This is a genomic window from Methylophilus sp. 5 (assembly GCF_000515275.1).
Lineage (GTDB): Bacteria > Pseudomonadota > Gammaproteobacteria > Burkholderiales > Methylophilaceae > Methylophilus.
In genome coordinates this window covers 2,718,124-2,833,466 of sequence record NZ_KI911560.1, presented here as the reverse complement: position 1 = coordinate 2,833,466, position 115,343 = coordinate 2,718,124, and the positions used below count along the sequence as shown (strand labels likewise).

At 47.7% G+C, this 115,343-nt stretch carries 101 protein-coding genes, 1 tRNA gene, 1 other RNA gene and 1 pseudogene (1 of these 104 running past the window's edge); 73 read left to right on the top strand and 31 right to left on the bottom strand.

The window, feature by feature from the left end:
- The 22 genes from truA to METH5_RS0113630 form a co-directional block, all read left to right on the top strand.
- Nucleotides 1-323: the 3' end of a tRNA pseudouridine(38-40) synthase TruA gene (gene truA / locus METH5_RS0113735; RefSeq protein ID WP_029149045.1), read on the top strand. 451 nt of this gene lie to the left of the window's left edge; the window shows 323 of its 774 coding nt (coding positions 452-774); its start codon lies off the left edge, out of view; its stop codon occupies nucleotides 321-323.
- A gap of 17 nt (nucleotides 324-340) precedes the next feature.
- Complete coding sequence (locus tag METH5_RS0113730) at nucleotides 341-988, top strand: phosphoribosylanthranilate isomerase (protein ID WP_029149044.1); 648 nt, start codon at nucleotides 341-343, stop codon at nucleotides 986-988.
- Nucleotides 989-1,012: 24 nt separating this feature from the next.
- A complete protein-coding gene (trpB, locus tag METH5_RS0113725) occupies nucleotides 1,013-2,215 on the top strand; it encodes a tryptophan synthase subunit beta (RefSeq protein ID WP_029149043.1) in 1,203 nt (400 codons plus the stop codon).
- 96 nt (nucleotides 2,216-2,311) lie between these two features.
- Nucleotides 2,312-3,112, top strand: a complete 801-nt coding sequence (gene trpA, locus METH5_RS0113720; protein WP_029149042.1) for a tryptophan synthase subunit alpha — start codon at nucleotides 2,312-2,314, stop codon at nucleotides 3,110-3,112.
- Between the two features lie 50 nt (nucleotides 3,113-3,162).
- Entirely contained in the window at nucleotides 3,163-4,029 is an 867-nt protein-coding gene (gene accD / locus METH5_RS0113715; protein WP_029149041.1) for an acetyl-CoA carboxylase, carboxyltransferase subunit beta, read from the top strand.
- A complete protein-coding gene (folC, locus tag METH5_RS0113710; protein ID WP_081726747.1) occupies nucleotides 4,029-5,324 on the top strand; it encodes a bifunctional tetrahydrofolate synthase/dihydrofolate synthase in 1,296 nt (431 codons plus the stop codon). The genes accD and folC overlap by 1 nt, the downstream gene beginning before the upstream one ends.
- Before the next feature lie 61 nt (nucleotides 5,325-5,385).
- Complete coding sequence (locus METH5_RS15940; RefSeq protein ID WP_232411057.1) at nucleotides 5,386-5,790, top strand: hypothetical protein; 405 nt, start codon at nucleotides 5,386-5,388, stop codon at nucleotides 5,788-5,790.
- Nucleotides 5,774-6,142, top strand: a complete 369-nt coding sequence (locus METH5_RS15935; protein WP_232411056.1) for an SPOR domain-containing protein — start codon at nucleotides 5,774-5,776, stop codon at nucleotides 6,140-6,142. The genes METH5_RS15940 and METH5_RS15935 overlap by 17 nt, the downstream gene beginning before the upstream one ends.
- A gap of 8 nt (nucleotides 6,143-6,150) precedes the next feature.
- Entirely contained in the window at nucleotides 6,151-6,669 is a 519-nt protein-coding gene (locus tag METH5_RS0113700) for a CvpA family protein (protein ID WP_029149039.1), read from the top strand.
- A 31-nt stretch (nucleotides 6,670-6,700) separates the two neighbouring features.
- Nucleotides 6,701-8,236 (top strand): amidophosphoribosyltransferase, encoded by a 1,536-nt coding sequence (gene purF, locus METH5_RS0113695; protein ID WP_029149038.1) that lies wholly within the window; start codon nucleotides 6,701-6,703, stop codon nucleotides 8,234-8,236.
- 225 nt (nucleotides 8,237-8,461) lie between these two features.
- A complete protein-coding gene (locus METH5_RS0113690; protein ID WP_029149037.1) occupies nucleotides 8,462-9,649 on the top strand; it encodes an O-succinylhomoserine sulfhydrylase in 1,188 nt (395 codons plus the stop codon).
- A 262-nt stretch (nucleotides 9,650-9,911) separates the two neighbouring features.
- Entirely contained in the window at nucleotides 9,912-12,485 is a 2,574-nt protein-coding gene (gene gyrA, locus METH5_RS0113680; RefSeq protein ID WP_029149035.1) for a DNA gyrase subunit A, read from the top strand.
- A 24-nt stretch (nucleotides 12,486-12,509) separates the two neighbouring features.
- Complete coding sequence (gene serC / locus METH5_RS0113675; RefSeq protein ID WP_029149034.1) at nucleotides 12,510-13,589, top strand: 3-phosphoserine/phosphohydroxythreonine transaminase; 1,080 nt, start codon at nucleotides 12,510-12,512, stop codon at nucleotides 13,587-13,589.
- A gap of 23 nt (nucleotides 13,590-13,612) precedes the next feature.
- Complete coding sequence (gene pheA / locus METH5_RS0113670; protein WP_029149033.1) at nucleotides 13,613-14,695, top strand: prephenate dehydratase; 1,083 nt, start codon at nucleotides 13,613-13,615, stop codon at nucleotides 14,693-14,695.
- A gap of 9 nt (nucleotides 14,696-14,704) precedes the next feature.
- Nucleotides 14,705-15,808 carry a histidinol-phosphate transaminase gene (gene hisC, locus METH5_RS0113665; RefSeq protein ID WP_029149032.1) on the top strand — a complete coding sequence of 368 codons (1,104 nt, stop codon included), beginning with the start codon at nucleotides 14,705-14,707 and terminating at the stop codon, nucleotides 15,806-15,808.
- Nucleotides 15,805-16,887 (top strand): 3-deoxy-7-phosphoheptulonate synthase, encoded by a 1,083-nt coding sequence (locus tag METH5_RS0113660; protein WP_029149031.1) that lies wholly within the window; start codon nucleotides 15,805-15,807, stop codon nucleotides 16,885-16,887. The genes hisC and METH5_RS0113660 overlap by 4 nt, the downstream gene beginning before the upstream one ends.
- A 284-nt stretch (nucleotides 16,888-17,171) precedes the next feature.
- Nucleotides 17,172-18,113: a pyrroloquinoline quinone biosynthesis protein PqqB gene (pqqB, locus tag METH5_RS0113655; RefSeq protein ID WP_029149030.1), complete on the top strand. Its 942-nt coding sequence runs from the start codon at nucleotides 17,172-17,174 to the stop codon at nucleotides 18,111-18,113.
- 9 nt (nucleotides 18,114-18,122) lie between these two features.
- Nucleotides 18,123-18,887, top strand: coding sequence for a pyrroloquinoline-quinone synthase PqqC (pqqC, locus tag METH5_RS0113650; protein ID WP_029149029.1), 765 nt, complete (start codon nucleotides 18,123-18,125; stop codon nucleotides 18,885-18,887).
- A 33-nt stretch (nucleotides 18,888-18,920) separates the two neighbouring features.
- Nucleotides 18,921-19,205, top strand: a complete 285-nt coding sequence (gene pqqD / locus METH5_RS15605) for a pyrroloquinoline quinone biosynthesis peptide chaperone PqqD (RefSeq protein WP_029149028.1) — start codon at nucleotides 18,921-18,923, stop codon at nucleotides 19,203-19,205.
- 18 nt (nucleotides 19,206-19,223) lie between these two features.
- Complete coding sequence (gene pqqE / locus METH5_RS0113640; RefSeq protein WP_029149027.1) at nucleotides 19,224-20,405, top strand: pyrroloquinoline quinone biosynthesis protein PqqE; 1,182 nt, start codon at nucleotides 19,224-19,226, stop codon at nucleotides 20,403-20,405.
- Between the two features lie 100 nt (nucleotides 20,406-20,505).
- On the top strand, nucleotides 20,506-21,711 hold the full coding sequence (locus tag METH5_RS0113635) for a multidrug effflux MFS transporter (RefSeq protein ID WP_029149026.1): 1,206 nt from the start codon (nucleotides 20,506-20,508) through the stop codon (nucleotides 21,709-21,711).
- Between the two features lie 70 nt (nucleotides 21,712-21,781).
- Nucleotides 21,782-22,531: a hypothetical protein gene (locus tag METH5_RS0113630; RefSeq protein ID WP_232411055.1), complete on the top strand. Its 750-nt coding sequence runs from the start codon at nucleotides 21,782-21,784 to the stop codon at nucleotides 22,529-22,531.
- Nucleotides 22,532-22,590: 59 nt separating this feature from the next.
- Here the strand turns inward: METH5_RS0113630 and METH5_RS0113625 are convergent, their stop codons facing one another.
- The gene (locus METH5_RS0113625; protein WP_029149024.1) at nucleotides 22,591-23,394 is read right to left on the bottom strand and encodes a pyruvate, water dikinase regulatory protein; all 804 of its coding nucleotides are present in this window, start codon (nucleotides 23,392-23,394) and stop codon (nucleotides 22,591-22,593) included.
- A gap of 41 nt (nucleotides 23,395-23,435) precedes the next feature.
- Nucleotides 23,436-25,808, bottom strand: coding sequence for a phosphoenolpyruvate synthase (gene ppsA / locus METH5_RS0113620; protein WP_029149023.1), 2,373 nt, complete (start codon nucleotides 25,806-25,808; stop codon nucleotides 23,436-23,438).
- A gap of 203 nt (nucleotides 25,809-26,011) precedes the next feature.
- On the opposite strand from ppsA, the gene METH5_RS0113610 reads away from it, so the two are divergent.
- From METH5_RS0113610 to miaA, 8 genes are all read left to right on the top strand, one after another.
- A complete protein-coding gene (locus METH5_RS0113610) occupies nucleotides 26,012-26,986 on the top strand; it encodes a hypothetical protein (RefSeq protein ID WP_029149022.1) in 975 nt (324 codons plus the stop codon).
- Between the two features lie 119 nt (nucleotides 26,987-27,105).
- On the top strand, nucleotides 27,106-27,999 hold the full coding sequence (locus tag METH5_RS0113605) for an NAD(P)-dependent methylenetetrahydromethanopterin dehydrogenase (protein ID WP_029149021.1): 894 nt from the start codon (nucleotides 27,106-27,108) through the stop codon (nucleotides 27,997-27,999).
- Nucleotides 28,000-28,040: 41 nt separating this feature from the next.
- The gene (locus tag METH5_RS0113600) at nucleotides 28,041-29,105 is read left to right on the top strand and encodes an ATP-grasp domain-containing protein (RefSeq protein WP_232411054.1); all 1,065 of its coding nucleotides are present in this window, start codon (nucleotides 28,041-28,043) and stop codon (nucleotides 29,103-29,105) included.
- Nucleotides 29,071-30,045, top strand: a complete 975-nt coding sequence (mch, locus tag METH5_RS0113595) for a methenyltetrahydromethanopterin cyclohydrolase (RefSeq protein WP_029149019.1) — start codon at nucleotides 29,071-29,073, stop codon at nucleotides 30,043-30,045. Before METH5_RS0113600 ends, mch begins: the two co-directional genes overlap by 35 nt.
- 85 nt (nucleotides 30,046-30,130) lie before the next feature.
- Nucleotides 30,131-31,042, top strand: coding sequence for a RimK family alpha-L-glutamate ligase (locus tag METH5_RS0113590; protein ID WP_029149018.1), 912 nt, complete (start codon nucleotides 30,131-30,133; stop codon nucleotides 31,040-31,042).
- Nucleotides 31,039-31,899, top strand: a complete 861-nt coding sequence (locus tag METH5_RS0113585; protein WP_029149017.1) for a triphosphoribosyl-dephospho-CoA synthase — start codon at nucleotides 31,039-31,041, stop codon at nucleotides 31,897-31,899. Before METH5_RS0113590 ends, METH5_RS0113585 begins: the two co-directional genes overlap by 4 nt.
- A 43-nt stretch (nucleotides 31,900-31,942) precedes the next feature.
- Nucleotides 31,943-32,329: a 4a-hydroxytetrahydrobiopterin dehydratase gene (locus METH5_RS0113580; protein WP_029149016.1), complete on the top strand. Its 387-nt coding sequence runs from the start codon at nucleotides 31,943-31,945 to the stop codon at nucleotides 32,327-32,329.
- A gap of 32 nt (nucleotides 32,330-32,361) precedes the next feature.
- Nucleotides 32,362-33,318, top strand: coding sequence for a tRNA (adenosine(37)-N6)-dimethylallyltransferase MiaA (gene miaA / locus METH5_RS0113575; RefSeq protein ID WP_029149015.1), 957 nt, complete (start codon nucleotides 32,362-32,364; stop codon nucleotides 33,316-33,318).
- Between the two features lie 54 nt (nucleotides 33,319-33,372).
- Here miaA and METH5_RS0113570 read toward each other — a convergent pair whose 3' ends face one another.
- Complete coding sequence (locus METH5_RS0113570; protein ID WP_036307962.1) at nucleotides 33,373-34,668, bottom strand: undecaprenyl-phosphate glucose phosphotransferase; 1,296 nt, start codon at nucleotides 34,666-34,668, stop codon at nucleotides 33,373-33,375.
- A 354-nt stretch (nucleotides 34,669-35,022) separates the two neighbouring features.
- Between METH5_RS0113570 and epsL the strand changes: the two genes are divergently transcribed.
- From epsL to METH5_RS0113475, 18 genes are all read left to right on the top strand, one after another.
- The gene (epsL, locus tag METH5_RS0113565; RefSeq protein ID WP_232411053.1) at nucleotides 35,023-36,216 is read left to right on the top strand and encodes an XrtB/PEP-CTERM-associated polysaccharide biosynthesis outer membrane protein EpsL; all 1,194 of its coding nucleotides are present in this window, start codon (nucleotides 35,023-35,025) and stop codon (nucleotides 36,214-36,216) included.
- 43 nt (nucleotides 36,217-36,259) lie between these two features.
- Nucleotides 36,260-37,093, top strand: a complete 834-nt coding sequence (locus METH5_RS15085) for an EpsD family peptidyl-prolyl cis-trans isomerase (protein WP_081726746.1) — start codon at nucleotides 36,260-36,262, stop codon at nucleotides 37,091-37,093.
- Nucleotides 37,094-37,178: 85 nt separating this feature from the next.
- Nucleotides 37,179-38,207 carry an SLBB domain-containing protein gene (locus tag METH5_RS0113555; RefSeq protein ID WP_029149012.1) on the top strand — a complete coding sequence of 343 codons (1,029 nt, stop codon included), beginning with the start codon at nucleotides 37,179-37,181 and terminating at the stop codon, nucleotides 38,205-38,207.
- 15 nt (nucleotides 38,208-38,222) lie between these two features.
- Nucleotides 38,223-39,572, top strand: a complete 1,350-nt coding sequence (gene epsF / locus METH5_RS0113550; protein ID WP_029149011.1) for a chain length determinant protein EpsF — start codon at nucleotides 38,223-38,225, stop codon at nucleotides 39,570-39,572.
- Between the two features lie 53 nt (nucleotides 39,573-39,625).
- Nucleotides 39,626-40,492: a chain length determinant protein tyrosine kinase EpsG gene (gene epsG / locus METH5_RS0113545; RefSeq protein WP_029149010.1), complete on the top strand. Its 867-nt coding sequence runs from the start codon at nucleotides 39,626-39,628 to the stop codon at nucleotides 40,490-40,492.
- A 1-nt stretch (nucleotide 40,493) separates the two neighbouring features.
- The gene (xrtB, locus tag METH5_RS0113540; protein WP_029149009.1) at nucleotides 40,494-41,390 is read left to right on the top strand and encodes an exosortase B; all 897 of its coding nucleotides are present in this window, start codon (nucleotides 40,494-40,496) and stop codon (nucleotides 41,388-41,390) included.
- Nucleotides 41,391-41,398: 8 nt separating this feature from the next.
- Complete coding sequence (locus METH5_RS0113535; RefSeq protein ID WP_029149008.1) at nucleotides 41,399-42,133, top strand: exosortase C-terminal domain/associated protein EpsI; 735 nt, start codon at nucleotides 41,399-41,401, stop codon at nucleotides 42,131-42,133.
- Nucleotides 42,134-42,137: 4 nt separating this feature from the next.
- Nucleotides 42,138-43,574, top strand: coding sequence for a lipopolysaccharide biosynthesis protein (locus tag METH5_RS0113530; RefSeq protein WP_029149007.1), 1,437 nt, complete (start codon nucleotides 42,138-42,140; stop codon nucleotides 43,572-43,574).
- Between the two features lie 38 nt (nucleotides 43,575-43,612).
- Nucleotides 43,613-44,779: a glycosyltransferase family 4 protein gene (locus tag METH5_RS0113525; protein WP_029149006.1), complete on the top strand. Its 1,167-nt coding sequence runs from the start codon at nucleotides 43,613-43,615 to the stop codon at nucleotides 44,777-44,779.
- A gap of 13 nt (nucleotides 44,780-44,792) precedes the next feature.
- A complete protein-coding gene (locus METH5_RS0113520) occupies nucleotides 44,793-46,196 on the top strand; it encodes an O-antigen ligase (protein WP_029149005.1) in 1,404 nt (467 codons plus the stop codon).
- Nucleotides 46,197-46,228: 32 nt separating this feature from the next.
- Nucleotides 46,229-47,446: a glycosyltransferase family 4 protein gene (locus METH5_RS0113515; RefSeq protein ID WP_029149004.1), complete on the top strand. Its 1,218-nt coding sequence runs from the start codon at nucleotides 46,229-46,231 to the stop codon at nucleotides 47,444-47,446.
- A 1-nt stretch (nucleotide 47,447) separates the two neighbouring features.
- Nucleotides 47,448-49,088: a GMC oxidoreductase gene (locus tag METH5_RS0113510; protein WP_029149003.1), complete on the top strand. Its 1,641-nt coding sequence runs from the start codon at nucleotides 47,448-47,450 to the stop codon at nucleotides 49,086-49,088.
- Between the two features lie 27 nt (nucleotides 49,089-49,115).
- Entirely contained in the window at nucleotides 49,116-50,525 is a 1,410-nt protein-coding gene (locus METH5_RS0113505) for a hypothetical protein (protein WP_036307956.1), read from the top strand.
- A gap of 28 nt (nucleotides 50,526-50,553) precedes the next feature.
- Nucleotides 50,554-51,741 (top strand): glycosyltransferase family 2 protein, encoded by a 1,188-nt coding sequence (locus METH5_RS0113500; protein WP_036307954.1) that lies wholly within the window; start codon nucleotides 50,554-50,556, stop codon nucleotides 51,739-51,741.
- Between the two features lie 25 nt (nucleotides 51,742-51,766).
- Nucleotides 51,767-52,888 (top strand): acyltransferase, encoded by a 1,122-nt coding sequence (locus METH5_RS0113495; protein ID WP_029149000.1) that lies wholly within the window; start codon nucleotides 51,767-51,769, stop codon nucleotides 52,886-52,888.
- A 191-nt stretch (nucleotides 52,889-53,079) separates the two neighbouring features.
- Nucleotides 53,080-54,099: an acyltransferase gene (locus METH5_RS0113490; protein WP_051412968.1), complete on the top strand. Its 1,020-nt coding sequence runs from the start codon at nucleotides 53,080-53,082 to the stop codon at nucleotides 54,097-54,099.
- 359 nt (nucleotides 54,100-54,458) lie between these two features.
- Nucleotides 54,459-55,937 (top strand): Atrophin-1 multi-domain protein, encoded by a 1,479-nt coding sequence (locus METH5_RS15080; RefSeq protein ID WP_232411052.1) that lies wholly within the window; start codon nucleotides 54,459-54,461, stop codon nucleotides 55,935-55,937.
- 648 nt (nucleotides 55,938-56,585) lie between these two features.
- Nucleotides 56,586-57,998 carry a hypothetical protein gene (locus METH5_RS0113475; protein ID WP_029148997.1) on the top strand — a complete coding sequence of 471 codons (1,413 nt, stop codon included), beginning with the start codon at nucleotides 56,586-56,588 and terminating at the stop codon, nucleotides 57,996-57,998.
- Between the two features lie 10 nt (nucleotides 57,999-58,008).
- Here METH5_RS0113475 and METH5_RS15075 read toward each other — a convergent pair whose 3' ends face one another.
- From METH5_RS15075 to METH5_RS0113460, 3 genes are read right to left on the bottom strand one after another with little or no spacing between them, the layout of a single operon-like run.
- On the bottom strand, nucleotides 58,009-59,001 hold the full coding sequence (locus tag METH5_RS15075) for an acyltransferase (protein WP_051412966.1): 993 nt from the start codon (nucleotides 58,999-59,001) through the stop codon (nucleotides 58,009-58,011).
- A complete protein-coding gene (locus tag METH5_RS0113465) occupies nucleotides 58,988-59,959 on the bottom strand; it encodes an NAD(P)-dependent oxidoreductase (protein WP_029148996.1) in 972 nt (323 codons plus the stop codon). The genes METH5_RS15075 and METH5_RS0113465 overlap by 14 nt, the downstream gene beginning before the upstream one ends.
- A 13-nt stretch (nucleotides 59,960-59,972) precedes the next feature.
- Nucleotides 59,973-61,652, bottom strand: coding sequence for an FAD-dependent oxidoreductase (locus tag METH5_RS0113460; protein ID WP_029148995.1), 1,680 nt, complete (start codon nucleotides 61,650-61,652; stop codon nucleotides 59,973-59,975).
- 249 nt (nucleotides 61,653-61,901) lie between these two features.
- Between METH5_RS0113460 and METH5_RS0113455 the strand changes: the two genes are divergently transcribed.
- From METH5_RS0113455 to METH5_RS0113425, 7 genes are all read left to right on the top strand, one after another.
- Nucleotides 61,902-62,663 carry a WecB/TagA/CpsF family glycosyltransferase gene (locus tag METH5_RS0113455; RefSeq protein ID WP_029148994.1) on the top strand — a complete coding sequence of 254 codons (762 nt, stop codon included), beginning with the start codon at nucleotides 61,902-61,904 and terminating at the stop codon, nucleotides 62,661-62,663.
- 46 nt (nucleotides 62,664-62,709) lie between these two features.
- Nucleotides 62,710-63,876, top strand: coding sequence for a nucleotide sugar dehydrogenase (locus tag METH5_RS0113450; protein ID WP_029148993.1), 1,167 nt, complete (start codon nucleotides 62,710-62,712; stop codon nucleotides 63,874-63,876).
- An 18-nt stretch (nucleotides 63,877-63,894) separates the two neighbouring features.
- Nucleotides 63,895-64,869, top strand: coding sequence for a UDP-glucose 4-epimerase GalE (gene galE, locus METH5_RS0113445; protein WP_029148992.1), 975 nt, complete (start codon nucleotides 63,895-63,897; stop codon nucleotides 64,867-64,869).
- A gap of 33 nt (nucleotides 64,870-64,902) precedes the next feature.
- Nucleotides 64,903-66,315 (top strand): mannose-1-phosphate guanylyltransferase/mannose-6-phosphate isomerase, encoded by a 1,413-nt coding sequence (locus tag METH5_RS0113440; RefSeq protein ID WP_029148991.1) that lies wholly within the window; start codon nucleotides 64,903-64,905, stop codon nucleotides 66,313-66,315.
- Nucleotides 66,302-67,762: a phosphomannomutase gene (locus tag METH5_RS0113435; RefSeq protein ID WP_232411051.1), complete on the top strand. Its 1,461-nt coding sequence runs from the start codon at nucleotides 66,302-66,304 to the stop codon at nucleotides 67,760-67,762. The genes METH5_RS0113440 and METH5_RS0113435 overlap by 14 nt, the downstream gene beginning before the upstream one ends.
- 350 nt (nucleotides 67,763-68,112) lie before the next feature.
- Nucleotides 68,113-68,601 carry a PEP-CTERM sorting domain-containing protein gene (locus METH5_RS0113430; protein ID WP_029148989.1) on the top strand — a complete coding sequence of 163 codons (489 nt, stop codon included), beginning with the start codon at nucleotides 68,113-68,115 and terminating at the stop codon, nucleotides 68,599-68,601.
- A 39-nt stretch (nucleotides 68,602-68,640) separates the two neighbouring features.
- Nucleotides 68,641-69,159 (top strand): FxDxF family PEP-CTERM protein, encoded by a 519-nt coding sequence (locus METH5_RS0113425; protein WP_029148988.1) that lies wholly within the window; start codon nucleotides 68,641-68,643, stop codon nucleotides 69,157-69,159.
- Between the two features lie 70 nt (nucleotides 69,160-69,229).
- On the opposite strand, the gene dapC is transcribed toward METH5_RS0113425, so the two are convergent.
- Nucleotides 69,230-70,420, bottom strand: a complete 1,191-nt coding sequence (gene dapC, locus METH5_RS0113420) for a succinyldiaminopimelate transaminase (protein WP_029148987.1) — start codon at nucleotides 70,418-70,420, stop codon at nucleotides 69,230-69,232.
- Nucleotides 70,421-70,435: 15 nt separating this feature from the next.
- Between dapC and METH5_RS0113415 the strand changes: the two genes are divergently transcribed.
- Nucleotides 70,436-71,347: a DMT family transporter gene (locus tag METH5_RS0113415; RefSeq protein ID WP_029148986.1), complete on the top strand. Its 912-nt coding sequence runs from the start codon at nucleotides 70,436-70,438 to the stop codon at nucleotides 71,345-71,347.
- 2 nt (nucleotides 71,348-71,349) lie between these two features.
- Here METH5_RS0113415 and METH5_RS0113410 read toward each other — a convergent pair whose 3' ends face one another.
- From METH5_RS0113410 to METH5_RS0113360, 11 genes are read right to left on the bottom strand one after another with little or no spacing between them, the layout of a single operon-like run.
- The gene (locus tag METH5_RS0113410) at nucleotides 71,350-73,125 is read right to left on the bottom strand and encodes a tetratricopeptide repeat protein (protein ID WP_029148985.1); all 1,776 of its coding nucleotides are present in this window, start codon (nucleotides 73,123-73,125) and stop codon (nucleotides 71,350-71,352) included.
- Complete coding sequence (gene mnmC, locus METH5_RS0113405) at nucleotides 73,122-75,092, bottom strand: bifunctional tRNA (5-methylaminomethyl-2-thiouridine)(34)-methyltransferase MnmD/FAD-dependent 5-carboxymethylaminomethyl-2-thiouridine(34) oxidoreductase MnmC (protein WP_029148984.1); 1,971 nt, start codon at nucleotides 75,090-75,092, stop codon at nucleotides 73,122-73,124. Before mnmC ends, METH5_RS0113410 begins: the two co-directional genes overlap by 4 nt.
- A gap of 29 nt (nucleotides 75,093-75,121) precedes the next feature.
- A complete protein-coding gene (locus METH5_RS0113400; protein ID WP_029148983.1) occupies nucleotides 75,122-76,411 on the bottom strand; it encodes a cyclopropane-fatty-acyl-phospholipid synthase family protein in 1,290 nt (429 codons plus the stop codon).
- 2 nt (nucleotides 76,412-76,413) lie between these two features.
- Nucleotides 76,414-77,217 carry a DUF1365 domain-containing protein gene (locus METH5_RS0113395; RefSeq protein WP_051412964.1) on the bottom strand — a complete coding sequence of 268 codons (804 nt, stop codon included), beginning with the start codon at nucleotides 77,215-77,217 and terminating at the stop codon, nucleotides 76,414-76,416.
- On the bottom strand, nucleotides 77,214-78,461 hold the full coding sequence (locus METH5_RS0113390; protein WP_029148981.1) for an NAD(P)/FAD-dependent oxidoreductase: 1,248 nt from the start codon (nucleotides 78,459-78,461) through the stop codon (nucleotides 77,214-77,216). The genes METH5_RS0113395 and METH5_RS0113390 overlap by 4 nt, the downstream gene beginning before the upstream one ends.
- Nucleotides 78,458-79,420 (bottom strand): acyl-CoA desaturase, encoded by a 963-nt coding sequence (locus METH5_RS0113385; RefSeq protein ID WP_029148980.1) that lies wholly within the window; start codon nucleotides 79,418-79,420, stop codon nucleotides 78,458-78,460. Before METH5_RS0113385 ends, METH5_RS0113390 begins: the two co-directional genes overlap by 4 nt.
- A gap of 50 nt (nucleotides 79,421-79,470) precedes the next feature.
- A complete protein-coding gene (locus tag METH5_RS0113380) occupies nucleotides 79,471-79,968 on the bottom strand; it encodes a lipocalin family protein (RefSeq protein WP_198290702.1) in 498 nt (165 codons plus the stop codon).
- Between the two features lie 35 nt (nucleotides 79,969-80,003).
- Nucleotides 80,004-80,606 (bottom strand): DUF6134 family protein, encoded by a 603-nt coding sequence (locus tag METH5_RS0113375; RefSeq protein WP_232411050.1) that lies wholly within the window; start codon nucleotides 80,604-80,606, stop codon nucleotides 80,004-80,006.
- A 25-nt stretch (nucleotides 80,607-80,631) separates the two neighbouring features.
- The gene (locus tag METH5_RS0113370) at nucleotides 80,632-81,408 is read right to left on the bottom strand and encodes a DUF1295 domain-containing protein (protein WP_029148977.1); all 777 of its coding nucleotides are present in this window, start codon (nucleotides 81,406-81,408) and stop codon (nucleotides 80,632-80,634) included.
- 27 nt (nucleotides 81,409-81,435) lie between these two features.
- A complete protein-coding gene (locus METH5_RS0113365) occupies nucleotides 81,436-81,969 on the bottom strand; it encodes a DUF2878 domain-containing protein (protein WP_036307947.1) in 534 nt (177 codons plus the stop codon).
- An 8-nt stretch (nucleotides 81,970-81,977) separates the two neighbouring features.
- Nucleotides 81,978-83,030, bottom strand: a complete 1,053-nt coding sequence (locus METH5_RS0113360) for a cyclopropane-fatty-acyl-phospholipid synthase family protein (protein ID WP_029148975.1) — start codon at nucleotides 83,028-83,030, stop codon at nucleotides 81,978-81,980.
- A 156-nt stretch (nucleotides 83,031-83,186) separates the two neighbouring features.
- On the opposite strand from METH5_RS0113360, the gene METH5_RS15070 reads away from it, so the two are divergent.
- From METH5_RS15070 to METH5_RS0113310, 7 genes are all read left to right on the top strand, one after another.
- Complete coding sequence (locus tag METH5_RS15070; protein ID WP_036307945.1) at nucleotides 83,187-84,989, top strand: PQQ-binding-like beta-propeller repeat protein; 1,803 nt, start codon at nucleotides 83,187-83,189, stop codon at nucleotides 84,987-84,989.
- 263 nt (nucleotides 84,990-85,252) lie between these two features.
- A complete protein-coding gene (locus tag METH5_RS0113345) occupies nucleotides 85,253-85,768 on the top strand; it encodes an FxDxF family PEP-CTERM protein (RefSeq protein ID WP_029148974.1) in 516 nt (171 codons plus the stop codon).
- Between the two features lie 378 nt (nucleotides 85,769-86,146).
- On the top strand, nucleotides 86,147-89,341 hold the full coding sequence (locus METH5_RS0113340) for a response regulator (RefSeq protein ID WP_232411049.1): 3,195 nt from the start codon (nucleotides 86,147-86,149) through the stop codon (nucleotides 89,339-89,341).
- Complete coding sequence (locus tag METH5_RS0113335) at nucleotides 89,319-89,678, top strand: response regulator (RefSeq protein ID WP_029148972.1); 360 nt, start codon at nucleotides 89,319-89,321, stop codon at nucleotides 89,676-89,678. Before METH5_RS0113340 ends, METH5_RS0113335 begins: the two co-directional genes overlap by 23 nt.
- Nucleotides 89,679-89,714: 36 nt before the next feature.
- Nucleotides 89,715-90,791 carry an HD domain-containing phosphohydrolase gene (locus METH5_RS0113330; protein WP_029148971.1) on the top strand — a complete coding sequence of 359 codons (1,077 nt, stop codon included), beginning with the start codon at nucleotides 89,715-89,717 and terminating at the stop codon, nucleotides 90,789-90,791.
- Nucleotides 90,792-91,266: 475 nt separating this feature from the next.
- Nucleotides 91,267-91,671 (top strand): hypothetical protein, encoded by a 405-nt coding sequence (locus METH5_RS15065; protein ID WP_051413031.1) that lies wholly within the window; start codon nucleotides 91,267-91,269, stop codon nucleotides 91,669-91,671.
- A gap of 212 nt (nucleotides 91,672-91,883) precedes the next feature.
- Nucleotides 91,884-93,029 (top strand): PIN domain-containing protein, encoded by a 1,146-nt coding sequence (locus METH5_RS0113310; protein WP_029148970.1) that lies wholly within the window; start codon nucleotides 91,884-91,886, stop codon nucleotides 93,027-93,029.
- 211 nt (nucleotides 93,030-93,240) lie between these two features.
- On the opposite strand, the gene ssrA is transcribed toward METH5_RS0113310, so the two are convergent.
- Nucleotides 93,241-93,606, bottom strand: a transfer-messenger RNA (tmRNA) gene (gene ssrA, locus METH5_RS15555).
- A gap of 81 nt (nucleotides 93,607-93,687) precedes the next feature.
- On the opposite strand from ssrA, the gene METH5_RS0113305 reads away from it, so the two are divergent.
- Nucleotides 93,688-94,557, top strand: a complete 870-nt coding sequence (locus tag METH5_RS0113305) for a prephenate dehydrogenase/arogenate dehydrogenase family protein (protein ID WP_232411048.1) — start codon at nucleotides 93,688-93,690, stop codon at nucleotides 94,555-94,557.
- Nucleotides 94,558-94,569: 12 nt separating this feature from the next.
- Nucleotides 94,570-95,868, top strand: coding sequence for a 3-phosphoshikimate 1-carboxyvinyltransferase (aroA, locus tag METH5_RS0113300; protein WP_029148968.1), 1,299 nt, complete (start codon nucleotides 94,570-94,572; stop codon nucleotides 95,866-95,868).
- Nucleotides 95,869-95,879: 11 nt separating this feature from the next.
- Here aroA and METH5_RS0113295 read toward each other — a convergent pair whose 3' ends face one another.
- Nucleotides 95,880-96,104, bottom strand: coding sequence for a DUF2061 domain-containing protein (locus tag METH5_RS0113295; protein ID WP_036307942.1), 225 nt, complete (start codon nucleotides 96,102-96,104; stop codon nucleotides 95,880-95,882).
- A gap of 91 nt (nucleotides 96,105-96,195) precedes the next feature.
- Here METH5_RS0113295 and cmk point away from each other — a divergent pair, with 91 nt between their 5' ends.
- From cmk to METH5_RS0113265, 6 genes are all read left to right on the top strand, one after another.
- Nucleotides 96,196-96,873, top strand: coding sequence for a (d)CMP kinase (gene cmk / locus METH5_RS0113290; protein WP_029148966.1), 678 nt, complete (start codon nucleotides 96,196-96,198; stop codon nucleotides 96,871-96,873).
- A 207-nt stretch (nucleotides 96,874-97,080) separates the two neighbouring features.
- On the top strand, nucleotides 97,081-98,547 hold the full coding sequence (rpsA, locus tag METH5_RS0113285) for a 30S ribosomal protein S1 (protein ID WP_029148965.1): 1,467 nt from the start codon (nucleotides 97,081-97,083) through the stop codon (nucleotides 98,545-98,547).
- A gap of 14 nt (nucleotides 98,548-98,561) precedes the next feature.
- A complete protein-coding gene (locus tag METH5_RS0113280; protein WP_018985241.1) occupies nucleotides 98,562-98,849 on the top strand; it encodes an integration host factor subunit beta in 288 nt (95 codons plus the stop codon).
- 130 nt (nucleotides 98,850-98,979) lie between these two features.
- Nucleotides 98,980-100,209, top strand: coding sequence for a lipopolysaccharide assembly protein LapB (gene lapB, locus METH5_RS0113275; protein WP_029148964.1), 1,230 nt, complete (start codon nucleotides 98,980-98,982; stop codon nucleotides 100,207-100,209).
- 29 nt (nucleotides 100,210-100,238) lie between these two features.
- Complete coding sequence (gene pyrF, locus METH5_RS0113270; protein WP_029148963.1) at nucleotides 100,239-100,934, top strand: orotidine-5'-phosphate decarboxylase; 696 nt, start codon at nucleotides 100,239-100,241, stop codon at nucleotides 100,932-100,934.
- Nucleotides 100,935-101,044: 110 nt separating this feature from the next.
- Nucleotides 101,045-101,344 (top strand): ComEA family DNA-binding protein, encoded by a 300-nt coding sequence (locus tag METH5_RS0113265; protein WP_029148962.1) that lies wholly within the window; start codon nucleotides 101,045-101,047, stop codon nucleotides 101,342-101,344.
- 57 nt (nucleotides 101,345-101,401) lie between these two features.
- Here the strand turns inward: METH5_RS0113265 and METH5_RS0113260 are convergent.
- Nucleotides 101,402-101,491 (bottom strand) — tRNA-Ser (locus METH5_RS0113260).
- A gap of 322 nt (nucleotides 101,492-101,813) precedes the next feature.
- On the opposite strand from METH5_RS0113260, the gene METH5_RS0113255 reads away from it, so the two are divergent.
- Both METH5_RS0113255 and METH5_RS0113250 read left to right on the top strand, forming a co-directional pair.
- On the top strand, nucleotides 101,814-103,334 hold the full coding sequence (locus METH5_RS0113255; RefSeq protein WP_029148961.1) for an aldehyde dehydrogenase family protein: 1,521 nt from the start codon (nucleotides 101,814-101,816) through the stop codon (nucleotides 103,332-103,334).
- Nucleotides 103,335-103,441: 107 nt separating this feature from the next.
- Nucleotides 103,442-103,822, top strand: coding sequence for a DUF779 domain-containing protein (locus tag METH5_RS0113250; protein WP_029148960.1), 381 nt, complete (start codon nucleotides 103,442-103,444; stop codon nucleotides 103,820-103,822).
- A 304-nt stretch (nucleotides 103,823-104,126) separates the two neighbouring features.
- Here METH5_RS0113250 and cheZ read toward each other — a convergent pair whose 3' ends face one another.
- The 10 genes and pseudogenes from cheZ to METH5_RS15825 all read right to left on the bottom strand — a co-directional run.
- Nucleotides 104,127-104,807, bottom strand: a complete 681-nt coding sequence (gene cheZ / locus METH5_RS0113245) for a protein phosphatase CheZ (protein WP_029148959.1) — start codon at nucleotides 104,805-104,807, stop codon at nucleotides 104,127-104,129.
- Nucleotides 104,808-104,809: 2 nt separating this feature from the next.
- Nucleotides 104,810-105,208 (bottom strand): chemotaxis response regulator CheY, encoded by a 399-nt coding sequence (cheY, locus tag METH5_RS0113240; protein ID WP_019882316.1) that lies wholly within the window; start codon nucleotides 105,206-105,208, stop codon nucleotides 104,810-104,812.
- Nucleotides 105,209-105,319: 111 nt separating this feature from the next.
- A complete protein-coding gene (locus METH5_RS0113235) occupies nucleotides 105,320-106,390 on the bottom strand; it encodes a chemotaxis response regulator protein-glutamate methylesterase (protein WP_029148958.1) in 1,071 nt (356 codons plus the stop codon).
- A 27-nt stretch (nucleotides 106,391-106,417) separates the two neighbouring features.
- Nucleotides 106,418-107,026: a chemoreceptor glutamine deamidase CheD gene (gene cheD / locus METH5_RS0113230; RefSeq protein ID WP_029148957.1), complete on the bottom strand. Its 609-nt coding sequence runs from the start codon at nucleotides 107,024-107,026 to the stop codon at nucleotides 106,418-106,420.
- Nucleotides 107,023-107,922: a CheR family methyltransferase gene (locus METH5_RS0113225; protein ID WP_029148956.1), complete on the bottom strand. Its 900-nt coding sequence runs from the start codon at nucleotides 107,920-107,922 to the stop codon at nucleotides 107,023-107,025. The genes cheD and METH5_RS0113225 overlap by 4 nt, the downstream gene beginning before the upstream one ends.
- Before the next feature lie 44 nt (nucleotides 107,923-107,966).
- Nucleotides 107,967-108,674, bottom strand: coding sequence for a formaldehyde-activating enzyme (gene fae / locus METH5_RS0113220; RefSeq protein WP_029148955.1), 708 nt, complete (start codon nucleotides 108,672-108,674; stop codon nucleotides 107,967-107,969).
- A 52-nt stretch (nucleotides 108,675-108,726) separates the two neighbouring features.
- Nucleotides 108,727-111,294: a methyl-accepting chemotaxis protein gene (locus METH5_RS0113215; protein ID WP_029148954.1), complete on the bottom strand. Its 2,568-nt coding sequence runs from the start codon at nucleotides 111,292-111,294 to the stop codon at nucleotides 108,727-108,729.
- Nucleotides 111,295-111,635: 341 nt separating this feature from the next.
- Nucleotides 111,636-114,347 (bottom strand): methyl-accepting chemotaxis protein, encoded by a 2,712-nt coding sequence (locus METH5_RS0113210; protein ID WP_029148953.1) that lies wholly within the window; start codon nucleotides 114,345-114,347, stop codon nucleotides 111,636-111,638.
- Between the two features lie 210 nt (nucleotides 114,348-114,557).
- Nucleotides 114,558-114,782 carry a hypothetical protein gene (locus METH5_RS0113205; protein WP_029148952.1) on the bottom strand — a complete coding sequence of 75 codons (225 nt, stop codon included), beginning with the start codon at nucleotides 114,780-114,782 and terminating at the stop codon, nucleotides 114,558-114,560.
- A 206-nt stretch (nucleotides 114,783-114,988) separates the two neighbouring features.
- Nucleotides 114,989-115,343: pseudogene (locus tag METH5_RS15825) on the bottom strand (chemotaxis protein); the annotation flags it as partial.

Below are 115,343 nucleotides of genomic sequence, written 5' to 3'. Positions count from 1 at the left end.
ATTTCAGTGCTTTTCGGGCCAGCGAATGCCAGGCCAGCACGCCGATACGAACCATGCATCGTGCGGATATTACGCAACAAGGCCGATACATTATTTTTAGCTTTCAGGCTAACGCGTTTTTGCAGCACCAGATTCGTAATATGGTTGGCGCCTTGGTCTATGTAGGGCAGGGCAAATTAAGTGCCACTGCGTTTGCCGATTTACTGCAGAACAAAGACCGGCGTCTTTCACCGCCTACGTTTATGCCGGATGGCTTGTATTTTACGGGTGTCGCTTATGATGCCAGTTGGCAATTACCTGCTTGCGAAGCACGCTGGGACTAAAGAAAGCACTCAACTCAATGACAAGAACCAGGGTTAAAATTTGTGGCATCACTCGTTTGGAGGATGCGCTGACCGCGATTGCTGCGGGGACTGATGCATTGGGCTTTGTATTTTACGCGCCGAGTCCGCGCGCCGTCAGCGCCGTGCAGGCGCAGGCCATCATGGCCGCGTTGCCGCCCTTTGTGAGTAAAGTAGGCTTGTTTGTGAATGCCTCCGCAGACGAGGTGCGACAAGTGATTGCAAGCACAGGTCTCGACTATTTACAGTTTCATGGGGACGAATCAGCAGACTATTGTGCACAATTTAATCTGCCATATTACAAAGCAATCCGCGTCAAACCAGGGGTAAATTTGGTACAATGCGAGCTTGATTTTGCGTCAGCGTCAGCCTTGCTGCTGGACACTTACTCTGAAAAAGCCGTGGGAGGTACAGGTGAAGCATTTGACTGGTCTTTGATTCCTGCCGGTTTAAGCAAGCCGCTGATTTTGGCAGGCGGTTTAAATGCAGAGAATGTCATGCAAGCCACGCGTCAGGTGCATCCTTATGCACTGGATGTAAGTGGCGGGGTAGAGGCACAAAAAGGGGTGAAATCCCCGCAAAAGATAGCTGCATTCATGCAGCAAGTGGTGCAGTGTGATGCTGCACGTAATGGGCGGATTGAGTAAAGAAAACGAGAGACGGAGTAACGCATGCAAGTCTATGACATGCCAGATGAGCACGGTCATTTTGGCCCTTTTGGTGGCGTTTTTGTCGCAGAAACCCTGGTGGAAGCCCTGGAAGAACTGCGGTTGATGTATGAGAAGTACCGTCACGACCCCGAGTTTTTGGCCGAATATGCTTATGATCTTAAGCATTTTGTTGGTCGCCCGAGTCCGATTTATCACGCAAAGCGATTGTCCGACAAGGTTGGCGGCGCACAGATTTATCTTAAGCGCGAAGATTTAAACCACACTGGCGCGCACAAAATCAACAACACCATTGGCCAGGCATTGTTGGCCAAGCGCATGGGTAAGCCGCGTGTGATTGCAGAGACCGGCGCTGGCCAGCATGGTGTGGCAACCGCAACCATTGCGGCCCGTTTAGGCCTTGAGTGCGTGGTGTACATGGGGGCAGAGGACGTAAAACGTCAGGCACCCAATGTGTTCCGTATGAAGTTGCTGGGCGCCACCGTCGTGCCCGTCGAAAGCGGCTCAAAAACCCTTAAAGACGCCTTGAATGAGGCCATGCGTGACTGGGTCACCAATATCTCTAATACTTTTTACATTATCGGCACCGTGGCCGGGCCGCATCCTTACCCGATGATGGTGCGTGACTTTCAGGCCGTGATTGGCATTGAAGCCAAAGAGCAGATGCAGGAAATGGTTGGCCGCCAACCGGATGCTATCGTCGCCTGTGTCGGCGGTGGTTCTAATGCCATGGGGATTTTTTATCCCTATATTGATGTAGAAGGCGTGCGCCTGATTGGCGTAGAAGCAGGTGGCCATGGTTTGAGTACTGGCCAGCACGCGGCGCCATTAACCACAAACAGTCCGATAGGCGTGTTGCACGGTAACCGTACCTATCTGATGCAGGATGAAGATGGCAACATCATTGAAACACACTCCATTTCTGCTGGCCTGGATTATCCCGGTGTTGGCCCTGAGCATGCCTGGTTAAAAGATATCAAACGCGCTGAATACGTCGCGATCACCGATGAAGAGGCGATGACCGCTTTTCATAATTTGTGTCGCACCGAGGGGATTATCCCGGCGATGGAATCCAGCCATGCCTTGGCACACGCAGAAAAACTGGCAAAAACCATGTCCCCAGACCAGATCGTGCTGGTGAACCTGTCAGGTCGTGGTGACAAAGACATTAATACCGTGGCGCGTTTAGCTAATATTACCCTGTGACCTTTGGCCGTTTTGCGCTAATGCAGTGAATCATTTAGCGCAAACATGCATTACAAATCCACGGTCTTTATTTGAATTAATTAAAAAAGCATTCTTATGTCCCGCATTCAATCTGTATTTGCCAGCCTCAAGGCACAAGGTAAAAAGGCACTGATTCCCTACATTACAGCGGGTGATCCACACCCTGATCAAACCGTGCCCTTGTTGCATGCATTAGTCGCTGCTGGCGCCGATATGATTGAGCTTGGGGTGCCTTTTTCTGACCCGATGGCAGATGGCCCGGTGATTCAGCGCGCCAGTGAGCGCGCACTGGTACACAAAATGGGCCTGCGTAAAGTGCTGGCCATGGTCAAAGAGTTTCGCGCAAGCAATCAAATAACGCCTATCGTACTCATGGGCTATGCTAATCCGATTGAGGCCATGGGTAGCGAGCAGTTCGTGGCTCTGGCTAAAGAATCAGGGGTTGATGGTGTACTCACGGTGGATTATCCGCCTGAAGAGTGCGAAGTATTTAATCAACAGCTGGCTGGTGCAGATATTGATAGCATTTTTCTGTTATCGCCGACAACTGAGCCATCACGCACTGAACTCATCGTAAAACAGGCCACCGGCTTTTTGTACTATGTCTCGCTAAAAGGCGTGACTGGCGCAGCCAACCTGGATATTGTTGAAGTGAAAAAGCGCGTGGCAGAGATACGCAAACAGACCAGCATGCCGATTGGTGTTGGCTTTGGCGTGAAAGATGCGGCCACGGCGCGTGAAGTGGCCACCATTGCCGATGCGGTTGTCGTGGGCAGTCGTATGGTGCTGGCGATTGAAAACTCTGACGCCGGTAACTTGATCGCCAATGTGCAGGCATTAACCAAAGAATTACGTACTGCGATTGACTCTGTATAGGCCATTCATTGATGTCTTCAGAATATCGCAATATCAAAGCAGGAGAAACTATGAGCTGGTTAGACAAGATTCCACAAAAAATTAAACGTGCCGTTGGTTCTGTACAAAAACGTAATGTGCCTGAGGGCCTATGGCATAAATGTGATGCCTGCCAAACAGTGCTTTATCGTACAGATCTGGATGCCAACCTGGAGGTTTGCCCGCAGTGTGGACATCACCACCGCCTGGGTGCCCGTGGCCGCCTGGATGTATTGCTGGATGCGGAAGGCCGCATTGAAATTGGCGCCGACGTAACCCCTGTCGATGCGCTCAAGTTTAAAGATAGCAAAACTTACGCCGAGCGCATGAAGACGGCGCAGCGTGACGTCAAAGAAAAAGATGCACTGATTGTGATGCGAGGCACGATAGAAACCGTGCCTGTGGTCGCAGCCGTGTTTGAGTTTAAGTTTATGGGTGGCTCTATGGGCTCTGTGGTTGGCGAGCGCTTTGTGCGTGGTGTACAAGCTGCCATCGAGAACAAATCTGCGTTCATTTGTATTTCTGCCAGTGGCGGTGCGCGTATGCAAGAAGGCTTGTTGTCATTGATGCAAATGGCTAAAACCAGCGCTGCATTGACCAAGTTGTCTGAAGCTGGCTTGCCATATATCTCGGTATTAACCGACCCGACCATGGGTGGGGTTTCAGCCAGTTTTGCCATGCTGGGTGACGTGATTATCGCGGAGCCCAATGCGCTTATCGGCTTTGCTGGCCCGCGTGTGATTGAGCAGACCGTGCGCGAAACGTTGCCAGAAGGCTTCCAGCGTGCAGAGTTTCTGTTGACGCACGGCGCCATTGATATGATTGTCGACCGTCGTGAAATGCGCGCCAAAATGAGCCAGCTATTGGCCAGTTTTTTGAATATTAACAAAGCTGCCTGATGCCACCTGTGATATCCGAGCTGCCGCAAACAGTTGAAGATTGGCTCGGCTATATTGAATCCTTGCACCCCAAATCCATAGAAATGGGCTTGGGTCGTGTACAAACGGTGGCAGCACGCTTGCAGTTGCAGTTTCCGTTTATCGTGATTACTGTCGGCGGCACCAACGGTAAAGGCTCAAGCTGTGCCATGCTGGAGCGTATTTACCATGCGGCAGGTTACCAGGTTGGCTGCTATACCTCACCACATCTTGTGCATTATCAGGAGCGCGTGCGCTTTAATGCACAGGTGATTGCCGATGCGTTGCTATGTCAGGCTTTTGCTGCCGTGGAGCAGGCGCGCGGTGACATCACACTCACTTATTTTGAAATGGGCACGCTGGCCGCCCTGTGGGCATTTGAGCAACAACCGCTAGACGTCGTGATTCTCGAGGTCGGGTTGGGCGGGCGCCTCGATGCTGTCAATATTGTTGATGCTGATTGTGCGATCGTGACCAATGTTGACCTTGATCACATGGAGTTTTTAGGTGACACGCGTGAATTGATTGGCCATGAAAAAGCAGGCATTTATCGTCAGCCGCAAATTGCGATTTGTGGTGATATCGCACCACCAGCATCATTGTTGGCGTATGCAGAGACACTTGGCGTCAAGCTGAATCGTTTTGGTGTGGATTACCAGATTGATATGACAGACACGCAACACGCGCACTACCGTGATGCGCAAGGCGAGCTGGATGTTGGTACCTTGCGTTTGTTTGGCCATTACCAATGGAACAATGCCGCTAATGTCATCTTTGCCGTGCGAGCATTACAAGCCACATTGCCGGTGGCTGAGGTGCAAATGTTGCAGGCATTGACGGCGACTGAAGTCACCGGGCGTTTTCAATACTGGCAACAGGCACCAGATGTGATTCTGGATGTCGCGCATAACCCGCATGCAGCGCGTGCATTGCGCGATAATTTGCAACGCCTGGCAGCGGATGGTAGTCAGGTAATTGCCGTGTTTTCCATGCTGTCTGACAAAGACATCGCCAGTGTGGTTGATATCCTGCATGCAGTGATTGATACATGGCATATTGCGCCTATACAGCATCCACGCGCAGCCAGCATGGATTACTTGCACGCGAGTTTAAGCCAAAAAGTGCCGCTGGCACATATTCATCGACATACAGATTTGCCAACAGCATTGCAGACTGCTTATAAAAAAGCAGCAAAAAATGATAAAATTATCGTGTTCGGCTCATTCTTTACCGTGGCTGCAATACTGGAATTAACGCCTGATCAATGGGGCGCATAAGTGCGGCCTGTGACCTACATGGACCTGAGTTAGAACTTCAAACAAGATGGCGAGAGATGCTTTGACAGACAACGAACTGTTGCTCAAAAAAACTGCCCGCAGGCGGTTGGTAGGGGCAATCACCCTGGTGGTTTTGATGCTGATTGTGCTGCCTTTTGTGCTTAAGGACAGGGTGATTGAGTCTAGCCATGACAACGTAGAAATTACGGTGGTGAATCGCCAAGCCAATCGCGAGCCTATTCTAGAATTGCCGGACGACGAAGTGGTGCTGGATAACGAAGCGGCTACCACTGCTAATGCGTCTGAAACGGCCACCCAAGACGTCGCTGAAGCGCGTATTGAAGAGGCCCCTGCCCCGGTTGCGCCACAGAAAACAACGAAACCTGAGCCGGCCAAACCGGCAGTGACGCCAGAGCCAGCCCCGGTGGTAGTGAAGCCTGCACCAGCCATTGAAACCCAAAGTTGAACCCAAAGTTGAACCCAAAGTTGAACCCAAAGTTGAACCCAAAGTTGAACCCAAAGTTGAACCCAAAGTTGCGGCGGTTAAACCCGCACCTAAAGAAGCGCCTGTTGCGTCCGATAAAAAAACAGGGCAGTTTTTTGTACAGTTTGGTGTATTTTCAGACCCTAAAAACCTGGAAAACCTGCAAGGTAAGCTGAAGCAGGCGGGGTTTGAGGCTGCCACTGAAAAAGTCGATGCCGCCGGGCAGAAGTTACGCTTGCGTACGCGTACTTATGCCACGCGCAACGATGCCGCCGCCGCCTTGAAAAAGCTGGAAGCGGCCGGATTTAGCGGTATTGTGGCTAGCAAGTCCTGACATCCGCCATGACCGCTTTTGATTATCTGGTACTGGGCATCATTGGTTTCTCCATTTTAGTGGGTCTGATGCGTGGTGCCATCCGCGAGCTATTTTCTGTGTTGGGCTGGATATTGGCTTTTTATCTGGCTAACCGTTTTAATGGTGAAGTGATGGCCTACATGCCTGAGCAGATTCCTGGCGAAGCAGTCAAAGCCATGGCGGCATTTTTGGTGGTATTTTTACTGGTGCTGTTTCTATGCGCTTTGTTGGCGCTGCTGCTTACCACGCTGATCAAGGCGATTGGTTTAGGCGGATTTAACAGAATACTCGGTGGCGTAGCAGGTGTGGTAAAAGGTGTGTTAGTCGTGTGTATTCTGGTGATGCTGGCCGCCATGACTGATTTACCAAAAGACCCGCGCTGGGCAAATGCTACATTCAGTGCGCCAGTGGAGGCGCTGGTCTTGAAATTGCTACCGTTGATGCCATCTAGTATTGCTAGGCATGTACATTTGGATCATCAGCGGGTAGATGAGTCTGCTATTTAATTTGTAATCAAGTGTTTGATAGGATGTCGCTATGTGTGGAATTATCGGTATTGTAGGCAAAAACCCGGTGAGTCAGTTGTTGTATGACGGTTTGCTGGTATTACAGCACCGTGGTCAGGATGCCGCTGGTATCGTCACTTGTGATGGCAATACTTTCCACATGCATAAAAATAATGGCCTGGTGAAAGATGTGTTTCACACACGCCACATGCGTAACCTGGTCGGCAATGTTGGCATTGCCCATGTGCGTTATCCAACAGCAGGCTCTTCAAGCGCCGCTGAAGCGCAGCCGTTTTATGTGAACTCACCATTTGGCATTGTGTTAGGCCATAACGGCAACCTGACTAACTCAGAGCAACTCAAGTCTGAAATGTTCAGGCAAGACCTGCGCCACATTAACACCAACTCTGACTCTGAAGTATTGTTGAATGTGCTGGCACATGAGATTGAAAGTACCTCAAAAAATGCATTGCTCAACAGCGACATGGTATTTGATGCGGTTGCCGCCGTACATAGACGCTGCAAGGGTGCTTATGCGGTAGTCGCGATGATCGCTAACTTTGGCCTGCTGGCGTTTCGTGACCCCAATGGCATTCGCCCATTGGTTATTGGCAAACAAGTCACCGACAAAGGCACAGAGCATATTGTTGCCTCTGAAAGTGTGGCGCTGGATGTGCTGGGTTTTACCATGGTGCGCGATGTTGAACCTGGTGAAGCGGTGTTTATTGATATGGACGGCAACCTGTTTAGCCGTCAATGTGCAGCCAACCCAAAACTGACCTCCTGCATTTTTGAGTATGTTTACCTCGCTCGCCCAGACTCTGTGATCGACGGCGTCTCTGTGTACCAGACTCGCCTGGATATGGGCACTTTGCTGGCTGAAAAAATCAAACGTGAGTGGGCCGATAAAAAAATTGATGTCGTGATCCCGATTCCTGATACCAGCCGCCCCAGTGCTTTGCAGCTCGGCATTGCGTTGGGCCTCGATTACCGTGAAGGCTTTATCAAAAACCGCTATATTGGCCGCACGTTTATTATGCCGGGTCAGGCCTTGCGTAAAAAATCAGTGCGCCAAAAACTCAACCCGATCGGTATTGAGTTTAAAGGCAAAAATGTGTTGCTGGTGGATGACTCCATTGTGCGTGGAACCACTTCGCAACAGATCGTGCAGATGGCACGTGATGCCGGTGCCAACAAAGTTTACTTCGCTTCTGCAGCGCCTCCAGTGCGTTATCCAAACGTGTATGGCATTGATATGCCTAGCCGTCATGAGCTGTTGGCGACTAACCGTACCGATGAAGAAATTTGTGCCGAAATCGGTGCCGATGCGCTGATTTATCAAGACCTGGATGCATTGCGCGAAAGCATCGCCAAGTCAAATCCACATATGACAGAATTTGACTGTAGTTGTTTTGACGGCAAATATGTCACCGGTGATATTGATGCGGCCTACTTAAACCGCATTGAGTCTGCGCGTAGTGACATGAATAAAAAGCAGCTGCCGCCCAACTCGGCAACTCAGCTTGACTTAAACCTGTTGTCTACAGACTTGGTGGGTGCCGAGTAAAGGTTGACAGCCGCCAGTAAAAGGCGTTTAATCAAATTGCGCTGATTTGAGTGGCGAACTTTAAACGAAGCCAAACTCAGCTTGCGGGCGCATTATAAATACTGCTAAAGCGAGAGCCCAAAGACCCGTTTTAGCGCAATGCTGAAACGGGTTTTTTATTGTCCAACGCGCAAGCCTATGTTGCTTGTGCCGGAATGTCCGCCCTGGACAGAAGTTTGAGGAATCATGAACGATCAATACCATTTGGAAACGCTGGCGGTACGTGCTGGCACCTTAACCACCGAGTTCGGCGAGAACTCAGAGGCGTTGTTTTTAAATTCCAGTTTTCGCTTTAAAAGTGCGGCGCAGGCGGCAGCCCGTTTTGGCGGCACCGAACCAGGCAATATTTACTCGCGCTTTACCAACCCCACCGTGACCATGTTTCAGGATAAGCTTGCGGCATTGGAAGGGGCAGAGCAGTGCGTGGCAACGGCCAGTGGCATGTCTGCCATTTTGGCGTGCATCATGGGCATTTGCAGTGCAGGGGATCATATCGTCGCTTCCCGCAGCATATTTGGTACCACGGTGCAATTATTCACCAACATTCTCAAACGCTGGGGGTTGGAGGTCACATTGGTGTCGCTGACTGATGTTGGCGCGTGGCAAGCCGCATCAAAGCCAAATACCAAGCTGTTTTTTGCCGAAACGCCTTCTAATCCGCTGACTGAAGTCGGCGACATTGCCAAGCTGGCTGAAGTCGCCCACGCCGTTGGCGCTTATCTGGCGGTCGATAACTGCTTTTGCACACCAGCGTTGCAGCAACCACTCAAATTGGGGGCTGATATTGTGATTCACTCGGCAACGAAATACATTGATGGCCAGGGCCGGGTGCTGGGTGGTGCCGTGCTTGGTAGCAAGGCGATCATTGAACCCGTCTATGGCTTTTTACGCACAGCTGGCGTGACCATGAGTGCCTTTAATGCCTGGGTGTTTGTTAAGGGTCTGGAGACTTTGCAGGTGCGTATGGAGGCGCATGCGGTGCGCGCGCTGGCATTGGCGCAATGGTTGGAGCAACAACCTGGCGTCGCCCGTGTTTATTACCCGGGCTTGCCATCGCATCCGCAATATGCCTTGGCACAACAGCAGCAACGCCTGGGTGGCGGCATCGTCACTTTTGAGGTGAAGCCGCGCGCTGGTCAAACCGCACAAGAGGCGGCATGGGCCTTGATTGATGCCACGCGCCTGATTTCGATCACCGCAAACTTGGGCGATGCCAAATCAACGATTACGCATCCGGCAAGTACCACCCATAGTCGCGTCAGCGCCGAGGCGCGGGCCGAATCCGGCATCAAGGATAACCTGGTGAGGATTGCCGTCGGCCTGGAGCATATTGAAGACTTGAAAGCAGACTTGCAGTTGCTGACACAGTTTTAATCTAAACAGATAGATAGCCGCGCATGCCTTTGCGCGGTTTTTTTTGATTGTTTTGCTTCAAGTTTCAAATTCCCAGGTGCTGGCAGAGATTGCCTGCTCAGCCTGTCGTTCAGATGTGGTGAGCCACTCGTGCGCATCATTCTCACTTGTTTTGTTTGCTTAATTAACGCCTGCCTGCGCTGCCAGGCGTGATTAGGCGCGCCGTATTGCAGTAAATATGCTAAAATCGCGTGATAACTTTTAACTATAAATTGGGTCAAGAATGAGTCAGTCTCCAGATCAATTTGCTAAAGAAACCCTGCCTATCAGCTTAGAAGACGAGATGCGTCGTAGCTACCTCGATTACGCCATGAGCGTGATTGTAGGACGTGCGCTTCCTGATGTTCGCGATGGTTTAAAGCCTGTGCACAGACGCGTGTTGTTTGCCATGCACGAGCTGTCTAACGACTACAACAAGCCTTATAAAAAATCTGCCCGTATTGTCGGTGACGTGATCGGTAAGTACCACCCGCACGGCGACACTGCGGTGTATGACACCATTGTGCGTATGGCGCAAAACTTCTCATTGCGTTACATGCTGGTCGATGGCCAGGGTAACTTTGGTTCGGTCGATGGTGATAATGCGGCGGCGATGCGGTATACCGAAATCCGTATGTCTAAAATTGCACACGAGTTGCTGGCAGACATTGATAAAGAAACCGTAGATTTTGGCCCTAACTACGATGGTAGTGAGCATGAGCCGCTGATTATGCCTGCACGTATTCCTAACCTGCTGATCAACGGCAGCTCGGGGATTGCGGTGGGCATGGCGACCAATATCCCGCCACATAACCTGAATGAAGTGCTCAACGCCTGTTTTGCCGTATTAGAGAACCCTGAGATCACTATCGACGAGCTGATTGAGTTGATCCCGGCGCCGGACTTTCCGACGGCTGGCATTATTTACGGCACGGTGGGTGTCAAAGAAGGCTACCGCACAGGCCGTGGCCGCGTGGTGATGCGTGGCCGTACCCATTTTGAAGACCTGGACAAGGCTGGCGGTCGTCAGTCCATCATTATTGATGAGCTGCCGTATCAGGTGAACAAAAAAACACTGATTGAAAAAATCGCCGAACTGGTCAACGAGAAAAAAATAGAGGGTATCTCAGACCTGCGCGATGAGTCTGACAAATCTGGCATGCGCGTGGTGATTGAGCTCAAGCGCGGCGAAGTGCCAGAGGTGATTTTAAACAACCTCTACAAGCAAACCCAGTTGCAAGATACGTTTGGTATGAACATGGTGGCGTTGATGGATGGCCAGCCACGTTTGCTCAACCTCAAGCAAATGCTGGAGGCGTTTTTGCGTCATCGCCGCGAAGTGGTGACGCGTCGTACCGTGTTCGAGCTGCGCAAGGCGCGTGATCGCGGCCATGTGCTGGAAGGCTTGGCCGTAGCACTGGCTAACGTCGATGACATGATTGCGATCATCAAAGCCGCACCTACACCCCCGGAAGCTAAAAAAGAGTTGATGGCACGCAGCTGGAATTCACCAGTGGTCGAAGAAATGCTTAAGCGTGCAGCCATGGAGGCTTCACGCCCCGAGGGCTTGTCGGTTGACTTTGGTTTAACGCCAAATGGCTATCAGTTGTCAGATGTGCAGGCACAAGAAATTCTGCAAATGCGCTTGCAACGCCTGACTGGTCTGGAACAAGACAAGATTGTCAACGAGTACAAAGAGGTGATGGATGTGATCGCCGACTTGCTGGACATTCTGGCCAAACCTGAGCGCGTGACGGCTATTATTGTGGAAGAGTTGAACGAGATTCAGAAGATGTTTGGTGACAAGCGTCGCTCTGAAATTGAACAAAATACGCAAGACTTGTCGCTCGAAGATTTGATTACGCCGCAAGATGTGGTGGTGACTTTATCGCACACCGGCTATGTGAAATCACAGCCGCTGGATGAGTACCGTGCACAGCGTCGTGGTGGCCGTGGTAAGCAGGCTGCTGCAACTAAAGAAGATGACTTCATCGACAAAATGTTTGTGGCTAACACACATGATTACATTCTGTGTTTTAGCAGCCGTGGTCGTGTCTACTGGCTGAAGGTCTACGAAGTGCCGCAAGGTAGCCGTGTCAGCCGCGGCAAGCCGATTGTGAACCTGTTCCCGTTGGAAGAGGGCGAGAAAATCAACGCCATCCTGCCGGTCAAAGAGTTTGATGAAAATCACTACGTGTTTATGGCCACAGCCAAAGGCACGGTGAAAAAGACTGCACTGACTGAATTTGCGAACCCGCGTAAGTCAGGCATCATCGCTATTAATCTGGATGAGGGTGATTACCTGATTGGCGCTGAAGTCACCAATGGCCAGAACGACATTGTACTGGTTTCCAACGGCGGTAAAGCAGTTTGGTTTACCGAAGATGATGTGCGCCCGATGGGTCGTGCAACACGTGGTGTGCGTGGCATGAAACTCGCTGTTAAACAGCAGGTCTTGTCTTTATTAATCGCTGAAAACGACCAGCAGTCTGTGTTGGTGGCCACTGAAAATGGTTACGGCAAGCGCACTGTGTTGTCTGAATTCCGTCATTCAGGTCGCGGCACGCAAGGCGTGAAAGCGATTGCGATTAGTGAGCGTAACGGTTTGGCTGTTGCGGCAAGGCTAGTCACGGCTGACGATGAAATCATGCTGATTACGACCGGCGGCGTGTTGATTCGCACCCGCGTCAAAGAAATCCGCGACATGGGCCGTGCCGCACAAGGCGTGACCCTGATTAATCTGGGTGAAGGTGAGAAATTGTCAGGTCTGGAGAAAATTGTAGAGACCGACGATGATGGTGAAGATGGCGAAGAATAAGCTCAGCGAAGAGTAAATACAGGCATGACACAGATATTTAATTTTTCTGCCGGACCGGCAGTGCTCCCTAAACCTGTACTAGAGCGTGCCCAGGCCGAAATGCTCGACTGGCATGGCTCTGGCATGAGCGTGATGGAAATGTCGCACCGCGGCAAAGAGTTCACCAGTATCCTGGAGAAAACCGAAGCTGATTTACGTCAGTTGCTGGCTATTCCAGCCAACTACAAAGTCTTGTTTTTGCAAGGCGGCGCCATTGCTGAAAATGCCATCATCCCGATGAACTTGCTCAATGGTAAGTCCGCCGACTATGTGGTCACCGGCGCCTGGAGCAAGCGCAGTGTTGAAGATGCCCAAGCCTATGGCCAGATCAATATTGCGGCCAGTACCGAAGCAGCCGGTTTCACCACAGTGCCCGCATTTGCGGACTGGAAGCTCAACAAAGACGCGGCTTACGTGCATTACTGCACCAATGAGACCATTAACGGTGTCGAGTTTTTGGATGTGCCTGACACGCATGGTGTGCCTATTGTGGCTGACATGTCGTCACATATTTTGTCGCGTCCGATTGATGTTTCGAAATATGGCGTGATTTATGGCGGTGCACAAAAAAATATCGGCCCGGCCGGCTTGTGCCTGGTGATCGTGCGTGAAGATTTGCTGGCACAGGCCTCGCCTTTAACGCCAGCGGTGTTCCATTGGAAAACCCAGGCCGATAACCAGAGCATGATTAATACACCGCCGACTTACAGCATTTATATTGCAGGCCTGGTATTCGAGTGGTTGCTGGCGCAAGGCGGGGTTGAGGCGATTGAGCAGATCAATATTGCCAAATCTAATTTGTTATATAACTACCTCGATCAAACCGAGTTTTATGCCAATGACATTGAGCCGGCTTACCGCTCACGCATGAACATTCCGTTCCGTTTGCGTGATGAGAGCCTCAATGACGCTTTTTTAAAGGCAGCAGAGGCACATGGCTTGTTGCAGTTAAAAGGTCATCGCTCTGTGGGCGGCATGCGCGCCAGCATGTATAACGCTATGCCGATTGAAGGCGTTAAAGCGCTGGTTGAGTTCATGCAAGCATTCGAAAAAAGTCACTCATAAAATACTTTAAATATTAACTTCAAATGTCTGATTCATTAAAACAATTTAGAGACAAGATTGACGCTATTGATGCGCAGATGCTGGCGCTGGTAAATGCACGCGCTGCGCTTGCACGTGAGATCGGGCATTTGAAAGATGATGGCGTCATTTATCGCCCGGAGCGTGAAGCGCAAATTATTAGGCGCTTGCAGGCTGACAATCAAGGGCCGTTATCGCCTGAGGCCGTGAGTCATATCTTCCGCGCCGTGATGTCTAATTGCCGCGCGCTGGAAAAAGAATTATCCATCGCTTTTTTGGGCCCCTTGGGCACCTACAGTGAAGAAGCCGCGCTTAAACAGTTTGGCGAAGGGCGTGGGGCCGTGGTGTGCGGCAGTATTGATGAAGTATTTCGCACGGTAGAAGCAGGCCAGGCCGATTATGGCGTCGTACCGGTAGAAAATTCTACCGAAGGTGCAGTTGGTATTACGCTTGATTTATTACTTTCCAGCCCGTTGCAAGTGATCAGTGAAGTGACGTTGCCTGTGCATCATTGCTTGCTGTCAGCGCAGCAGGATATCCGCCAGATCAGCCATGTGTTTTCTCATGCGCAATCCTTGTCGCAATGCCATGAGTGGCTAAACAAGCACTTGCCGAATGCTGCGCGCGAAGCGGTCACCAGCAATGCACGTGCGGCACAAATGATTCATGAACTGGTGGCGAGTGAAGGTACATTTGCTGCGGCCATTGCCAGCAAGCGTGCTGCTGACTTGTTCGACCTGCACATTCTGGCTGAAAATATCGAGGATGACCCGAAAAACACGACGCGTTTTCTGGTGGTAGGCAATCATGCGGTTGCGCCTTCAGGCCAGGACAAAACATCGCTAGTGATGAGTGCACACAACAAACCTGGTGCCGTTTTAGAGCTACTGGAGCCTTTTTCTCGCCATGGTGTAAGCATGACTAAGCTTGAGTCACGCCCATCCCGTCAAAATTTGTGGAATTACGTCTTTTTCGTCGATATTGAAGGTCACCAGCAACAGCCATCCGTACAGGCAGCCCTCAAAGAGCTTGCCGAGCGCGCTACATTACTCAAAGTGTTGGGTTCTTACCCAGCCGCTATTATTTAGTTGTCTATCATGTCTCATTTATCCGAATTAGCACCAGCCAATATTCGCGCCATTGCGCCGTATCAAGGCGGCAAGCCCATCAGTGAGCTGGCGCGTGAAATGGGCCTCAATGAGGCCGATATCGTTAAGCTGGCCTCTAACGAAAACCCGCTGGGGATGAGCCCCAAAGCACAAATGGCGCTCGAAGAAGCCATTTATGACATTGCGCGGTATCCCGATGGCAATAGCTTTGCTTTGCGCGATGCCGTGAGCCATAAATACGGTGTGCAACCGGCACAACTTGTGTTTGGCAATGGCTCCAATGATATTTTGGAGCTGGCTGCGCGTGCTTTTTTGACTGCGGGTGATGAAACGATTTATTCCCAGCATGCTTTTGCCGTGTATCCATTGGTGACGCAGGCGGTCGGCGCTAAAGGCGTGGTCGTGCCTGCAGTTGATTTTGGTCATGATCTGCCTGGTTTTTTAAAGGCGATTACACCTAAAACCAAATTGATTTTTGTTGCGAACCCGAATAACCCAACCGGGACACTGATTAGCAAAACAGACTTGAAAGCCTTTTTACAGCAAGTGCCCAAACACATATTGGTGGTGCTGGATGAGGCTTATGACGAATATTTGTCTGTTGTCGACAAGTCTGAAGCCATCGGTTGGCTAGCCGAGTTTGAAAACCTGATTATTTCACGCACGTTCTCCAAGGCCTATGGCCTGGCAGGGTTGCGCGTGGGCTTTGGTGTGATGCATGCCACCTTGGCCGACTTGATGAACCGTGTGCGCCAACCATTTAACGTGAATAGCCTGGCGCAGATTGCTGCAACGGTCTCTTTGCAGGATGAAGACTTTGTGGCACGCAGCTACGCAGCCAACCAGGCTGGCATGACGCAAGTGACACAGGGCCTGGAGCAATTGGGCTTAAGCTATATTCCCTCTTACGGCAACTTTGTCAGCTTTAAAGTGACCAACGCCAGTGCCGTCAACCAGGCCTTGCTCAAGCAGGGCGTGATTGTGCGCCCGGTGGCCAATTACGAGATGCCGGATTATTTGCGTGTCAGCATTGGTTTATTTAGCGAAAATGCACGCTTCTTGCAAGTGCTGGAAACGATTTTGAAGTCATGACTCTATACGAAAAATTAGCCACCGATGATGTGCGCGTGCTAGAAATCAAACCGCTGGTAAAACCGGCGGAATTAATATCGCGCCTGCAAGAAAGCACGGTCAGCACCCAAAACATCCTTAAAACACGCACTGCGATTCACCACATTTTGCATCAAGGCGATGATCGCTTGCTGGTCATTGTCGGGCCATGCTCGATTCACGATACTGACGCTGGTATGGAGTATGCCAAACGCTTGCTGGACGTGCGTACGCGGCTGGCAGGTGAGTTGCTGATCGTGATGCGCGTTTACTTCGAGAAACCACGCACCACAGTGGGCTGGAAAGGTCTGATTAACGATCCGCACCTGGATGGCACCTACGACATTAATCAGGGCCTGGAAAAAGCGCGCCGCTTTTTGCTGGATGTAAACGAGATTGGCATGCCTGCCGCAACCGAGTTCCTGGATGTGGTGTCACCGCAATATACGGCCGACCTGGTGAGCTGGGGCGCGATTGGTGCGCGTACCACGGAGTCACAAATTCACCGCGAGTTGGCTTCGGGTTTATCCTGCCCGGTCGGTTTTAAAAATGGCACCGACGGCGGCGCTAAAGTCGCAATAGACGCGATTAAAACCGCGGCCAGCCCGCACCACTTTTTGTCGATGACCAAAGAGGGTGAGTCTGCCATTTTTGCGACCAAAGGTAATGAAGACTGCCATGTGATTTTGCGTGGTGGTAAAGCGCCAAACTATGATGCGCAAAGCGTGGCTGCGGTGTGTGACCAACTGGCTGAGGCTGGCCTGGCGCCAGTGCTGATGGTGGATTGCAGTCATGGCAACAGCCAAAAGCAATACAAAAACCAGATCGCAGTGGTCGATGATGTGGCTAAGCAGTTGTCTACCGGCGATGCGCGTATTATTGGCGTGATGCTGGAGTCACATTTAAACGAGGGGCGTCAGGATCACTCACCAGGGTGCAGTCTCAATTATGGTCAGTCGATTACCGATGCCTGTCTGGGCTGGGACGATTCTGTTTCTGTGCTGGAAACGCTGGCTGCGGCAGTCAAAGCGCGTCGCGAAAAACATGCAGCAGAAGAATAATTGATGATTTAACCAGAAGGCCGCGCCAGTGAGCGCGGCTTTTTTTTTGCGTGCTACGCAGTAAACAGCCACGCGCTCATGAAAATCATGAGCAGGGAATCATTGTCAGTAGCAGGCTGTTCATGCAACGCATGCGTATGATGCCAGTCTTACTTAACAGACATTGCACGCCAGCGTTGTACCAGGCTTGTCATGGACATCGAGTAGTCACCAGCAATTGTTGTATGATGAGGCTTAGCACTCTCTTGCAACCAAGAATTAACAGAATTGAATAACGAGCGATTATGCATATACACGTATTAGGGGCTGGGGCTGGCGGTGGCTTTCCACAGTGGAACTGTAATTGTCCAAATTGTGATGGGCTGCGCAAAGGCACCATCAAGGCCAAACGCCGCACACAATCATCTATTTGCGTCTCCAGCAATGGCGTAGACTGGGTATTGTTTAATGCGTCGCCCGATGTCTTGCAGCAAATTCAAGAATTCGCACCTTTGCAGCCTGGCCGCGCAGTCCGCGACAGCGGTATTCAGGGCATTGTGCTGATCGATGCCCAAATTGACCATACCACAGGCTTGTTTATGTTGCGTGAAGGGCAAGTTAAGCGCGAGATTTACTGCACGAAAATGGTCTATGAAGACCTGACCACCGGTAACCAGATTTTGAACATTCTCGGTCATTACTGTGGTGTAAATCACCATGAAATTGCGATTGATGCCAATGATGTCAGCAATGCGCACAGCTTTGAGGTGCCTGGTGTGCCTAACTTGCGCTTTACCGCCGTGGCATTAAAGAGTGCGGCACCACCGTACTCTCCGCACCGTAACGACCCGCATCCTGGTGACACCATCGGTGTGCTGATTGAAGAAATGTCTACCGGCAAAAAATGCTGGTATTCACCTGGCTTGGCAGAAATTGAGCCGCATTTGCCGCCTTTAATGAACCAGGCCGATTGCATTATGGTGGATGGCACATTCTGGACCAACACCGAGATGCTGGATATGGGCCTGATGACCAAAACGGCACGCAGTATCGGCCACAATCCGCAATCTGGCCCGGGTGGCATGATAGAAGAGTTGGGCAAGTTTGGTACGGATAAACCAGTGCGTAAAGTACTGATTCATATCAATAATACCAACCCGATTTTAAGGGAAGATTCCACCGAGCGCGCAACCCTCAATGAGCACAATATTGAGGTAGCGTATGACGGTATGGACATCATTCTATAGGAGAACAATATGAACGCAGTGACTCAGGCACAGTTGCCATGGACCCGTGAAGAATTTGAAGCCAAGCTGCGCGAAAAAGGGCAGGGTTACCATATCTATCATCCATTCCACGTGATGATGTATGAAGGCAAGTTGAGCAAAGAGCAGTTGCAATGCTGGGTCGCTAATCGTTTTTATTACCAGATCGCGATTCCAATGAAAGATGCAGCGATTTTATCCAACTGCCCGGACAAAGAAGTCCGTAAGCAATGGATCGTGCGTATCACCGACCATGATGGTGTCGATGACCAGATTGGCGGCATTGAAGCCTGGATCAAGCTGGGCGAAGCCGTTGGCCTGACACGTGAGCAAGTGACTAGTCTTGAATTAGTGTCGCCAGGCGTGCGATTTGCGGTAGATGCCTATATCAACTTTGCCAAACAGCGCTCCTGGCAAGAAAGTGTCTGCTCAAGCCTGACCGAATTGTTTGCGCCGCATATACACCAGCAACGCATCAGCTCCTGGCCGAGTATGTATCCTTGGGTGAAAGAAGAAGGCCTGATGTACTTTAAAAAACGCCTGACAGAAGCCAGGCGTGATGTGGAGCAGGGCTTAGGTGTCACGTTGGACTACTTTAGTACGTCACGCGAGATGCAAGTGAAAGCACTGGAGATTCTGCAATTTAAATTAAACGTACTGTGGGTGATTGCTGACTCTATCATGCTAGCAAGTACAGAAATCAAGACTGAAGGGCGTGACTATACGCGCCAGCCAGTGATACACATCGAAGATTAACTTAGGCACCACGCGCTTTTTGAAAGTAAACCCATGGAAAACAATATTCAACACTCAGATATTTATGCGATTGCCTTCCACCATCGTTTTCAATGGGAAGAAGCGCAGCAGAGCTACGTCATTCTGTTCCCGGAGGGCATGGTTAAATTGCATGGCGGCGCAGGCGAGATTTTAAAGCGTGTGGATGGTAAAGCGAGTGTGGGGGATATTGTGCTTGAGCTCAAAGCCACGTTTCCGGATGCCGAAGAGATTGAGAATGATATTGTCGGCATGTTTGACCTGGCTGTTGGTAAAGCCTGGTTACGCAAGGTCAATTAATCTGTCAGGAGAACAATCATGGCACACCTAAATAATGGGGTTGCAGCAAGCGTCACACAGAAGCAGCCGCTATGGTTGCTGGCAGAGGTGACTTACCGTTGCCCGCTACATTGTGCGTTTTGTTACAACCCGACCGATTACGATAAACACACCAAAAATGAATTAACCACTGAGCAATGGATCAGCGCCTTGCGTGATGCACGTAAAATGGGGGCGATTCAGTTAGGTATTTCTGGGGGCGAGCCTTTGTTGCGTGACGATATTGAAGAGATCGTCGCCGAAGCACACAAGCTAGGCTATTACAGCAACCTGATTACTTCTGGTGTCGGCTTGACCGAAAAACGCATTCAGGCCTTTAAAGAAGGCGGTCTGGATCATATCCAGCTCTCCATGCATGATGTGACAGAAGATATCAGCAACTTTATTACCGACACCCGTACCTTCGAGTTAAAGAAAAAAGTCGCGGCCATGATTAAATCGCATGGCTATCCGATGGTGTTGAATGTGGTGATCCATCGCTACAACATTGACCAGGTAGGAAAAATCCTGGAAATGGCGGAAGCATTGGGGGCTGATTATGTCGAGCTGGCCAATACCCAGTATTACGGCTGGAGCCTGGTCAATCGCGATCAGCTGATGCCGACGCGTGAACAGTTAAACCGGGCTGAGGCAGCGACCAATGCGTTTAGAGAACGTGTTGGCAACAAAATGAAGGTGTTTTTTGTGGTGCCTGATTACTTTGCTGACCGGCCGAAAAAATGCATGAACGGCTGGGGTGAGGTCTTTATGATTGTGACTGCAAATGGCGATGTTTTACCCTGTCATTCAGCACGCGTGTTACCAGGCATGACCTTCCCTAATGTGCGCGAAAACGGCCTGGAATGGGCCTGGAAAGAGTCCCCCGCGTTTACTAAGTATCGTGGCATGGACTGGATGAAAGAGCCTTGCCGTAGTTGTGATGAAAAAGAAAATGACCTGGGCGGTTGTCGTTGCCAGTCTTATCTGCTCAGTGGTGACGCCGAAATGGCGGACCCGGTGTGTACCAAGTCGCCTAATCGACATCTGATTGATGAAGCCTTGGTCAACGCACAAAACCCGCTGGTGCGTGAGCAACCGATCATTTTCAGAACAGACAAAAACTCTAAAAAATATGTAGCAGGCGATAAAGAGCGCATTGAGCAATTTCATGCGTTGCCGTAATTGAGCGCTGCCTGGCCTGAAAATCGCAGCATCGTGCGCATGGCTGGCTTATAATCCAAAGGTGCCGATTGGCACCTTTGGATTTTTTACAAGGTCGTTCATGTTGATCTCTCGTTCTTCTACGTTAGTGCTGGTGTTGGCGGCATTAACAGCATTGGCTCCCTTTGCTATTGATACCTACTTGCCAGCCTTTCATGTCATGGCTGCCGAGTTTGGCACTGATGAGCTGGCTATTCAGCAAAGCCTGACCTTTTATTTATTGCCTTATGCCGTGATGACACTTTGTCATGGCGCCATTTCTGATGCGATCGGTCGCATTACGACCATCAAATGGGGCCTGGCCATTTTTGTATTGGCAAGCCTCGGCTGTGCGCTGGCGCCTAATGTACAGACTTTATGGTTATTTCGCGCCTTGCAAGGGGTAAGTGGCGGGGCGGGCAACACGGTCGCCCGAGCCATGGTGCGCGACTTATTCTCTGGTGCGCAGGCACAACGTGTGATGGCGACGGTGCAGTTGTTGTTTGGCATTGCGCCAGCGGTTGCGCCGATTTTAGGCGGGCTATTGCTGGGCATCCATTGGCAGGCCATTTTTATTTTTTTATCACTCTATGCTGCCGTCGCGTTATGGATGGCGGTGCGCTATCTGCCGGAAACCATGACTGCAGAAAAGCGTATCGTATTCTCTGTGAAAGGGATTGCCGCCACCTATGGCCAGATGCTTAAACACAGGATTTTTTTTGGGCTGATCACTTGCCTGGGCTTGAATTTTTCGGCATTTTTTATTTATGTATTGGCGAGCCCGGTGTTTTTGGTCAAGCATTTGCATTTAAACAGCCAGCAGTTCGGTTACCTGTTTATTCCCACCGTAACTGGCATGATGCTGGGTTCCTGGATCTCACGGCATACCGCAGGTAAGGTCGCGCCAGCGCGTATACTATCTTGGGCATTTGCCTGGATGGTGTTGATTGCCAGCGTGAATGTTGGTCTGCAGTATTGGGCAGGCGCCACCATGCACACAGCCTGGTGGCTGGCTATTTTACCCATTGCCTTGTTTAATGTGGGTATGGCGGCGGCCGTGCCGGTGTTGTCGATTGCGACACTCGATTGCTATCCTACACTGCGCGGCACCGCAGCTTCTGCTCAGGCATTTATGCAAATGCTGTGTTCTACCGTGAGCTCAGCGCTCATCGTGCCTTTGGTCTGGCATTCCACGTTGGCACTTGCAACTGCCATGCTGGTGATGACGCTACTGAGCAGCCTGTTATTACTGTTTGTGCGCAAGCCAACACCGGCAGTCGCCCATTAAGCGCAAGCCCCGAAATATGGGGCATTTACCAACTTCATTACATGTTTGAACCACGATAGCGTGCTTTAAGATGAAACTGTCAATGCCTGCCAGGTTGCAGCGCATTATTCAGAATCAACAAGGGGAGTCCATCATGGAAATGACCAGAGAAGAAGAAGCACAAAAAGCTTACGTCAAGTTGCTGACCGGGCAGGGCGTGAGTGAGCGTGTGCTGGTACAGCGCGAGTTCATCATTATTCGGGTCAGTGCATTTCTAAAAGAGATTCCCTGTGATGGCAGCCATTACAGGCATGCGGTTGATCGCTTTATTGCCAGTATTGATCCTGCTGAAATTCCCAGCATTTTGCCTGTGATTCGCGAGTTCTTTTCGTTTTGGGTGCGTGATATTAAAGCGATTGCCGCCATGAGCCAGGCCAAGGTGTTTAATGGCAGCACACCAACGGTCATGGTGACGCAAGATGAGTTATTCAAGCATTGGTATGATTTGGATAAAACCGCGATGACCGGCCATGAAACGCAAGTGATGGATGCTTTTGAGCAAGTCACCCTGGTGCGCGGCTTTGAGCCTGCAGTGTTTAAAGAGCGCATGCGGATGGCAAAGTGCTTGCTACTGTCACTGCGACATGTGTCACACAGGCAATCGCATAGTTACCGCCAAATGGTGGATAGAAATCTGCCATTATTTAATGCGCTTGGTTCGCAGCACACTTTTCTTAGCGTCTCTCGTGAGTTTTATTATTTTTGGCGCGGTGACATGTTGAAGCCACAGGCATTAAGGGCACCAGCAATGCCAGCGCGTGAAATGGCCATGGCCGCCTAACATACGGGTAGAGCCAAGGCGGCAGTCAATGCTGCCAACAGATTCAAAAAACGCCAGCCTTAGCGCTGGCGAATTTTTTGCAGGATCAATGCAGAAAGCTCTTCAATCGAGCGGCTGGTAGAATCTGCCCAAGGGATGCCAGCACTGCGCATCATACCTTCAGCAATTTCAATTTCTTTGCGGCAGTTATCCAGTGAGGCATAAAAGCTATCAGGGCGACGCTCGTTACGCACCGAGTGCAAGCGTTCGGCTTTAATGGTCAAGCCAAAAATCTTGTCTATGTTTTTTTGCAGCGCGAGCGGTAGCGCACCACGTTCAAAGTCTTCAGGAATCAACGGATAATTGGCTGCCTTGATGCCAAACTGCATGGCGAGATAAATGCTGGTTGGAGTTTTACCGCAGCGTGAAACACCAATCAAAATCACTTCAGCTTCATCCAAGCCAGAGTTGGTCATACCGTCATCATGGTTCAGGGTAAAGTTAATCGCTTCCATCCGCTCATGATAGCTGTTGCCCATCGCGCTGTAGGCAATGCTGGCGCCTGTGAGTGGCTCCTGGTTGAGCTCTGAGCCCAGTGGATAAATAAAGCGGTGGAATAAGTCAATAAAGTAGGCATTCGCCTGCTTGAGATGATTGCGGTGCTCACCGTTGCCAACCGACATAATCACAATCGGCCGTATGCCATCTTGGTCGGCGACTTTCTGGATGTGTTCAAACGCGGCTTGAACCTTCTCGTCGTTGTCCGTAAACGGCAGGCGAGTGGTGGTAAATTTAGTATTCGGAAAATGTTCCAGCAGTTTGCTCAAGGCGCCAGCTGTAATCCCCGTGCCATCAGAAATAATAAAAACAGAACGGTGATTCATCGTAACGCCTTGAGTGAGTTGCTAAAAGTGATTTCCTGGGTTTACTTCTTGGTCAAACGCTGCCAGGTGGCAACCACCGTGTCAGGGTTGAGTGACACCGACTGGATGCCCTCAGCCACCAGCCATTCAGCGAAGTCTTCATGGTCAGAAGGGCCCTGACCACAAATGCCAACGTATTTGCCCAAACGGTTACAGGTGTTGATCGCCATTTTAAGCAATGCTTTGACCGCATCATTACGCTCGTCAAAGCCGTCTGCCAAAATACCGGAGTCACGGTCCATGCCCAATGTCAGCTGAGTCAGGTCGTTAGAGCCGATGGAGAAGCCGTCGAAGTACTCCAGGAACTGTTCAGCCAGCAGCGCATTGGCCGGGATTTCACACATCATGATCAGGCGCAGGCCATTTTCACCACGTTTGAGGCCGTTTTCAGCCATGATTTCAGTCACGGCGCGTGCTTCTTCCAGCGTGCGTACAAATGGAATCATCAATTCAACGTTAGCCAAGCCTAGCTCATCACGCACTTTTTTCATGGCCTGACATTCCATGGCGAAACACTCTTTAAAGTCTTCTGCCATATAGCGTGCCGCACCACGGAAACCAATCATCGGGTTTTCTTCGTCCGGCTCGTAAATCTCACCGCCAACCAGTTTTTTGTACTCATTAGACTTGAAGTCTGAGGTGCGCACGATCACTGGTTTTGGGTAGAAAGCGGCTGCAATAGTAGCAACACCTTCCGCTACTTTATCAATGTAGAACTGTTTTGGGTTGGCATAGCCACGTGCACGGTTTTTAATCGTCGCTTGTATGGTGGCTGGCATTGCGTCAACATTGAGGATGGCTTTCGGGTGAATGCCAACCATGTTGTTAATCACAAACTCCAGGCGGGCAAGGCCAACACCGTCGTTTGGTGTCTGCGCGAATGTAAACGCCATGTCCGGGTTGCCAACGTTCATCATAATCTTGCAAGGTGGTTTTGCCAGAGCACTGTTCGATTGCGTCGCAATTTCGTAATCCAGCGCGCCATGGTAAACAAATCCAGTTTCACCTTCTGCACAAGAAACAGTCACCATTTCGCCATCACGCAGCAAGTCTGTCGCGTTTACCGAACCCACAATCGCCGGGATGCCTAGTTCACGCGCAATAATCGCCGCGTGACATGTACGGCCACCACGGTTAGTCACCAACGCACTGGCACGTTTCATCACTGGTTCCCAGTTAGGGTCAGTCATGTCAGCCACCAACACATCGCCTGGTTGTACTTCATGCATGTCAGCCGGATCCAGCACGATACGCACCGGACCCACGCCTACTTTTTGCGTCACCGCACGGCCAGCAACCACAGGCACTGCAGAGTGTTTTTGCAATTTGAAAGTTTCGGTAATGTTTTTAGCGGCTTCTTGTGATTTCACAGTTTCAGGACGCGCTTGCAAGATATACAGCTTGCTATCCAGGCCGTTTTTGCCCCACTCAATATCCATGGGGCAGCCGTAATGCTGCTCAATGGTCATGGCGTAGCCAGCCAGCTCCAGAATGTCGGCATCGGTCAGCGAATAACGATTGCTTTCTGCAGGGTCAACGTCAACCGTATTGGTGGATTTACCTGCCTGAGTGGCGTCAGAAAACACCATTTTAATCAGTTTTGAGCCCATGGTACGGCGCACAATCGCCGGTTTACCTTGCGCCAGCAATGGCTTGTGCACATAAAACTCATCCGGGTTCACAGCGCCTTGCACCACGGTTTCGCCCAGGCCATAAGAGGAGGTGATAAAGGCAACATCGCGGTGACCAGATTCAGTGTCAATGGTAAACATGACACCGGCACAGCCAATGTCAGAACGCACCATTTGCTGTACGCCTGCAGATAACGCGACATCGGCGTGCACAAAGCCTTTGTGTACGCGGTAAGAAATCGCACGGTCGTTATATAAAGAAGCAAACACCTCTTTAATGGCGTGATTAATGTTTTCCAGGCCGTGGATATTCAGAAAGGATTCTTGTTGACCAGCGAAAGACGCATCCGGCAAATCTTCTGCTGTTGCAGATGAACGCACAGCAAAGGTTGTGCCTTGTGCTGATTTTTCAATCAGTTTGGCATAGCTTTCAGCAATCGCCGTTTGCAACGCTTGTGGAAACTCGGCTTCCATAATCCACTGACGAATTTGCGAACCAACACGCGCCAGCTCTTGCGTATCATCAGCATTTAATTTGTCGAGCAAGTCATTGATTTTGTTGTTCAATCCACCTTGCGCCAAAAATTCACGATAAGCATCTGCAGTGGTCGCAAAACCGGTAGGTACGCGTACCCCCTTGGCACTGAGCTGAGAAATCATTTCGCCCAGAGAAGCGTTTTTGCCTCCCACAGACGGTACATCGGTGTTTCTTAGATTCTCAAATGGAATAACATGACTTACCATAGTAAAACCCTTAATTATTTAAAACTGGTGATAATCTATCGCGGAATGCAACGGATTGAATTCGATAAATAGAGGCTGTCTGCCTGACATAGTCTGATTATAGAATGACTTTTATAACGGTCATTATGCCAAAATCATGTTTTAATGTCACGTCGCCTTGAGGGTGGTAATTCATTTTTTTAGCATCAATATCATAAAACGTCATGAATGCAGTCATTCCCGCAGAACGCACGGTCAGTGTGACCACTTACGGTCGCCTACATCTCGGTTTTTTTAATTTAAGTCAACAGGCTCAACGTCAGTTTGGCAGCGTTGGCGTTGCCATTGATGCTTTTCAAACATCACTCAGCCTCTCAAGCGGGTTGCAACAACTGCCGCTTGACCCATTGGCCGCGTCTATATTACAGCGTCATTTGGCTGCTAGTGATACGCAAACAGCCTTTAATGTCAGTATTGAGCAGGCCATTCCGCGGCATGGTGGCTTAGGCTCAGGCACGCAAATGGCGTTGGCATTGGGGGCTGCGATGAATAGTCTGTTAAATAAGCCCGTAAGCGCAAGCGACATCGCAGCGATTCACCAGCGTGGTGCCCGCTCAGGCATAGGCATTGCCACCTTTGAACATGGCGGCTTGGTGGTAGATGGCGGGCGCGGCACACATACGGTGGTGCCGCCTATGCTGGCCCGCCATGCGTTTCCTGCTGACTGGCATTTTTTACTCATTATTGATAATAGCCGTGCCGGCCTGCATGGCCAGGGTGAAAAAACCGCATTCAAGCAATTAGCACCGCAATCAGTGGCGGCCACCCAAACGGTGCAGCAACAATTACTGAGCCAGGGTTTGCCCGCACTGATTGAACACGACTTTGCTGGATTTAGCCAGTTTCTTGGTGACTTGCAAGCCTATAACGCCGAGTATTTTGCGCCAGCACAAGGCGGCCCTTATGCCAGCAAAGCAGTGGCCAATATTTTGCACACCTTAAAACAGCAAGGGTATATGGGTATTGGGCAAACCTCGTGGGGCCCAACTGGATTTGTGCTATTGCCATCGCGTACAGAAGCGGTAGCGATACAAATGCAATTACTTAAACAATATGCCGGGCAGACAGCGCTCGGCTTTGTCGTCACCGCTGCGGTCAACCAGCCTGCAACGATTAAGATAGAGGATGTGGTTAATTAAAACTTTTTAAGATAATTTTGAAAAGTTATGATTTTCACGGTCTACTCTTTATTTTGAACTGCTCTGGAAGTGTGTATATTGGCTAAAGGTATTATTAACGAACGGTTCCGGGGGGAATAATGAAAAAAACCAGTATTATGCATTTGTTTACAGCCGCAAAGAATGCCAGTCCATTTGACGTCAATATGGCTTTCGATGCGGGCTACGAAAAAATTATTTCTTACACCGATGTGACCTTGAATGAAATCGTGGCATTGACTCAGGATGCTATTTTCTCCCGTAGTCCTAGCGGTTTAAAACAACAAGCCTTATTTTTTGGTGGCCGCGACATTCAAGTCGCACTTGAAATGCAAAAACAGGCACGTAGCGCCATGTTTAAGCCATTTGAATGCCACACATTTTCTGATCCGTCTGGCGCATTTACCACCGCAGCAGCCATGCTGGCCAAGGTAGATTTCTATCTGCAAAAATCTGGCAGCGGCTTAGGTAAAGAGAAAGTAGCCATTTTTGGTGCCAGCGGTACCGTTGGCTCAACCGCTGCGTTGATCGCCGCTCGTCAGGGGGCGACTGTCTTTATGGTGGCACATGCCGGTGTAGAAAGCATGCAAGCCTATGTCGATAAATTATCTGCGAGCTATGATGTGACGCTGCAGGTCGTCGATGGCAGCACAGAAGCGGCCAAAATTGCCATATTAAATGAAGCCACGATTGCCTTGTGCGCGACTCCAGCGGGTATTCGTGTGCTTGAAGTGTCTCAATTCGCTCATTCCAAAACACTCAAAGTGGTGGCTGATGTTAACGCAGTGCCACCATCTGGGATTGAAGGCGTCGATACGTTTTCTAATGGCGGCTTGATTGAAGGGACGCAAGTGGCAGGGTTTGGTGCGCTGGCGATTGGTCAATTAAAGTATGTGACACAGAACAAATTGCTGGAGCAAATGCTGCAAAGCGAAAGCCCGATGCATATTGATTACCATCAGGCGTATGAATATGCCTGTGCCCACGTAGAATAAGGTCGTTTTTGCGGTTGGCCATCTTGTCACAGAGTGCGCGCATGTATAGTCAAATGGCGCAACAAGAAGGATTTAGCGTATTGGCTGTAGATGCGTTTGCGGATGTGGATACACGACAAGCCGCGCAGCAGGTGTATCAATGGCCAGGCCTGTACGAACAAGCAACTAACGATCATATGGCCGCGTTGTTTGAAGTGTTAGAGAGCTTTGAGCCAGATGCGGTGTTAGTTGGTTCTGGTTTTGAAGCGAATCAAGCAGGCTATGCTGCATTGTTAGCACGCTACACGGTGCCCGGCAATGCTGCTGAGGCGATTAACCGAGCAAACAATCCGCAATGGTTAAAAGCTTGTTGCGATGCACATGGCGTGCAATCGCCGCTAGTCACGCACACCAGACCAACAGCGGGGCAATGGTTGTACAAACAGGCAGGGCAGTGTGGTGGTGCTCACGTGCATGATTGGCAGGGTGCAAGTACTGAGGTTGAGCAAGGCTACTGGCAGGTGTTTCAGCCAGGTCAGGCAGTGGGCATATTGTTTTTAGCCCATGCACAAACATACCAGCTGATAGGCGTACACGCACTCAGGCAACATGTAGGCAGTTATGCTTATGCCGGTGCAACGCGCTTGCATGATGATGCACTCAAGGTTGCAGCAAGCCAGCTATTGCAGGCACTGGTGCCTGCATTGGGTTTGATTGGCATAAATAGTATCGACGCAATTTGGCATGAGAATACGTTGCATGTGATAGAAGTGAACCCCAGGCTCAGCGCCAGCATGCGTTTGTATTGTGATTTGCCATTGATACAAGCGCATATTGCCAGTTGCCAAGCTGAGGCCATGCCTGCGTTACAACCGCGAGATGGTTTCGCCAGCCATTGCATCCTTTATGCAAGGCAAACAATCAATGTCAGCCAGTTAAGCTTTCCCAACTGGCTGGAAGACCAGCCTAGTGGCGGCAATATTGCCGCCGGGCAGCCCATTTGCAGTATCTATGCAGATGGGGACTCAGAGCGCGAAGTGCAGTTGGCTTTGCGGAATAAAAAAACACGATTAGAAACATTATGGGGGACTTATGTCTGTGACCGCATCGAATTCAACATCCATTAGCGTACAACAATATAGCGCGCCACTGGTGGCCGAGCTGATTGCCAATGCGCCAGCCCTGGGCTGTGCCGTGTCTACACATGAAAGTGGCGCGACCATCGTCGATGCCGGTATTCAAGTGCCAGGCGGGCTGGAAGCTGGCCGCATCATCTCCGAAATTTGTATGGGCGGCTTAGGCTGTGTTGCCTTGCGCCATGTGCCACAATTTGCCAACTGGCCACTCAGCGTGGTGGTGACTGCCAAGCAGCCTGTGATTGCCTGCTTAGGGAGTCAATATGCAGGTTGGGCGTTATCACATGAAAAATTCTTTTCACTCGGTAGCGGCCCGGCACGTGCGATTGCCCAGCGTGAAGAAGTATTTAAAGACATCAACTACAGCGACAAAGGCGAGCAAACCGTTTTAGTGCTCGAAACCGATAAAGTACCACCGGTGCAAGTGATTGAAAAAGTTGCCAGAGACACCGGTTTGCCAGCCAACAAACTGACCTTTATTTTAACCCCAACTCGTAGCGTGGCTGGTTCATTACAAGTGACCGCGCGCGTGCTCGAAGTCGCCTTGCACAAATGCCATACTTTGCATTTTGATTTAAATGCGATTGTAGATGGGTATGGTGTTGCACCGGTGCCTGCACCCTCACCAGACTTTATTGTCGGCATGGGCCGTACCAATGATGCGATTTTGTTCGGCGGTTTTGTGCAATTGTTTGTCAATGCAGACGATGCTGCAGCCGAACAACTGGCCAAGCAATTACCTTCTTCTGCGTCTAAAGACTACGGCCGCCCGTTTGCTGAAGTGTTTAAAGCCGTGAATATGGACTTTTACCAGATTGACCCGATGTTGTTCTCACCTGCCAAAGTGAGTGTGACCAACCTTAAGTCTGGTAAAACGTTCTTTGCCGGTAAGTTTAACGAAGACCTTTTGAATCAATCGTTTGGTGGATAGATTTAAAGTTCTACTAAAATAATAATCACGCGGGATACAATGCATCATATGCAATGTTCCCGCGTTATTTTTTAGAAGCTGTCTTATGCAAGTTGTTCCTATTTTTACCGACGAAGTCGCCCAGGCGGGCGGCTGGCACGGGCAAAGCCTGGCGCAGGCTTTTGCACGACGTGGCTGGCAAGCACTGATGGTGTCACTCGATAGCTGTCATATCAGCATCAGCCAGCAGCAGGTGCAAGTACATATCCCTGGGTTAGCGCAGGCCGCACCGATGGCGTTTGTGCGAGGAGTGGCTGCCGGCACCACACAGCAGATCATTACACGCATGAATATATTGCATACCTTGCAACGGCAGGGTATGACCATTTACAACCATGCACGCGCGATTGAAACCACGGTGGATAAAGGCATGACCAGCCAGTTGCTGGCAGAGCAGGGCGTGGCTACGCCTGAGACCTGGGTCTGTGAGCATCGCGCCGTTGCGCATAGGTTAATGCAGCAGGCGCTGGAGGCTGGAAAAACACTGGTCATTAAGCCTCTGTTTGGTTCGCAAGGCAAAGGCGTGCGCTTGATAGAGCAATCCAATCAGTTTGCACTACCGCAAGATCAGTTTGTGGATGGTGTGTTTTATCTGCAGGAAAAAATAGACTGCGGCCCTTATCAGCATGATTACCGGGTTTTTGTGGTGCGGGGTGAGCCGATTGCGGTGATGAAGCGGCAGGGCGACAGCTGGTTGCATAATGTGGCGCGCGGTGCGCGCTGCAGCGCCTGTGATGAGATTGATGTGGCCGCCATTGGCGTTAAGGCCGCGCAAGCCATTGGCATTGATTATGCGGGGGTGGACGTGATGCGCGATAAACATGGCAAATTGTGGGTGATTGAAGTGAACAGTATTCCTGCCTGGCGCGGCCTGCAGAGTATTACCAACTTTGAGATTGCCGATGTATTGGTGAATGATTTGCTGCAGCTGGCCTGCAGCGAGCAGGTGCAGCGATGACAACTGACGTGCAACAAGCTTACTCGCAAGCCTGCCTGGCAGAACTCGAAGCCCTCAAGCCGGGCAATGTGCATATGTTTGCTGACGGCCATGGCATGGTAGTGCAAGACTTTATTCACAGTGCCGAGGCTTCAGCGCCAGCCTTGTGTGATGACCAGCTATTTGGTACACGCACGTTAGGCCAACGCATTTTGCAGGCCTTGCAAGCGACCCATGCTAAAGTCGGCTGCAATACTAATTTAGGGATTATTTTGCTGGCAGCGCCTGTAGTCCAAGCCTGTTTGCAATATCCGCAGTTGCCTCTCCAGGCCGGTTTGCAGCAAGTGTTACAACAAACCACGATAGGCGATGCCAGCTTGGTGTATGAGGGCATCCGCTTGGTGAGCCCGGCTGGCATGGGGCAACGCGACGAGCATGATGTGTCGCAAGCGCCGCAGATCACTTTGCTGGCGGCTATGCAACTGGCCAGCGCAAATGATATGGTCGCACGTCAGTATGTGGATGGCTATGCCCATATATTTTCTACCGCCATGCCGCTATACCATGACTACTATCAGCGCTGGCAACGGCCAGCTTGGGCGTTAACTGCTGTTTATTTGCATTGGTTCTCGACCATGCCAGACAGCCATATTGCCCGTAAATACGGCGATGTAATCGCTGCAGAAATACAGCACGCTGCTAGCGAGCATTACCAGGCATTCATCGCCCTGGAAAACCCTAAACACTATATGCCTGATCTACTGCAATGGGATCTCTCACTCAAGCAAGCCGGAATTAACCCTGGCACCAGCGCTGACCTCACCGTGATCACTGCCATGTTTTCATTGTTGAGTGAAAGCATTCAATTAGGGAGCTGAGGTATACTGTCAGGCTTTAGCAGCCTACACTCAGGAGCGCGTCATGACCGATCAGGTACTCACCGAGCAAGAAATTCAACAGCATTTTTCTGAGTCTTTACCACACTGGTTTTATGAAGACGGCTGGATCCGCCGTAAATACAAAACCAATAGCTGGAAAGGCACACTAATGGTGGTTAACACCGTTGGCCATTTAGCTGAAGCAGCCTGGCACCATCCAGATTTAACCGTGTCGTATGCGTTTGTGGTGGTTAAACTGTGTACGCACAGTGCCAAAGGCATCACCATGAAAGACATCGAGCTCGCCCGCAAAATTGAAGAAGTGGTGCAATGGCAACCGCAATTGCAAGCAGGCTCTGCGCTTGAAGGCACTCCACAGGATGATCTGCGGTTCAGTTACGTCAAGCACGACGCATCAAAGTCTGCCTGATAAGTTGTTCTTTTTAGTTTAGCTGCAATGGTATGAGTATCAATAGTCATGCTGGCTTGCCGCCAGCAATCTTCTTAATGGGCCCCACCGCCAGCGGAAAAACCGCAGCGACCATGGCATTAGCGCAACGTTTTCCGGTCGACATTATCAGTGTCGATTCAGCGCTGGTGTATCGCGGCATGGATATAGGCACCGCCAAACCAGATGCTGAAACCTTGCGCCAGGCACCGCATCATTTAATCGACCTCATTTCGCCGCTGGAGCAATACTCAGCGGCACAGTTCTCTAAAGATGCGTTGGCGCTGATGCATACCGCGACGGCTAACGGCCACATCCCGGTGCTGGTGGGTGGCACCATGCTGTACTTCAATGCTTTGCAGCATGGCCTGAGCGATTTACCAGAAGCCGATACCGCCATCCGCGCCCAAATTGAAGCAGAGGCGAATGCATTAGGCTGGCCAGCCATGCATGCCCAATTGGCCAGCATTGACCCGGCAGTTGCCGCCAAGATACACACCACCGACTCACAACGCATTGAGCGCGCATTAGAGGTTTACCGCATCAGCGGCAAATCCATGAGCACATTGCGTGCACAATCGCAAAAAGTCTCGCTACCATTTAATATTCTTAAACTTGCCCTCATGCCAAGTGAACGCAGTGTCTTGCATCAACGCATTGCCGAGCGCTTTCAACTCATGCTCAAGCACGGCTTTATCAATGAAGTAAAAAGCCTATTGGTTGAATATCCGCAATTGACTGTAGATAGCCCCAGTATGCGCTGTGTCGGCTACCGCCAGGCCCTGCAATATTTAAATGGCGACATTGACTTAGCTACCTTGGGTGAGCATGGCGTCTATGCTACCCGCCAACTTGCCAAACGCCAGCTCACCTGGCTGCGCGGCATGTCAGATGTGCATGTGCTTGATTGCTTGCGAGCGGATTGGGGCGATGAGGCACTCACCCAGATTCAACAGCATACTCAGTTATAAAAAAAACCGGACATTGTCCGGTTTTTTTATTTTAGCCAGCGACCGACAAACGTACTAGTAAGCGCCATCTTGACCAACCACCGTTAACCAGGCCGTTTTAGCCACAATCAGCATATCTAAACGTGGACTCCAGTTGCGCAGATATTCCAGGTCATAATGCACACGCTGCTCCATTTTTTCCAGGGTGTCTGTTTCACCACGAAACCCGTTGACTTGCGCCCAGCCAGTAATGCCAGGTTTAACCTTATGACGCACCATGTAGCCTTTAATCAGCTTACGATACTCTTCATTGTGCGCGACAGCATGCGGACGCGGGCCCACCACGCTCATGCGGCCTTGCAACACATTAATAAATTGTGGCAGCTCGTCCAGTGACGATTTACGCAAAAAGGCGCCCAATGGTGTAATACGCTGATCATTTCTGGTTGCCTGCGTCACAGTGCCACCATCTTCAGTCACTGTCATCGAGCGAAACTTATAGACCAGAATTTCTTGACCATCTAACCCATAGCGACGCTGCTTAAAGATAATCGGGCCAGGGGAGGTGAGTTTAACCCCCAAGGCAACCCCGATCAAAATAGGTGAAATCAAGATCAGCACAAACAATGAGAACAAAATATCAGCGGTACGTTTAATCAGGCCATCTACGCCAGTAAAAGGCGTTTCGCAGACCGAAACCACCGGGATGCCATTCACATCAGAAACACGGCCTTGAATCAGGTCGGTCACAAAAATATCCGGCACAAAATAAATAGAAGCCGTGGTGTCTTTCAGGTCATCCAGCAACTTTAAAATACGAGGGTGGCTAGACATCGGCAATGCGATATAAATGGTATGAATCTGATGATTTTTGCAGTAGGCAGGAATATCCGTCAGTGCGCCCAAAATCTCAAAGCCATGGTCTTGTGGGGCACGCTCCGGCGCGCGATCCTCAAAGAAACCCAATACAGAAACACGACTATATTCATCGGCCAGCAAATTATTTGCCACGGCCAAGCCTTGTTCATTCAAGCCGATAATCACTGCATTTTTGATAGGCCCTTGCAAGTTGATAAAAACAGGCGAAAGCTCTTTAAGTGCAGTTAATGCCAGAATTTGTGCAATCGGCGTACCTATTAGCCAAGCGTAAACAATTTCTGGTGTATACAAGGTGATATAGCCAGTAATGCGGGCAAAAATCAGCACCATGCCCGCTAATAATATCCACTGAAAAATGACATCTCGCGCCATTTTCCAAAAGCCTAAACGAATTTTGGCACCACTTGGAAACGTGACTGAAAATAATAGGATAGAGGTGAAAAAGATAGAGATAGGGATTCTATCTTCGAAATAAATAAAAATGCCCCACATAAAAAATACTAAAACGAGGGGCTCTACAATGGACTCTATGAAATAAAGAGGGCTTCTAGGCCCAGAAGATAATCCTGAGATGGTTCTAATTGGCGGTCTGATAGTTTTTTTCATAGATTACTTATTTCTATATACCGTCCGAGTTTAACCAAATTCATGCTTAACAGCAATCGGGGCGTGGCAGTCTGCAAACAATCGGCATGTCACAAAACCATCTTCAAGTTGGCGTAAACTCAGCAACTGATTTAATAATTCTCATTGCATCTGTTAAAAAGTTAAATTTTGGTAGCAATGAATGTATGTTTACAGGTTAGAATGTAACTCAAACATCATATTTTCTATTGCTTAAAATACATGTCATCTCGCAAGCAATCCCCTAAAGTAAATATTCAACGACCCATACGCTGTTGGCTTGCGTTAACACTCAGTGCTTTGCCATTTTGTGTGATGGCCGATGAGTTGGATACGATACAGTTTAACGCTGCGATCAATAAGACATACGATGACAATATTTTTCGTCAGAATAGTAATGCGATTTCTGATGTGATCACAATTACGACGCTGGGCTTCAGAGTTGACAAAAGCTACTCTTTGCAACGTTTCACTTTAGATGCGTCTTACACAGACTTTAAGTATAACCGTACAGACTTTCTTGATTATGACGCCAAAAACTATAACGCGGCTTGGTTATGGTCACTGACGCCTAATCTGACCGGTAAAATTACTTCCGAGCAATCTCAGGTTTTAAATGACTTTAGAGATTTCGCCAATCCTATTCAAAACATTAGAACCTCAAAAATACAAAGATTCCGCGCAGAGTATTCACCTCATCAGGTTTGGACTGTCATTGGTGGCGTCACTTATACCGATGTAACGAATAGCCAACAATTTAATGCCCAGGCCGACTTTAGTGCATTTGCATTTGATTATGGCGCTAAATACCGGTTTTCATCTGGCTCCAGCCTAGCGTTTTTAGGCCATAATCGAAGGGGTGAATATAGTGGCAGGCCAGTGAGTGCTATATTTGACAACGGTTATGATGAGACTGAGTTTGAAATAGATGCGGTGTTGAAAGCGTCTGGTAAAAGTAGTTTGAGTGCTAAATTAGCGTATATTCAACGTGAGTATGATCATTTAACGCTACGTGATTACCAGTCGTTTATTGGTTATGTCAATTATGATTGGTTCATCACTGGCAAAATGATGGCCAACTTTAATCTTTCTCGTACCGTTTATCCTTTCGAGCAGGCGAATAGTACATACTCGTCTACAGATACGTTAAAAAGTGAACTTATCTACAATATCTCCGATAAAGTTCAAGCCAGTGTTAATGCCAGACTCTCTGATCGTGACTTTGATGGACGTGGTCAGTTTGGCACCATAGGGCGTACTGACAAAGAAAAAGGGTTTGGAGGTTCTCTAAAGTGGTCTCCGATTAAAAACGTATCACTTTCTGTAAATACAGGCAAATCATACCGTAATTCAACTTTATCGCAGTTTGACTTTGATGATACGCTCACCAGTGTTAATCTCGACCTGAAGATTTAATTGAAAAGTCTTTAATAAGTTTTTAATCATTAAGCATTTCAGAATGAAAAATATAATTATAAATTTCTGTCTTTTGATATTGGCTGGGTGCAGTGGGCAAAGTAACACGGATGCTGCGTCTTCAGTGTTAGCTAAAGTGAATGGTGATGAGGTTTATGCTTATGCTTTGCATAGTGAATTACAAGCTTCACAACAAAATGCAGATGACCCATCGGTAGTCAAAAACGTATTGACTGGTTTAATTGATCGTCAGTTGCTGGTGCAAGAAGCACTCAAATTAGACTTGGAAAGAGCACCTGAGGTCATTCAGGCAATTGAGTCTGCTAAAGCCAAGATTTATGCGCAAGCTTATCTCGCTAAAAAGATTGCAAAGCTGCCATCAGCCACTGAAAGTGATATTAATCAGTTTATTGAGTCTCATCCTGATAAGTTCAAGCACCGTAAAGTATTCAAAATGCAAGATGTCGTTTTTTCAAATGAGCAATCCTTAGTTGATTTGCAACGTGTTGAAAAAGAAGTTTTAACATTAGGCGACTTGCAAGCTATTTTAAGCGCCAAAGGTATCCATTTTGAAACAGGTAGCAGCCAGTTCTTTACAGACAGACTACCTGAGCACGTGTTAAATAAAATCAAGTCTATGAAAAAAGGAGATTTACTTTTTTTACATAGCAATCACAACATTATCGTAAAGTCGATAGATGATATTATTGAGCAGCCTATGCCAGATAAAAGTGCACATTTGCTGGCTGCTCGATTGTTAAGCCAGCAGCAACAGCAGGAATTTGTTACGCAGGAAATTGCCAGATTAAAGGCTTTGGCAAATATACAAGTTTTGGACTCGGAATTGAACGGGCAGCCGCAAGCGGCTAATCATTAGACTGCAGTTTGCTTATATGTTTGTTTGATTTTCATTTATGATCACCGTAATACAATAGACTTAACTACCTAAAGAGTTATCACTTATGATGAATTTAAAAAATTATTTTCTTATTACATTTTTGTTTTTATTTAGTGTAATAGCCCATGCGGACTATACCTTAGGTGCCGGTGACTATGTCAAAGTAGTCGTCTATGGTGATGCCGAGTTGACGCGAGAAACGCGAGTGTCAGAAGACGGTGTACTCACTATGCCATTGATCGGTGAAGTTAAAGTTGGTGGTTTGACGACCATTGAGAGTGAGAAGCGTATTGCAGAACAGTTGAAGCGCGGCGGTTATATTGCCAATCCACAAGTGTCTGTATTAGTGCTCGAGTTTATGAGCAAGTCGGTTTCTGTATTAGGCGGTGTACCTAAGCCTGGACGTTACCCGGTGACCAGGCCAACGGATGTGAAAGATATTCTTGCAGAAGCAGGTGGCTTGGTGCCTGATGCCTCTGAAATCATTACTGTCGTACGGGGTGACAAGCGTAGTGAGTATGACTTGAATGAAGTGATTGAGCGTCGTAACGTTAATGATCAAGACGTACGCTTAACAGGCGGTGAAACCATCTACGTAAGCACGCGTGATGTTGCAGTGGCTGGGCAGGTCTTACGCCCTGGTAAATATGGTATTCAAGGCGGCACGCGTAAAATTAGCGACTTTGTTGCACTGGCAGGTGGGGCTACTGAAAATGCGGGAGAAACATTGTTCTTTACCTCTGCGCGCTCTGGTACACCAGTCACGCAAGAAGTTAATATTGATGAACTCTTTAGATCGCCATCGAACTCTGCAAACAAAGAGTTGTTGCCAGGTGACGTGGTTTACGTTCCAAAAGCACCTCAAGTATATGTCTATGGCGAGGTTCAGCGCCCTGGGATGTACAAGATTGATAAAAACATGACCGTCATGCAGGCGATTGCAAAGTCAGGTGGCTTAACTGTTCGTGGTACACAACGCTCAGTAAAGTTACATAGAAAAAATGCTGAAGGTGCCACTGTGAAGCAATCTCCGGAGCTGACCGCGACTTTACAAGATGAAGACGTGTTGTTTATTGAAGAAAGTCTGTTGTAATTTTAAAGGTCGACTATGAACTTATCTCAGTTAGTGCTGGTTTTAAAGGCACGTTACAAAATGATTTTACTGGTGTCTGTCATTACTTTACTGACAGCCAGTTTGGTGAGCCTGTTATTTCCTAAAAGTTACAAGGCGGCAACAACAATTATTCTAAATTACAAAGGTGTTGATCCCGTTACTGGTATGGCAATGCCTGCGCAGTTAATGCCAGGCTATATGGCGACTCAAGTAGATATTATCCAAAGTAAAAATGTGACTTTGGATGTGATTAAGCGTTTGCATTTAGCAGAAGTAAAGTCATTGCAGCAGCAGTTTTCTGAGGCGACAGAAGGTAAACAGGCTGATATCAATCAATGGCTTGCTGATTTGTTGCAACAAAAATTGATGATTTTGCCTTCCAAAGAAAGTAGTGTGATCAGCATCGGCTATAAAGGGGTTGATCCTGTATTTGCAGCAACGATGGCGAATGCGTTTGCTGAGTCTTATATTAATTTAAGCTTGAAGTTGAAAATCGACCCTGCTATTAAAGCATCTCATTACTTGTCAGAACAAACCAAGGTATTGCGTGAGAATGTGCAACAGGCCCAGAACAAACTATCTGAATATCAGCAAAAACATGGCTTAACCAGTATTCAGGAAGCCTACGATGTAGAAACCTCAAAGTTAAGAGACTTATCGTCACAATATAGTTTGATGCAGTCTGCTTCTATTGATGCAAACTCACGCCGTAATGATGCTACAAAAAACATGAGTGACTCTCCTGATGTCGTTCAAAACCCGATTGTCCAGAACTTACGCATGAATCTGTCGACAGCTGAGTCTAAGTTGGCTGAAATGGGCCAACGCTATAGTAAAAATCACCCAATGTATATCGCCTCAGAAGCAGAGGTGAATAAGTTAAGAAGTCAGCTCAACACTGAAATTGATCGCACTGTTGTAAGCTTGAGTAATAGTGCAAGCATCAACTCCCAACGGTTGGGCGACGTTAAGTTTCAGCTTGAAAAGCAAAAGCAGAAGGTGCTTGAACTGAATCGTTCAAGATCAGACTTGTTGATTTTTGAAAAAGAAGTACAAATTGCCCAAAACGCGCTTGAGGCTGTGAATAACCGCTTTAGCCAAACGGCATTAGAAGGTCAGTCAAACCAAGGTGACATTTCTGTCCTTGAAACAGCGGTGCCGCCATTGGAGCCAAGCAACCCGAGCCTACTTCTGATCGCCCCTTTTTCGTTGATCATTGGTGCCTTGCTAGGTTGTCTGTTTGCCCTGCTTGCAGAAATGTTGGATCGCCGTATCCGTAGCAAGGATGATATTCTTGCCCTAGGTGAGATTCCAGTGTTTGAATATAGTATCAAGCCAGTCTAATTTTTTTAGCGACCCCTTTAGAAAACAATTTATCAGGCAAAAAGTGATTGCGTATGAATATTATTGAAACAGAGAACAAAGCGCCCTTGAAAACAGTTTCTTCCAGCATCGGTCACCTGCTGCTTGATATGGGGAAAATTACCGACAAAGACGCTGAGCGTATTCTTAAGTTTCAGAAAGAAAAGTCCATGCGTTTTGGCGAAGCCGCCTTGGCACTTGGCTTCGTCACCATGGATGATATCAACCAGGCTTTGTCTTACCAGTTTGATTATCCTTACATTACACCAGAAAAAGCTTCGTTTAATACCGGCCTCATTGCCGCATTTGATCCATTTTCAAAGCAAGTCGAATCGCTACGCTCATTACGCACCCAGCTTATTTTGCGCTGGTTTGAGCGAGGTTTTAAAACGATTGCAGTGTCATCTGCTAGAGAAGCTGATGGTGCCAGTTTGCTTGCATCCAATTTGGCGGTTGTTTTCTCACAGTTAGGCGAACGCACACTGTTAATAGATGCAAACTTGCGCGACCCCTCACAGCACAAACTCTTCAAGCTGAATAATCATCAGGGCCTCTCTGATATTCTTGTTGGTCGAGCATCGACTGATGTTGTAGTCAGAATCCCATCATTATTAAACTTGAGTATTCTGACTGCAGGCGCAACACCGCCTAACCCACAAGAGCTGCTCAACAAAGAGGCATTGAACGACCTGCTCAGTAGTTTTGCAGAACACTACGATGTGATCATTATGGATACTTCTCCATTACTGCAGTCATCTGATGCGCAAATCGTCGCCAAAAAAGTAGGTGGCGTGCTTATTTCAACGCTGCAAAATAAAACAACATTAAACGACACTCAAGAAGCATATGAAGCCTGTCGTAGCTTGGGCATTGATGTTCAAATAGCGTTGAACGCAGGCTAGTATGTCAGCTTCACTAGTCTCAACCACGCCAGGATCAAATCAAAAGCTTTATGGCTATATCGCTATATTGCTATCCATTCTGGTCCTGTTTACACCGGTATTCCATGATCTCTTCGTCACGGTCTGGAATACCGACACCCAATCACATGGCCCCATTGTTTTAGGGATAGGCATCTGGTTTTTCTACTTTAAAACCAAGCAAATCCTGGAAAAGCCGCAAACATTTAAGCCGCTCCCTGCCGTTGGTTGGCCGCTTATTATATTCGGCGCCTGCTTATACCTGGTAGGCTATTCGCAGAGTGTTTACATCATCTCCATTCTGTCGTTAGTCTTTATACTATGCGGCCTGATATGCATTATTTTTGGCGCTAAAATAGCACTCAAATATTGGTTTGCCTTGTTCTTTTTCATATTTCTTATTCCTTGGCCAACATCGGTGATTGATACACTGACGCAGCCAATGAAAATTGCAGTGTCATTTGCTGCAGACCACCTGTTATACGCACTCGACTATCCAATTGCGCGCTCTGGCGTGATTCTGCAAATTGGCCAATATAAATTACTGGTCGCGGATGCCTGTGCAGGCCTGAACTCCTTGTTTACCTTGGAAGCAATAGGTTTGCTATACATTAATGTGATTAATCACCAGGCTTTCTGGCGCAATGTGCTGCTTGCCGTGCTTATCGTGCCAGTCTCTTTCATTTCAAATGTGTTGAGAGTTTGTACGCTGGCATTAATTACGTACCACATGGGTGATGAAGCAGGGCAGGGCTTCTTGCATAACTTCTCAGGGATGGTACTTTTTCTGACGGCACTCATTTTGATTATCGTGATTGACTCATTGATTCAAAAAATTGCCGAAAAATTTAATATTAAGAGCTTGCTGAGCCAAGAATAGCGTTAGTGATGAAAGAATTATACTTAAAACTGCCCTCAGTAACATTTGCAACAGGCTTACAGCTATTGTTGTTGAGTATTGTTTTTTTGGGACTGGCCACCATGCTCAAGCCGCACGAGCATTATGCAAAGTCAGAAAGCAACTTCGAGAAAAATATCCCCAGAGTCATTAATGGATGGGTAGAGGTGCGGCAGTCGACACCGCAGGTCAGTATGGTCAGTGATGAAAAAAGCCTCATAAATCAGCTGTATGATGACACCCTGATGAGGACATATGCTGACGGCGATGGTCACCAGGTAATGGTTGCGCTCGCATATGCCAGGGAGCAACGTCAGGATGTGAAAATTCATCAACCCGATATCTGTTATCCAGCACAGGGTTATCAAATGCAAAGAACAGAGACTGTTGTATTTGATGCATTACAACGTGACGATAGTGCGCAGGTGACAGGTAAACGACAGCTTTATTATGGCCAAAATCACCTAGAGGCAGTGAGCTACTGGATACGCGTAGGTGACCGTACCTTGACTTCCGGCTTCCAAATGCGTTTAAAAATCATAGAAGATGGATTGCTTAAGCGGCGCTTGGATGATGGCATACTGGTGCGGGTTTCATCCGTCATTCCGGATGAAAGTAAGCAGGCAGAGGCATATGCTTTACAAGAAAAATTTCTTAAGGAGTTTGTTGAGACTGTTGAACATGAGATGCCTGGACTACTCGTCCCTAACTCGTTGAAGTCGTAATTACATGTCAGTAGTATCAAATGTCAAATGGGTTGCAGTTTCACAAGCGGCAAGAATCTTTTCACAGTTAGCCAACATCTTCGTCCTTGCCAGGATACTGCCTCCAAGTGATTATGGCTTGATGGCCATGGCAACGATTGTCACTAACCTCGCATTACTGATCAGAGATCAGGGCACGTCCGCAGCCATTATTCAAAAAGAGGGATTGGAACACAGTACGATCAATACGGTTTTCTGGTTCAATATCCTGGTTGGCTTTATGATTGCGGTCATTATCATGGTCAGTTCGCCTTTGATCGCAAGTTATTTTAAACATGCTGAACTGATTACTATTTTAGTGGTGCTGGCACTGGTATTTCCCATTTCAAGTTCGTCAATATCGCACCAGGCATTACTTGAGCGCGAATCTAAATTCAGGAAACTCGCTTTTATTGAGTTAGTTGCCTCTATCGTGGCCATGGTGATTGCCGTCATTGCTGCGCTGAATGGCGCGGGTGTTTATAGCCTGGTATTACAAGCAATATTGATGGCGTTAATCTCTTCAACCCTGATTTGGGTGAACTCCGACTGGCGCCCGAAAGGGAAACCTACCGTAGTTGAGTTAAAAGCTATTTTGCCGTTCACCGGCCATATGACGGCATTTCAATTAATTACTTATTTTTTTAGAAACGCAGACAGCATGATCGTTGGCCGATTGTTGGGTGTTGTGTCACTTGGTGTTTATTCCATGGCTTACAGAGTGATGCTGTTACCAGTGCAAAATATCACTTGGGCTGCTTCTCGCGCCTTGTTTCCTGTGATGAGCCGTCAGCAGAATGCACTCGACGAAATGGGCAGACTTTATTTGCAGACACTGGGATTCATTTCGTTTCTCACCGCCCCATTAATGGCAGGTATATTCTCGGTACGAGAAGTGTTCGTCGAAGTGGCTTTTGGCCAACAATGGTTACAAGTCGCTGGTGTGCTGGCATGGTTGACATCTGTAGGCTTTATGCAGTCAATATCGAGCACCACAGGCACTGTTTTTATGGCGCAAGGTAAAACTAGACTACTGATGTGGGTTTCTTTGTTCAATGCCGGGCTACATCTTTGTGCATTTTGGATAGGAGCCAACCAAGGTGTCGATGGCGTTGCCGAGTGGTACTTTTATGCCAGTTTTATTTCCGGCATCTTGTCACTGAAAATAGCAGGCAAACTGGTTAATTGCAGTGGGTTGCAAATGCTTGATGCTTGCTTACGTCCGGTGGCTATCTCGATTGTCATGTGCGCGGTTGTCAGGGCAGTCTACTGGCACACGCTTGGCTTGTGGTGGAACAATGTGGCCGCCCTGATAGGGCTCACCATGCTGGGCATGACCATTTACTTTGCAGCCTACTACCTATTTCTACGCGAAACTTTTAATAGTTATTTGTCGAAACTATTAAAAAACAAGGCTGCTTGATTGCATTTAATATTGATGACCGAAAGATATTAAGGTTCATGAACAAAATTTTGATGGTTTCAATGTTTTTTCCGCCCACGTTTGGTGGTGCCTCCGTGCAATCGTTACGGCTCGCCAAAGAGCTAATCAAGCAGGGATGTCAGGTAGAATTCCTGTCTGACAATGCGACAAAACCAACCATTTATAATGACCAATATGATGGCGTCGTGGTTACACGTTTAAGGACTTATTCAGAGAATCTGCATTCAAAATTACGCGAGTTGATTTTTTCCATCAAACTCATCAAGTTTCTGCTGTTCAGGCCTGATCTCAAAATTGTGCACTTTCATGCGATCCGTGGTCTAGAATTACTTACATTCCCGATTATCCGTTTGATGGGTAAGAAGGTTATCCTCAAGTTGACCTTGGTCGGCGTGGATGACCCTCTGGCTTTTAAACGCAGAAAATTATTGTCTCCTTTGTTCATGTGGGGACTCAGGTCTGCCAATCACATGATTGCCATCTCAGAGGAATTGAGGCAGAGATCCTATCAGGCAGGTTTTGATGATCAGGTAGTGAAAAAAATATTCAACGGTTTTGATGAGGAAAATTTTTTCATTCCAGACGCTGCGCAGAAAGCTGCATTGCGAGCACAGCTGGCTATTCCTACCAATGCGCCCGTTTTCCTGTCCGTGGGTAAAGTTGAGCATCGCAAAGGGTATGATTTGCTATTGCAGGCTTTTGTCGATATTCAAAAGCATATGCCGGAAGCTGCGCTTGTTGTGGTTGGTCCTGATAATGTCGAGTCAAACAGTTATTATTTGAGTTTGCAGGCTTTTATTGCTAAACATCAATTGCATAATATTCATTTTGTCGGCCGACAATATAATGTGCATGAGTTTACAAAAGCCTCTGACTACTTCTTGTTCTGTTCACGGCAAGAAGGTTTCGGAACCGTGATGATCGAAGCAATGGCTTGTGGTTTACCAACCATTGCAATGAATATCCAGGGGGTCACAGAAGATATCGTATCAGATAACAGAATCGGTGTGATTAACTATTCACATAATCCTGCCGAGTTTGCGCAGCAGGCATTAAGTCTCATCAAAGAAGCAAAACAGGAAAATATACAGGCAGCAGTGAAAACCTTGAGTGAAAAGTTCTCAATTTCAAACATTGCTAAAAGCTATATTCATTTGTATCGTCAACTCAGTGACAATAAATAATTAGGCGAAGATCGTGGCCAAAATAAATGTAAATTCATCCAAGGTGTTGCTAATTGTTTTGTCTATTTTTGCGAGCCTTTTTTTAGGTTTGATTTCTTTAATATATGTGCAGTTAGTCGGTGATCATTACATATATTTATTAGCACCAATTCTTGCATTAGCAATTGCACTTTTATTCATCTTTGATCGATATGCTTTTTTGTTTATAGTGGTAATGCTGCGGGCATCACTGGATGCTTCATTTAATGCAATTAAAGTAGGCAGTTTTGGCATTGGAGCGATTCTAAATGCTTTGGTTATCCTTATAGCATTGTTAATGCTTTTAGAAAAACCCATCAAAAATGACCTCAATCTTTCACGGATAAAAAATGCTTGGTGGATTTATCTTTCGCTAGGTGCTTTTTCCGTTTTTTATGCAGTATCTTTCGTACTAAGTTTAAAAGTCTTTCTTGCATATGTTTCTTATGCCTCGATGTTTACTTTAGGGACATACTTAGTTAAGACTCAAGCTGATTTTGGGAAATGGATGAAAGTAATTGTAATTTCTTCATTTATCCCTGTGTTATATAGTTTTTTTTCTTTCATATTTGGGGGACGAGGGGTCACATTTAGTGTCCAAGAGGGGTATCGCCTTCAAAGTACATTTCCGCACCCTAATCCTTTCGCGCCATATCTCGTACTGATAATTTCGGTTTGTTTTTATTTATACAAGTCAAAAGCTGATTTCATCAATCCTAAGTTGCTTAAATTAATGCCAATTTATATTTTAATTTTAATTGGCCTAGTTGTTATGACTAAAACAAGATCTGCATGGATTGCCACTTACCTGATGTTTTTCATTTATGCGCTTTTCAATGATCGTAAATTTTTAATTTACGTAGCCCTCGCGCCTTTATTGGGATTGTTGGTGCCTGACATCCAGACACGCATATTAGACCTAACAACTGGCCACGATTTTGGATCAACTGGCTACGAACGGCTTAATTCTTTTGCTTGGCGTTTGAAGGTTTGGGGAGATGGGCTCGCCTATATGGATAAATCCCATTACTTTTTCGGTTATGGTATCACTAGCTTTATACCTATATCCTCTCAGTTTATTATGGCAAATGCTTTCCAAAAGCAGAATATTGATATCGACGCTCATAGTATTTTTGTACAAACTTTCTTTGAGCTGGGAATATTTGGATTCCTTGCATTACTTAATTTGTTTTATTCAGTTTTTAAAACATTAGCTCATAACTACAATCGGAATAAATTTCTTGTTTTTATGACTATCCTTTCTTACGGTCAACTTATTCTTCAAGGTGCGACAGACAATTTGCTGGATTACTTAATCGTTGAGTGGTACATGTGGTTTTTTATTGGCTTATCTTTGAGCTATGTTATTAAATTTCCTGTTAATAATTCAAAAAATTAATAGGGTTACATTTTTTCAAGAATGATACTGTTATGAAAGTCAATTATTTCACCAGCAGCTACCCTAGGGCAACAGACACTTTTATTCAGCGAGAAGTATTGGGTTTAAGAGAGCTTGGTATCGATATTATAACCAGTGCATTACGTCAACCCGAGAGCGCGAATAATGTGAGCCCATTTATTGTAAATGAGCATAAGAAAACCACTTATTTTCTGCCAGCCAGCCCACTAGAGCTTATTAAGCTTAATTTGAGCTACTTGGCACGCTCAACATCAAAATATTTTAAAACACTTAAATTAGCATTTAAAACACGTCGATCAGGTGTAAAAGGCACTCTTTATCAATTGTTTTATTTTCAAGAGGCCTTGTTGCTTGCAAGCTATCTCGAAGAAAACAAAGTAGAGCACCTACATAATCATTTCGGTGATAGTAGTGGAATGGTAACCATGCTTGCGAGTCAATTGAGTGGTGTAGGCTATAGCATCACTTTTCATGGGCCGCATATCTTTTTTGAGCCAACGTTGCTGGCCCTGCGTGAAAAAGTTAAATATGCAAAGTTTATTGTTTGTATCAGCAATTATTGTAAAAGCCAAATGATGCTTTTTTCAGATGCTGAAGATTGGCATAAGTTACAGATTGTTCATTGTGGGATAGACATTAACAGTTACACCATCCCTCAACAGCCAGATAAGCATGCTGACAAGCCGGTAAAGTTACTCTATGTCGGTAGGTTGGCCGCGGAAAAAGGCGTTCCTGTGTTGTTGCGTAGCTTAATTGCTCTTAAGAATGAAGGTCATAAATTTCATTTAACGTTATTGGGGGATGGTCCTGAGCGAGCAGCTTTGGAGGCCGAAGTGAAAGCGCAGGGTTTAGAGCAGATGGTTCATTTCGGCGGTTTTGCTAGCCAGGAAACTGTAAGGTCGACATTGCAGGCAAGTGACGTATTTATTCTGCCAAGCTTTGCTGAAGGTGTACCTGTGTCATTAATGGAGGCGATGGCGTGTGGAGTACCTGTGATTGGTACTAATGTTGGCGGAGTAACAGAACTCATAGAACACGGCGTTTCTGGCTTGGTTGTTGCGCCATCAGATGAAGTTGCATTAAAAAATGCAATCTTTAGTTATTTAAGTAATCCTGCGTTGCGCGAAAGCGTAAAGCAGGCAGCAAGAAAAGTGGTTGAGTCACAATTTAACTTAGAGCTTGAAATAAACAAACTCGAGCAATTGATCACAACATATCAAAAGAGCTGACATGATTGGGTATCTCAATAGTAGTGATAAATCGGCTCTTGAAAACTTCTCTGTTTGCATTATTGGTGCAGGTGCCGCTGGTATCAGTCTAGCTATTAGCCTTTCTCGGCAGGGGAAACGCGTCCTGCTTATAGAGGGCGGCGACTGGAATGAAACGCCTGATATTGTCGACACTTATGTAGGGCAGGCAACGGCACCTCACCCGCAAACCACTGAGTTCAGGTATCAACGCTTTGGTGGTACAAGCCATTTGTGGGGTGGGCGCTGCGTACCACTGGATAAGCATGATTTTGATAAAAGAGCTCACGTACCAGAAAGTGGCTGGCCTGCAGGTGCAGCAGAGATTGCCGACTATTATCCGCAGGCGCTGGATTATTGTGATGCAGGCAAAAATGATTTTACGATTTCATCATTTGGCCCGAACGCGAAACCTATTTTCGCTGAGGCGCCACTATTAGCGCCTGACCTTAACGAGTATATTGAACGCTATAGTCTGCCAACAGATTTTGGTCGGAAGTTTCGCCAGGAGCTGACTGAATCGAGCAGTGTCTATGTATTGCTACGTACACGCTGTATTGGCTTGAATGCCACAAATGCAGGTGATGCTGTCACCTCTGTCACATTGCATGACGGCAACCAGTCGATTGACATAAATGTCAATCAAGTGGTGTTGGCTGGTGGGGGCATTGAAACCACACGGCTAATGTTGGTTAGTCGGCAGAAAATACCTGCTTGGGGTCATCTGGATAATACGTTAGGCAAATACTATGCTTGCCACTATGACCTGATTTTTGGGGCATTGCGGTTTAGTGGTGAGCGGCCGGTGTTCGACTTTCAAAAAACGTCTGAAGGCATTTACGCGCGGCGAAAACTACAATTTTCTGCCGCTTATCAGGCAGAGCATGGCTTACTTAATTCTGCATTCAGGTTGCACTTTCCGGCCTATGCGGATCCGGCGCATGGTAGTGGGGTGATGTCGACGATTTACCTCGCCAAGTCGATTCTCAAGCCTGAATATCAGGCGATACTAAACCATGGCGTGAACCAAACGCCTGAACGCGGTCAATCATTAAAGCATGTGATGAATGTCGTGATGGATATCGGTTCGGTGGTCGGCTTTGCCTTTAACTGGTTGTTTAAAATTAAACTGGCTAAGCGACGTATTCCATATACATTAGTCGCTAACCGAAATGGCACTTATCCTATTGAGTTTAATAGTGAGCAGGTTTCAGACGCCAATAACCGTATTGAGTTGCTAAGCGAGCATGATCGTTTTGGAATGCCCAGAGTGAGTGTGCATTGGAAGATGACCGCACAAGATATTGCTTCTGGTATTAAATCTTTTAATTTATTAAAAAAACAGTTTGAGAAAACAAAAGTTTGTCGGCTTGAATTTGAGCCAAAAGAGTTAGAAAAGGCAATGGAGAACGCTTTACCAGTTGGTGGCCATCATATGGGTACAACCCGTATGGGAACCACTCCAAATGACAGCGTGGTCGATGTGAATTGCAAAGTGCATGGCGTAAAAAACCTGTATATAGCCAGTGCATCAGTGTTTACCACCAATAGCCATGCCAATCCGACATTAACAATTGTTGCGTTGTCTTTGCGTTTGGCAAACTATCTTTCATCACGTGTGTGACAATGTCGCTTGAAAAGGTTAACAGTTATGGAAAAGAAATCATTTAATTCGATTGTTTTTTCTATAGTCCTGGTAAGTACTTTCTACTTTGGCTTAAGCCAAGTGATCGCAGCCGAATTCAGTACTTTTGAAAAGCCATTTAATGCTAATTCCCTTTGGAATAGTAAACCAATCAATCCGGTGTTCGATGATTTCGTTATTCCTACCTCGAGTTACTTTCCCGCGATGCAAGAAGGCAAGTACTCCACGCACTGCTTTCTGGCCACAGCCAATGATGCACCCATGCAAGTCAAGCCGCCTGTCGGCAAAAAGGGGATTTATGACGCAGATGCAGAAAGTAGCAGCGAAGAGATTACGATTCCGCACTGGCCAGCAGACTTAGTGCCAGCGGAAGGCGGTGATGGGCATGCTGATATTTTTGATACCACAAGCGGTATTATTTACTCATTCTGGCAATTGAAAAAAGTTGATGGTGTTTGGCGTACAACCCATGTTGGCTGGATGCCGCTGAATGGCTCTGGCTGGGGGGATCCTGCTCACTATCATCAAGGGTCCCGGGCGTCTGGTGTGCCATCATGTGCCGGTATCATCCGTAAACATGAATTAAACGATGGTGACGATATGTATCACCATGCGTTAGCAATCTCGCTCACCAACAACGCGCTTTCACCTTCGCCAGCCTATATGTTTCCCGCTACGATTGCCGATGCCGGGGCTAAACGAAATACCGGAAAAATTCCTGAAGGCGCATTAATGATGTTGCCACCAGACTTTGACACTTCTGCGATTACTAATGCAGAGTTGAGAAAGGTAGCAAACACCTTGAAAGTGTATGGCGGCTATGTGGTTGATATGAACTACGGAACACCATTTCTAGTGTATGTTGAAATTGGTTCTGGATTAAAAATTGGTAAGGGTGGCTGGAATTATAAGCTTGGGCAGGAACTTCACTTGGTTAGAGAAAATCTGCGCATGGTCAAAGCGGCAGGCGGTTGGCTTGATGGCAACGGGCAGCCATTTACCCCCAATAAGAACTTGAACCTTCTTTCCATGAGAGGCCCTTGGGTGGCCTCCAACGGTAAACCTTTGGGTAAATTCGTACCGACACAGCAAGCTGTTGTGTTTCAAAATACAGATTCCCCGGTGATTCAGTCCAACTATTCAGACCGCTCCATGCCAGCGATTGACTGGGCAAAGCCACAAAAAGGGCAAAGGTACACTTTAAAAGCGGTGACGACTGGCGGTGCCAGGTTGCGATTCAAGATCATTGACAAAGAGACCAAGAAGCAAGTCTATGACAGCCGTGATCTTCAAAATAATGAGTCGGTGACTTTTGAGTGGCCTGTTGATAGTTTTTACCCGCTGGTCACTGTCACGAGTGGGGTAGGCGACGCTTCATCAGCGCGTGGCATACTGCTCCGCGCCACAGACAAATAATTGAAATTTACTTTAATAGGCCTTCGCTATGATTTATGACGCACTTATCGCACTTTTTTATCTTGTATTGTTGCTACTGGCGATTCCTGTGCTGACCTTTGCGTTTCAAATTCTGATGGCCATCGTGCCTGGTTATCGCAAAGCGGTGATCGTGCCAAGTCGGGAGCGTATTGCTATCCTGATCCCTGCGCACAATGAATCCGCCGGGATTGCGCATACATTGCAATCGATCAAGCAGCAGGCCACCGCCAATACAAGAATCGTTGTAGTGGCCGATAACTGTAGTGACAATACAGCCGAGGTTGCTAGACAAGCCGGCGTAGAAGCCATTGAGCGATTTGACCAGGAAAAAAGAGGGAAAGGCTATGCTCTGGATTTCGGTTTGCAGTTTCTCAAACAGTCTCCACCAGACATTGTGATGGTATTTGATGCTGATTGCGAAATTGATACCGGGACCATAGATGCTCTGGCCATTGCTGTTGTCTCCAGACAAAGTGCCATTCAGGCATTGTATTTGATCCAGTCAAATCCGAATGGCGATATCAAGTCGAAAATAGCCGAGTTTGCCTATGTGGTTAAAAGCTGGACCAGACCATTAGGCTTTCACCGCCTCGGGCTACCCATGCAATTGATGGGCTCTGGCATGGCATTCCCTTGGCAACAAATTGAACATGCCAATCTGGTGCATGGCAGTATCGTAGAAGATATGAAACTGGGCATCGATTTAACGATCGCTTATCGTGCACCGGGATTTTGCCCTGAAGCGTATGTCACCAGCTTGTTTCCCGAGCATGATGCCGGAACAGAGTCACAAAGAAAGCGTTGGGAGCATGGCCATATCAGCATGATTGTCAAAGAAGGCATTCCACTACTGGTTAAAGGTATCAAGTCTTTCAACTTTTCTATTGTTGCCATGGCTTTAGACCTGATTGTGCCGCCACTGGCATTGCTATTTTTATTGTCCGCCCTGTTTGCATTTGTATCGGCAGCAGCATGGATATTCACGGGTGATGCACAACCATGGTCACTAGGGGTAGGGGTGTTTGCAATATTGACTGGCTTTGTTTTAATTGCCTGGTTTAAACATGGTAGAAATATCTTACCTATGATGTCCTTATTTGCCTATGCACCAGTGTATGCCCTGAGTAAAATTAAGCTGTACCTGAATTTCTTCAAGAATCGCCAGGTTGAGTGGGTCAAATCAAGAAAAGACTAACCTGATTAGAAAAAAGAAAATTAATATGGCCTTAGCGCAAACAAAAAAAGTTAAAGTTGAAGAGTTAGAGAGCGTTCGCGGAATTGCTGCCCTCTTGGTAGTTTTATATCATATTCCCAGCTGGAATCCGTTTATTCATCATTTGCCCGTTATTCATGGTGGGGGCTTTATGGTGGATTTGTTTTTTGTATTATCAGGCTTTGTTATATTCACGGCCTATCATAGCAAGCTAAAAGGTTGGAGTGATGTCGCCAGATTTCAATTTTTGCGGTTTGGTCGTTTATACCCAGTGCACCTATTAATGCTTGGGGTCTATTTGGCTATAGAAACCTTGAAATATGTATTACAAACAAAGTTTGGTATTGCGAGTCTGAGTAAGCCGCCTTTTGAAGAGAACAATTTCTATGCATTTTTGCGCGAGCTGTTTCTAATCAAAGCTTTTTGGCCCAACGAAACCGCCATGACGTTCAATAGCCCAGCTTGGTCGATCAGTGCTGAGTTTTATACCTATCTGATTTTTGCACTAATTACGCTATATTTAAATAAAATTAAGACGCTTGTTTTTCCCTTGATAGGCTTGGTTGCTATTTGCATGCTGTTTGTATATCAGCCTGAACATTACAACTTTATGCTACGTTGCTTAGCTGGCTTTTTTACAGGATGCACGGTGGCAAATGTGATACATAAGCATAGTCAGGAAAGTAGAACTGTATTGCCTGTATTTATCATCCCTATGTCTATTATTTTAATTTTGAGTGTGACAGTCATCGCACATGGTTTTTATGGGTATGGCCTGGTGATTTACCCAGCCAGTGCCTTATTAATTGCAGGCATCCTCTTATCAAAAAACAATGTATTTAACCGATACCTATCTAAACCCTGGCTTGTTTGGTTAGGTACAGTCTCATATTCACTGTACATGTCGCATGGTGCAGTACTGTGGTTCTACAATCAGTTCATTCGTGTGGCCTTTCGTCATCCTGAGATCATGATACGAGGTATTTCTACCCCACAATTTACGACGGTGCAATCCATATTGCTAGCCATCGTTTATATTGCTGTATGTTTGGTTCTTGCTCAGCTAATGTACTCCCATATAGAAAAACCATTTAGAGAAAAATCTCGCAAACTTCTACAACTTAACTAATTTTTTTACTGTAACAGTTCTCTTAGCGAAGCTGTTAAGACTCATCCTTTATTAAGTTTTTTGGATACATGAATTCAACAATTATGCGTTTAAGCTTTTCGAGCCGAGATAACAGATACGTTAGAATTCATAGAAGCTTCAATATCAATCTTAAAAAAAACTAACTGAATTTAAATGAAAGAAAACTTAAGTTGAGAACGACCTGGATTGATTATTGCAAAGCTTTAGGGATAATTTTAGTTGTCTTTGGGCATGTGTTCAGAGGGTTAGAGAAGTCAGGTTTAGTAACCAATAAAGCCTTATTTTTACTTACTGATAGTATGATCTATTCTTTCCATATGCCATTGTTTTTCTTTTTATCGGGTTTGTTATTTTTTAAATCCAGAAAAAGCGATATGGCTCTAATAGCCTCAAAAGTTGACACAATTGTTTACCCGTACTTACTGTGGTCTTTATTGCAAGGGGGGGTAGAGCATCTTTTAGCAGGGTATGTAAATCAGCAATCAAACTCTCATAGTTTTATTTTTAAATTACTGGTATCACCAGAAAATCAATTTTGGTTCTTATATGCTCTTTTTTTCTGTTTTCTAACGGCATTATTTTTGTTTAGGATTTTTGGGAAAAGGTATTTTTTCGGTATTGTTTTTTTATCAATAATTGCTTATCTAACATATCAATACTTACCAAACATTTTTTTAATAGGTATTTTAAGTAGATTCTTTGTATTCTTTTTTGTAGGTTATGTGTTCAGTTCATACTTTTTTGACAAAAAGGAGTTTTTTGCTTTTATTTCTCAAACTAAAACATTAGCGTTGCTATTGGGAACTGCACTTTTTTGCCAGTATTATTACCATTGCATACTTGAATATACGTTCATTAATAATAATGTTGCCTCTCTTTCACTGTCCCTTTTAATGATTTTATTAGTAGTTTCGCTTTGCACATGGCTATCAAATAGAGTTGAGTCAAAGATTTTAATTAGTCTTGGAGCATCATCTATGGCTATTTTTTTAATGCATGTTTTTGCTACAGCAGGAAGCAGAATATTCTTAAAAAATGTATTAAATATTTATTCTTATCCTGTACATTTACTTATTGGAACGTCGGTAGGCATAATATTTCCACTTTTCATGATAAAAATTTTCGATAAATTAGATTTAAGATTTTATATGCATGCCCCTGTCTCAAAATGGCTTTTTAAAATTAACTGACCATCTATTTGGACAAACAATCAACTCTCATTAACTAAAGTCTTGCCGGGTTACGTTGTACGCAAAAGTTTTATAGCCCTGCACTCTAGCAATCACCTTATAAAAAATTTTTGGTATATCTTTTGCTTCGAGTTTTATAAATAGAAATTGAAACTAAATTAGTAAGCAATTTAAGCCATATTAATCATTAAACTCCTAAAACTCGTCACATTACACAACAATTGTGACAATTTCTGGCTCCTTTTTTAACATTAATGATTGATAAAAATTGCCGCGCCTTGCCGTAGACGCAGGCAAATTGCATATTGAGATAGTGGACATTCATTCTTTGATAATTCGTATCAACGCTTTAGGAGCAAATGATGAAAGCATTCACACAAGTGCCTTTTATTACCCATACTTGCCTGGTCTCTGTAGTGCTATTTACTGCCCTCAATGCTGTCGGTGCGATAGACCCCAATGTCCCGAGCGCTCAAATACGTACAGAGGCGGCAAACAACCAACTGCGCATGGGACAATATTATACAAAGCCGTTTGCGACGAATTCATTGTGGAATAGTCGACCTATTTCGCCAACTTTTTCAGATTTTGTGATACCTCTTGCAAAATTCAATCCCTTAATTGACTCTGGCATATACTCTTCTGGCTGTTTTTTTGCCGATGATACAAGCGGCCCCATGGTTGTAAAACCTATCCCTGGCTCAAAGGGGGTATATGACGCAGATGCTGAAACCTCACTGCCTCAGGTAGAGATTTCTCATTGGCCTGCTGACTTAGTACCAGCCGCCGGAGGCGATGGCCATGCTGATATTTACGATGTTTCAACCGGAATAATCCATTCATTTTGGAGATTAAAAAACATCAATGGCGTATGGACAGCTAATTTGTATGCCTGGTCTCCGATCAACGGTTCTGGTTGGGGCGATCCTTCGCATTATTATCATGGGGCAAGGGCAGTGGGGATTGGCGCTTGTGCCGGGATTATCCGAAAACATGAATACGCCAGCAGTGACCCCATTTACCCACACGCGTTAGCGATGTCACTGGATACCACCGGCGCTGCGCCTGGCTATGTTTACCCTGCAACGTCGGCAGATCACTACAGCGCAACCAATACCGGCAAAATTCCAGAAGGCGCATTGGTTATGCTGCCGCCTAGTTTTAATGTTTCTCAGCTTAAAACCCCAGAGTTAATCAAGATTGCGAATACATTAAGAGTGTATGGCGCCTATGTCGTTGATGGTAACTATGGTACCCCTTTCGTGATTTATGCAGAAACGAGTTCTGGGCTCAACTTACATAAAAATGGCTATAACTTAAAAGCGGCAAACGAGCTACATTTGATTCGCCAGTCTTTACGCATGGTTACCTCTGTCAAGTCATGGATTGATGCTTCAGGCATGCCGTTCATCCCGGAAAAGAATTTAAATATTTTATCTATGCGTGGACCTTGGGGTGTTAGGCGTGGGACCGCATGGGATAAAACTGATCCATTAATTGGGAAATTCAATACATGGAAGCAGGCTGTCGTTTTTGGCCCGACGACATCACCTATAGTGCAGTCGAATCCATCGGATCGGACAATCAGTCAGATTTCATGGGCAAAACCTAAGGCTGGCGAAAAGTTTAAACTTACTGCGATTACTACTGGCGGCGGTAAACTAAGACTGATTATTTACGATAAACAATGGAAAACGAGGGTTGATACTTACGATCTTGTCAATGGTCAATCCATGACCTTCAATTGGCCTGATGGTGAGCTTTATTTTAGTCTCTATGCTACGAGCGGTGTTGGTGCGGGCTCAAGTGTCAGTGGGACAATATTGCGTGTTAAATAACTGAGATTGGTGTGAATCAAAACTTATGAAACTGAGCGTTACCATGCTTGATATGGATTTCTAATCCGTCAAGAAACGTAACGCTCACCCCCCGCCATTACACACAACGCAGGATTACTTAGTCTTGCAAAAGAACTTCAAAACTTATAAAAAGCCGCAGGCTGATGCACGTGTCACTCGATACGTTTATCGTTATCAGTGCGGTTGAAACGGATGGTCGAGTAGGCCTTATTAACCGTGAGTGCCGCGTCCTTAATCTCGTGAAACATATGGATGATATGTCTAAGCAGACTGTCATCATTTACTCCATTGACTTCGCAAGCGTTACACAACAAAAAACCGATGTGTTAAATGGCAAAGTGTTGCTGTTATACACCGGTCAAGGCATACGGATGTTGATCCCTACACTGAATTTTGTAGCACAGCACGATTTCCACCTCTAGCTAGTAATCAACGACACTGATCGCGTCAAAATCATCTCACCGCAGACCAATTTTCATTAACCAGGCACTTGAATGTAAGTTTAATTTATCTTTAATTGCCTATTGTCGGCATAAGTGTTAATTTAAGTTCATAAACATCTTGCATTATTTTTAATTATTGATGTAAATTATATTGTGTTTAATTAATTATTAAAAAGGGGCATGAATGTTAAGCTCAAAACATATACATAAAAATGCGCTGGTAATCGGTCTTGCGCTATCAGGTTTGAACGCAGTTGCGACAGAATTTAGTAGCTACCTGCGGCCGTTCACCGCTGATTCATTATGGAATAGCATGCCAGTGACACCAAGTTTCTCAAACTATGTCATTCCTGACTCGCTATACAATCCAACGGCAAATACGCCAGCATTTTCTGCCTCATGCTTTTATGCTGATGCTAGCGACTTACCAATGACAATCAAGGTTGGTCCAGGATATGGTGGGATTCATGACAGGGATGCCGAAAAACTGGTTTCAGAGCTGACAATTCCACATTGGCCAGCCAATGTGATGCCGGCATCGGGTGCCGATGGTCACGCCGATATTCTGGATGTACAGAATCAGGTCATTCACTCTTTTTACAAGTTAAAAAATGTGAATGGAGAGTGGACATCTCTCCTGTATGCATGGTCACCATTAAATGGCAGCGGTTGGGGAGATCCTGCGCACTATTATCAAGGCGGGCGGGCCACAGGTGTGGCCGCGTGCGCTGGAATGGTAAGAATTAATGAAGTTGATGACGGCGACACCACGTTCAGGCATGCATTAGCCGTCTCGCTGACAGACAACGCGCTGGCAAAATCATACGTATTTCCAGCGACGTCTACCGATGTTGACGTCTCGAACTATACTGGGCAAGTGCCAGAGGGCGCCTTGTTAATGCTGCCCTCAAGTTTTGATGTTTCCAAGATTCAAACACCATTAGTCAAAAAAATAGCAAATACACTGAAAACCTATGGTGCGTATGTGATTGATAGAAACTATGGAACACCCTATGTTATTTATTCAGAGATCGGCGCTGCAACCCGGGTAACAGGCAGCGGTTGGTATGAGCTGACGCTGATTCAGAAAGCGTTGCGTATGGTGACCTCTGTGCAAGGGTGGGTAGATGGCAATGGCAATAGCTTTCAAGCCAACCAAAACCTAAATGTTCTTTCATTTAGAGGCCCTTGGGCCAGAGGGTACAGCTACCAGGCCGATAGCGATGTATGCAGCGATAGCTGCAGCCCACTCGGAAAATTTGACTCTATTCAGCAAGCCGTCGTTTTTGACACGACCGATGAAGAAATCATCCAGTCCAACTCTTCTGGACGATCAGTCACATATGTCTCTTGGGCAAAACCCAAAAAAGGATATAAATATCAATTGACAGCGACGACGACTGGCGGAGGCAAGCTCAGGTTCGTGATTCGCGACCCTGAAAAGAATGATTATGTGGCTTATGATTCAAAAGCATTACTGGACGGCCAAAACGTTATTTTTACTTGGCCATTAGATCATTATGATATTACTACGGTCGCGATTAGCGGTGCAGGGGAGCCATCCACCGTCTCGGGCTCTCTCGTTCGTATTGAATAATGCCGCCAGTCTAAGCGTTACTTTTGCCGCCCAATTCATTTAAAAATTTTCTGACAGGCACCTCTATAAACTGATAGCTAAAGGCAGCAATGATAAAGGCTGCAGCCAATAGCATGATCTTGGGGTGCCCTTGGTGAATCATTTTGTAACACGGTTGTTGCCATAAGTAGAGTGAGAATGAAATCAGCCCAACTCTGGTGAGTAGTGGGTGGCATAAAAACCTCATCAGATAGTCCGGCAGCTCTTTGATCGTACAAATGGCAACAGCTACGCAAATGGTTCCGAGGCTATATTTAATCGGGTCTGGGATCGGATTAAAGTTTAAGACGATGGCAAGGCCAAGCAGTGCTACGGAGGTGAGCGCATTGACCTTTTTATCTGACCTGTTAAACAGTAAAAAGCTAATAACGCCAATTAAAATAGAGGCGCTTCTGGTATCAGAGCGCCAATACACATTGTAATAATCCAGATGCTGTCCAAATGTAAGCCAAGCACCATTCGCTAGAAAAACCAGGCCGAGTGCGATGAGTGGTTTAAGCGGGTCGAAGCGATATTTTCTGGATAAGAGGGCAATGATAGCCAGTAGTATATAGGTATGCTCTTCAATACAAAGTGACCAGATATGATCCAGCACTGGTGTGTGTTCACCATAGATGCTGTAGTAGTTATAGGTAAATGTGAGCGTTGACAACACACTTTGGTAGCCGACATGCAGATCGTTTTCTGTTCGCCCAAAGATGGCCCACATGGCAATAATGAATACAAACAGCGCAGGCCATACGCGTGAGATACGTCTTTTAAAAAAGCTTGGCAGAGGCGTATATTTTATAAATAAAATCTCTGCCATGAGACGCCCGCTGAGTACAAAAAACATCTCCACACCGAACCTGCCAGCGTTGAAGCCGTGAATATTTACAAAATGGCCGATAAGCACAGCCAAAATTGAAAGCCCACGCCAACCATCGAGGTAGGCGTAGCGCGTCATATGATTAGCGCTGCTCATTTTTCAACCATTCAACAGAACTTAAAAGGCTTTGTTCATAAGTCATGAATGAAAGGTTGGCAGAGGCTTTTTGTGCATCTAAAAAAATGTGTTGCTTGAATAACCTGACTAAAGAGGGCGGTAGTGGCTCTGGTAAGCGATTGGCCAAACCACCTTGCTTCGCTTTGCTAAGGAGCTTTTGAGAGATTTTTACCGCGGGGCTAAATGCTTTTGAATCCAGCTTGAGTTGTAACGGGTGAATACGCTTGACTGGGGTTGCATCAATCGCTTGTGCCAGATCAATAAAGTACTGGTTCCAGCGTGGGCTATCTGGCGCTGCCAGGTTGAAGTGTTGAATATCACCGGCGGCCAATGGCATCTCTAATCCAAGATGAATGGCTTTAACCACGTCATCAACATGCACCAGGTTGCTCCAGCCATCACCCGCGCTACCCAAGTCGCCTAACCTGAACGCTTTAAGCAAGTTGGCGATGCGCTCTACCCATTGCATGCTGCCTGGGCCATGGATGCAGCCTGGACGTAACACAACCACTTTGCCTCCAGCTTGTGCATAGGCTTGCATATGGCTTTCAGCCTCGCACTTGGCTGCAGCATACCAGTTGTAATCCGGGTCAAAAGGGGATGTTTCTGTGATCACGCCCTCGCTTGCACCATACACCGACATGGTGCTCAAATGCACGATCGTTGGCTTGCCAGCGGCCAGGGCGGCTTGCGTGAGAATTTGCGCACCTGCACCGATAGAGTCTTTGCTGCCAGCCACACAATTCACCACCGCATCAACGTTCTGTAATTGCTTGGTCAACTCTGCCAGATTCATGCTGTCGAGAATGACATGATTGGCGACATTGCTGCGCATTCTACCCCTGGATGCTGCAATTGATGCAATGTTTGCATGCTGCAAGTGCGTGTGCAAGCGACTGCCCACGTGTCCGGTGGCACCAAGAATTAAAACTTTCATACGTACTTCCTAACTAGATAATTGAATGCGATGATTTTCCAGCGTGTAAGGTTTCTGCAATGTGGTCTGCCAGGCGTAAGCTCATGGCGACAATGGTCAGGGTAGGGTTGGCCTGACTGCTGGTTGGAAACACAGATGCACTGGCAATATATAAGTTATCTACATTGTGAATTTTGCAATTTGCATCCACAACAGAGGTTTCCGGGGCATTGCCCATTCGGGTGGTGCCAATATGGTGTCCACCGTAGGCACCAAACCGGGTTAAATCTTCTTCAAGTTGATCATCATTAAACTCAAATGTGGCCAAACCACTATGATTGATCTCTTGTACAAACAGCTTGAGTGAGCGGCGGATAGACTCTATGTCTTCCGGCAAATATTTCCAGTCTACTTTAACCTTGCGCATGCCAAACACATCAGTGTCATCAATTAATGTAATTCGACTCTCTGGGTTGGGATATTGTTCACCATGAATTTCAAACGTGAACTGGTTACTTTTGTTGTTTAAAATAACTGAGGGGAATTTGCGTTTTGCCAAAGTTCTCTTGGTGATCCAGTGATATAAAAACTTAACAGTATCAATAGGATCAAGAATAATATTAGCAAAATGCTTTAAATAAATCCCCAGGCTGGATTGACCATCTTTTAAGCGCTTTCCATATTCATAACTGATAAAGTTCTTAGCCAGGAACAAGCCAGATAACACGCCAATTTTGTGTGATGGATCCACAATCTTTGGAAAATGCAGCCTGGCCACCATGTTACCAGCCCGGATTTTTTTCTGAGTGTCTGCCGTGAGAGCAAAGCGACGGCGGCAGTAAATGCCCTCAGGCGACACTTCGTAGCCATGCCTGACATTGCTGGTCGCGCCCTGTACAGTTAACAGCCCCAGATTGCCAGCAATATGGCATTGGTAATAGCGGCCGACTAAATCATGTTGATTACCAATGCCGTTTTTGCAAATATCATTAGCGTTAAGCAGTAGCCTGGTTGTTTCAATACCGCCAGTGGCCAGAATGACTTTTTTGGCGCTCACCATGGCTTTGATGCCGTCGAGGCTCGCAATCTCCAGCTGATTCACGTGCTCGCCGGATTGATTCAGCTTGATCCCCGTACAGTTGGCAGCCAGCAACACCTCGACATCTTTCGCCAGCGCCAAGCGTTGCTTGTAACGGTCACCCACATTGGTGGGGCAGGAGAAGCGCTCTAAATTGTTGGTTTTCAGAATATCGCTTTTAAAGCCTTTGATGGCGGCTTGCCGTTCAGTGTCGAACACCTTGTCAGCATCGTACTCATACACCCCGGCCTCAAGTAGCTTATTGGCTTGCTGATAATAGGGTGCGAGGTCCTGATAGCCTATCGGCCAGCCACTATGCGGCACATAGTCACGTTGCTCAAAATCAATTGGGTCAAAAGGCATGCAGCGGCCGCCCCAAATAGTCGTTGACCCGCCAAACCGGCGTTGCCTGTATTTGTCAGGCGGGCTGTGTAGCTTTTCATCGGCCACTTTACCGTCATACAACGCTTGCGTCTTATCGTCAGCAAATTCAAATCCTGATTCCAGCAACAGTATTTTCAAACCTCTGCCAGACAATGACAGCGCCAGCGAGACGCCTGCGGCACCTGCGCCGACAATACAGACATCTGCTTCAATGATTGAACCGGAGGACAGGTTATTTAAATTGCTAATCATATTTTTGTTAAATCACTTAAAAAAATTCACAAATAAGCGTTATTATTGAAACTGTAGATGAGGTGTAAGCAGCGGCGCTGCTTTCGGAATAGGTTAAATGTCTTATATCGCATAATCCTGATGGGTTATACCATATCACACAGGTTCTTTTTTTATTCACATGCAACTGAAAAAATAATCATAAATTTTTACGTAATCCTACGTAATTGTTCACAAACATAATTAACCGTGTTGAGTCTCAGGCTGTTTATGTCAAATACCATAGAAATGTTTGGAATCACCATTCACAAGTTCTCGATGAATGGCGCAATTGATGTGTTACAGGAGTGGCTACAGTTTGGTGGCAATGACTGTAAATATGTCGTGACCCCCAATGTAGATCACATCGTACAACTTGAAAAAAATGCCGCATTAAAACAGGCTTATGATCATGCCGCTATGGTGGTCGCCGATGGTAAGCCAGTCGTATTAGCCTCTAAAATTCTTGGTAAGGCATTGCCGGAAACGGTGCCAGGCAGTGACTTGGTGCCCAATATTTTTGAGCGTTTTCAGCAAAAGAAACTCCCTTTACGAGTGTATCTGCTAGGCGCTATGCCAGGCGTCGGCGAAGTGGCTGCAGCCAATATTCAAGCACGATGGCCAATGGTCGAGGTGGTAGGTATTTTGAGTCCGGATTTTGGTTTTGAAAAAGACAGCGCCTACTGTGATCGCATCTGCCAATCAGTCGCGGATGCAAAAGCTGATTTACTGGTGATTGGTTTGGGTGCCCCCAAGCAGGAGCTTTGGGTCGATAAACATGCACACAAGTTGCCAGTTAAAGTTGCGCTGTGCGTCGGTGCGACCATTGACTTTTTGGCGGGCAACAAACCCAGAGCGCCTATGTGGATGCGCAAGTTTGGCCTCGAGTGGCTGCACAGAATGTGCTCCGAGCCTAAACGTTTGGTCAAAAGATATTTAGTAGGTGCCGTTATTTTCCCCAAGCTGTTTATTCGCGAGTGGTTGAAAAAGTAATCGGTGTCACGAAAGAATTTAGTTTAGAAATATTGAAGGAGCCCCTGTGAAGATTGCAATTGCTGGTACTGGTTATGTAGGCTTGTCATTGGCCGTATTGTTGGCTCAAAAAAACGAAGTGGTTGCACTGGATATCGTGCCAGAAAAAGTGGCACTGCTTAACCAGAAAAAATCACCGATTGTTGACCATGAAATTGAAGATTTTCTGGCCAACAAACAATTAAACTTTAAAGCGACGACCGATAAACACGAGGCGTATAAAAATGCCGAGTTCGTGGTGATTGCCACACCGACCGATTACGACTCTGAAAACAATTACTTCAATACCAAATCTGTGGAGGCGGTGATTAAAGATGTAATGGCCATTAACCCAAATGCGGTCATGGTCATTAAATCGACGATCCCGGTTGGCTACACAGAAAAAATCCGCGCAGAACTCAACTGTCACAATCTGATGTTTTCGCCTGAGTTTTTGCGTGAAGGCAAAGCCCTTTACGACAACCTGTATCCGTCACGCATTGTGGTGGGCGAGGTATCAGAGCGTGCACAAAAATTTGCCAATCTGCTCAAAGACAATTGCCTCAAGCCAGATGCCGCAATTTTATTGACCAATAGCTCCGAAGCCGAAGCCATCAAGCTGTTTGCCAATACGTTTCTCGCGATGCGTGTCGCCTATTTTAACGAGCTGGATACTTATGCCGAGACCCATGGCCTGAATACGCGCCAGATTATTGAAGGCGTGTGTATGGACCCGCGTATTGGTAACCATTACAACAACCCATCATTCGGCTATGGTGGCTATTGCTTGCCTAAAGATACCAAGCAATTGCTGGCCAATTACTCACAAGTGCCGCAAAACCTGATTAACGCCATTGTTGATGCGAACACAACGCGTAAAGACTTTGTCGCCATGAGTGTGATTAAAAAAGATCCGAAAGTAGTCGGTATCTACCGTCTGATCATGAAGGCAGGCTCTGACAACTTTAGAGCCTCTTCTATTCAAGGCATTATGAAACGCATCAAGGCTCGCGGTATTGAAGTCGTCGTCTATGAACCGGTGCTTGAAGAATCCGAGTTTTTTAATTCTAAAGTGATTAAAGACATCAATGAGTTCAAACAAATGTCGGATGTTATTATCGCCAACAGGCAAGCCAAAGAGTTGGCCGATGTGGTAGATAAAGTGTATACCCGCGATTTGTTTGGCAGTGACTAATCAATTCTGGAAGTCTCTATGCGAGTGTTAGTAGTAGGTGGTGCAGGCTATATTGGCTCCCACATGGTGAAAATGTTGTTGGGTGCCGGTCATGCGGTGATTACGCTGGATAACTTATCGAGCGGTCACCGTGACGCCGTGTTAGGTGGCAGCTTTGTTGAAGGCGATTTGGCTGATCCTGAATGCCTTAACCGGGTGTTTGAACAGCACAAGCCAGAAGCGGTGATGCATTTTGCCTCTTATATTCAGGTCGGTGAGTCTGTGCGTAAACCGGATATTTATTACCGCAACAATGTCACCAACACCCTGAATCTGCTCGATGCGATGCTTAAGTTTGATGTGAAAAAATTTATTTTCTCATCAACCGCAGCGGTGTTCGGCGAGCCAGACTATGTGCCGATCGACGAAGCGCATCCTAACCGCCCACTCAACCCTTATGGGCGCTCAAAATGGATGATTGAGCAAGTATTGGCCGATTATGACAAGGCGTTTGACTTGCGCTCGGTCTGCTTGCGCTACTTTAATGCGGCTGGCGCGGACCCTGAAGGCCAATTGGGCGAACGCCATGACCCAGAGACGCATTTGATTCCATTGATCTTGCAGGCAGCGTCAGGCAGACGCGAAAATATTCAGGTATTTGGCCGTGATTACGACACACCAGACGGCACGTGCATTCGCGACTATATTCATATTGTGGATTTGTGTTCTGCGCATTTGGCGGCACTGGAATATTTAAACCATGGCGGCGTCAGCGATCGTTTCAATCTGGGCAATGGCTCAGGCTTTTCTGTGCAAGAAGTGATTGATGCCGTGCAAAACGTCTCTGGCAAGCAGGTGACTGTGCTTAACGGGCCACGGCGCGAGGGCGACCCGGCCAGGCTGGTGGCTGATGCCAAGCGCGCAAGAGGCATACTGGCGTGGCAGCCGACTTATACCGCACTGGACACCATCGTCTCGCATGCCTGGCAGTGGGAACTCAAGCAGTTAAGTTAACGAATTAAAAATGTAGGCATAAGGTTGATAAAGATGAAAATTGTTCCAGTGATTCTTTCTGGTGGTTCTGGTACCCGTTTATGGCCACTGTCGCGCGCAGTGTTGCCCAAACAGCTGTTGCCACTGGTGACCGAAAACACCATGCTGCAGGATACATTATTAAGACTTTCCAGCTGGGCAGAGGTTGAACCACCGATTGTGGTGTGTGGTAACGATCACCGCTTTCTGGTCGCAGAGCAATTGCGGCTGGTTGGCCTAAACCCCGAGGCCATTGTGCTGGAGCCAGTAGCGCGCAACACGGCGCCTGCAATTGCGGCAGCGGCCATTGCTTTAAAAGACAAACAGGTATTGATGCTGGTCTTGCCAGCAGACCATGTGATTACGGATGTGGCTGCCTTTGAAGCCGCGGTACGCCGTGCTAGCGTAGCGGCAGAGCAGGGCAAGCTGGTCACGTTTGGTATTGAGCCTACGCTGCCGGAAACAGGCTATGGCTATATTCAATCTGGCAATGCATTAGGCACTGCCGATGGCTGTTTTGACGTGGCTCGCTTTGTTGAAAAACCAGATGCGGCAACCGCACAACAATATCTGGATGCTGGTAACTTTTACTGGAACAGTGGCATGTTCTTGTTTAAACCAGCAGTATTTTTAGCTGAGTTGCAGCAATATGCGCCTGCCATGGTCAGCGCAGTCACTCAAGCGGTTGAACAAAGCTACAAAGATCTCGATTTTGTGCGCTTGCACGAGGCCTCGTTTGCCGAGTCTCCTTCTGATTCTATTGACTATGCAGTGATGGAGAAAACCAAGCTGGCGGCCGTTGTGCCAGCGAGCATGGGCTGGAATGATGTTGGCTCCTGGACAGCACTCAAAGACGTGCAGCCAAATGATGCGGCAGGCAATGCCACACGCGGCGATGTTTACCTGAAAAACGTAAGCAATACACTGGTTCGCGCAGAAAACCGCTTTGTCGCAGCCGTGGGTGTAGAAGACTTGTTAATTGTAGAAACCAGCGATGCAGTACTGGTGGCACACCGCGACTGCGCGCAGGAGGTGAAAAATATTGTTGATCACCTCAAAGCCAGTGGACGTACCGAGCATCAAGTGCATCCGCGTGTGTATCGCCCCTGGGGCTGGTATGAAGGCATTGATGTCGGCGAGCGCTTTCAGGTAAAGCGCATTATGGTGAAACCAGGCGAAAAACTGTCACTGCAAATGCACCATCACCGCGCCGAACACTGGGTGGTCGTGAGCGGCTCGGCCATGATTACGGTTGATGGTGAAACCAGGTTGTTTACCGAAAATGAGTCCACCTATATCCCGATTGGCTCAACACACCGGCTAGAAAACCCGGGTAAATTACCTTTGCATTTGATTGAAGTGCAATCTGGCAGCTATTTGGGCGAAGATGATATTGTGCGCTACGAAGATACTTATGGCCGCAACTAACATGTCTGCTGCCAACACCTTACAAACAGTGATGCAGCAATGTGGCGTGGCTTTTGGCACCAGTGGTGCCAGAGGCCTGGTGACAGCCATGAGCGACGACGTGTGTGCCGCGTATACGCAAGCTTTTGTCCAAACGGTTAAACACGCTTTTGATTTTAAACAGGTCGCCATTGCCGTCGATCTGCGCCCTAGCAGCCCAAGGATTGCCGCGGCCTGTGCCGCGATGCTTAAGCAAATGGGGCTAGAGGTTATTTTTTGTGGCGCGATTCCAACACCCGCGCTGGCCTTGTTCGCGCAAACACATTACATGCCCGGCATCATGGTCACTGGCAGCCATATCCCGTTTGATCGTAACGGACTCAAGTTTTATCGCCCGGATGGTGAAATCAGCAAAGCGGATGAAAGCGCGATGCTGGCATGTGAGCTACAGCCTTTGGCCGCGCCGGAGGCGGCATTGCCGGCAGAAAGCCTCGTCGCAAAAAATGCGTATATTCAGCGCTATAAAGATTTGCTGGGTGAGGGCGCATTCACTGGCCTCAAGCTGGCTGTTTATCAACACTCAAGTGTTGGCCGCGATTTATTGCCCCAATTATTCACTGAGTTAGGGGCTGATGTCATTTGCCTGGCGCGCTCAGATACCTTCGTCCCGATTGATACCGAAGCCGTATCTGCCGAAGATATGCAAAAAGGGCTTAACTGGGCGCAGGAATATCAGGTCGATGCCATTATCTCTACCGATGGTGATGGTGACCGGCCACTAATGAGCGATGAGCAAGGTCAATGGTTGCGTGGCGATATTGTCGGCTTACTGACCGCAAAAGCATTAAATATTACGCATCTGGCGGTGCCTGTCAGTTGCAATACCGCCATTGAAGCCAGCGGTGCATTCGTGCAAGTCATGCGTACGCGCATTGGGTCACCTTATGTGATTGCCGGTATGGAGGCATTGCAAAAGAACGCCACGACTAACGCTGGCATACCTAGTGTCGCCGGTTTTGAGGCAAATGGCGGCTTTTTGTTGGGGTCGACGATTGCTGCCTATCCCGGCTTGGCGCCATTACCCACCCGTGATGCCGTGTTGCCTGTGGTCTGTTTGCTGGCAGAAGTCAAGCGACAACGCAAACCACTGTCTGCATTGGTAGCCGCCTTGCCTCAGCGCTACACAGCCAGTGATCGCCTACAAAACTTTGCCACAGAAAGAAGTAAATCCCTGCTTGAACACTGGTCGAGCGCAGCCGGTCAAATGCTGCAGGCTTTAAATCTGGATGAAACCATGTCTAGCGTAGACACCACAGATGGTCTGAGAGTGACGTGTGTCTCTGGCAATATTATTCATTTACGTCCTTCAGGTAACGCGCCAGAGCTTAGATGCTACGTTGAAACCGATGCAATCATCACCTCTCAAACACTGGTCAGCAGCACCCTTAAACAGCTTAGTCATTTGTAAAACAGATTCTTGGCTGCCCCATTGTCAGAAATATCGACAGAAGTGTCATATTTCTGACAAATTCTTTTGCTAATTTTTGTCAGGGCGCTGTAAAATAAGTGCATTGAAATGGTGCATTACAAGCATCAGGTTCTAAAAAGTGGTGCAAAGCACACATATCACCGCGCCGCCTTAATGTTTATCGCATAAAAAATCAAATAAAATCATGTGGTTATGATATTTAATGCAGTTGGCCTCTTTTTTGCTTATTCATACATATAAATAAAAGTGATTGGCCAATACGGGCTATATAAAATAGCCCGACTACATAATAAGATGGCTAATAATTAACTGTACTGAGGAGAAATACCATGTTCATGCATTGGTTAAAAAAATTATCAATTGTTTCTGCAACCGTGTTTGCATTTGCAGGCTATGCCCATGCAACAAACGTTACATTGAGTTATGGTACCAGCGATTTGTTGGTCCCTGTTAACCGCGATGCTGGTGTGATAGGTGAATTTACATTCAACGATGTGTTTGACATTGATCTTCAAGTGCCTGCGTCACTCTCATTTTTGATTACCGAGCTGCCAGAGCCTGCTTACAACATCGTGGATAGTACATTCAGCTATGGCCTCTACGATCTGTCTAACAATCTGGTGACTACGCCTTCCATCCTGACGCCAGGTGCGTATCAATTGCGCGTGACTGGCTCTGCAGATGGTTTTAGTGGCGGACAATATTTCTTGAGCTTTAATGTGACTACCCCAGTACCGGAACCGGACTTGGGTTCGATGATGCTGTTTGGCCTGACCTTGATGGGTCTGGTGTCATTACGTAAATCACATTCCGCTTAAATTAAAAGTTTTTTTTGGTTTTTTAATTGAGGAGTGGGTATGAAAGTATCTAATGTATTAGGATCTATGGCGCTAATCTCTGCCATCAGTTTCTCGCATCAGGCGTTTGCGACAACAAACGTGACTGATTTGGGTGACTTGAATGCAGGCCCAGTGGTCGAGCAATCATTGCTGCAAATAGGTGCATTTTGGTTACCAGATGTTTACACATTTGACCTGAGTTCTGACTCTACAGTGACTGTAGACTTTAAAGCCTTGCTGGGTATTGGCGTCGGCTCCAGCTTCAGCCTGTATGACTCTACAAGTGCTTTGATTACATCGTATAGCATTCCAGCTTTGTCTTTTGGCTCAACAACGACATTTACCTTTGTTGACCTGATGGCGGGCAATGACTACCAGTTTAAATTTAATCCTGGTGCATTGAATGTGACCCTGTCAAACAAACTGACATTTACTGCACACGAAACAGTAGTGCCAGTACCAGAACCAGAAAGCAATGCATTGATGCTGGTTGGTTTGGGCATTATTGGTTTGATCGCTCGCAGAAAATTTGCTTAGTTTCTTCTAGCAATAAAAAAGCCGGTTTGCAGTTGCAACCGGCTTTTTTGTTTTTTTTTAATCTGACAGTTTATTTGAGATGATCTTTTATTCTGTGCGCGGCCGCAATCGTCTCTTCAGTGGAGGCCACGAGCGCCATACGAATAAAGCCCTTACCAGGATTCACGCCATGCGCATCGCGCGCCAGGAAAGAACCTGGCAATACCGTGATATTCAATTCTTGATATAGTTGTTTGGCAATAGCTGTATCGTCTTGTTGTGTATTAATCCATAGGTAAAAAGCAGCATCTGGCAATTGTGTTTGCGGCCACACTGGTTGCAATAATGGCGTCACTGCGTTGAATTTTTCGCTGTATAAGGCACGGTTTTGGATTACATGTGCTTCGTCGTTCCAGGCCACAATACTCGCAGCCTGTATCGTCGGGCTCATGGCGCAGCCATGGTAGGTGCGATACAAGGCAAACTTTTCGACAATATCAGCATCACCGGCAACAAAGCCCGAGCGCATGCCCGGCACATTTGAGCGCTTGGACAGTGAGCTAAACATCACAATACGACTAAAATCACGCCCTAGCTGGTGTGCCGCTTGCAAAGCACCCATCGGTGGGTTGCTTTCATCAAAATAGATTTCTGAATAACACTCGTCCGACGCAATCACAAAACCATATTGATCAGACAGCTCGAACAGGGTTTTCCAAGCCTGAATATCCATCACTTTGCCAGAGGGATTACCCGGGCTGCACACGAACACCAATTGCGTGCGCTTAAGAATCTCTACCGGCACCTGCGTCAGGTCCATGACAAAGTCATTGTCTGGCGTGGTGTTGATAAAGTAGGGCAGGGCCCCGGCCAAAAATGCGGCCCCTTCATAAATCTGGTAAAACGGGTTGGGCGAAATCACCACCGGTTGTGACGCTACGCTGGGATCAATCACCGCTTGCGCAAAGGCAAACAGCGCTTCGCGGCTACCATTGACGGGCAAAATTGCTTTGTCAATATTGAGTGCCGGAATGTTGTAGCGCCGCTGCAGCCATTGATTGATTGCTTCACGTAAAGCCGGTATACCGACTGTGGTAGGATAGTTGGCTAATCCACCCAAGTGGCTGGCAAGCGCCTCGCTAATAATGCTAGGCGTGGCATGTTTTGGTTCACCAATCGACAAATTGACGTGACTAAAGGCAGGATTAGGCGTCAGGCCCTGAAGCAGATCGCGCAAGCGTTGAAAAGGGTAGGGCTGGAGCAGATTTAAATTTGGATTCATAGGTGTGTATTATAAGTGAGCCTGTCACATAAACAAAAAACTTCCCGGCAAAAATATACCGCTTCTGCCGCCTTAATCTATGGCGCATTGTGTTGGGGCGTGATCTGGTATCCCTATCGCTTGTTAAATGACATTGGCTTGTCTGGTGCCCAATCGAGTTTACTGAGCTATAGCCTGGCATTACTCATGGGCAGTGCGCTATTTTGGCGACGCATCAGACATGTCATACACGTGCCAGCGTCGGCCTACTGGTTAAGCCTGGTGGCGGGCTGGACTAATCTCGCGTATGTTCTGGCGATTATTGACGGCGAAGTGATGCGCGTCATGTTGCTGTTTTACCTATCACCATTGTGGACCTTGTTACTGGCTAGAATCTGGCTGCATGAGCCCTGGCACAAGCCGCAGTTACTGGCGATTGCATTATCCTTGCTGGGCGCGGTGCTGATGCTGACCAACGGTCAATGGATGTGGCCTTGGCCACAGTCGACGTCAGACTGGCTGGCATTGTCTGCTGGCATAGGGTTTTCTTTGAGTAACGTGATGACCCGCTTTTCAACCCACCTCACTATCGCCGCCAAAGGCATGCTGGTGTGGCTGGGGGTGTTTGGGCTTTCTCTACTCGTATTATTATGGCAATCGGGCGTCGATGGGGTGGCATTCATCACAATTAATACCTTGTCACCGCATGTTGCGATGATCTTGGTATTAATTGCCTTGTTACTGGTGTCGGCGACGCTATTCGTACAATATGGGGTCACCAAAATACCGGCCATTCAGGCCTCAGTATTATTCATGACCGAGTTGATTGTCGCTGCGATTGCCGCTTACTTTTTGGCGCATGAAACCATGTCTGCGATTGAGTTGCTAGGCGGCTGTTGCATTATTGCCGCAGGTATTTTGTCCGTCAGTGTCGGTGAATCTGATTAGACTTAAGGTAACAATTGCTGGTAAGCCTGTTCTAACTGGCGGCAAAACACATTGGGCTCAAAGAGCTTTTTTGCCTGGCTTTTTAATGTTGATTTGAGTAACGCGAGTGCCGGCGCATCATTGGCCAGCGCAATAGCACGTTGCTCAAACACAGCCCAATCAGCACAGACACACGCACTCAGCCCAACGTAATTGAGTAAGCTAGCGCTGACGCGTGCCGGAAAAGTGTCCCCGGCCACGGTGAGCAAGGGAACGCCTTGCCACAAAGCGTCACTGGCAGTGGTATGTGCGTTATATGGGGCAGTATCCAGCATGAGGTCGGCATGTTGTTGCCTGGCAATGTGTTGCTCAATACTGGTGCGCGGCGCAAAAACCAAGCGCCCAACCTCAACGTCCGCCGCTTGCGCCTGTTGTTGCAACTGCCGCGTCGCCCACTGGTTACATTGCAATAGCCATAACACGCTACCTGGCACTTGCTGCAAAATACGCATCCAGCCAGCAAATACGTCAGGCGTGACTTTAAAGCTCTGGTTAAAACAGCAAAACACAAAGCCTGTTTCTGGCAGACCATGTTGCATGCGCGTACCTGCATCCGCAGTTGGACGTTGGGCATTATTGGGTTGGTAGCAAGGCAGCGGCACAGGCCGCTCGGCCATGGCGACTTGCTGCAAGCGGTCATCGACAATCATGGCGTCGAATAAAGGCTGGCCATTGAACATGCCCATGCTGCCCGGATAACCCAACCAGTTAATGTGCATACGGGCAGGGCGATAAGCAGCAATGCCGCTACGGCTATGTTGCGTGTAGCCGGTTAAATCTACCAGAATATCAATCCCCATACTTCGCATATGCTCAGCCACTGCCGCATCGGGCATGCTTGCAATGTCTACCCAGTGGTTGGCGGCAGCCAGCAAGGCTTGCCGTTCGCTAGAGTGATCGTCGCTGGTATTGCTATATAACCATATGTCGAATTGATCATGGTCGTGCGCAGCGATGACATCGGTGATTAAGTAAGCCAGCGGGTGGCGCCTGAAGTCTGAAGAAAGATAGGCGACGTTAATACGCTGGTTTGTGGTCTGCTTTGGTGCCAGCGCAGGCAAGGGCACAATATGGCCATAATGCTGCTGTGCCCACCTGCTGGCACACGCTAATTGCTCGTGGCTCGTAGTGCCAGGCATTGCCAAAAATGCAAATGGCGGAATTTGCGCTTGCGATGGCTGCTTTAACGCTGCGCGTACCTCGGCAATCGCAGCATCCAGCCCTTGCCAGTCGGCCATATGCTGCTTTTGGTGAATCCAGTGCACTTTGGCATGCAGCAATTGTGGATCAAGTTTAATCGCTTGCGCATAGGCGGCCACTGCCAAATCTAACTGGCCTTGTTCACGGTAGGCATTGCCTAAGTTGTTATGGCATTCAGCATCGCCAGGGGCTAAATGTAGTGACTGTTGATAATGCTCAATCGCCAAGGCATGCTGGCCCAGTTTGCGCAGGCTATTGGCCAGGTTGAAATGCACATCTGCCTGTTGTGTATCCTGCTTGAGTGACTGCTTAAAATAGGCAGCTGCGGCTGACTCATCGCCACGCACACTGGCAGTATTACCCAGTTGCATTAATATTTGCGGGTGATCTGGTGCCCATTTTAATGCTTGGACTAAGGCCTGCTCGGCCGCCTCGGCCTGTTTTAGGGCAAGGTAGTGTCTGCCCAGCTCGTAATGCAGCCCCGGGTCTTGAGGCGCGCGCGCCAGTTGTTGCTTTAACTGTTCAATGGCGGGCGTCATGCTGCAGCCTGATGATTAAAAGGCTCAAGCAGAGCTTTCCAGCCCAACTGCTTAAACAAGTGCCGCTGTGGATGCAAGCCCGACCAAAAACTATCCTCAGTCAGTTGCGGTAAAGTTGTCCCAAAGTCGTTTAATAACCGCCTCGCCAGTATGGCCGCACAATAAGGTGCCGTCATCAAGCCTTTACTGCCATGCGCAACATGCGCATATAGCCCCTGTGAGGCTGGCAAGGCGGCAAAATGATCAATGGACGTGGTTTGCGCATGCAGCATTGCTGTCGCCAATACTGGCCCTACATACGGCAAGTAATCTGGTGAGCCGCACCTTGAAGCGGCCCGGGCAAAAGTTACTTCTGCGCTGTTGGCGTGATTAAACTGCGGGCTCAACTTGCTCACCATCTCAAGGTTAGCCAGGGTGTCCTGCTCACGGAGATCTGTGTTGTGATCGCCAGGTGCAAAGGTGGCGCCCATCGCATGCTGGCCTGCAACAAGTGGCGTCAGATAACCATCTCCGCATAAAATGACTTTTAATGATTGCATGGCTGCCTGCCCGACAATCATGCCCATCTGGCCGCGCACCGGGTTTAGCCACATGCCACTGTCGGGCAATAAGTGACTCGCTTCTGCGGCATTACAAACCACCACCGCATCAAAAAAATCGCTGACTGTGCCAGCACTGCTGGCCAACTGCCAGCCAGGCTGTTGTGGCAATAATTGATTAATCGTGTGTTGCACGTGCAAGGTGATATTGGCGTGATTGATCATGCTGGCACAGGCCGCGGCCGGACTCACCCAGGCTCCATCAGCAAAGTAAAGGCTGTCATGCGTCAGCGCAACGCCCGCCTGCAGGCTCGCCTGCGCTGCATCAAGCTTTTGCAGCAAGCCTAAGTCTGCATAGCGGCTGGCCACTTTTTGTACCCGCTTATGCTCGCGCGGGTTGCTGCCCAACTGCAACAGGCCACACACCTGAAAAGCCTCGTCGCCCAAATGAAGGCCTGCATAGTGGCGCAGACTAAAACTGTAACTACGCCACGCCAACTGGTCATTTTGCGGTTTTTCTGCATTGAGCCTAGGGTATAGCATACCTCTTGGGTTGCCAGATGCGCCGTTGGCAATCGTGTCTGCACGTTCAAACACATGGACTTGGCAGCCTAAGCTGGCTAACCACCAGGCGGTGCTGCAGCCCGCAATGCCAGCGCCAATAATAGCGACCTTAGGCAGACTGGCCGGTGGCGCTTGTAAATGCGCAGCCGGCCATTGACCGCATAACATGTCACGTTTATTGCCATAGCCACGCGTCTTTTCAACTTGAAAACCCACTGTTTGCAAACCGCGTTTGACCAAGCCTGCACTGGTAAATGTGGCAAAACTTGTGCCAGCATGCGCGCATCTAGCCATACATTCAAACAAGGTGGGTTGCCACATCTGTGGATTTTTCGCCGGGGCAAACCCGTCTAAAAACCAGGCATCGGCCTTAAGTTGCAGTTGCGGAAAAACTTGTGCGCTGTCACCAATATGCAAAGTCAGGCTGGCAGAAAATTCAGGCAGCTCGAGTTGGTTAATGCCTGGTTGTAAGTAACGATATTGCCGACACAATGCCTGGCTGATGGCGGCCAACTCAGGAAAATGCGCATGCGCCGTTTGCAGGTCTTGCAAGGTAAACGGGGCGATTTCAATACTGACAACATGTAAGTGGGCTTGCGCGGGGGCTGTTTTTTGCCACAGTTGCAGCGCAGCCAAAAAATTGAGCCCGCTGCCAAAACCAGTTTCAACAATCACAAAATGGCTGGGGCGGTCTGCGGGGAGCTGTTGCCAGCGTTGTTCTAGCTTATTTTGTTGCAAGAAAACATAGCGCGCTTCAGCCAGGCCATGTTCAGGGTCATCTGGACTGGCTGAAAAGTAAATATCATTGAATTGTGTGGAGTAGGGCAGGCCGTTGCGCCACTCTAAAACTGCATGCGTACTCATAGGCTGGCAAGTGTATCACGGCCGTTTGTTCATGACACCCGCTTGAGTGCCCGGCAACCTGGCTTGGCCAGCAATAGATGCACGTCACCCAGCGCACATTCAGCAAAGCCGCCCTCGCAATAGCTCAAATAAAAATCCCACATGCGGATAAACGCCTCGCTATACCCTAACTGCCGCACGGCCTCAATATTGGCAAAAAAGTTTTCGCGCCACAGCCGCAAGGTCGTCGCGTAATGCAAGCCAATATCTTGTAAATCGACCAGGCGTAAATCACTGGCGGCAGTCATGCTACTGAGCATGGCCGTGTTAGAGGGGATCGTAGAGCCTGGAAAAATATAGCGTTGAATAAAGTCTACCGACCCAATCGCCTTGGTATAGCGCTGGTCAACAATGGTAATCGCCTGTATCAGGGCGACGCCATCGGCCTTGAGTAATTGGCTGACTTTGTTGAAATAAGTGTCGTAATACTGGTGGCCAACCGCCTCTATCATCTCAATAGAAACCAGCTTGTCATATTGGCCCTGCAGGTGACGGTAGTCCTGTTTAAGCAGCGTGATCTGGCTTTGCAAGCCTGCTGCCGCAACGCGACGTTGTGCCAGTAGATATTGCTGCTCGGAAATCGTGGTGGTGGTGACATGGCAACCATAATGCCTGGCGGCATAGATGGCAAAGCCGCCCCAACCGGTGCCGATTTCCACTACATGGTCTGTTGCACAAAGCTGCAATTTGTCACAAATCACTTGTAGCTTACGCTCAGAAGCCGCTTGTAACGTCGTGGTACTTTCATTAAACATGGCCGACGAATACATCATGCTTGGGTCCAGAAACTGCTCGAACAGCGCATTGCCCAAGTCATAATGCGCGGCGATATTTTTTTGGCTACCGGCTTCGCTGTTACTGTTTAACCAATGAAACACTTTGAGTAATGGTTTGCTCAGCCATGCATAGCCGCCTTCCAGCGTATCCATCACCGACTGATTAAGCACCATCAGCCTAATCACATTGGTCAGCGAATCGGCCTGCCAATAGCCCAGCATATAAGCCTCACCGGCGCCTATGCTGCCACCAAAAGCAATCTCGCCATAAAAACGAGAGTCGTGCACGGTGATCGTGGCCAACAAGCCTTCTACACAAGCCTCGCCAAACACATGGCGCTCTGCACCATCCATAATAATAATCTGGCCAGTGCGTAGGTTTGCCAGCCGCTTAAGCACCTGGGATTTTGCCAATTGCGCTACCCATTTGGCCCTACTTTTGGCTTTAAGTGGTTTGGTCAGCGTATCTGCCGCTGCGGCGGTTGAGGATGGCGTAGATGTCATGATCAATCTCTATCGTGGGCGGCATGTGCAGGATGCGGGTAAAAAGGCATTTTTTTGAGCCACAGGCGCAAGGCCTGCCAGTAAATAGCGGCGATCACTTTTAGCGTCATCCACGGAAAACGCAGCAACATGCGGTTTAATGTAGCGGCGCGCCAAGGTTGCCTGTGTAATGTTAAGGTGGCAAAAAACATGGCCTGGTCGTGTTGCCAGCTTTGCATATGTACATTTAATGCATCATTCGGCGCTGAAAACTGCCATTTATATTCAATCTGCATCGGCATAAAAGGCGAGACATGAAAGTTTTTTTGCAGAGTGAATAACAGAAGTGGCGACAGAGGTGGCGATGCTTGCGCTACCGCATGCACGTAAGCAAACTGCTCTTGCCAGGGGGTGTTGGTGATATGACTGACAATGGCCTGCAATTGCCCGTGCTGATCATGGCAATAATAAAAACTGACCGGATTAAAACAAACACCCCAGTAGCGGCAATGCGTAAGCAGCGCTATCCGGCCCAGTGGCCGGTGGCCGGTCTGTTGCTCAACCAGGTCACGCACGCACACATCCAGTGGCTGGTTCGTAGGCCCCAGGTAATCTTTGCGCCTGAAATAAGCCAGATTTGGTTTTAAATAAGACCATAACCATTTGTTTTTAAACAATACTGGCAGCTCATCGAGGTCGATATACAGCATAAAGAGCTGATAGCGAAAGCCGTGCAATTTAGGCTGTAAGCGCTGATGGCTAACCCAGCCGGTATAAATGGCACTGTGTAATGCTTCAGGCACTGCGGGGCTGGCGGACTGGCTCATACTATTGCGGCCTGAAAGTGTTCAATAGCGGTTAACGCGCTGACAACCCCATCTTCATGAAAACCATTGCGCCAATAGGCACCGGCATAGCCTGTGCGGTGATGTCCGCTGATCTGGGCATGCCGACTTTGCGCGTGGGCAGCCGCCAATGTGTATAAAGGATGGCGGTAATGCAGTTTTTTGAGGATTTTTGCCGGATCAATCGCATCGGTATTATTGAGTGTCACCAGCAAGGGCTCCGCCGAACGAATACCTTGCAAGATATTCATGTTGTAAGTGACCTGCACTTTGTCGCTGGCACGCGGCGTGACGTGGTAGTTCCAGGCCGCCCACGCCAATCGTCGTTTGGGCATGAGGCGCGCATCGGTGTGCAAAAAAACAGTGTTGTCCTGGTAAGGCATGGCGCCCAGCACGTCACGCTCGGTGCTCGTGGCCGCTGCACCGAGTATGCGCAACGCTTGGTCGCTATGGCAGGCAAAAAATACGTAATCAAACGGCTGAGTGTTGCCCGCTGCCGTTGTCACTGTGATTTCGTGCGCATGGCGATGCACCGCACTCACAGCCGTATTCAGCCGGATACGATCATGGTAGCCAGCCGTGACCTTGTTGAGATAACTGGCCGAGCCGTCGACAATCGTGCGCCATTGTGGCCGCTGGTCTATGCTCAGCATGCCATGGTGGTGAAAAAAACGTACGAAAAAACGCGCAGGAAACTGCAGCATCTGCTCGGCATCAGTAGACCAGATGGCCGCACCCATGGGCACAATATAGTCGCGAATAAACTGTTGCGAGTAGCCATGCTGCTGCAAATATGTACCCAGCGGCATTTCGTTACCCGGTGACAACAAGGCTAACGATTGTTTATTAAAGCGCAAAATATCGCACACCATGCGGTAAAAACGGGGCGACAACAAGTTGCGTCTTTGCGCGAACAAGCGGTTGAGAGAGGTACCGTTATATTCGAGGCCAGTGACTTGGTTTTGCACACTAAAGCTCATCTCGCTGTCACGCCAGCTAACACCGGTTTCACGCAACATGCGTTCAAACTCAGGGTAGGTTTTATCATTAAAGACAATAAAGCCGGTATCCACCGCATGCTGCTCACCAGCGATGGTGACCTGATGGGTGTGGGTATGACCGCCAAGATAATCATTGGCCTCAAACAGGGTGATTGTATGCTGGCGGTGCAAATGATAGGCGAGGGTGTTGCCAGTAATGCCGCCACCAATAATGGCGATATTCATCTTTGGCCACCTTTGCTTGCATGCGCCTTGATCGCGTGTTGATTACGAACCTCTAGCGGCACCTGCTTGAGCTGCCAGATAATGCCGAGTGCAGCCAGCAGCTTGAGTCCATAATAGGTAAAGTCAAGCTCCCACCAGTAAAAGCCTTGCTTGGCAGACCCAGGAAAATGATGGTGATTATTGTGCCAGCCTTCGCCTAGCGTAAAAATAGCGATCAGCACATTATTGCGGCTATGGTCACGCGTGGCGTAACGGCGACTGCCCCATAAATGCGCCACTGAATTGACGCAAAAAGTAGCGTGGTAAAGTGCGATGGTCGACACCACGAATCCCCAGACAATCAATTGCCAGCCGTTGGTGTGCAAGGCCGGTGCGTAGACCTGCAGCCATTCACCCAACGCATAAATAGCCAAGGCAAAAGCGAGTGGGATCAGGCTATCAAAACGGTCCAGCCAGCATAACTCACGGTAGCGGCTGAGTTCACGCACACGGTCTAGTTGCGTTTTAAAATTGGCGTGACTTAAAAACCAGCCCAAATGGCTCCATAGCAAGCCATGCTGATGGGGCGAATGAATATCCTGCGGTTGATCGGCATGCATATGATGGCCGCGATGATGTGCAGCCCACCATAATGGGCCGCGTTGCACAGCACTTGCCCCAACCAGTGCAAATATAAACTGGGCAACGCGTGAGGTTTGAAAGGTTTTATGGGCAAAATAGCGATGATAAAAACCGGTAATCGCAAACATGCGGACAACATACATCAGTAATGCAAATGCAATGGCAAACGGGCTCCAGCCCACCCAAAACAGTGCCAGTAACGCTACGTGCAGTGCGACAAACGGTAGCACGCGCCACCAGTCAATACTTTCTGCATTGGCCGTTTGCGGCGGTTGGTAGCGGTGGTTATCTAACCAGCCAACCAACCGCCACACCAGGCCAAAAACTCTATGTTGCATGCTGCATCCCTCTCGTAAAGCTTGTGCGTTGGTTCTTGTTGCGTATATGCCTATGGCTGATGTGGAAACACTTGCAGTTTACTGGTGTCGTAGCCCATGGCTTTTATTTTCGCCACCAGCGCCTGGTAAGTGTTTGGGTCAAGATGCGGCTGGCGAGACATCAGCCACACATAGTCGCGCTTGTTTCTGGCGATCACCGTCTGCTGATAGTCCTCACTTAAGTAAGCGATCAGATATTCTGATTTAAATGGCCAGACAAATTGCATGCGCCACTCTGCATTGCCGCTATTGGGCACTATCGTGCCTGTCGGATGATAGGTTTTTAATGCGCCATCAAAACCGCCTTGCCTAAAGCTAAAAGTGGTGGCGATGGTGCCATCCATGTTTTGTTGATAATGCTCAATGGGGTTGTAAGGATCACGCTCAATCACGGTGGGGATCGCTGCAATCACATACCAGTCGCCCATAAAACGCTCAATATCCACGGTGCTCACAGTTGGCATCGGTGGTAAATTGCGGCAGGCGCTTAATCCTAAGATATTTATCATACAAATCACTTTAATTAAATTTTTCATCATATTGATTAAATAAGTTTATATGTAATTTTGTAACCTTCTGGCGTGATAGATTCCAGCGCTACCCAATCTTGTTGCTGGTCATACCAAAGGGTAATGTTCAGTTTTTGTTTGCCCTGATAACGCCCATTGAGCTGATATTGGTGTGTGAGGGTATTTTGCCCTTTAACCATGATGGTTTTAGCGCCTTCATCTGTCACCGTCACCTCCAGATATTCGGCATTTTGCGGATTCAGTAAATGCGTTTGCTTGAGAATCTCAGGGTTCCAGTAGGCAAATGTCATCACACAGGCCGGCAAAACCTGCTGGCTGCCATTTTTTTCAACCACAAATTGGTCGGCTTGGCGCTGGCCTGCCACGGTCGTCACGTCTTTATTTTCTTCGGTATGGGCACTCAACGCGCTCAAACATCCGCCTTGCCAGGTCTCGTCCGCCTGATGCTGGTAACGATATGCATTAATAAACAAAACTTTAACCTTAAAGCTGGCCCGGCTTTGCAGTTGGTTCTGGCTAAAGGTGAAGCTGTGCGTGCCGATCTTTTGCTTATCCAGCCACACCTCAAAAGACCAGGCGTTAGCCTGCGCCACGGGTAGCGCACACAACCAGCACATACATGCCAACACAAGGGTTATGGCTTTAAACATCATTTGCTCGCTCAGGCTTAGGCAGGCCGGGGATAAACGCATTGGTACTATGCACATAGGCGGCATAGCCCGGGCGACGGCTGTGTATGGTTTGCTCCATCAGGCTGACGCCGCTGACTTTTAGCAGCAAAAACGTCATGATCACGGGCGAAAGCCATGCCCAGTGATTGCCACTGGCCGCGCCCAGCATGCCAAAGCCCCACCAGATCAGGCACTCGCCAAAATAATTGGGGTGACGGCTGTAGCGCCAGAGCCCGCTTTGCAGCACAGATGATTGGTGATCAGCACGTGCGCGAAAACGCATCAATTGCCAATCGGCGACGACCTCCCAGTAAATGCCCAGCAGAAACAATAGCCCGCCAGCCATATCTAGCCAGTTCAGCACGCGAGCGCTGGTCACAGCGGCATACAGTGGATAAGAAATCACCCAGGCTAACAGCGCCTGAAAAGCAAAAATAATATAAAGGCTTTTAAACCAAAAATGCGGCTCATTATTTTGGCGTATGGTCTGGTAGCGATGGTCTTCGGTGCCCCAGTTACGCCAGGCAAGAAAAAGGCTGAGACGGAGTGCCCACAGCGTGGCCGCAATTAAAACAAGCAGGGCCCGCGAAGATAAATCATCCGTAAACAGGACGCTGGTATACGCGGTGATCGCGATAAACAAGCTCCACATACTATCTACATGGCTATAGTGGCGGGTGGCAAAGCTGAGTAACCAACCGCAAAGCGCAAACATCACAATCGCTATTAGTGCATAGATGTAAATCATGCCAGCCTCATGGTTTAAATGTGATTATCAAGGTCTCATTAACAGGGCTTGATTAAATCTGCTGCGTATCCACAGCAATAATGGCATGGCAATCGCCCACGCTATTGCTACCCAAATCAGGCTCTGTGGCCACAACGGTAAGCGGACCACGCCCAATTGCTGCGCGCCAAGATAAGCCAAAGGGCCAAATATGGCGCCTAAAACGGCTGCCAGCAAGTGCCTGTGCTGCAACCAGCGCATACTCACATTGAGTGTAGTGGCGAATGCCAGCCATAGCGCCATCATCCAGTAGGGGATATACACAGCCCCTGTGCTTTGATCTGCAAATGCCACCCACCCAAACATATAACCGATTTGGTCAAATATGCAGCCTGTTAATGCGGTGATCAGCAGCGGCAACCCTTGTTGCCAGCCTTCAACCCACTGCACATGTAATAGCGTGAGCAGGGCAACCATGCACAACACCGCGCCACCCAATCCTGTTTTCGCAGCGTACACGCACAGCCACCACAGCAGCTGAAAGCTCACAAAGTTAAATATAATCAATTTGTTAGAGGCCATATTTAAACTTATTTTTTTGAGAATAAATAATGGCTGACCCACCAGGTTTGCCCTTGCTGATAGTCAAACAGTTCGGCGCAGGCCATAAAGAAAATGCGCCAGCGCTGGCGCCAAATCTCGGCCTCAGCCTGCCCATACACAGACTGTAAAACAGGGGTGAGTGACGCGTGGTGGTGGTCCATGTTTGCCAGCCATGCATTGGCTGTTTTTGCATAATGGGTGCCATTCCAGCGCCATTTATTGATCAACTTTAAGTCATCTTGAAAATAAAGTGGCAAGTCGTCACTGGGCATCATGCCGCCACTAAAAAAATAATGGCTCATCCAGTCATCTTCGCCTTTAACATCAAAGGTATAAGGGCTATTGCAATGCACAAAAATATGCTTGAAAAATAAGCCGTCCGGCTTGAGCCAGCGCGCAACTCTGGCATACAGCACCTGGTAGTTGCGCATATGCTCAAACATCTCCACAGAAACCACCCGATCAAAGGTTTGCTCAGTGTCAAACACGTTCATGTCGGCGGTAATGATATGAATATTAGACAAGCCGCGAGCCTGCGCCTGCTGCAAGATGTATTCGCGTTGTGAAGCCGAGTTGGACACAGCGGTAATATGGGCGTTGGGGTAGTGGCTGGCCATCCACAATGTCAGCGAGCCCCAACCGCAGCCTAGCTCCAATATTTGCAACGGGCCACCTAAACAAGCATGGGCGCAAGTTTGTGCCAGCGCCAGATGTTCTGCTTCATCGAGCGTGCGTGTATCCGGCAACCAAAAACAGCTGCTATATTTGCGGTTCATGCCCAAACAATACTGATAAAACGCCGCCGGAATTTCATAATGTTGCGCATTGGCCTTGTCTGGCAAGGGGGCAATCTCAGCCTCACGCATGCGCTCAATAAATCTGATCAGGTCAGATTGTGCACGCTCACAATCACCCTCGGCAATCTCTTGCAGCCTGCTTTTACAAAGTGACCTGATCCCTTTGCGTATCAATGCATCAGATAAAAATCCTTTTTCGGCCAGCTTGAGTGCGATAGATGTTTTTGTGGATTTGATTGTCATGATGATGATTGTTGTACAAGTTAATTGCTATAGTATAGGTCTATCGTGCGGTTGATTTAGTTTCCTGATTCAAAAAAAATTTTAAACTGCGCGCGGCAGGGCAACACCCACTCATTTCAGGTGTATACTAACCTGTATAGTGTATGGATATTTGAGATGAAAATAGCCTCTAAAAAAATAGTTTTTCGTTGTGTTGCGATTGGGTTCTCTGGCCTGTTATTGGCCTGCACGCAAGCGGCCAAGCCAACCGCGCCGGGCACAAGCAATGTTGACTGGCCCAGCTACGGCTTAAATATGGCGTCACAACGTTTTTCAGCCTTAACTCAAATCAATGATAAAAATGTTGCCAGCTTACAACCGGCGTGGTCTATACAAACCGGTGTAAAAGCGACCTTTCAAGCCACGCCTATTGTGGTGAATGGCATCATGTATATCAGCCTGCCGTTTAATCATGTGTTGGCGCTGGATGCCGCCACTGGCAAGCAATTATGGAAATACACGCATACACGTAAAGCAGACTGGCCGATGTGCTGCGGCCCGGCGAACCGTGGCGTAGCGGTGGCTGAGGGCAAAGTGTTTATCGGCACGGTGGACGCCAGGCTGATTGCGCTCGATGCCAACAGCGGCAACAAGCTGTGGGACATTGATGTGGCAGGCAACCAGGTCAATACCGAGCACCAGGATGCGTTGAGCGGCCACGACCCCAATAAAACGCGTAAAGTGACCGGCGGCACCGGCGTTGGCATCGCCATGGCACCGGTTGTTTATCAGCATAAAGTGATCGTCGGCATCACCGGCGTCGGCTACGGCCTGCATATCGACAACCCACGTAGCAATGCACCGCTGGGTGCGGTGATTGGCGTCACAGGGCGCTATGGCCGCCCTGGCTTTTTAGCAGCGTTTGATGTCAATGATGGGCACCAGGTATGGCAGTTTGATACCATCCCCAAGCAAGGCTGGGAAGGGCGCTTTACCACCCAAACAGCTGATGGTAATCAATTTGATCGCGACGTTGCAGCAGAAAAAGCGGCCATGCAAGACTATCCAGATGCAGCCCGTTTTGGCGGCGGCTCTGCCTGGAGCACACCTGCTATTGATACGGCCACCAATACCTTGTATTTTGGAACGGGCAACCCCTCACCACAAATGAATGATGTGTCCAGGCCCGGTGATAATCTTTACAGCGTGTCATTGGTGGCGCTGGATACAGAAACTGGCCAATACAAATGGCATTACCAGCAAGTGCCGCATGACTTGTGGGGCTACGATTTGGCAAGCCCGCCAGTGTTATTTAATTACAGCTCCCAGGGTAAAACCATTGCAGCCGTCGGCCAGGCCAGCAAAACAGGCTGGTTCTATATTAACGACCGGGCCAGCGGACAATTCCTGGCCAAGTCTGCCCCGTTTGTCCCTCAGCACAATCTATTTAAAAAACCGAGCGCTGAAGGCACCGTGGTTTATCCTGGCATATTAGGCGGCGCCAATTGGTCACCGGTCAGCCTTGATGAGGCTCAGCAAAGAGTCTATGTGGCCGCCATGCACAGCCCGATCAAATACACCGTGCACGAAACCGAGCTTAAGCCAAGCGAAAAACCAATTCGCTACGCCGCCAGTGAGCCCACCGATGATGCGCGCTGGGGCTTATTAAGCGCGATTGACCTTCAATCGGGGCGTATTGCATGGCAACACAAAACCAGTCAACCGTTGGTCGGTGGCGTGCTGGCAACAGCTGGTGGTTTATTGTTCTGCGGGGAGGGCAATGGCACGCTTGCTGCCTATCACAGCCAAACCGGAAAGCCACTGTGGCAATATCGCTCTGAGTATGGCGTGAATGCGCCACCCATCACTTATCAAATCAATGGTGAACAGTATATTGCTGTGGCCAGCGGCGGCAACTCACTGTTTGGTTTTGAGCAAGGCGATCGCATTTTGACCTTTAAATTGCCAGCAAACCATTAAGGTTTATTTAAAATTTCAATAAATTTAATTGATTTAAATGCGTATATTTAATTGCCAATAATGGCATTTTTTTGTTGAAAAACAGATTGTTAGATTTACAGCGCATGGCTCAAGCAGTTAGAATGGCTGCGATTTTGAAATTGCAGTTTTATGATAATAAAAATAAGCCGTGAAATAGCCCGTTAGCACTATTGTATGTCTAACAGTTGTCACAAATAATGATTATAGTTTTTTAGTTAGTATTAATTCTTGGAGAAGTAACAATGTTTCAAACTTTGAAAAAAGTAGCGATTGCTGGTGTATTTGGCATCGCTTCCATGTCTGCCGTACAAGCGCAAGATTTTGGCCCATACACAACCAGCCAAAGCCTTGACTTCATTCGCGCGATTGCTGATGCAGACTCAATCAAAACCACTGGCGCCCTGAATGTAAGAGGTTCTTACTTTGAGGATTCTTATGAAATCAACCTGACACAGGTTTCTGATTTTTCATACAGCATTTCAGAAATCACCACCGGCAACAATGCACAGTATGACGTGACATTTATGAACTTTGGTTTTTATGATGCAAACGGCGAAGCCGTGACGACATTGACCAACCTGGCAGCAGGTACTTATTTCCTGACTGCAACTGGTAAATTAGCTGGTAGCTTGGGCGGTGACTTCAACGTTAGCTTCAACATCAATCCACTGACACCAGTGCCAGAAGCAGACTCTTATGCTTTGATGCTGGCTGGTTTGGGTTTGATGGGCTTGGTTAGCCGTCGTAAATCTAAATAAGTAACGTTTACAGCGTGAAGTTAAAAAAGGGCTCATTGAGCCCTTTTTTTATGTGAGTGATCCTCGCTTATCTGTGCCTTAAACCATCAACGTAAAATTACAATTGACAGGCGAGACGGCTACGCATAAATTAAGCACACTTACTGCATAGGCATAAATGTTTTAAAAAAAGCCTGCATGCGGTATCACGCCTTACCGCCTTCACCAGGCCTCACTGTATAAATGAATCATCCTATTTGTAATAGGCGTAGCAACTGATAGCCCCTTAAATGTTAATAACAAGACGGGAGTCATAATGCTTGATAGCAGGTTTGCGTCGGTTTGAATTCAAAAGGCAAAAAGTTATGGGCGCTAGAATCCATGATTATTTATGGATTCATGAGCTTTTTTGCGCTGTTAGTCATCCTCGGCATTACGAGCATGATCTATCTGCAGCGCTTCTCAGAAAACAATCGCTGGGTGAGCCACACTAATCAGGTCATTTCAAAGCTTGAAAGAGGACTGACCTTATTCAATCAACTGGAAGTCTCACAGCGCGGTTTTCTTTTAACTAGTGATGATGGCGCGATTGCGCGCCGCGATGCTGCCCTGGCGGAGCTGCAGCAAGACATCACAGCGCTTGCGGTGCTGACCAAAGATAACAGCTTCCAGCAGCAACAAATCACACAACTCAGGCGCTTGATTGACAAGCGCATCATTTATTTTAATCAAATAACTGATGCGGCACGTACCAGCTCAGTCGAGACACTCAAACAAATGCTGCGCAAAGACTCGATTCGCCGCGAAGATATGCTGGAAATTCGTGGCGTCTTTAGCGCCATGTCACTGGAAGAGCAAAATCTGCTTGCTGACCGTACGCTGTCCGAACAAAGCCATGCCAAAGACCTGTTGATTTTGTTTGCGGTAATGTCGGTGGCGATTCTTATTTTTTTCCCGTTGCTCATCTGGCGCATCCAACGCGACCTCAACATTCGCCGCAACACAGCCGCCGAACAAAAACGACTGACAGATATTCTGGATGCCTCTCCCGACTTAATTGCCAACACCAACCTGCAAGGTGATTACTTTTACCTTAACCGCGGCGGGCGCAAGCTGTTAGGGATTGGCGAGCATGAAGAAATCGCAGGCCAGGCCATTGGCCATATGCGCCCCGCCTGGGCGACAGATTTGATTCATCAAACAGCCATTCCTGCTGCGCTCAATACCGGGCTGTGGAGTGGCGAGACCGCTTATATTAACCGTGCAGGTGGCGAGATTCCGGTGTCTCAGGTGATCGTTGTGCACCGTGATGCAGAGGGTGTTCCGACCCATTTATCGACCGTTGCGCGCAATGTGACCGACTTTAAACAGATTGAATATGACCTGACAAATGCGGCAATTTATGATCAAACTCACAGTGAAGTTTTGAGGTTGTTTAATGCTAATTATGACCGCACACAGATACTGCCAGGCATGCTGGAGATTCTGGCCAGAAACCACGCATTTCCGGTCTCGGCCATTTATAGCTATGACGAATGGAGTGGTTTTTATCGCGTAGAAAGTACCCATGCAGTACCGTCCACTATACTGCATGAATTCAAACTGGGGGATGGCGTGATTGGCGCCGCCATTCAACACAATCAAACGCTTATCATCACGGATACGGAAGCATTCGCCTCACTCACGATTGAAACCGGCTTATTCTCGCTAAAACCTGCGGGCATCATCATTTGCCCGGTGACCCATCAAGAAAAAAGTCTGGCCGTATTAGTGTTGGCGGCCAGCCGCCCCATTAGCGAGCGCGACCAGACCTTTATTGAGCGCTTGTCGGCGCAACTGGGGGTTGCGCTGCATAATATCCAGCAATACGGTGACCTTAAGCTGCTGGCCGAGCAGTTGCACCTGCGCAGTGAGGAAATCGGCCTCAAGAATAAGCAGCTGTTAGAAGCCGACAAAATGAAGTCTGAGTTTCTGGCCACCATGTCACATGAATTGCGCACGCCACTCAATGCCATTATTGGTTTTTCTGAGATCCTGCGCGATGGCTTACTTGGAGCGCTAGAAGATAAACAAAAAAATTATGTGAATGATATTTTTGAAAGCGGGCAGCACCTGCTTTCCCTCATTAACGATGTGCTTGACCTGTCAAAAATAGAAGCCGGCCGTATGGAGCTTGAGCCAGAGCTCACCGATGTGCAATTACTCCTGCAAAACTGCCTGTCGATTATTAAAGAAAAAGCGGCGACGCAGCGTATCAAACTGCATACTGAGCTGGCAGAGTCCTTAGCTAGCGCCTGGCTAGATGCACGCAAGGTGAAGCAAATTGTATATAACTTGCTGTCTAATGCCGTTAAATTCACACCAGAAGGTGGGCAAATTACCCTGCGCGCGCAGTTGGTGACGCACGACAGCCTGCTTGAACACATAAAAGATCATCCAGGCAATAACGCTGAATCACTGGGCCATGCCCAACAGTTTATCCAACTATCAATTACAGACACGGGGATAGGCATCTCAGCACAGGATATTCACCGCCTGTTTCAACCATTTGTTCAGGTTGAAAGCACGCTATCGAGGCGTTTTGAGGGGACTGGCCTCGGTTTAGCTTTGGTCCGAAAATTAGCCGAATTGCATAGTGGGGCGGTTGCAGTGACGAGCACGCCAGGGCAGGGCAGCACCTTCACGGTCTGGCTGCAATATATCGCTAACGCAACAGGCACTACTTTAGGTAACACCTTAGACCCTAAGCCCACAGAGGCGGCAGCCTGGCCGTGGCCAAATGCTGAGCCACCACATGTGCTGGTGCTAGAGGACGATGACCGTGCGGCCGACTTGATCAGGCTGCAACTGGAGTCTGACCATTGCCGTGTGACGCGTGCGGCGACTGCCGAAATAGCACTCGCCATTCTGGCCGATGGCACGCCACCAGATTTAATTACGCTGGATATTTTGCTGCCAGGGATGGATGGCTGGGAGTTTTTAACCACCCTTAAAACCAACAATAAGCTGGCCCATATTCCCGTGGTGATCGTGTCTATTGTTGCAGATAGCAATAGAGGCTTATCTTTAGGTGCTGCCCAGGTGTTACAAAAACCTGTGTCTGCGGATGACTTGCAAACAGCCTTGAGTAAGCTCGGGTTTACAAAACCCGAAAACACACAAGCAGGCCTTAAAGTACTGGTGGTAGACGATGATCCTAAAGCGGTAGAGATTATTTCGTCTTATCTAGAGCATGCCCACCACACCGTGCTGCGCGCCTATGGTGGCAATGAGGCCACACATATTGCAAAACTGCAAAAACCAGATCTGATTGTGCTGGATTTAATGATGCCGGAAATCAATGGTTTTGAAGTCGTCGAGGAGTTAAAGCAGGATAAACGCACGGAAAAAATCCCTATTATTGTAGTGACCTCCAAGTTTTTGAGCCCAGAAGAGCAGCATATACTCAAAGGGCATGTGCTCGCCGTGCTGGAAAAATCAGAATTCAACCATGGTAACTTTTTAAGTGAAGTGCATCGGGCATTGTCAGGCAAGCGTAACAACCCGCAAGGGCGCAAACAGAAAGGCCGCCATGGCAACAATATTGATCGTTGAAGACAACCCCAACAACATGAAACTGGCGCAGCTACTCTTAGAAACCTCTGGGCACGACGTATTGCAAGCCGTGAATGCGCTGGATGGCATCAATATCGCGCGTAGCCATGCACCAGAAATGATCCTCATGGACATACAGTTACCTGGCATGGATGGGTTAACTGCTGCGCGGCTACTTAAGCAAGATGCGCAAACCAGCCATATCAAAATAATCGCACTCACAGCCTTTGCCATGAAAGGTGATGAAGAAAAAGTGCGCCAGGCTGGCTGTGATGGCTATATCGCCAAACCGATTCGCTATAAAGAGTTCTTGCAAACGATAGATGCTTTGCTTTAAAAAAATAACCTAAAAATTAGCTGGCAGGGGATAACTATGGATATGAAAGTCACGCGCAAGACCATACTCATTGTAGACGACGAAGAAAATAATCGTAGCTATTTAGAGGCTTTGCTCTCATCTGAAGGCTATGCCACCTTACAAGCCCATGATGGAAAAATGGCGCTTGACCTCATAGCGACCCATCAGCCAGATCTTATTCTGCTCGATGCCATGATGCCCGTTTTAAACGGCTTCGAGTTAGCCGAGCAGCTTAAAAACAATGAGGCGACCAAAATTATCCCGATTATTATGCTCACCGCCCTCATCGACCGCACCTCCAAAATGCGAGCGTTGCAATGCGGAGTAGAGGAGTTTGTCACCAAGCCGATAGACCGCGCTGAACTGTGGATCAGGGTGCGTAATTTATTGCGGCTAAAAGAATATAACGACTTTTTGAGTGATTACAGCCGCACGTTAGAAATACAAGTTGAAGAGCGCACAGCCCAGTTACGCTCAAGTTACTTCGACTCAATGTTTAGCATCATGCGGGCGGCCGAATTTAGAGACAAAGAAACCGGTGAGCACATTCACCGCATCGCCTTTTTTTGCAAAGAACTCGCAGCCTATTTGGGCATGAGCCCAGATTTTATTGAAACGATTTATCATGCCAGCCCATTGCACGACGTGGGTAAAATAGGCATTCCCGATCATATTCTGCTCAAACCCGGTGTCCATACCGCAGAAGAATGGGAGATCATGAAGACGCACACCATTTTGGGTAACAGCATTTTAGGGCAGGGCAATAGTAGCTCACCCTTTACCATCATGGGCGCAGAAATAGCCTTGTATCATCACGAGCATTGGGACGGCAGCGGCTACCCTTATGGCTTAAAAGCAGAAGCCATCCCTTTATCTGCTCGCATTATGATCATGAGCGATGTTTATGATGCACTACGTAGCCAGCGCCCATATAAACCCGCTTTTACGCATGAGCTTGCATTAGAAATCATCATGCAAGGCGACGGACGCACACACCCTGACCATTTTGACCCAATGATACTCAGTGCATTTGTAAAACTGGCAGATCGCTTCAGAGAGATATTTGAAGAACACTCCGATGCTGCTGATTAGGCATCAATGGGCATCCAACAAATAGCATGGGATTTGATCAATCAACATATGTCGCGCTACCTGTGGCGTTTAACGATTTACGTAACCTTTATTGGCATATCCGTGTGCGAGGCCGAAACCAGGCAGTTAAGCGGCAATACTACCGGCTAATCAAAAGAGAAACATTGCGATTAGTTGAAATGGGCTTTGACGTTGAGCTTGTCAGATTAGCCTGCAGATATTATGTCAACTTTAAAAATGACAAACGCTTAAGAGAGCACTTAAGCAGACCATGCCAGCAGTTATCGTTCATTTTTTACTTCAATCATTAATTTAACATAATATACATTATGCGAATATTAAAGCACACATACAAAACCATTGCGATAAATCCATATTTAAAATGATTAGGCAAAAACACCTTCATATTATTTACATTAATAAAACAAGTGTTAATATCCAACTGTCATTTGCAATTGGTTTGTGGGGAGTCACTATGCAAGATAAACAACGTTTAAAAAAACTGCATACGCAATACACGTTAATCTGGTGTCTCAAGATTGGCGAATATCTCGGAACACTGAACATACATGAGCTTGGGTGTTTAATCGATGTCAAATCAGATGTTCTCAGGCGATGGATGGCCGGAAAACAAGTGGCGCCAGAGGTTAAATTGAATAGCATTAAAATGCACGCACTGGCACCCTATCGTACTGGCCACCGTAAAAAAATGCCGAGAAGCACGGCGACTGCACATGTGCTCAATGCTGATTTAATTGAAACCAAGTATTTATGGAGAATGATGCTTTTTGACGAAATGAGCATACAGACCAAACGTCGTTACTGTAAGCGTTTAAAAAAAGACGCGACTATTAGGCTAATCAACGAGCGCTTAAGATAGCAAGCAGTGGATAAAAAGTGTTTGGGGGAAAACTGGCATAAAAAAGCCATCTTTGCGAAGGTGGCTTTTTAAGTTACGCTCATCAATAAAAATAAATTCAATGGCTTAGGATTAATTCATCACCAGTTTTATACTGATGCATAATAATAACTATCAATAATACATTAAATACTGCATCAAATTTAATTTTGGCAAATGGTATAAATTGCATTATGAAAAATATATTTGTTGATTCAACTGAATTTAAAAATGATAAATCCCGGGCCACATTCAAATTTAGTCAGCTGTCTACATTAGCCAAATCACACCTGATTAAACTTCATACTTCGATAATCAATGTAAAAGAGTTCGAATCAACAATTGATGAAGATTTTAGATTATTGAATCAATCAATTATTGATGGCGTATCTAAAGCAACTAAATATCTTCTCCAAGATATAAACCAACAATCCCTTCAGAATTTAATTAATAGCTCCGAGCATGTAATAAATCAATCAGCTGGGGCAGCTAAAAATAAATTCAATTCATGGCTTACTGAAAATCATGTAGAGATACATAAAATTGGAAGCACAGATGCCCAGAACGCATTCGATTGTTACTTTTCTGGGAGCGAACCATTTAAAAAACTTAAAAATCGTGATGATCTTCCCGATGCATTTATTTGGCAGGTCTTACTGAGATTGAACAGTAAGTTTAAAGATAAACTGTATTTCATATCAAAAGATAAAAACTTTCAGGAGAAAGTTAGAAGCAATCTGAAAAGCTTTATTGTTATTGAGTCATTAGATGAGCTTTTTGAACGTGCTGAAATAAAAACATGCATTGAGCAAGATATTGCATCGAAGAGAACTCGACAACTTGATGACTTAATATGTCTCATTAAAACTGAGCTGAAAGTTCAAAAGCAGGATATTAGCGTTGATATCTCTAAATTAGTTAAGAAAGAATTGTTAGGTTCCAATTACTCAGACTATTCAGAGCATATTTATGGAGATGTAACGGAAGTCAACTTTACAGACAATATCAATTTTGAAGTGCAAAATATAACTTTTGATGAGTACCCTACTGTTTACATAATTAGTGAAAATCACATAGATATTACAGTTACTAATTCGCTTCCAGCGCATGGATTCTGGGATGGCGCTTACACTCCAAGTGCTTTTAGTAGAATTATAGAGATATCCGAGAATAGTACAGACACTCACAACACTATACATAACGACATTCTGCTTGAAGTTAAATCAGAGTTTGTCATCGAATTGCCGAGCTTGACTCTTTGCAGCGATAAAAATAATGTTATTGATGCGTTTGAAAACGGGGAAATTAATTTAGTTAAGCTTACAAAACTAAAGATTTAATATTTACTGGTTATCAAATTGAGACTGAAAGTTCAGGATTACAAATGAGCCACTAACTTGTTCATTTTTATGAACTGGCCACTCTATTTCTCTGTTCATGAAAACAAAAAAAGACCATCCCAGAGAGGATGGTCTTTTCTTTTACGCTCAATAATCCATTGAGTAACAATGGCTTTGTTTGGTCTGGAGTGGTCTCCAGAATACTTCACTTTGGTGGAGCTGGGGGGAATCGAACCCCCGTCCGCAAGCCCTCCACAGACAGTTCTACATACTTAGCTGTGTTGTTTAAATTTAATCAGACACCCACCAACGAGCAAGCAGATGGCTGACGAGCTGCCTTAGATTTAACGCCTTACCAAGCAACCCGATAAGACACGATCCTCTCTAAATGACGCTGCTGCCGGTTACCCGGCCCGACCGAGAGGCTCTTCGGTGCAGCGTTCAGCCGGGATTAAGCGGCTAAAGCGTAAGTTTCGTCGTTTGCGACTATACTTTTTCAGATGGATTTACGAGGGAACCTGAATCCTCGGTATGCCCTGCACTGCTTTGTAACCCACGTCGAAACCGGGTCAGCCCCAATGCAATCTTGGGATTATACGCTTGAAAACCCAGCGAGCCAAACTTCAAGCGCATTTGTATGACATGGTACAATTCAGCTATGTTCAAAAAAATAGTGATTTTCGGGGTTGGTTTGATCGGGGGCTCAGTGGCGCTAGCGCTAAAAAAGCAGCCTCACTCACCACAAATCACCGGAATTGGCCGTACCAGCCAAAGTTTACAAGAAGCGCTCCAGCTTGGATTAATTGACACTGCAGAAACAGACATCGGCAAGGCATTATCGGGGGCAGACCTGATATTAATCGCGACACCGGTGGCGCAAACACCAGCGATTTTGCGTGCTATTCGTCCGCACCTGGACGATCAGATGGTGATTACTGATGCGGGTAGCACTAAATCAGATGTCATGGCTTATGCCTGTGCCGAGCTTGGTGAGCATATTGGCCAGTTTGTTGGCGGCCACCCGATTGCCGGCGCCGAGAAAAGCGGCCCTGCAGCGGCCATGGCCGATTTATACATCGGCAAAAATGTCATATTAACGCCGAATGCAGCAACCCAGCCGCAAGCAGTCGAGAAAGTAAAAGCATTATGGCAGCAATGTGGCGCCATCGTTTCGAGTATGAGTGCGCAAGAACACGACAGCGTATTCGCTGCCGTTAGCCATTTGCCGCATTTATTGGCGTTTGCATTGGTAGAAGATTTTGCCAAGCGTGATAACGCAGCATTACTGTTTAAGTTTGCCGCCAGCGGCTTTCGCGACTTTACACGTATTGCCGGTAGCCACCCTGAAATGTGGCGAGATATTGCACTCGCCAACAAACATGCCTTGTTAAACGAACTTAAAACCTACCAGCAGGCCGTGAGTGAGATGACGACTTTACTCGAGCAAGATAACGGCGATGCGCTACATGCCTTGTTTGAACATGCCAGCCGTGCCCGCAACGACTGGGCCAACTCTAAAATTCAATAATTACACACTGTTATGGAACAACTGCATTTACCCGCTGCACACCAGGCGCTAGGCGCAATTACCTTGCCAGGCTCAAAAAGCATTTCTAACCGCACCTTGCTACTGGCAGCACTGGCTGATGGCGTTACCGTGATTCGTGACTTGCTAGCCTCTGATGACACGGCAAGGATGCTGGAGGCCTTAACGGCGCTGGGCGTTACACTCAACAACATTGGTGAAAATGCCTGGCAAGTCACTGGTTGCGGCGGCAAATTTCCAAATAAGCAGGCCGATTTGTTTTTAGGCAATGCTGGTACGGCGTTCAGGCCACTAACCGCAGCTCTGGCTTTTTCAGGTGGCAATTTCCACCTGCATGGCATTGCACGCATGCACGAACGCCCAATCGGCGATTTGGTCGATGCATTAAAGCAAGCCGGTGCACAAGTGAGTTATTTAGCGAATGAGGGCTACCCTCCCCTGCAAATTTCCCCGGCCAAGCTAAATGTCAGCCAGGCGATTAAAATCCGCGGTGATGTCTCTAGCCAATTTTTAACTGCCCTGCTGATGGCGTTACCTTTAACTGGCCAGGCAGCCACCATTGAAGTGGTCGGCGAGTTAATTTCAAAGCCTTATATTGAAATCACACTTAACCTGATGCAACGCTTTGGCGTAACGGTGCAACGTGATGGATGGGCACGCTTTCACATTCCAGCCGCCGCGCACTATCAATCCCCAGGTGAAATCTATGTGGAGGGCGACGCTTCAAGCGCCTCTTACTTTATCGCTGCAGGTATTTTGGCGGGTGATGTCACGGTTCAAGGGGTCGGACAGCAAAGCATTCAAGGCGATATCCAATTTGCAGAAGCAGCCAACCTGATGGGCGGCCATATCAGCTATGGCGACAACCATGTGCGTGCCGAAAAAACACAGTCGTTAAAAGCGATTGATCTCGACTGCAACCATATCCCGGATGCCGCCATGACCTTAGGCGTGATGGCCATGTTTACCCAAGGCGACTCAGACCAGGCGCGCACGACCACTTTGCGCAATATTGCCAGCTGGCGCGTTAAAGAAACTGACCGTATTGCGGCGATGGCAACAGAGTTACGCAAAGTCGGCGCTACCGTGGTTGAGGGGGCTGATTACATTCAAATTACCCCCCCGGCACAACTGACACCAAATGCAGTGATTGACACCTACGATGACCACCGCATGGCCATGTGCTTTTCGCTGCTAAGCCTGGCGGGTGTGCCAATTACCATTAATGACCCTAGATGCGTAGCTAAAACGTTTCCTGATTACTTTAAGGTATTTGCCAGCATCGCCCGCTAGCTTAAGCTTACTCACGCCGCGTAAGCCCACTCATGCTCATCGGGCTCTGTAGCTGCTGCAGCATGGCCATGCTGGTGACGCTGCCAGGCACGCTCGTGAAAATAAAACACCACGGTATTGCAGGCAGGCTCTACTAAGGCCATCAGCCCGCCAACCAACAGGCTGCCGGTGACTAGATAGGCAATCGTGAATGCAACGCTAAAATGCAGCATGGCAAATGAGGCGGTTTTAATCATGTTGTGCTCCTTAAGGTCGATGTAGCCATGATATAAAGCCCAACAAACAAAATCCAATTCATTGTTTTAAAGTGATCTATAAGCAAAATTTATGACTAATATTATTCTTTCGCCTGTGATTGCCATTGACGGCCCGTCTGCCTCCGGTAAAGGCAGTGTTGCAGAACGTGTTGCCAAACAGTTCGGCTTTCACTACCTGGATTCAGGTGCCATTTACCGGCTGCTCGCCTATGCCGCCTACCAGCAGCAAGTCTCGTGGTCAGATGCAAACGCACTGGCGGATATTGCAGCGCATATGGTAATCAAATTCGAGCATGGCGAAGCCTATCTTAATGGTGAGCAAGTCAGTGCCCATATCCGCACCGAGCAAATGGGCAAAGGTGCGTCTGAAGTAGCTGTGCATCCTGCCGTGCGCACGGCGCTGCTGCAAACCCAAAGAAACTTCAGGCAAGCGCCTGGCTTGGTGGGCGATGGCCGTGACATCGGCTCGGTGATTTTTCCTGATGCCGGATTAAAGATTTTTCTGACTGCCGCAGTTGAAACCCGTGCTAAACGCCGCTATGAGCAATTGCTGCAACGCGGCGAAACGGCCAGTTATGCGCATATTCTGGACGATTTACAACAACGCGACCTGCGCGATAGCCAGCGCGCCGCTGCGCCGTTAAAACAGCTGCCCGATGCCATTTTGCTCGATACCACCGACAAGAATATCGAACAGGCGGTGAACATCATTATCGAAGCCTTTAAAAAAGCCAGCCAAACAGCATAAAAAACCGCATAAGTCATTGAACTCTATAATTTTTTTGTGTATAGTTTTGGATTCGGATTGCTCAAGTCATGCTTGAGCAATATTTTTTAACCTTTTCCATTGATTGCGCACCTGCGTAGCAATGGCTCGCTGAACGATGTCTGTCATTCATGCGAGTAAAAATTGGACAATTTTTTAATGGCTTCTATTTCTAATACATCCTCTTCCATGGAATCTTTTGCAGCCCTCTTCGAAGAAAGCCTGGCTCGCCAGGAAATGCGCGCAGGTGAAGTGATCACCGCCGAAGTAGTATCTGTAGACAATGATTTCGTCATCGTTAACGCTGGCCTGAAATCCGAAAGCGTCATCAACGCTAGCGAATTTAAAAATGCTCAAGGCGAGCTTGAAGTTGCTGTCGGCGACTTCGTTAAAGTAGCGATCGAAAAACTGGAAGATGGTTTTGGTTCTACACAACTGTCTCGCGAAAAAGCGAAGAAAATGCAAGCATGGCTGGATCTGGAAGAAGCCATGAACGAAGGCCGCGTGGTCAAAGGTTTTGTCAGCAGCCGTGTTAAAGGCGGTCTGCGCGTTTCTGTCAGCGGCATCATGGCATTCTTGCCAGGTTCACTGGTAGACATTCGTCCAGTTAAAGACACCACTCCTTACGAAAACAAAGAGTGGGACTTCAAAGTTATCAAACTGGACCGCAAGCGTAACAACATCGTGGTTTCACGCCGCGCAGTGATGGAAGACACCCTGGGTGCCGACCGTGAAGCACTGTTGGGCAGCCTGACCGAAGGTGCTGTCATCAAAGGGATCGTTAAAAACATCACTGACTACGGCGCGTTCGTGGATCTGGGTGGTATTGATGGCCTGTTGCACATCACTGACCTGGCATGGCGCCGTGTGAAGCACCCGTCTGAAGTGCTGACTGTTGGTGAAGAAGTTGAAGCCAAGATTCTGAAATTCGACCAAGAGAAAAACCGTGTTTCTCTGGGCATCAAACAATTGGGCGACGACCCATGGGTTGCATTGAGCCGCCGTTACCCAGTAAGCACACGCCTGTTCGGTAAAGTGTCTAACCTGACCGACTACGGCGCGTTTGTTGAAGTAGAACCGGGCATTGAGGGTTTGGTGCACGTGTCTGAAATGGACTGGACCAACAAGAACATCCACCCGGGCAAAATCGCTCAGCTGGGCGACGAAGTTGAAGTCATGATTCTGGAAATCGACGAAGATCGTCGTCGTTTGTCACTGGGTATGAAACAGTGCAAACCAAACCCATGGGATGATTTCGCTGCAACGCACGCTAAAGGCGACAAAGTATCTGGCCAGATCAAGTCTATTACTGACTTTGGTGTATTTATCGGCTTGCCAGGTGGCATTGACGGTTTGGTACACTTGTCTGACCTGTCATGGACACAATCTGGCGAAGAAGCCATTCGCAACTTCAAGAAAGGTGACGAGCTGCAAGCCGTTATTCTGGGCATTGACGTTGAGAAAGAGCGTATTTCTCTGGGCGTGAAACAATTGACCGAAGATCCTAGTGGCAACAGTGCTCCAATTGGTGACGACAAATCTGGCAAACCAAAAGCCAAGAAAGCAAAAGCTGACGACGTGATGATCGACGAAGCTTCTGCAGGCACCACTAACTTGGGTGCTTTGTTGAAAGCCAAACTGGATAGCAAAAAATAAGAAGGCTTTAGATCATGACAAGATCTGAACTGATAGACTTGCTTGCCCAGCGTTTTCCGCAATTAGTGCTGAAAGATGCCGAGTTATCCGTCAAAACCATCCTGGATGCGATGACGGAAAACCTGGCGACTGGTGAGCGTATCGAGATACGCGGTTTTGGCAGCTTTAGCCTTAACTACCGCCCGCCTCGGCTCGGACGTAACCCGAAAACCGGCACCAAGGTGCAGGTGCCGGCTAAGTACGTGCCACACTTTAAAGCGGGTAAAGAACTACGTGACCGCGTAGACGCTATCGAATCTTAATTTTTTGATTAAGTAGTAAACAAAAAACGGTATCTTCGGATACCGTTTTTTTTACCTGTGATGAACGCTATTCGTAGCGCATCGCCAACTGCTTGGGTAAAATAAAGCCTGACCTGAAAAGAGACCTCCTATGCTGGTTGAATTTGAATATTGGTGGCTATTGATTTTGCCGCTATTTTTTACCCTGGGCTGGATTGCCGCCCGTGTTGACATCAAGCAATTGATTGCTGAATCAACGTCTCTGCCAGCCACCTATTTTAAAGGTCTGAATCTATTGATTGCAGACCAGTACCACAAAGCCGTCGATGCCTTTAGCGAAGCGCTTTACCTGAATAAAGACTCATTAGAACTGCACTTTGTGCTGGGTAGCTTGTTCCGCCGCACCGGCGAAACTGACCGCGCGATTCACCTGCACATGAATTTGCTCGAAAACTACGAACTCACTGAGCAACAATCTACCTCGATCAAGGTCGAGTTGGCACAGGATTACTTTAAAGCGGGCTTATACGACCGTGCCGAAGAAATTTTTCAGACGTTGCGCCATACACGCTATGAACAAGCGGCTTTGCGCCACTTACTTGAAATCTACGTCAAAGAGCGTGAATGGTCGCAAGCCATCGCCATTGCCATTGAGTTAGAACGCTCTTCTGGGATCTCTTACCGCAAAGAAGTCGCACAATATTATTGCGAGCTGGCTGCTAATGCCCTGATTCGCCAGGATTGGGCGCAGGCTAAAACACAACTTGAACAAGCACTGGATGCCAATAAAAACTGTGTGCGCGCCAATGTTTTACTAGGCGACATTGCGGCACAGCAAGGCCACCACACCGATGCAATCGCCTTTTGGAAGCGCATTGAAATGCAGGCACCAGAGCACCTGGGGCTGATTGCGCAAAAGATGCTCAAAAGCTATTCACTGCTTTATGGCGAAACTGAGACCGAGAATCACAAGGCAGGCAAAGGCATGAGTGAGGGTTTAAGTCAGCTACATCAGTATCTCGAAACCTATCAGATCAGCAGCATGATGTCCGTGCTTTATGAAGCCACATTGCAAGCCGAAGGCGCTGACAAAGCGGCCAAACTGGCGCGTAATGAGCTGATTCGTAAACCCAGCCTGAAGTCATTAGACCAATTACTGCAAGCGCGTGCCATGTTGGATGATGAACAGCATGACTTGCAACTGATGCAGCAAACCGTGCGTAATGCCATTGGCGACCGTGCGGCTTATTATTGTGACCAGTGCGGCTTTCGTGCCAAGCAGTATCATTGGCAATGCCCGGCCTGTAATGCTTGGGAGTCTTTGCCGCCAGAGCCGACTGAAGCCACCATTAGAGACATCAAGCTACTCAAACGCAAGTAGCCTTTATTAACCAAAGCTCAAATCCCCCTATGACTGATAGCAAAATTATTGTCGCGCTGGACTACGCAGATGCTGCATCTGCCACCGCCTTGGTCGACCGCCTGGACCCGACACTCTGCAAACTGAAAGTTGGTAAAGAATTATTCACGGCGGCTGGCCCCGCTTTTGTAGAGTCGCTGGTAAAACGCGAATATGATGTATTTCTGGATTTAAAATTTCACGACATTCCTAACACCGTGTCCAAAGCCTGCCAGGCAGCGGCCAACCTCGGCGTCTGGATGTTGAATGTACATGCCAGTGGCGGCTTGCCGATGATGCAAGCGGCACGCGAAGGCCTGGACAAGGCCTTTGGCAATAACGCCCCGCTGCTGATCGCAGTCACAGTATTGACCAGTATGGATGAAGCGACCTTGCATAGCCTCGGTATACAGCGCCCATTAGCCGAGCATGTATTAGCGCTGGCTAGCATGACCAAACAAGCAGGCCTGAATGGCGTTGTTTGCTCGGCGCAAGAAGCACAGGTGCTTAAACATGCATTAGGCGCTGAGTTTTGCCTGGTCACGCCTGGCATACGCCCACACGATGCCAGCCAGGATGATCAAACCAGAATTGTCACGCCAGAAGATGCATTAGCCCTGGGGGCACATTACCTGGTGATTGGCAGACCAATCACCCAAGCCAGCGATCCGTTTGTTGCATTAAACGCGATAATTAAAAATATTTAACAATAATTAACCATTTGTGGGGCTGCGTGCATTTACATGCATCGCTGACCAGTAAAATAAAAACAGGCCAACCAAGCCTGTTTTTTATTTTTAGACGATACGGAGGATATATGAAGCAAACACTATTCGCTTATTTGATGTATTTTATTCTGTTACCAGCCGCCTATGCTGTGGTCGATATCAATACGGCCAGTCAGGCCGAATTAGAGAGCCTTAATGGCATTGGCCCCTCAAAAGCACAAGCCATCATTGACTACCGAAAAAAGAGCGGCGGCTTTAAATCGGTCGATGAGCTGGATCAAGTACCTGGGATTGGTCAGGCAACACTAGCCAACCTCAAAAAAGATGTCAGTATCAGCGGTAAAAAACCACTGCCCACCGAAACGATCAAAGTAGATAAAAAGAAATAGTAATGCAGCCCTAAGTCTTAAAAACAAAAAAGCACCCAATGGGTGCTTTTTTATAGCTGGCGGAGAGAGAGGGATTCGAACCCTCGATAGAGTTACCCCTATGCCACCTTTCCAGGGTGGTGACTTAAACCGCTCATCCATCTCTCCGAAAGAAGGCGCGATTATAGCCCATAAAACTTGTTGCCGCCAAATAATTTAATGGATTTTTTCAGGCATAAACAGGTCAAAACAGGGACTAAAAACGCACTCTATAACACCACTGAGTACTCTTATAAATCATCAAAAAGTTATCTTAAAAGGCTTGCTTTTGTCAGCATGAAGGTTTAATGTTTAGCACACAAACAGACGCCAAAGCCTTGTAAAATAAGGTGTTAAGCTATGTTTATCGCGATAGTTAATTGCGGTTTGATGTAAGCGGTTTGGAGAGCAGTTCTGCTACAACATTAATAGAAAAAATACAGGAGTAACTATGAGTTTGGATCTTCTTAAGGCGATGGGCGTAACAGTCCCCTACAAAGCTAAATATGACAACTTTATCGGTGGTAAATGGGTCGCGCCGGTTAAAGGTCAGTATTTCGATGTGATTTCACCAATTACCGGTAAGCCATATACCCAAGCGGCGCGTTCCAGCGCTGAAGATGTCGAGCTGGCTTTGGACGCTGCCCATGCAATTGCAGATAAATGGGGCAAAACGTCGGTCGTTGAGCGTTCCAACCTGTTACTGAAAATTGCTGATCGTATTGAGCAAAACCTAGAGTTGATCGCCACCGCTGAAACCGTTGATAACGGTAAACCGATCCGCGAAACTCTGAATGCAGATATTCCGTTGGCCGCCGATCATTTCCGCTATTTTGCCGGAGCTTTGCGTGCGCAAGAAGGCAGCATCAGTGAGCTAGACGAAAATACCGTGGCGTATCATTTCCACGAGCCGCTTGGTGTTGTCGGCCAGATTATTCCATGGAACTTCCCTATTCTGATGGCCGCCTGGAAACTGGCGCCAGCCGTCGCAGCGGGTAACGCTGTGGTGATGAAACCAGCTGAGTTCACCCCTATCAGCCTGTTGATTTTGATGGAAGTCATTGCTGATTTGTTGCCACCAGGTGTGATCAACATCGTTAATGGCTTTGGCCGTGAAGTGGGCGCCCCACTGTCTACCAGCAAACGTATCGCCAAGATCGCCTTTACCGGCTCAACCGCCACTGGCCGTTATATTGCACAAGCGGCTGCCAGCAACCTGATTCCGGCAACGCTAGAGTTGGGCGGTAAATCGCCTAACGTTTTCTTTGAAGACATTATGGACGCTGACGATGACTTTTTAGATAAAGCCGTTGAAGGCCTGGTGTTGTTTGCCTTTAACCAGGGTGAAGTCTGTACCTGCCCTTCCCGTGCCTTGATTCAAGAATCGATTTACGACAAGTTTATGGAGCGCGTGTTGCCACGTGTGGCTGCGATCAAACAGGGCAATCCGCTGGACCCTAATACCATGATCGGTGCGCAAGCCTCTGAAGACCAGGTAAACAAGATTTTGTCTTATATGGACATTGGTCGCCAAGAGGGCGCACAACAACTGTGCGGCGGTGAGCGTAACATTCTGGGCGGTGATCTGGCAGAAGGCTACTACATCAAGCCTACGCTGTTCAAAGGCCACAACAAAATGCGTATCTTCCAGGAAGAAATTTTTGGGCCAGTGTTGGCAGTGACCACATTTAAAGACGAAGCAGAAGCATTAAGCATTGCCAACGACACAATCTTTGGCCTAGGCTCAGGCGTATGGACCCGTGACGGCAGCCGCGCTTATCGTATGGGCCGTGGCATCAAGGCTGGTCGTGTATGGACCAACTGTTACCATGCATACCCGGCACATGCAGCCTTTGGTGGTTACAAAGAATCAGGCATTGGCCGTGAAACCCACAAAATGATGCTGGATCACTACCAGCAAACCAAAAACATGCTGGTCAGCTATAGTCCGAAAAAATTAGGCTTCTTCTAATTTAACGAGTAACGCCTGACAAGTACGAGGGTTTGAAAAAGGGGCGAATTTTTCGCTCCTTTTTTTATCTATAATCACATATAGATATTTCAACGGGGGAAGCAATGATGACAGAGCGCGTTTCTGCAACACCAGCAGCGGTAGCACTCATCGCACAATTGACTGCGCAGCATGGCCCGATTGTTTTTTTTCAGTCTGGTGGCTGTTGCGAAGGCAGTGGCCCTATGTGCCTGCCAGCGGTAGAGTTTAAGCCCAGCCCAGCCGATGTGAAGCTGGGAGAGTTGCCTGATGGCGCGATTTTTTATATGAGCGACAGCCATTTTAGCTTTATGCACAGTACGCATACCATTCTGGATGCCATGCCTGGTTCCAGCGGCTCTTTTTCACTCGATTGTGGGAGTGGTATGGCGTTTATTACGCGTGGCCGTTTGTATTCTGATGATGAGTTGGCACAACTGCAACCAGAGCAGCGAATCGGCTTTCAATAAAGAAAAAGCATCCCAGGATATTTTTTACTGAGGGTTCGAATCCCTCTCTCTCCGCCAAATTTAAAAAAAGCACCCTTGAGGTGCTTTTTTTATGCGAGAGGGATGAGAACCCGGTAAAACGCAAAGCCAGGTTCGACTAGCCGGCATGTTAATGCAGGCTGGACGCCGACAACGGAGGCGGTCTTGAGGCGTGCCGAAAGATGGCTACGCCACAATCCCGCTCTCTCCGCCAAATAACAAAGCACCCGCAAGGGTGCTTTGTTATTTGGCGATTACGAATGCCTTTTCAGGCCGGTGGTCACCCTTAAAAACCCAGGCTGTCCAACAGGTCATCGACCTGCTCCTGGTTGGCAACCACATCCACCGTGTTATGTGGATCAATTTGCGGGCCATTTAACAATGAGTCATCGTCTTTTTTCACGGGCGGTGCAAAATCAACCAGCACCTGCACTAATTGTCTTTCCAGGTCTTGGGCCAAAGTGGTGACTTTTTTGATCACCTGGCCGGTTAAGTCCTGAAAGTCCTGCGCCATCATAATATCCATCAACAACGACTTCGTGGTGGTGGTATGCTCGTTGGCCAGTGATAAATAAGCCAATGTTTCTTGCACCACAGCATCATATTCTGACTTGAGTGATGCGCGCTGCATCACCTCTTCCCAGCGTTGCTTTAACGCACCGGCACGGTCAGCTAACTCAGATTGCAGTGGCGTCGCCTGATCAGTCGCATTTAATACGCGCTCGGCGGCCTGTTCTGTCATTTTAGCTACGTAACTCAAACGGTCACGCGCATCCGGAATTTCCTGAGCCACTTGCTCCAGCACTTTGTCGTAGCCCAATCCACTCAAGTTGTCGTGCAACGAGCGTGTCATGTGGCCAATCCGGCTGATCATTTCTTCTTGTTGGTTTCCACTCAGGTCCTGCATGATGGTAGAGGCTATGTCCACCACAATATTGTCCTGATTCGGATTGACAGCTTCGGTCATGGTTACACCTCGCCTTTTTCCAATTTTTCAAAGATTTTGGATAATTTTTCTTCCAGGGTGGCTGCCGTAAACGGTTTCACCACATAGCCATTCGCTTTGGCTTGCGCCGCCGCAATGATGTTTTCTTTCTTCGCCTCAGCCGTGACCATCAATACCGGCAGCTTAGACAATTTGTTATCTGCGCGGATATTCTGCAACATGGTTAAACCATCCATGTTCGGCATATTCCAGTCAGAAACCACAAACTCAAAATCACCATTACGCAATTTGTTCAATGCATCTGCGCCATCTTCGGCCTCTTCCACATTGTTATACCCCAGCTCTTTGAGCAGGTTACGTACGATTCTACGCATGGTGGAAAAGTCGTCCACCACCAGAAATTTAGTATTAGGGTTGCCCATTTGTTACTCCACTATCATTAGTTACCTATCCCGTAGTCTTGATTATCCAATAGCTGACCCACAATGCTATTGTTAATAAAACCGGGATTTGTCTGTTTGTTCACCACTACGTTACACACGCAGGGCACGTTCACTATTAGTAGCTAAATAATGTAGCACCATTCGCGGCAGGTCTTTCAGATGCCCTACCTCATGGACGCCACCATGCGCGACAGCCTCGCGCGGCATGCCATACACAACACAGCTTTCTTCATTTTGAGAAAAGTTGTACGACCCGCCCTCTTTCATGCGCAGCATACCAGCAGCACCATCTTTGCCCATGCCGGTGAGGATAATCCCAACCGCGTTTTTACCTGCATTGATGGCCGCAGAATCAAACAATACATCGACTGAAGGCTTATGTCTATTCACCGGCTCACTGTCTGATAACTTGGTCACATAGTTCGCGCCACTCCTGCCTAGCAACAGGTGTTTGTCACCTGGTGCAATATAGGCATGGCCTGGCAGTACACGCTCGCCGTCCACCGCCTCTTTCACAGAAATCTTGCACAGCGTGTTTAAGCGCTCGGCAAAAGACTTGGTGAAGCCGGCTGGCATATGCTGGGTAATCAAAATGCCCGGGCAATCTGACGGCATTTGCATCAACACCGATTTAATCGCCTCGGTGCCGCCAGTAGACGCGCCAATAATCAATAATTTTTCACTACTGATGAGCGGGTTACGAATGGCATTTTGCTGCACCTGCGTATTAGACGCCTTGGCAATACTTTGCAAAGTACTCACTTTGGCGCGTGAAGCGGTGCGGATTTTATCGGTGATTTCATCAGCATACTGTTGCATGCCCTGCGCAATGCCCATTTTAGGCTTGGTCACAAAATCTGTCGCGCCTAGCTCCAGCGCACGCAATGTAATTTCCGAGCCTTTTTCAGTCAGGGTAGACACCATCAGCACCGGCATCGGGCGCAAGCGCATGAGTTTTTCCAGAAAATCCAGACCATCCATACGTGGCATTTCCACGTCCAGCGTCAGCACATCCGGGTTCAATTGCTTGATCATTTCTCGCGCAACCAGCGGATCCGGCGCGGTCCCCACCACTTCCAGATCTTTAGTGTCATTGATAATCTCGCTTAGCAGGCTGCGTATCAACGCAGAATCATCAATGACAAGTACTTTTGTTTTCATGGCATGTCCTCTTTTTTTAATTATTATTTAAAACAAATCAATATCCCCACCCACATCGCTTGTCTGCAATTTGCTTGAGTAAGCTTGTTCGCGTTTAACCAATGTGTAGTTGTTCAGTTGTTTCAGTTTTTTAACCAATACTTTGCCTGTTTTTGGAAAAAAATAGACCTTGCGCGGGTAAATGTCCAGCAAGTCTTCGCCGGTCACTTTAATGCCCTCTTCCTTCAGGTATTTTTTAACGAAAATCGCATTGCGGTCGCCCACGTTATTGGTGGTAAAACTGCGCAAGACATTACCGCCGCCAAAAATTTTGGCCTCCAGATTTTCACGTTTGGCGCCATTGCGCAATAACTGGTTAATCAGCACCTCCATGGCATAGGTGCCATAGCGCATAGATTCCGAAACCGGACTGTCTTTATCTGCGCTGCCACCTTCGGGTAACATGAAATGGTTCATGCCACCAATACCGGTACGGCTGTCGCGAATACAGGCAGACACGCACGACCCCAGCACAGTGACAATCAACATGTCTTTGTCGGTGTAGTAATACTCCCCTGGTGAAATTTTGGCAGCGTTACAATTAAACGTTCTGTCAAAATACAGGGTGTTTGAAATTTCTTCTTGCATGACACTCATGTCGATTTCCGATGCGTAAACAGGCTGGAACGTGCCGCGCCACTGGTTTTTAATTTATAGACGGTTTTTCCTAGCAGTTGCAGGTGATCAGACACATATAAAAAGTTTTCCGAGTGACCAGCCAGCAACAAGCTGTCTTCATGCATTAAGGTGACGAATTTATCAATAATTTTGCCTTGTGTCGGCTTGTCAAAGTAAATCATAACATTGCGACAAAAGATCACGTCAAAGCCATCGTTAAATGGCCATTGTCCATCCAGCAAATTAAGCTGATGAAAATGAATCAACTCGCGTAATGCTTTTTTCATGCGCACGAGCCCATCGTTTTTGCCAGTGCCTTTTTCAAAAAACTTGCGCACTCTGGCATCGTCCATTTTTTTGATACGGTCCAGCGGGTAAACCCCAGCCGCAGCCGTCGCCAGCACATTGGTATCAATGTCGGTGGCAATAATTTCAACCGGCGGTTTGAGTGTATTAAACGCTTCGCAGGCGGTGATCGCAATCGAATAGGGCTCTTCCCCGGTCGACGCGGCAGAACACCAGATGCGTATCGGTTTGGCAGGCTTGCGTGCAGCAAGCTTGCTCAAATGGTCTGCTAATATCGGAAAGTGATGCTCTTCCCGAAAAAATGAGGTCAGATTCGTGGTCAGCGCATTGGTAAATGCCTGCCACTCATCTGCATTGTTGTGTTTTTCCAACGTGTCCAGATATTGTTTGAAGCTGAGGATATCCAGTGCGCGCAAACGCCGACCAATACGGCTGTACACCATATCGGTCTTTGCATCGGATAATGAAATGCCTGCATGGCGATAAATCAGGCTTTTAATTCTGACGAAATCATCGCGCGTAAACAAAAACTCGCGCTCTTCCTGTTCTTGTTTTTTCAATGCACTCACTTCGTTATCCTATGCAAATCCGTTGGGTTAACATTGCCTGGAAATTAAGCCTTTGTGGTATCGATGCGATCTTTCATTTGTGCAATCGCCAATTCAACCTGCTTGTCTTCTTTTGCTTTAGTTTCAGCACTGGTGCGTGCAAACTGGCTACGCTCTTTCATTTGAGTGATTGCCAATGCAGCAGCCTGGTCATCCGCACGACGGTTTTGTGCTTCTGGTGTTTGTGCGGCAAACGGGTGCAACGCTTCTTTGTATTGTTTAACGACATCAGCAGCTTTAGGCTCGCGGTTGATCGCGGCTTTCAATGCGATTTTTGTCGCGCGGTAGTTCCAGTCCTGGATACGGTCATCCATGTCGGCTTTGCTATCGATAAACACGCCTACGCAAATAAAGATGTCATCCGCTTCTTCCAACGGAATCGTGCCATCAGCCACGCAATCCATCACAGCCATGGCTACGCCACGTTGTGCCGGGCCAAACATTTGTGTTGCCTGACGACCATCTTTAATAGTCACTTTGTTAAACATCACTGTGTTTGGTTTTACCATCATGTTTGGCGCTGCAATCGCCAATAAACCGTTTACCCCTTGTTTTTGGTCGGTGAGCGTACGACAAAATGCGTCTTCTGCAGCGCTACCGCGTGGGCCTAAAATTAAATCAATATGGGCCACATTTTTCAAATCCAGGCCACCCTCTGGGCGATCTTCAATAACCAAACCTTCACCAATTAACACTCGATCAATCACAGCCATTTTTTTACTCCTGATTAAAGTTACTACTTATTAAAGGGCGATAGAGACCGCCCTAACCGTTGCTGACCTGACGATATTGTTCGTTCCAGCCTGCATTTCCCACTTTGTGACCGGACACTTTTGCTGGTCCATCCACAATAAATACACTCACCGCCGTTGCCAATTCATTGGCATGATCCATCAGAGACTCTGCCGCCGCGGCCGCTTGCTCTACCAATGCAGTATTCTGCTGAGTCACATCATCCATGCGGATCACAGCATCATTCACCAGGGCAATGCCTGCGCTTTGCTCATTAGAGGCCGAGGCAATCTCACCGATAATGACGCTGACGCGTTTGACCGAGTCTACGATCTCATGCATGGTGTTGCCTGCTTCTTCCACCTGACGACTACCCTCTGCGGTTTTGTTAACGGAGTCATTAATCAACTCTTTAATTTCGCGTGCTGCCACTGACGAACGTTGGGCCAAATTACCCACTTCGTTGGCGACCACAGCAAAGCCACGCCCTTGCTCACCGGCACGTGCAGCCTCAACCGCAGCATTCAGCGCCAGAATATTAGTCTGGAAAGCGATGCTGTCGATGACAGAAATAATGTCTTCAATCTTGTGTGCGCTTTCGTTAATATCACTCATAGTGCTGACCACCGCATTGACCACTTCACCGCCTTTAACGGCGACCTCTGAGGCTTGTGCCGCCAGGTGGTTGGCCTGTTTGGCATTGTCAGCATTCTGTTTGACGGTAGACGCCAGTTCATCCATGCTGGATGCTGTTTTCTCAAGGTTGGCCGCCTGATCTTCGGTACGGCGACTCAAGTCTGCATTGCCTTGCGCAATTTCTTTAGCAGCGATATTGATCGACTCGGCGGCCGTTTTTACGGTCAACACCGGCTCAACGATCATATCCAGCGTCTGATTCATGCCCTCCACAATCTTGCGGTAATCGCCAGGATGCTGCGCGGCATTGGCCCGCACAGTCACGCGGCCTTCACGGGCAGCTTCTGCCAGCATTTGCGCATCGGCATTCAACGCTTTCAAGTTGCTGCGCACTTGCTCAATGGTTTGATTAATTTGCGCTTTTTGGCCAGGAAACTGTTCCAGTGGCGCATCAAAATTGCCATCACCAAACGCTTGCACACAGGCCATGGCTTTTTGGTTAAGCTCCACATGCCCGGCCACAATCTGATTGATACTGGCGGCGAGAACCGAGAACTGACCTTTAAACATATCGGCACGCAACGTCATGTCAATATTGCCTTTTTCATGCTCGGCATTAACCCAGTTAACTGAGTCAACAATGCCTTTTAAATTGCCACGAATACGCTCTACGCTCTTGTTCATGGCAGCTTTTTGGCCAGGCATGGCTTCGAGCTGTACGCTCAAGTCGCCACGACCAATATTGTCCATGACTGCAATAAACTTTTCGGTATCGCTCACATAGGCTTGCACCATATGGTTAACGCCTTGTGCCACTGCTTTAAAGTCGCCATCAAACTGGCTAATATCCAGCAAGGCATCAATCTCACCTTGCGCATGTGCAGTAGACACTTTAGCCATATCAGAAATCAGTGTTTTGACGTTATTTTTCAAGCTGTCAAAGCTCACATTCAAGGCACTCAAATCGCCTGGCAAGGTCTCTAGCTGAACGCTAAAGTTACCCTCGCCCAGTAAACGCATGGACTGGCTGGTCTTATGCAGAATATCTGCATGCATCGCAAGCATGCCATTGATGTCCTGCGCCATTTTGCGATACTCGCCGCTAAATTTGTCAGCATCCATCATGGCCTTTATATTGCCTTTGGCATGTTCAGCCACGACATAGGTCATTTGCTGATCCAGTGTTCTCAAGGTGGCTTTGGCCTGATTTAATGCGTGAATCACATTGTCATCACTGTTGGCATGCAGCTCAGCGCTGCTACTAAAATCACCGTTGGCAATCCCATTGGCCGCATCCAGCGCTTCAAATGTTTCACCGCCTACATTACGCCTGATAGACGCAATCAACAATGAGCCAACAGCGACGGTGAAAAGAATCAAACCAATATTCAGGCCATAATTCACCCACTCGTTGTGGTTGATCAATACTGGCGTTTGTTGCTCTATGTTCAGTGCACCATCACTGGCCAGTTTGACCACTTCATCTACGGCCAGTCTATGCTTTTGATAAGCCGCCTGCAATCTTTCCAATGCATGGTCAATTTGCTTTTTGTCACCACTGCGGATCGCAGGAATCACTTCATTGTCGCGCACATTAAAAAATTGATTGCCACTCTCAAACAAAGGGCCGAGTACGCTGCTTTTGAGGGCAGAGGCAGGCAATTGTGTTTGCCAGTAAGCATGGCGCTCTTCAAAGGATTTTTTCAGTGTGTTGCCTTTATCCACCAGCGTTTGCAATGGCTGGTTGTTTAAAGACACCATTTCAAGAACGGTGAGCCAGGACTCGATCAAATACTCAGGCGGCGGTAATACATCTGCAATCAGGTCTTTATGATTCATGATTTGCTGATAATGTGCGCCATGAATCGCTAACTCGCGATCGCCCAGATTATCCAGATAGCTGGTCGTGACAATGCCAGCACCGAGCACAGCTAGCATCACGCTCAGTTGCGATCTCAGTTTCATGCGAGAAAAACTTCCCGCCAATGTACTCAACGGTTGTGAGGACATGTGTGCCACTCCTTATTTGATTCCAAATCCCGGTTGCTGGCCTGTTTATCTTGTTGCTTGGCCTATAGTGGTGATTATTAAACATTCAAGCACTAATTGAATTGCCTGTAAAAAGGGGAATCTCGGCTCTTTTGCTGTAATTGCAACCCTAAAGAAATTTGAATCTCTGTCGTGGCTAACCAACCGTTTTAATTGGGCTAGAGGCCAATTACTTGAGCATAGATATAAAAAAACCGGCTGCGTGAGCAGCCGGTTTTCTTGTTTACATCTGGTGTTAAAGTTAACGCGTAATCTCGTTAAAACTCTTCCCAATCACTGTCATCGGTGCCGGTGCGGGCGGTGACCTTAGGCGCACTGGGGGTAACATGCGGTTTAGGGGCCGCCACAGGTCGACCGGACGAACTGCCACTATCAGAGAACCCTCGTGCGACGGGCGATGGTGAGGCATGGCCACTGCTGCTGGCTTTAAAGCCGCTAGACTGGCTACCCTTGCTGCTATGTGCGAATCCACCCACACGGCCTTCAAGTTTGAACTGGCTGATCGCATCTGCCAGCTGGTTAGCCTGATCAACCAGAGACTCGGCTGCGGCCGCGGCTTCTTCAACCAGCGCAGCGTTCTGTTGCGTGGTTTCATCCATGCTGGTCACTGCCTGGTTCACCTGATCAATACCAGTCGTTTGCTCGGTAGAGGCAGCTGAAATCTCACTGATGATGTCGGCCACACGTTGTACTGAAGAAACCACTTCTTCCATGGTGTTACCGGCGTTTTCGACCAGTTTGGTGCCTTCTGTGGTTTTGTTCACAGAGTCAGTGATCAGTTCTTTGATCTCTTTGGCTGCACTGGCTGAACGTTGTGCCAGGTTGCGCACTTCACCTGCCACTACCGCAAAGCCTCTGCCCTGCTCACCTGCTCGTGCTGCTTCTACGGCGGCGTTTAAGGCCAGAATATTAGTCTGGAACGCAATGCCGTCAATCACGGAGATGATGTCTTCGATCTTTTTGGCACTTTCGTTGATCGCACTCATGGTGGCAACGACTTCGTTCACAACTTCACCGCCTTTAACCGCGACGCCTGACGCAGTTAAAGCAAGCTGATTGGCCTGTTTGGCGTTCTCGGCGTTTTGTTTCACCGTAGAGGCTAACTCTTCCATGCTGGCTGCCGTTTGCTCCAGGCTAGAGGCCTGTTGCTCGGTACGGGCTGACAGGTCAGAGTTACCACTGGAGATCTCATTCGCTGCGGTGGTGATGGTTTCTACTGCTTCAGAAACTGCAATAATCGGTTCTACAATCATGTCCAGCGTGTTGTTCACACCTTCGATAATCTTGCGGAAATCACCATTGTGCTTATCCACGTCAGCACGCACGGTAATGCGGCCTTCTTTAGACGCTTCTGCCAGCATGCTGGTGTCTGCTACCAAGGCGTTGACGGCTTCAATGCTGGTGTTCAGGTTGGTAATGATCTGGCTGTAGTCGCCTGGATAATGTTCTGAAATCGTGGCTGGAATATGGCCTCTGGCAATGTTATCCAGATACTCAGAAGTCACGGTCAGTGGTTTGACCACGGCATCCAGCGTGCCATTGAGACCTTCGATTACTTTACGGAAGTCACCGTTGTGCTTACTAATATCTGCACGGGTAGATAACTGTCCATCTTGTGCGGCAAGGGCGAGTTTATTGGCATCGGCCACCAGAGCATTCACCGCCGCAATACACGTATTGAGGTTGTTAATGATCAGGCTGTAATCCCCTTGGTATTGCTCTTGAATACTGGCAGGAATAATGCCTTTGGCAATGTTGTCCAGGTAGCTTGACGTCACATTCAACGGTTTTACCACCGCATCCAGTGTGCTGTTCATGCCTTCAACAATCGCACGGAAATCACCCTGGTGCTTGCTCGCGTCAGCACGCGTGCTTAAATTACCTTCAATCGCCGCATGCGCCAGTTCGTCAGCATCATTCACCAAGCGTTTGATATTGCTACGCACTTGCTCAATCGCTTCATTTACAAACGCTTTTTTGCCCGGGAACTGCTCCAAAGGCACATCCAGGTTACCTTCACCAAACGCTTTTACCACTTCAATCGCGCTACGGTTCATGGCAATGTGGCCAGCCACCATCTTGTTAATGCCTGCCGCCATTTCAGAGTAACCACCCTTAAAGCGTGTTTGATCAACGTTGCAGTCAATATCACCTTCGTCATGTTGCTGGCTCACGTAGTTGAGTGATTGCACCAGACCATCCAGCGTCCGTTGCAGCACACGAATAGAGTAAGCCACACTAGACTTGTCATCTTCAGGCAAGGTGATTTTCTGGTTCAAGTTACCTTCTACAAAGTTACGGGCAATCACCGTTAACTCAGCAGGCTCCATGCCCAATTGCTTGAACATATTGCGCTTGATATAGATACCAATCGACACCACCACGGCCAATGCAGCCAATGCAATCGCAATCAGCATAAACATGGCGCTTTGCTTGACTGTCGCTGCCTGGCTGGCACTATCTTTGGCCAACTTATTGTTAAACAGTCTATGTTCGCGGATGGCTGCTTGCACACCTTCGATCACGGCCTGGTTAGCCAGCAAGGCATCTCTCGCCTCTGTTTTTTTGTTCGAAAGCGACAGTGTCAATGTATTGCTACCTAACACATCGTAAGCTTTGATCGCGTCATAGTCTTTGGTCAGCAACTGCTTGTCTTGCGCATCGCTGATAAAGTTGTCATAGCGCTTTAACGCAGCCATCAGTTTGCCATGTGTTTCAGCGACTTCTTTTTCAATGGCTTGCATTTTGACATTGTCTGTATTTAGCATGTGCTGCCAAATCAGGCTATTTAGTTTTTCAAATTCACCCAATGTATCATCCAGTATTTCAATACTGGGGGCGGCCATTTCATTGGCAAAGTTGGTGTATTTAAACACCCGGTCTGTTTGAAAATAACTCACTCCCGCCAGCAGGAATAATCCCAAAGCTGCGACGGCAATCAGAATGTACATTCGTTTAGCAACACTCATCGTTTAGACTCCTAAATCCATTTAATCTCTATAACCTTTATAGCTTTCTTATATTTTCGGTTATTAAATCTATAACTTAAACTTTAATAAAAAAGCTTTTAGCCGCTCTGTTTTCGCTCAAGTTATTACCTATCATGCCGAGGACTACCCTATGAAAAATCGTAAAAAATCCCCCTAAAATCAGGGGGATTTTCTGACTAAAAAAGTCGATTACTTCTTCGCTTTTGAAGCGTCGGCAACATCTACTGGCTTCTTGGCAGCATTAGCCTCAGCAACAGCATTGCCTTTCATGTGTGAAGACGTCTGTTCAGCACTACCTTCTTCATAACAAACGCGACCCATCATCGAAACGGTACATACTTCAGCGGCAAAAATCGGTGCCGAGAAGGCAGATAACGCAACGATAGTCAGGGCTGTGTTCAAAGTTTTTTTCATAAAGTCTCCATATAATTTAACAGGGAATAACAGTGGTTATTGTTTACCACTTAGTTACTTTTACGACGCTTGTGGCCGTTTCTTTAGCTGTAAAAAGGCGTTTTAACAGTTTAGTTACAATAAAAAAGCCGACTGCTTTGGCAGTCGGCTTTTAAGTATGGGCGCGTGTTGAATTTAGCCCTGATTTGCCTTAAAACCCGGGTAACTTAAAACTCTTCCCAATCACTGTCATCGGTGCCGGTGCGGGCGGTGACCTTAGGCGCACTGGGGGTGACATGCGGTTTAGGGGCCGCCACAGGTCGACCGGACGAGCTGCCACTATCAGAGAACCCTCGTGCGACGGGCGATGGTGAGGCATGGCCACTGCTGCTGGCCTTAAAGCCGCTAGACTGGCTACCCTTGCTGCTGTGTGCGAATCCACCCACACGGCCTTCAAGTTTGAACTGGCTGATCGCATCTGCCAGTTGGTTAGCCTGATCAACCAGAGACTCGGCTGCGGCCGCGGCTTCTTCAACCAAGGCCGCGTTCTGTTGCGTGGTTTCATCCATGCTGGTCACTGCC

Excerpts from the sequence above, each read along its gene's own strand:
- METH5_RS0113730 (WP_029149044.1), top strand. The coding sequence starts at position 341 with ATGACAAGAACCAGGGTTAAAATTTGTGGCATCACTCGTTTGGAGGAT.
- trpB (WP_029149043.1), top strand. The coding sequence starts at position 1,013 with ATGCAAGTCTATGACATGCCAGATGAGCACGGTCATTTTGGCCCTTTT.
- trpA (WP_029149042.1), top strand. The coding sequence starts at position 2,312 with ATGTCCCGCATTCAATCTGTATTTGCCAGCCTCAAGGCACAAGGTAAA.
- accD (WP_029149041.1), top strand. The coding sequence starts at position 3,163 with ATGAGCTGGTTAGACAAGATTCCACAAAAAATTAAACGTGCCGTTGGT.
- folC (WP_081726747.1), top strand. The coding sequence starts at position 4,029 with ATGCCACCTGTGATATCCGAGCTGCCGCAAACAGTTGAAGATTGGCTC.
- METH5_RS0113700 (WP_029149039.1), top strand. The coding sequence starts at position 6,151 with ATGACCGCTTTTGATTATCTGGTACTGGGCATCATTGGTTTCTCCATT.
- purF (WP_029149038.1), top strand. The coding sequence starts at position 6,701 with ATGTGTGGAATTATCGGTATTGTAGGCAAAAACCCGGTGAGTCAGTTG.
- METH5_RS0113690 (WP_029149037.1), top strand. The coding sequence starts at position 8,462 with ATGAACGATCAATACCATTTGGAAACGCTGGCGGTACGTGCTGGCACC.
- gyrA (WP_029149035.1), top strand. The coding sequence starts at position 9,912 with ATGAGTCAGTCTCCAGATCAATTTGCTAAAGAAACCCTGCCTATCAGC.
- serC (WP_029149034.1), top strand. The coding sequence starts at position 12,510 with ATGACACAGATATTTAATTTTTCTGCCGGACCGGCAGTGCTCCCTAAA.
- pheA (WP_029149033.1), top strand. The coding sequence starts at position 13,613 with ATGTCTGATTCATTAAAACAATTTAGAGACAAGATTGACGCTATTGAT.
- hisC (WP_029149032.1), top strand. The coding sequence starts at position 14,705 with ATGTCTCATTTATCCGAATTAGCACCAGCCAATATTCGCGCCATTGCG.
- METH5_RS0113660 (WP_029149031.1), top strand. The coding sequence starts at position 15,805 with ATGACTCTATACGAAAAATTAGCCACCGATGATGTGCGCGTGCTAGAA.
- pqqB (WP_029149030.1), top strand. The coding sequence starts at position 17,172 with ATGCATATACACGTATTAGGGGCTGGGGCTGGCGGTGGCTTTCCACAG.
- pqqC (WP_029149029.1), top strand. The coding sequence starts at position 18,123 with ATGAACGCAGTGACTCAGGCACAGTTGCCATGGACCCGTGAAGAATTT.
- pqqD (WP_029149028.1), top strand. The coding sequence starts at position 18,921 with ATGGAAAACAATATTCAACACTCAGATATTTATGCGATTGCCTTCCAC.
- pqqE (WP_029149027.1), top strand. The coding sequence starts at position 19,224 with ATGGCACACCTAAATAATGGGGTTGCAGCAAGCGTCACACAGAAGCAG.
- METH5_RS0113635 (WP_029149026.1), top strand. The coding sequence starts at position 20,506 with ATGTTGATCTCTCGTTCTTCTACGTTAGTGCTGGTGTTGGCGGCATTA.
- METH5_RS0113630 (WP_232411055.1), top strand. The coding sequence starts at position 21,782 with ATGAAACTGTCAATGCCTGCCAGGTTGCAGCGCATTATTCAGAATCAA.
- METH5_RS0113625 (WP_029149024.1), bottom strand. The coding sequence starts at position 23,394 with ATGAATCACCGTTCTGTTTTTATTATTTCTGATGGCACGGGGATTACA.
- ppsA (WP_029149023.1), bottom strand. The coding sequence starts at position 25,808 with ATGGTAAGTCATGTTATTCCATTTGAGAATCTAAGAAACACCGATGTA.
- METH5_RS0113610 (WP_029149022.1), top strand. The coding sequence starts at position 26,012 with ATGAATGCAGTCATTCCCGCAGAACGCACGGTCAGTGTGACCACTTAC.
- METH5_RS0113605 (WP_029149021.1), top strand. The coding sequence starts at position 27,106 with ATGAAAAAAACCAGTATTATGCATTTGTTTACAGCCGCAAAGAATGCC.
- METH5_RS0113600 (WP_232411054.1), top strand. The coding sequence starts at position 28,041 with ATGTATAGTCAAATGGCGCAACAAGAAGGATTTAGCGTATTGGCTGTA.
- mch (WP_029149019.1), top strand. The coding sequence starts at position 29,071 with ATGTCTGTGACCGCATCGAATTCAACATCCATTAGCGTACAACAATAT.
- METH5_RS0113590 (WP_029149018.1), top strand. The coding sequence starts at position 30,131 with ATGCAAGTTGTTCCTATTTTTACCGACGAAGTCGCCCAGGCGGGCGGC.
- METH5_RS0113585 (WP_029149017.1), top strand. The coding sequence starts at position 31,039 with ATGACAACTGACGTGCAACAAGCTTACTCGCAAGCCTGCCTGGCAGAA.
- METH5_RS0113580 (WP_029149016.1), top strand. The coding sequence starts at position 31,943 with ATGACCGATCAGGTACTCACCGAGCAAGAAATTCAACAGCATTTTTCT.
- miaA (WP_029149015.1), top strand. The coding sequence starts at position 32,362 with ATGAGTATCAATAGTCATGCTGGCTTGCCGCCAGCAATCTTCTTAATG.
- METH5_RS0113570 (WP_036307962.1), bottom strand. The coding sequence starts at position 34,668 with ATGTGGGGCATTTTTATTTATTTCGAAGATAGAATCCCTATCTCTATC.
- epsL (WP_232411053.1), top strand. The coding sequence starts at position 35,023 with ATGTCATCTCGCAAGCAATCCCCTAAAGTAAATATTCAACGACCCATA.
- METH5_RS15085 (WP_081726746.1), top strand. The coding sequence starts at position 36,260 with ATGAAAAATATAATTATAAATTTCTGTCTTTTGATATTGGCTGGGTGC.
- METH5_RS0113555 (WP_029149012.1), top strand. The coding sequence starts at position 37,179 with ATGATGAATTTAAAAAATTATTTTCTTATTACATTTTTGTTTTTATTT.
- epsF (WP_029149011.1), top strand. The coding sequence starts at position 38,223 with ATGAACTTATCTCAGTTAGTGCTGGTTTTAAAGGCACGTTACAAAATG.
- epsG (WP_029149010.1), top strand. The coding sequence starts at position 39,626 with ATGAATATTATTGAAACAGAGAACAAAGCGCCCTTGAAAACAGTTTCT.
- xrtB (WP_029149009.1), top strand. The coding sequence starts at position 40,494 with ATGTCAGCTTCACTAGTCTCAACCACGCCAGGATCAAATCAAAAGCTT.
- METH5_RS0113535 (WP_029149008.1), top strand. The coding sequence starts at position 41,399 with ATGAAAGAATTATACTTAAAACTGCCCTCAGTAACATTTGCAACAGGC.
- METH5_RS0113530 (WP_029149007.1), top strand. The coding sequence starts at position 42,138 with ATGTCAGTAGTATCAAATGTCAAATGGGTTGCAGTTTCACAAGCGGCA.
- METH5_RS0113525 (WP_029149006.1), top strand. The coding sequence starts at position 43,613 with ATGAACAAAATTTTGATGGTTTCAATGTTTTTTCCGCCCACGTTTGGT.
- METH5_RS0113515 (WP_029149004.1), top strand. The coding sequence starts at position 46,229 with ATGAAAGTCAATTATTTCACCAGCAGCTACCCTAGGGCAACAGACACT.
- METH5_RS0113510 (WP_029149003.1), top strand. The coding sequence starts at position 47,448 with ATGATTGGGTATCTCAATAGTAGTGATAAATCGGCTCTTGAAAACTTC.
- METH5_RS0113505 (WP_036307956.1), top strand. The coding sequence starts at position 49,116 with ATGGAAAAGAAATCATTTAATTCGATTGTTTTTTCTATAGTCCTGGTA.
- METH5_RS0113500 (WP_036307954.1), top strand. The coding sequence starts at position 50,554 with ATGATTTATGACGCACTTATCGCACTTTTTTATCTTGTATTGTTGCTA.
- METH5_RS0113495 (WP_029149000.1), top strand. The coding sequence starts at position 51,767 with ATGGCCTTAGCGCAAACAAAAAAAGTTAAAGTTGAAGAGTTAGAGAGC.
- METH5_RS15080 (WP_232411052.1), top strand. The coding sequence starts at position 54,459 with ATGATGAAAGCATTCACACAAGTGCCTTTTATTACCCATACTTGCCTG.
- METH5_RS0113475 (WP_029148997.1), top strand. The coding sequence starts at position 56,586 with ATGTTAAGCTCAAAACATATACATAAAAATGCGCTGGTAATCGGTCTT.
- METH5_RS15075 (WP_051412966.1), bottom strand. The coding sequence starts at position 59,001 with ATGAGCAGCGCTAATCATATGACGCGCTACGCCTACCTCGATGGTTGG.
- METH5_RS0113465 (WP_029148996.1), bottom strand. The coding sequence starts at position 59,959 with ATGAAAGTTTTAATTCTTGGTGCCACCGGACACGTGGGCAGTCGCTTG.
- METH5_RS0113460 (WP_029148995.1), bottom strand. The coding sequence starts at position 61,652 with ATGATTAGCAATTTAAATAACCTGTCCTCCGGTTCAATCATTGAAGCA.
- METH5_RS0113455 (WP_029148994.1), top strand. The coding sequence starts at position 61,902 with ATGTCAAATACCATAGAAATGTTTGGAATCACCATTCACAAGTTCTCG.
- galE (WP_029148992.1), top strand. The coding sequence starts at position 63,895 with ATGCGAGTGTTAGTAGTAGGTGGTGCAGGCTATATTGGCTCCCACATG.
- METH5_RS0113440 (WP_029148991.1), top strand. The coding sequence starts at position 64,903 with ATGAAAATTGTTCCAGTGATTCTTTCTGGTGGTTCTGGTACCCGTTTA.
- METH5_RS0113435 (WP_232411051.1), top strand. The coding sequence starts at position 66,302 with ATGGCCGCAACTAACATGTCTGCTGCCAACACCTTACAAACAGTGATG.
- METH5_RS0113430 (WP_029148989.1), top strand. The coding sequence starts at position 68,113 with ATGTTCATGCATTGGTTAAAAAAATTATCAATTGTTTCTGCAACCGTG.
- METH5_RS0113425 (WP_029148988.1), top strand. The coding sequence starts at position 68,641 with ATGAAAGTATCTAATGTATTAGGATCTATGGCGCTAATCTCTGCCATC.
- dapC (WP_029148987.1), bottom strand. The coding sequence starts at position 70,420 with ATGAATCCAAATTTAAATCTGCTCCAGCCCTACCCTTTTCAACGCTTG.
- METH5_RS0113410 (WP_029148985.1), bottom strand. The coding sequence starts at position 73,125 with ATGACGCCCGCCATTGAACAGTTAAAGCAACAACTGGCGCGCGCGCCT.
- mnmC (WP_029148984.1), bottom strand. The coding sequence starts at position 75,092 with ATGAGTACGCATGCAGTTTTAGAGTGGCGCAACGGCCTGCCCTACTCC.
- METH5_RS0113400 (WP_029148983.1), bottom strand. The coding sequence starts at position 76,411 with ATGACATCTACGCCATCCTCAACCGCCGCAGCGGCAGATACGCTGACC.
- METH5_RS0113395 (WP_051412964.1), bottom strand. The coding sequence starts at position 77,217 with ATGAGCCAGTCCGCCAGCCCCGCAGTGCCTGAAGCATTACACAGTGCC.
- METH5_RS0113390 (WP_029148981.1), bottom strand. The coding sequence starts at position 78,461 with ATGAATATCGCCATTATTGGTGGCGGCATTACTGGCAACACCCTCGCC.
- METH5_RS0113385 (WP_029148980.1), bottom strand. The coding sequence starts at position 79,420 with ATGCAACATAGAGTTTTTGGCCTGGTGTGGCGGTTGGTTGGCTGGTTA.
- METH5_RS0113380 (WP_198290702.1), bottom strand. The coding sequence starts at position 79,968 with ATGATAAATATCTTAGGATTAAGCGCCTGCCGCAATTTACCACCGATG.
- METH5_RS0113375 (WP_232411050.1), bottom strand. The coding sequence starts at position 80,606 with ATGTGCTGGTTGTGTGCGCTACCCGTGGCGCAGGCTAACGCCTGGTCT.
- METH5_RS0113370 (WP_029148977.1), bottom strand. The coding sequence starts at position 81,408 with ATGATTTACATCTATGCACTAATAGCGATTGTGATGTTTGCGCTTTGC.
- METH5_RS0113365 (WP_036307947.1), bottom strand. The coding sequence starts at position 81,969 with ATGGCCTCTAACAAATTGATTATATTTAACTTTGTGAGCTTTCAGCTG.
- METH5_RS0113360 (WP_029148975.1), bottom strand. The coding sequence starts at position 83,030 with ATGACAATCAAATCCACAAAAACATCTATCGCACTCAAGCTGGCCGAA.
- METH5_RS15070 (WP_036307945.1), top strand. The coding sequence starts at position 83,187 with ATGAAAATAGCCTCTAAAAAAATAGTTTTTCGTTGTGTTGCGATTGGG.
- METH5_RS0113345 (WP_029148974.1), top strand. The coding sequence starts at position 85,253 with ATGTTTCAAACTTTGAAAAAAGTAGCGATTGCTGGTGTATTTGGCATC.
- METH5_RS0113340 (WP_232411049.1), top strand. The coding sequence starts at position 86,147 with ATGAGCTTTTTTGCGCTGTTAGTCATCCTCGGCATTACGAGCATGATC.
- METH5_RS0113335 (WP_029148972.1), top strand. The coding sequence starts at position 89,319 with ATGGCAACAATATTGATCGTTGAAGACAACCCCAACAACATGAAACTG.
- METH5_RS0113330 (WP_029148971.1), top strand. The coding sequence starts at position 89,715 with ATGGATATGAAAGTCACGCGCAAGACCATACTCATTGTAGACGACGAA.
- METH5_RS15065 (WP_051413031.1), top strand. The coding sequence starts at position 91,267 with ATGCAAGATAAACAACGTTTAAAAAAACTGCATACGCAATACACGTTA.
- METH5_RS0113310 (WP_029148970.1), top strand. The coding sequence starts at position 91,884 with ATGAAAAATATATTTGTTGATTCAACTGAATTTAAAAATGATAAATCC.
- METH5_RS0113305 (WP_232411048.1), top strand. The coding sequence starts at position 93,688 with ATGTTCAAAAAAATAGTGATTTTCGGGGTTGGTTTGATCGGGGGCTCA.
- aroA (WP_029148968.1), top strand. The coding sequence starts at position 94,570 with ATGGAACAACTGCATTTACCCGCTGCACACCAGGCGCTAGGCGCAATT.
- METH5_RS0113295 (WP_036307942.1), bottom strand. The coding sequence starts at position 96,104 with ATGATTAAAACCGCCTCATTTGCCATGCTGCATTTTAGCGTTGCATTC.
- cmk (WP_029148966.1), top strand. The coding sequence starts at position 96,196 with ATGACTAATATTATTCTTTCGCCTGTGATTGCCATTGACGGCCCGTCT.
- rpsA (WP_029148965.1), top strand. The coding sequence starts at position 97,081 with ATGGAATCTTTTGCAGCCCTCTTCGAAGAAAGCCTGGCTCGCCAGGAA.
- METH5_RS0113280 (WP_018985241.1), top strand. The coding sequence starts at position 98,562 with ATGACAAGATCTGAACTGATAGACTTGCTTGCCCAGCGTTTTCCGCAA.
- lapB (WP_029148964.1), top strand. The coding sequence starts at position 98,980 with ATGCTGGTTGAATTTGAATATTGGTGGCTATTGATTTTGCCGCTATTT.
- pyrF (WP_029148963.1), top strand. The coding sequence starts at position 100,239 with ATGACTGATAGCAAAATTATTGTCGCGCTGGACTACGCAGATGCTGCA.
- METH5_RS0113265 (WP_029148962.1), top strand. The coding sequence starts at position 101,045 with ATGAAGCAAACACTATTCGCTTATTTGATGTATTTTATTCTGTTACCA.
- METH5_RS0113255 (WP_029148961.1), top strand. The coding sequence starts at position 101,814 with ATGAGTTTGGATCTTCTTAAGGCGATGGGCGTAACAGTCCCCTACAAA.
- METH5_RS0113250 (WP_029148960.1), top strand. The coding sequence starts at position 103,442 with ATGACAGAGCGCGTTTCTGCAACACCAGCAGCGGTAGCACTCATCGCA.
- cheZ (WP_029148959.1), bottom strand. The coding sequence starts at position 104,807 with ATGACCGAAGCTGTCAATCCGAATCAGGACAATATTGTGGTGGACATA.
- cheY (WP_019882316.1), bottom strand. The coding sequence starts at position 105,208 with ATGGGCAACCCTAATACTAAATTTCTGGTGGTGGACGACTTTTCCACC.
- METH5_RS0113235 (WP_029148958.1), bottom strand. The coding sequence starts at position 106,390 with ATGAAAACAAAAGTACTTGTCATTGATGATTCTGCGTTGATACGCAGC.
- cheD (WP_029148957.1), bottom strand. The coding sequence starts at position 107,026 with ATGAGTGTCATGCAAGAAGAAATTTCAAACACCCTGTATTTTGACAGA.
- fae (WP_029148955.1), bottom strand. The coding sequence starts at position 108,674 with ATGGCTGTGATTGATCGAGTGTTAATTGGTGAAGGTTTGGTTATTGAA.
- METH5_RS0113215 (WP_029148954.1), bottom strand. The coding sequence starts at position 111,294 with ATGAAACTGAGATCGCAACTGAGCGTGATGCTAGCTGTGCTCGGTGCT.
- METH5_RS0113210 (WP_029148953.1), bottom strand. The coding sequence starts at position 114,347 with ATGAGTGTTGCTAAACGAATGTACATTCTGATTGCCGTCGCAGCTTTG.
- METH5_RS0113205 (WP_029148952.1), bottom strand. The coding sequence starts at position 114,782 with ATGAAAAAAACTTTGAACACAGCCCTGACTATCGTTGCGTTATCTGCC.